The organism is Halalkalibacter suaedae (genome assembly GCF_017939705.1).
In the GTDB taxonomy this organism is placed as follows: domain Bacteria; phylum Bacillota; class Bacilli; order Bacillales; family Bacillaceae_D; genus Halalkalibacter; species Halalkalibacter suaedae.
Genome location: NZ_JAGKSQ010000011.1, coordinates 1 through 104234, shown reverse-complemented (window position 1 = coordinate 104234; position 104234 = coordinate 1). Strand labels below are relative to the sequence as shown.

At 37.3% G+C, this 104234-nt stretch carries 94 protein-coding genes, 1 rRNA gene, 1 pseudogene and 1 riboswitch; of the genes and pseudogenes, 74 read left to right on the top strand and 22 right to left on the bottom strand.

Going from position 1 to position 104234, the window contains the following annotated elements; all coding sequences use genetic code 11:
* Positions 1 to 65 precede the first annotated feature (65 nt).
* From rrf to J7W16_RS19285, 21 genes and pseudogenes are all read left to right on the top strand, one after another.
* Positions 66 to 181, top strand: a 5S ribosomal RNA gene (gene rrf, locus J7W16_RS19385).
* A gap of 216 nt (positions 182 to 397) precedes the next feature.
* Positions 398 to 1078 (top strand): response regulator transcription factor, encoded by a 681-nt coding sequence (locus J7W16_RS19380; protein ID WP_210599148.1) that lies wholly within the window; start codon positions 398 to 400, stop codon positions 1076 to 1078.
* Positions 1062 to 2483, top strand: coding sequence for a HAMP domain-containing sensor histidine kinase (locus J7W16_RS19375; protein WP_210599147.1), 1422 nt, complete (start codon positions 1062 to 1064; stop codon positions 2481 to 2483). Before J7W16_RS19380 ends, J7W16_RS19375 begins: the two co-directional genes overlap by 17 nt.
* Positions 2484 to 2979: 496 nt before the next feature.
* A pseudogene (locus tag J7W16_RS22025) lies at positions 2980 to 3081 on the top strand (YjcZ family sporulation protein); the annotation flags it as partial.
* Between the two features lie 101 nt (positions 3082 to 3182).
* Positions 3183 to 3290: a YjcZ family sporulation protein gene (locus J7W16_RS19365; protein WP_210599145.1), complete on the top strand. Its 108-nt coding sequence runs from the start codon at positions 3183 to 3185 to the stop codon at positions 3288 to 3290.
* A 58-nt stretch (positions 3291 to 3348) separates the two neighbouring features.
* Positions 3349 to 3459: a YjcZ family sporulation protein gene (locus J7W16_RS19360; RefSeq protein ID WP_210599144.1), complete on the top strand. Its 111-nt coding sequence runs from the start codon at positions 3349 to 3351 to the stop codon at positions 3457 to 3459.
* Between the two features lie 284 nt (positions 3460 to 3743).
* Positions 3744 to 4148, top strand: a complete 405-nt coding sequence (locus tag J7W16_RS19355; protein WP_210599143.1) for an RrF2 family transcriptional regulator — start codon at positions 3744 to 3746, stop codon at positions 4146 to 4148.
* Positions 4149 to 4169: 21 nt separating this feature from the next.
* On the top strand, positions 4170 to 5093 hold the full coding sequence (locus tag J7W16_RS19350; RefSeq protein ID WP_210599142.1) for an NAD(P)/FAD-dependent oxidoreductase: 924 nt from the start codon (positions 4170 to 4172) through the stop codon (positions 5091 to 5093).
* Between the two features lie 26 nt (positions 5094 to 5119).
* A complete protein-coding gene (locus J7W16_RS19345) occupies positions 5120 to 5692 on the top strand; it encodes a class I SAM-dependent methyltransferase (protein ID WP_210599141.1) in 573 nt (190 codons plus the stop codon).
* Between the two features lie 512 nt (positions 5693 to 6204).
* Positions 6205 to 7410 (top strand): S1C family serine protease, encoded by a 1206-nt coding sequence (locus tag J7W16_RS19340; RefSeq protein WP_210599140.1) that lies wholly within the window; start codon positions 6205 to 6207, stop codon positions 7408 to 7410.
* Positions 7411 to 7438: 28 nt separating this feature from the next.
* The gene (locus J7W16_RS19335) at positions 7439 to 8314 is read left to right on the top strand and encodes a foldase protein PrsA (protein WP_210599139.1); all 876 of its coding nucleotides are present in this window, start codon (positions 7439 to 7441) and stop codon (positions 8312 to 8314) included.
* A 131-nt stretch (positions 8315 to 8445) separates the two neighbouring features.
* Positions 8446 to 9444, top strand: coding sequence for a methyl-accepting chemotaxis protein (locus tag J7W16_RS19330; RefSeq protein WP_210599138.1), 999 nt, complete (start codon positions 8446 to 8448; stop codon positions 9442 to 9444).
* Positions 9445 to 9658: 214 nt separating this feature from the next.
* Positions 9659 to 10831 (top strand): TraB/GumN family protein, encoded by a 1173-nt coding sequence (locus J7W16_RS19325; RefSeq protein ID WP_210599137.1) that lies wholly within the window; start codon positions 9659 to 9661, stop codon positions 10829 to 10831.
* 188 nt (positions 10832 to 11019) lie between these two features.
* Positions 11020 to 11844, top strand: coding sequence for an SPL family radical SAM protein (locus J7W16_RS19320; protein ID WP_210599136.1), 825 nt, complete (start codon positions 11020 to 11022; stop codon positions 11842 to 11844).
* Between the two features lie 174 nt (positions 11845 to 12018).
* On the top strand, positions 12019 to 13896 hold the full coding sequence (gene htpG, locus J7W16_RS19315; RefSeq protein WP_210599135.1) for a molecular chaperone HtpG: 1878 nt from the start codon (positions 12019 to 12021) through the stop codon (positions 13894 to 13896).
* A gap of 203 nt (positions 13897 to 14099) precedes the next feature.
* Entirely contained in the window at positions 14100 to 15335 is a 1236-nt protein-coding gene (locus J7W16_RS19310) for a Zn-dependent hydrolase (protein WP_210599134.1), read from the top strand.
* A 175-nt stretch (positions 15336 to 15510) separates the two neighbouring features.
* Positions 15511 to 16260, top strand: a complete 750-nt coding sequence (locus J7W16_RS19305; protein ID WP_210599133.1) for a YqjF family protein — start codon at positions 15511 to 15513, stop codon at positions 16258 to 16260.
* Positions 16261 to 17245: 985 nt separating this feature from the next.
* Positions 17246 to 18550: an FAD-dependent oxidoreductase gene (locus J7W16_RS19300; protein WP_210599132.1), complete on the top strand. Its 1305-nt coding sequence runs from the start codon at positions 17246 to 17248 to the stop codon at positions 18548 to 18550.
* A gap of 11 nt (positions 18551 to 18561) precedes the next feature.
* Positions 18562 to 19545: a class I SAM-dependent methyltransferase gene (locus J7W16_RS19295; protein ID WP_210599131.1), complete on the top strand. Its 984-nt coding sequence runs from the start codon at positions 18562 to 18564 to the stop codon at positions 19543 to 19545.
* Between the two features lie 284 nt (positions 19546 to 19829).
* Positions 19830 to 22631 carry an EAL domain-containing protein gene (locus J7W16_RS19290; protein ID WP_210599130.1) on the top strand — a complete coding sequence of 934 codons (2802 nt, stop codon included), beginning with the start codon at positions 19830 to 19832 and terminating at the stop codon, positions 22629 to 22631.
* 11 nt (positions 22632 to 22642) lie between these two features.
* Entirely contained in the window at positions 22643 to 24277 is a 1635-nt protein-coding gene (locus tag J7W16_RS19285) for a thiamine pyrophosphate-binding protein (protein WP_210599129.1), read from the top strand.
* A gap of 68 nt (positions 24278 to 24345) precedes the next feature.
* Here J7W16_RS19285 and J7W16_RS19280 read toward each other — a convergent pair whose 3' ends face one another.
* A complete protein-coding gene (locus J7W16_RS19280) occupies positions 24346 to 24978 on the bottom strand; it encodes a hypothetical protein (RefSeq protein WP_210599128.1) in 633 nt (210 codons plus the stop codon).
* A 213-nt stretch (positions 24979 to 25191) separates the two neighbouring features.
* Here J7W16_RS19280 and J7W16_RS19275 point away from each other — a divergent pair, with 213 nt between their 5' ends.
* The 3 genes from J7W16_RS19275 to J7W16_RS19265 all read left to right on the top strand — a co-directional run bounded on the left by J7W16_RS19275 (position 25192) and on the right by J7W16_RS19265 (position 28296).
* Positions 25192 to 26628 (top strand): carbon starvation CstA family protein, encoded by a 1437-nt coding sequence (locus J7W16_RS19275; RefSeq protein WP_210599127.1) that lies wholly within the window; start codon positions 25192 to 25194, stop codon positions 26626 to 26628.
* A 347-nt stretch (positions 26629 to 26975) separates the two neighbouring features.
* Entirely contained in the window at positions 26976 to 27938 is a 963-nt protein-coding gene (gene corA / locus J7W16_RS19270; RefSeq protein WP_210599126.1) for a magnesium/cobalt transporter CorA, read from the top strand.
* Between the two features lie 211 nt (positions 27939 to 28149).
* On the top strand, positions 28150 to 28296 hold the full coding sequence (locus J7W16_RS19265) for a lmo0937 family membrane protein (protein ID WP_210599125.1): 147 nt from the start codon (positions 28150 to 28152) through the stop codon (positions 28294 to 28296).
* Between the two features lie 248 nt (positions 28297 to 28544).
* On the opposite strand, the gene J7W16_RS19260 is transcribed toward J7W16_RS19265, so the two are convergent.
* On the bottom strand, positions 28545 to 28634 hold the full coding sequence (locus J7W16_RS19260; RefSeq protein WP_210599124.1) for a YjcZ family sporulation protein: 90 nt from the start codon (positions 28632 to 28634) through the stop codon (positions 28545 to 28547).
* 224 nt (positions 28635 to 28858) lie between these two features.
* On the opposite strand from J7W16_RS19260, the gene J7W16_RS19255 reads away from it, so the two are divergent.
* Positions 28859 to 30010 carry an exonuclease SbcCD subunit D gene (locus J7W16_RS19255; protein ID WP_210599123.1) on the top strand — a complete coding sequence of 384 codons (1152 nt, stop codon included), beginning with the start codon at positions 28859 to 28861 and terminating at the stop codon, positions 30008 to 30010.
* A complete protein-coding gene (locus tag J7W16_RS19250; RefSeq protein WP_210599122.1) occupies positions 30007 to 33099 on the top strand; it encodes an AAA family ATPase in 3093 nt (1030 codons plus the stop codon). Before J7W16_RS19255 ends, J7W16_RS19250 begins: the two co-directional genes overlap by 4 nt.
* Positions 33100 to 33541: 442 nt before the next feature.
* On the opposite strand, the gene J7W16_RS19245 is transcribed toward J7W16_RS19250, so the two are convergent.
* The 5 genes from J7W16_RS19245 to J7W16_RS19225 form a co-directional block, all read right to left on the bottom strand.
* Positions 33542 to 33631, bottom strand: a complete 90-nt coding sequence (locus J7W16_RS19245) for a YjcZ family sporulation protein (RefSeq protein ID WP_210599121.1) — start codon at positions 33629 to 33631, stop codon at positions 33542 to 33544.
* Between the two features lie 108 nt (positions 33632 to 33739).
* Positions 33740 to 35200 (bottom strand): NADP-dependent isocitrate dehydrogenase, encoded by a 1461-nt coding sequence (locus tag J7W16_RS19240; protein ID WP_210599120.1) that lies wholly within the window; start codon positions 35198 to 35200, stop codon positions 33740 to 33742.
* A 164-nt stretch (positions 35201 to 35364) separates the two neighbouring features.
* Positions 35365 to 36276: a glycine betaine ABC transporter substrate-binding protein gene (locus J7W16_RS19235; RefSeq protein WP_210599119.1), complete on the bottom strand. Its 912-nt coding sequence runs from the start codon at positions 36274 to 36276 to the stop codon at positions 35365 to 35367.
* Between the two features lie 11 nt (positions 36277 to 36287).
* Positions 36288 to 36938 (bottom strand): ABC transporter permease, encoded by a 651-nt coding sequence (locus J7W16_RS19230; RefSeq protein ID WP_210599118.1) that lies wholly within the window; start codon positions 36936 to 36938, stop codon positions 36288 to 36290.
* Positions 36938 to 37912: an ABC transporter ATP-binding protein gene (locus J7W16_RS19225; RefSeq protein WP_210599117.1), complete on the bottom strand. Its 975-nt coding sequence runs from the start codon at positions 37910 to 37912 to the stop codon at positions 36938 to 36940. Before J7W16_RS19225 ends, J7W16_RS19230 begins: the two co-directional genes overlap by 1 nt.
* Positions 37913 to 38064: 152 nt before the next feature.
* Between J7W16_RS19225 and J7W16_RS19220 the strand changes: the two genes are divergently transcribed.
* Complete coding sequence (locus tag J7W16_RS19220) at positions 38065 to 38679, top strand: flavodoxin family protein (RefSeq protein WP_210599116.1); 615 nt, start codon at positions 38065 to 38067, stop codon at positions 38677 to 38679.
* A gap of 69 nt (positions 38680 to 38748) precedes the next feature.
* On the opposite strand, the gene J7W16_RS22660 is transcribed toward J7W16_RS19220, so the two are convergent.
* A complete protein-coding gene (locus J7W16_RS22660; protein WP_472924500.1) occupies positions 38749 to 38892 on the bottom strand; it encodes a YjcZ family sporulation protein in 144 nt (47 codons plus the stop codon).
* A gap of 295 nt (positions 38893 to 39187) precedes the next feature.
* Between J7W16_RS22660 and J7W16_RS19210 the strand changes: the two genes are divergently transcribed.
* From J7W16_RS19210 to J7W16_RS19195, 4 genes are all read left to right on the top strand, one after another.
* Positions 39188 to 39361 (top strand): hypothetical protein, encoded by a 174-nt coding sequence (locus J7W16_RS19210; protein ID WP_210599114.1) that lies wholly within the window; start codon positions 39188 to 39190, stop codon positions 39359 to 39361.
* A gap of 192 nt (positions 39362 to 39553) precedes the next feature.
* Positions 39554 to 39751 carry a cold-shock protein gene (locus J7W16_RS19205; protein WP_210599113.1) on the top strand — a complete coding sequence of 66 codons (198 nt, stop codon included), beginning with the start codon at positions 39554 to 39556 and terminating at the stop codon, positions 39749 to 39751.
* A 134-nt stretch (positions 39752 to 39885) separates the two neighbouring features.
* Positions 39886 to 40230, top strand: a complete 345-nt coding sequence (locus J7W16_RS19200) for a toprim domain-containing protein (protein ID WP_419095859.1) — start codon at positions 39886 to 39888, stop codon at positions 40228 to 40230.
* A 137-nt stretch (positions 40231 to 40367) separates the two neighbouring features.
* Complete coding sequence (locus J7W16_RS19195) at positions 40368 to 41789, top strand: aldehyde dehydrogenase family protein (RefSeq protein ID WP_210599111.1); 1422 nt, start codon at positions 40368 to 40370, stop codon at positions 41787 to 41789.
* Between the two features lie 135 nt (positions 41790 to 41924).
* Here the strand turns inward: J7W16_RS19195 and J7W16_RS19190 are convergent, their stop codons facing one another.
* The 4 genes from J7W16_RS19190 to J7W16_RS19175 all read right to left on the bottom strand — a co-directional run bounded on the left by J7W16_RS19190 (position 41925) and on the right by J7W16_RS19175 (position 45482).
* Positions 41925 to 42218, bottom strand: coding sequence for a hypothetical protein (locus J7W16_RS19190; protein ID WP_210599110.1), 294 nt, complete (start codon positions 42216 to 42218; stop codon positions 41925 to 41927).
* 297 nt (positions 42219 to 42515) lie between these two features.
* Positions 42516 to 42947 (bottom strand): hypothetical protein, encoded by a 432-nt coding sequence (locus J7W16_RS19185; RefSeq protein ID WP_210599109.1) that lies wholly within the window; start codon positions 42945 to 42947, stop codon positions 42516 to 42518.
* 25 nt (positions 42948 to 42972) lie between these two features.
* Positions 42973 to 43716, bottom strand: a complete 744-nt coding sequence (locus J7W16_RS22315; RefSeq protein WP_346726972.1) for a PRC-barrel domain-containing protein — start codon at positions 43714 to 43716, stop codon at positions 42973 to 42975.
* A gap of 353 nt (positions 43717 to 44069) precedes the next feature.
* The gene (locus J7W16_RS19175) at positions 44070 to 45482 is read right to left on the bottom strand and encodes a flavin-containing monooxygenase (protein WP_210599107.1); all 1413 of its coding nucleotides are present in this window, start codon (positions 45480 to 45482) and stop codon (positions 44070 to 44072) included.
* A gap of 355 nt (positions 45483 to 45837) precedes the next feature.
* Between J7W16_RS19175 and J7W16_RS19170 the strand changes: the two genes are divergently transcribed.
* From J7W16_RS19170 to J7W16_RS19115, 12 genes are all read left to right on the top strand, one after another.
* Positions 45838 to 47823 carry a S9 family peptidase gene (locus J7W16_RS19170; protein WP_210599106.1) on the top strand — a complete coding sequence of 662 codons (1986 nt, stop codon included), beginning with the start codon at positions 45838 to 45840 and terminating at the stop codon, positions 47821 to 47823.
* A 355-nt stretch (positions 47824 to 48178) separates the two neighbouring features.
* Positions 48179 to 48943 (top strand): DeoR/GlpR family DNA-binding transcription regulator, encoded by a 765-nt coding sequence (locus J7W16_RS19165; protein WP_210599105.1) that lies wholly within the window; start codon positions 48179 to 48181, stop codon positions 48941 to 48943.
* A gap of 302 nt (positions 48944 to 49245) precedes the next feature.
* The gene (locus tag J7W16_RS19160; RefSeq protein ID WP_246880110.1) at positions 49246 to 50082 is read left to right on the top strand and encodes a carbohydrate ABC transporter permease; all 837 of its coding nucleotides are present in this window, start codon (positions 49246 to 49248) and stop codon (positions 50080 to 50082) included.
* A 13-nt stretch (positions 50083 to 50095) separates the two neighbouring features.
* Positions 50096 to 50935, top strand: coding sequence for a carbohydrate ABC transporter permease (locus J7W16_RS19155; protein ID WP_346726969.1), 840 nt, complete (start codon positions 50096 to 50098; stop codon positions 50933 to 50935).
* 26 nt (positions 50936 to 50961) lie between these two features.
* The gene (locus J7W16_RS19150; RefSeq protein ID WP_419095858.1) at positions 50962 to 52293 is read left to right on the top strand and encodes an ABC transporter substrate-binding protein; all 1332 of its coding nucleotides are present in this window, start codon (positions 50962 to 50964) and stop codon (positions 52291 to 52293) included.
* Entirely contained in the window at positions 52259 to 53758 is a 1500-nt protein-coding gene (locus J7W16_RS19145; RefSeq protein ID WP_210599102.1) for a CehA/McbA family metallohydrolase, read from the top strand. The genes J7W16_RS19150 and J7W16_RS19145 overlap by 35 nt, the downstream gene beginning before the upstream one ends.
* Positions 53751 to 54479: an HAD family hydrolase gene (locus J7W16_RS19140; RefSeq protein ID WP_210599101.1), complete on the top strand. Its 729-nt coding sequence runs from the start codon at positions 53751 to 53753 to the stop codon at positions 54477 to 54479. The genes J7W16_RS19145 and J7W16_RS19140 overlap by 8 nt, the downstream gene beginning before the upstream one ends.
* A gap of 57 nt (positions 54480 to 54536) precedes the next feature.
* Positions 54537 to 54860, top strand: coding sequence for a DMT family transporter (locus tag J7W16_RS19135; protein ID WP_210599100.1), 324 nt, complete (start codon positions 54537 to 54539; stop codon positions 54858 to 54860).
* Between the two features lie 210 nt (positions 54861 to 55070).
* On the top strand, positions 55071 to 56087 hold the full coding sequence (gene adhP / locus J7W16_RS19130; protein WP_210599099.1) for an alcohol dehydrogenase AdhP: 1017 nt from the start codon (positions 55071 to 55073) through the stop codon (positions 56085 to 56087).
* 114 nt (positions 56088 to 56201) lie between these two features.
* Complete coding sequence (locus J7W16_RS19125) at positions 56202 to 56468, top strand: alpha/beta-type small acid-soluble spore protein (RefSeq protein ID WP_210599098.1); 267 nt, start codon at positions 56202 to 56204, stop codon at positions 56466 to 56468.
* 125 nt (positions 56469 to 56593) lie between these two features.
* Positions 56594 to 58012, top strand: coding sequence for a Na+/H+ antiporter NhaC family protein (locus J7W16_RS19120; RefSeq protein ID WP_210599097.1), 1419 nt, complete (start codon positions 56594 to 56596; stop codon positions 58010 to 58012).
* Between the two features lie 630 nt (positions 58013 to 58642).
* Complete coding sequence (locus tag J7W16_RS19115) at positions 58643 to 59305, top strand: FusB/FusC family EF-G-binding protein (protein WP_210599096.1); 663 nt, start codon at positions 58643 to 58645, stop codon at positions 59303 to 59305.
* Positions 59306 to 59368: 63 nt separating this feature from the next.
* Here the strand turns inward: J7W16_RS19115 and J7W16_RS19110 are convergent, their stop codons facing one another.
* Together J7W16_RS19110 and J7W16_RS19105 are read right to left on the bottom strand one after the other, a co-directional pair.
* Positions 59369 to 60349, bottom strand: a complete 981-nt coding sequence (locus tag J7W16_RS19110; protein WP_210599095.1) for a glycoside hydrolase family 43 protein — start codon at positions 60347 to 60349, stop codon at positions 59369 to 59371.
* A 184-nt stretch (positions 60350 to 60533) separates the two neighbouring features.
* Positions 60534 to 60734, bottom strand: a complete 201-nt coding sequence (locus J7W16_RS19105) for a DUF2188 domain-containing protein (RefSeq protein WP_210599094.1) — start codon at positions 60732 to 60734, stop codon at positions 60534 to 60536.
* Between the two features lie 256 nt (positions 60735 to 60990).
* Between J7W16_RS19105 and J7W16_RS19100 the strand changes: the two genes are divergently transcribed.
* The 17 genes from J7W16_RS19100 (at position 60991) to J7W16_RS19020 (ending at position 80829) form a co-directional block, all read left to right on the top strand.
* On the top strand, positions 60991 to 62769 hold the full coding sequence (locus J7W16_RS19100) for a methyl-accepting chemotaxis protein (RefSeq protein WP_210599093.1): 1779 nt from the start codon (positions 60991 to 60993) through the stop codon (positions 62767 to 62769).
* On the top strand, positions 62769 to 63830 hold the full coding sequence (locus tag J7W16_RS19095; RefSeq protein WP_210599092.1) for a sugar ABC transporter substrate-binding protein: 1062 nt from the start codon (positions 62769 to 62771) through the stop codon (positions 63828 to 63830). The genes J7W16_RS19100 and J7W16_RS19095 overlap by 1 nt, the downstream gene beginning before the upstream one ends.
* A gap of 339 nt (positions 63831 to 64169) precedes the next feature.
* Positions 64170 to 64706 carry a ribonuclease H-like YkuK family protein gene (locus J7W16_RS19090; protein ID WP_210599091.1) on the top strand — a complete coding sequence of 179 codons (537 nt, stop codon included), beginning with the start codon at positions 64170 to 64172 and terminating at the stop codon, positions 64704 to 64706.
* A gap of 200 nt (positions 64707 to 64906) precedes the next feature.
* Positions 64907 to 65007: riboswitch (TPP riboswitch) on the top strand.
* Between the two features lie 184 nt (positions 65008 to 65191).
* Positions 65192 to 65773, top strand: coding sequence for an ECF transporter S component (locus J7W16_RS19085; protein ID WP_210599090.1), 582 nt, complete (start codon positions 65192 to 65194; stop codon positions 65771 to 65773).
* A 16-nt stretch (positions 65774 to 65789) separates the two neighbouring features.
* The gene (locus tag J7W16_RS19080; RefSeq protein WP_210599089.1) at positions 65790 to 67277 is read left to right on the top strand and encodes an ABC transporter ATP-binding protein; all 1488 of its coding nucleotides are present in this window, start codon (positions 65790 to 65792) and stop codon (positions 67275 to 67277) included.
* Positions 67268 to 68071: an energy-coupling factor transporter transmembrane component T family protein gene (locus tag J7W16_RS19075; RefSeq protein WP_210599088.1), complete on the top strand. Its 804-nt coding sequence runs from the start codon at positions 67268 to 67270 to the stop codon at positions 68069 to 68071. The genes J7W16_RS19080 and J7W16_RS19075 overlap by 10 nt, the downstream gene beginning before the upstream one ends.
* A 54-nt stretch (positions 68072 to 68125) precedes the next feature.
* The gene (gene tenA / locus J7W16_RS19070; RefSeq protein ID WP_210599087.1) at positions 68126 to 68800 is read left to right on the top strand and encodes a thiaminase II; all 675 of its coding nucleotides are present in this window, start codon (positions 68126 to 68128) and stop codon (positions 68798 to 68800) included.
* Positions 68801 to 68963: 163 nt separating this feature from the next.
* On the top strand, positions 68964 to 70400 hold the full coding sequence (locus tag J7W16_RS19065) for a DUF7125 family protein (protein WP_210599086.1): 1437 nt from the start codon (positions 68964 to 68966) through the stop codon (positions 70398 to 70400).
* A gap of 14 nt (positions 70401 to 70414) precedes the next feature.
* On the top strand, positions 70415 to 70882 hold the full coding sequence (locus J7W16_RS19060; protein WP_210599085.1) for a response regulator transcription factor: 468 nt from the start codon (positions 70415 to 70417) through the stop codon (positions 70880 to 70882).
* A gap of 139 nt (positions 70883 to 71021) precedes the next feature.
* A complete protein-coding gene (locus J7W16_RS19055) occupies positions 71022 to 73202 on the top strand; it encodes a PAS domain-containing sensor histidine kinase (RefSeq protein WP_210599084.1) in 2181 nt (726 codons plus the stop codon).
* Between the two features lie 340 nt (positions 73203 to 73542).
* Complete coding sequence (locus J7W16_RS19050; RefSeq protein WP_210599083.1) at positions 73543 to 75240, top strand: methyl-accepting chemotaxis protein; 1698 nt, start codon at positions 73543 to 73545, stop codon at positions 75238 to 75240.
* Between the two features lie 72 nt (positions 75241 to 75312).
* Positions 75313 to 75516: a KOW motif-containing protein gene (locus J7W16_RS19045; RefSeq protein ID WP_210599082.1), complete on the top strand. Its 204-nt coding sequence runs from the start codon at positions 75313 to 75315 to the stop codon at positions 75514 to 75516.
* A gap of 290 nt (positions 75517 to 75806) precedes the next feature.
* Positions 75807 to 76613, top strand: a complete 807-nt coding sequence (locus tag J7W16_RS19040; protein WP_419095860.1) for a DUF368 domain-containing protein — start codon at positions 75807 to 75809, stop codon at positions 76611 to 76613.
* A gap of 110 nt (positions 76614 to 76723) precedes the next feature.
* Positions 76724 to 77782: an LLM class flavin-dependent oxidoreductase gene (locus J7W16_RS19035; RefSeq protein WP_210599080.1), complete on the top strand. Its 1059-nt coding sequence runs from the start codon at positions 76724 to 76726 to the stop codon at positions 77780 to 77782.
* Between the two features lie 147 nt (positions 77783 to 77929).
* On the top strand, positions 77930 to 78940 hold the full coding sequence (locus J7W16_RS19030) for a DUF3231 family protein (RefSeq protein WP_210599079.1): 1011 nt from the start codon (positions 77930 to 77932) through the stop codon (positions 78938 to 78940).
* Between the two features lie 475 nt (positions 78941 to 79415).
* Positions 79416 to 79781, top strand: coding sequence for a response regulator (locus J7W16_RS19025; RefSeq protein ID WP_210599078.1), 366 nt, complete (start codon positions 79416 to 79418; stop codon positions 79779 to 79781).
* A 49-nt stretch (positions 79782 to 79830) separates the two neighbouring features.
* Positions 79831 to 80829: an HD-GYP domain-containing protein gene (locus tag J7W16_RS19020; protein WP_210599077.1), complete on the top strand. Its 999-nt coding sequence runs from the start codon at positions 79831 to 79833 to the stop codon at positions 80827 to 80829.
* Between the two features lie 50 nt (positions 80830 to 80879).
* On the opposite strand, the gene ric is transcribed toward J7W16_RS19020, so the two are convergent.
* The gene (ric, locus tag J7W16_RS19015) at positions 80880 to 81587 is read right to left on the bottom strand and encodes an iron-sulfur cluster repair di-iron protein (protein WP_210599076.1); all 708 of its coding nucleotides are present in this window, start codon (positions 81585 to 81587) and stop codon (positions 80880 to 80882) included.
* A gap of 214 nt (positions 81588 to 81801) precedes the next feature.
* On the opposite strand from ric, the gene J7W16_RS19010 reads away from it, so the two are divergent.
* Both J7W16_RS19010 and J7W16_RS19005 read left to right on the top strand, forming a co-directional pair.
* A complete protein-coding gene (locus J7W16_RS19010) occupies positions 81802 to 82491 on the top strand; it encodes a Crp/Fnr family transcriptional regulator (RefSeq protein WP_210599075.1) in 690 nt (229 codons plus the stop codon).
* Between the two features lie 458 nt (positions 82492 to 82949).
* On the top strand, positions 82950 to 84176 hold the full coding sequence (locus J7W16_RS19005) for a dicarboxylate/amino acid:cation symporter (RefSeq protein ID WP_210599074.1): 1227 nt from the start codon (positions 82950 to 82952) through the stop codon (positions 84174 to 84176).
* A 171-nt stretch (positions 84177 to 84347) separates the two neighbouring features.
* On the opposite strand, the gene J7W16_RS19000 is transcribed toward J7W16_RS19005, so the two are convergent.
* Genes J7W16_RS19000 through J7W16_RS18990 form a run of 3 tightly spaced genes read right to left on the bottom strand, consistent with a single transcriptional unit; the run spans position 84348 to position 86920 of the window.
* Entirely contained in the window at positions 84348 to 85133 is a 786-nt protein-coding gene (locus J7W16_RS19000) for an ABC transporter permease (RefSeq protein WP_210599073.1), read from the bottom strand.
* Between the two features lie 3 nt (positions 85134 to 85136).
* Positions 85137 to 85928, bottom strand: a complete 792-nt coding sequence (locus J7W16_RS18995; protein WP_210599072.1) for an ABC transporter permease — start codon at positions 85926 to 85928, stop codon at positions 85137 to 85139.
* Positions 85925 to 86920 carry an ABC transporter ATP-binding protein gene (locus J7W16_RS18990; RefSeq protein ID WP_419095857.1) on the bottom strand — a complete coding sequence of 332 codons (996 nt, stop codon included), beginning with the start codon at positions 86918 to 86920 and terminating at the stop codon, positions 85925 to 85927. Before J7W16_RS18990 ends, J7W16_RS18995 begins: the two co-directional genes overlap by 4 nt.
* Before the next feature lie 360 nt (positions 86921 to 87280).
* Between J7W16_RS18990 and J7W16_RS18985 the strand changes: the two genes are divergently transcribed.
* The 5 genes from J7W16_RS18985 (at position 87281) to J7W16_RS18965 (ending at position 93646) form a co-directional block, all read left to right on the top strand.
* Positions 87281 to 88243: an aldolase catalytic domain-containing protein gene (locus J7W16_RS18985; RefSeq protein WP_210599070.1), complete on the top strand. Its 963-nt coding sequence runs from the start codon at positions 87281 to 87283 to the stop codon at positions 88241 to 88243.
* 815 nt (positions 88244 to 89058) lie between these two features.
* Positions 89059 to 91005, top strand: coding sequence for a muramidase family protein (locus tag J7W16_RS18980; RefSeq protein WP_210599069.1), 1947 nt, complete (start codon positions 89059 to 89061; stop codon positions 91003 to 91005).
* 368 nt (positions 91006 to 91373) lie between these two features.
* Positions 91374 to 91760 (top strand): sporulation protein, encoded by a 387-nt coding sequence (locus J7W16_RS18975; protein ID WP_210599068.1) that lies wholly within the window; start codon positions 91374 to 91376, stop codon positions 91758 to 91760.
* Between the two features lie 19 nt (positions 91761 to 91779).
* Positions 91780 to 92601 carry an EcsC family protein gene (locus J7W16_RS18970; protein WP_210599067.1) on the top strand — a complete coding sequence of 274 codons (822 nt, stop codon included), beginning with the start codon at positions 91780 to 91782 and terminating at the stop codon, positions 92599 to 92601.
* An 88-nt stretch (positions 92602 to 92689) separates the two neighbouring features.
* A complete protein-coding gene (locus J7W16_RS18965) occupies positions 92690 to 93646 on the top strand; it encodes a calcium/sodium antiporter (RefSeq protein WP_210599150.1) in 957 nt (318 codons plus the stop codon).
* Between the two features lie 236 nt (positions 93647 to 93882).
* On the opposite strand, the gene J7W16_RS18960 is transcribed toward J7W16_RS18965, so the two are convergent.
* Positions 93883 to 94662, bottom strand: a complete 780-nt coding sequence (locus tag J7W16_RS18960) for a serine/threonine protein kinase (protein WP_210599066.1) — start codon at positions 94660 to 94662, stop codon at positions 93883 to 93885.
* 778 nt (positions 94663 to 95440) lie between these two features.
* On the opposite strand from J7W16_RS18960, the gene J7W16_RS18955 reads away from it, so the two are divergent.
* The 5 genes from J7W16_RS18955 (at position 95441) to J7W16_RS18935 (ending at position 101052) form a co-directional block, all read left to right on the top strand.
* The gene (locus tag J7W16_RS18955; RefSeq protein WP_210599065.1) at positions 95441 to 96913 is read left to right on the top strand and encodes a DHA2 family efflux MFS transporter permease subunit; all 1473 of its coding nucleotides are present in this window, start codon (positions 95441 to 95443) and stop codon (positions 96911 to 96913) included.
* Between the two features lie 195 nt (positions 96914 to 97108).
* Positions 97109 to 98008: a hypothetical protein gene (locus tag J7W16_RS22020; RefSeq protein WP_246880109.1), complete on the top strand. Its 900-nt coding sequence runs from the start codon at positions 97109 to 97111 to the stop codon at positions 98006 to 98008.
* Positions 98009 to 98172: 164 nt separating this feature from the next.
* Complete coding sequence (locus J7W16_RS18945; RefSeq protein ID WP_210599064.1) at positions 98173 to 100005, top strand: cation:proton antiporter; 1833 nt, start codon at positions 98173 to 98175, stop codon at positions 100003 to 100005.
* Between the two features lie 108 nt (positions 100006 to 100113).
* Positions 100114 to 100659 carry an Hsp20/alpha crystallin family protein gene (locus J7W16_RS18940; RefSeq protein ID WP_210599063.1) on the top strand — a complete coding sequence of 182 codons (546 nt, stop codon included), beginning with the start codon at positions 100114 to 100116 and terminating at the stop codon, positions 100657 to 100659.
* Positions 100660 to 100683: 24 nt separating this feature from the next.
* Positions 100684 to 101052 carry a spore germination protein gene (locus J7W16_RS18935; protein ID WP_210599062.1) on the top strand — a complete coding sequence of 123 codons (369 nt, stop codon included), beginning with the start codon at positions 100684 to 100686 and terminating at the stop codon, positions 101050 to 101052.
* Between the two features lie 83 nt (positions 101053 to 101135).
* Here the strand turns inward: J7W16_RS18935 and J7W16_RS18930 are convergent, their stop codons facing one another.
* Both J7W16_RS18930 and J7W16_RS18925 read right to left on the bottom strand, forming a co-directional pair.
* Positions 101136 to 101405, bottom strand: a complete 270-nt coding sequence (locus tag J7W16_RS18930; protein WP_210599061.1) for a spore germination protein — start codon at positions 101403 to 101405, stop codon at positions 101136 to 101138.
* A gap of 14 nt (positions 101406 to 101419) precedes the next feature.
* The gene (locus J7W16_RS18925) at positions 101420 to 101797 is read right to left on the bottom strand and encodes an Hsp20/alpha crystallin family protein (protein WP_210599060.1); all 378 of its coding nucleotides are present in this window, start codon (positions 101795 to 101797) and stop codon (positions 101420 to 101422) included.
* Positions 101798 to 101886: 89 nt separating this feature from the next.
* On the opposite strand from J7W16_RS18925, the gene J7W16_RS18920 reads away from it, so the two are divergent.
* Positions 101887 to 102954: a hypothetical protein gene (locus tag J7W16_RS18920; protein WP_210599059.1), complete on the top strand. Its 1068-nt coding sequence runs from the start codon at positions 101887 to 101889 to the stop codon at positions 102952 to 102954.
* Positions 102955 to 103098: 144 nt separating this feature from the next.
* Positions 103099 to 103923 (top strand): alpha/beta fold hydrolase, encoded by an 825-nt coding sequence (locus tag J7W16_RS18915; protein ID WP_210599058.1) that lies wholly within the window; start codon positions 103099 to 103101, stop codon positions 103921 to 103923.
* A 65-nt stretch (positions 103924 to 103988) separates the two neighbouring features.
* Here the strand turns inward: J7W16_RS18915 and J7W16_RS18910 are convergent.
* Positions 103989 to 104234: hypothetical protein (locus J7W16_RS18910; protein ID WP_210599057.1), on the bottom strand; the 246-nt coding region annotated here is incomplete at its 5' end.

The following is a 104234-nucleotide window of genomic DNA, read 5'->3' as shown; positions in this document are numbered from 1 at the left end:
GTTTTGAGAGAACTATTTCTTTCAATGTGAACTAAGATCCATTTGGATTCTGAGGTTCAATATAGTCTGGTGGCGATAGCGAAGAGGTCACACCCGTTCCCATGCCGAACACGGTCGTTAAGCTCTTTTGCGCCGATGGTAGTTGGGGGCTTCCCCCTGTGAGAGTAGGACGTTGCCGGGCATCTAAAAGCATTCCGTTGAGGAGTGCTTTTTTCTATAGAGGGTAATTAAGACTAATTTAGACCCTGAAATATAAGTAGAACATTCCGAGAAGGAGTGTTTTTTTGTATGTGCCTCGTGTAAGATTAAATCATTCTGACATCCAGTAGACATATTAACATAGTAAAATTTAGATATCATGCAGCATCATGCAGCATTCGGTAAAGGGAGATGTACGGTGAAAACAATATTAATAGTTGAGGATGAACGCGCCATAAGCCAAGTATTAAAAGCTTATTTACAGAAAGCAAACTTTCAAACAGAACAGGTATTTAATGGTCATGAGGCAATGGGAGCATTTGAAGCCAGTAACCCAGCCCTAGTTTTACTTGATGTAATGTTACCTGGTAAAGATGGATGGACGATCTTAAGAGAGATACGTCAACAAAGCTCTTGCCCTGTGATTATGTTGACCGCATTAGGTGATGTCAATTATCGCTTGACTGGCTTAAATGACGGTGCTGATGATTATATTTCTAAGCCATTTGTAGCAGATGAGGTAATTGCTAGAGTTCAGGCTGTTCTTCGAAGAACAGAAGTAGATGAAGAAACGATAAAGAGATTTGGAAAACTACATATTGATCCAGTTTCACATCGAGTTACTGTTAATCAGAAGGATGTAGAATTAACTCCACGTGATTTATCCTTACTTCTGTTTTTAGCAAATCATCCAAACCAAACCTTTTCTAGAGATCAATTAATTGAACATGTGTGGGGCTGGGAGTATGAGGGTAGTGACCGTGCCGTAGATCTGGCTATTAAAAGATTAAGAAAATCACTTAGTGAATGGCCTGAATCGGAGGGAGAAATAAAGACACTTCGGGGATTGGGGTATCAGTTTAGTGTTTACAAAAAATAATAAAAGAGTTTCCTTATTACGTTATTGGACAAGTCGCTATTTAATTACACTTTGTGTTGGACTTGTGGTCATTGCAATAATATCTGCCTTGTGGATTCGCCATACAACACTTGAAAATCGCCTAAATATGATTCAATTTATGACAGAGGAGATGGCGGATCGTTTTGTTGATATGAGTGAAGGACGGCCAATCCAGAGAGAGGATAATCCAGGCTTTTTGACAGATCGAGACCAATTTATGAATTTTGAGGGAGATCCTTCAATTTATATCATTGACCCTAATGGTAGAATACTTTCAAGTAATCGTCCAAGAGAGAGAACGACTATTAGTCAGTTTCCTTTGTCTATTTTGGAAAAAGAAGAAACGGTTCAAAAATTGCGCTTTGATCAGGAAGCACAACCATTCTATGTCGTGAAAACAGCAATATCAACACAGGATATACTACTAGGTTGGGTTGTTATTGTCGAGTCTGAGCAAAACCTAACTCAAGTGAATCAAGAATACCGCCAGTTATCAATTATGATTTTCAGTTTAGCCTTGCTAGGATGGGCTGCTATCTATTTCCAATCAAGGCGCTTATCTAACCCGATTAAAGATGTAGCTAAGGCAGCAAAGCAAGTACAGGAAGGTGACTACGATATCGTCCTTCGTGAAGATTTCAAAGAACAGGAAGTGTATGAACTTGTTCATTCCTTTAAAGAAATGTCTAATCGCTTGCAGCAATTAGAAGCGTTACGCACTCAATTACTTGCTGGAGTGACTCATGAGTTAAAAACCCCAGTTACGTCAATTAGTGGTTTGTTACAGGCGTTAAATGATGATGTTGTAACAGGGGAGGATGCAAAAGAGTTCTTAGCGATTTCATTAAATGAAACAACGAAAATGAAAAAGATGGTTGAGGACTTGTTAGACTTTAATTCGTTTGCAGCAAATGCAGTGAACGTTTCTATGGAAATTCATAGTATTAATGAATTAATGCTTGATTTTACAAGGCATTGGCAAGTGACTCAAGAGGATCAAAACATAGAATTAACTCTGAAAAATTTAGATCATGACCGGGAGGTGAATGTCGATCCAATTCGTCTTCAACAGATCATGACAAATCTTCTTAATAACGCGAAGCAATCAATTGAAGGCAAGGGAAGTATTGATGTAATAGTTCACGAGAATGATCATCAAATCTCTATTTATATAAAGGATTCTGGAAGTGGGATTGCACTGGAAGAACAGGATCTAATATTTGAACGGTTTTTTAGGGGAGAAGACAAGAAATATAAAGTAAGAGGACTTGGTCTAGGATTACCTTTCAGTAAAATGATTGCACAATCATTAGGTGGTGATCTACATCTTAAAGAAAGTTCCTCTGCCGGGACCGTTTTTGTAATTACCTTACCTAAGCAATGAAAATTACTGATTCCAATTGCAAAAACAAGCTATTAAGAGACTAAATCGCATATGGATTTGGTCTCTTAATGTTAATCAGTATTGCAAAGTAGATTTCATGATCGGCGGTTATGGACAATCACCTTTTTTCATATTTAAAGAGAAACGTCCTATCATTTTGCTTAACGATACATATTGTAAAGTAAGCCTCTAGCAAATACTATTCATATCTCTAGTATCCATCATTCACTCCTCTGCAGATGAAAAAAAGCCTCTTCGGGCTTTTTTTTCGTTAGGTATTTTTCCTTGGAAGAAACGCCTTTTTAGAGATTACTAGACAAACACCCTTTCATATATAGCATTTCGTTCATAGGTTAATAGTATGAAAGGGAGGTGAAGATATATGGCATATGGACCTTGGGGCACTGCAGGTTATGGTGCTGGAGCTGGAGCTGGCTATGGCTACGGTTACGGAGCATGTTGTGGATATGGTGCTGGTTATACGCCAGTAGCAACAACAGGAGGCTACGGCAACGGTTTCGTGTTACTTGTCGTTTTATTCATCCTATTGATCATCGTTGGGAGCAACTATCCAATGGGTCAAGTTGGTGGAGCATAAATAGATAGGAACACAATTTTGATATGGTAGGGTTAGGAGCCTTTCCACTTTGCAAGAATCATCATAGGATGTATGAGAACAAGCACAGGAGGTGAATATGCATGAGTTACGCAGGATTCACAGGAAGCAACGGGTTCGTCTTACTAGTTGTTCTATTCATCCTATTAATCATTGTAGGGAGCAACTATCCAATGGGTCAAGGCTACTAATCGGGGTCAATGAACGTGAAAACTATGTACTAGAACAATCACAAGGAGGTGGATGTTCATGAGTTACGCAGGATTCACAGGAAGCAATGGGTTTGTCTTACTAGTTGTTCTATTCATCCTGTTAATCATCGTAGGGAACAACTATCCAATGGGTCAAGTTGGTTATTAATAGTAACCTAATCCCATTTTAGAAAAGTGGATTCAAACCCCTAATAAAATCAATGTAGGTTAATGATTGGTGCGTAAGAGGCTTGTACAAAACTAGTTTTTATAAGGAGGAAGTTGAATATACTCAACTTCCTCTTTTTCTACTTTATTTCAAAAAGCTTCTATTACCTTAATTTATTGTTAATAACTTCAATGTTGACTTTTTTATTCACTAATGATAAATTCATCTTACATTATAGATATTAGGAGTCCTTAATATCTTTTAAAAAATAAGGAGGATAATGTATGAAATATTCAAACGCAACAAATTATGCCCTTCATACAATGGTACATTTAATGCTCCAGCCTGGGGGAAGCTCGGTAGGGGTACAGGAACTAGCCGAAATGCAGAAACTTTCCCCGACGTACCTTTCTAAGATCTTAACTAAGCTTACAAAAGCCGGTTTGATCGAGTCGACGCCTGGTGCTAAGGGTGGCTATAAGATCTCAAGAACAAAAGATGAAATATCTTTCTTGGATGTGATTAATGCGATTGAAGGAGAGACTAGCTTATTCGACTGCTCTATTCACCATGAAGGCTGCTTAATTGAGAACGTCATGAGGCAAGCAGAGGAAAATATGAAAGATGAGCTTGGAGCAAAGCTTTTAATTGATATTGCGAAAGAGGCAGAAGCCAAACAGAAAAGCTAAATTATACAGGGAGTGAACCAAATGATATTCGACTGTGCTGTGATTGGTGGAGGACCGGCTGGACTGAATGCGACTTTGGTCCTTGGAAGATCAAGACGTAAAACGATCCTGTTCGATGACAACAAACCGAGAAACGCTGTGACTGCTGAGTCTCATGGTTTTATCACAAGGGACGGAATAGATCCCCAGGAATTCAAAAGGATTGCCCAGGAAGAATTGAGCAGGTATCTAGACGTCAGGATCGAAAAGCAACGGGTTCGACATATCAATCAAGAAAACAACTTATTCCAGGTGGAGACAGAAAGTGGGGACGTATATAGTGCGAAAAAGATCATACTCTCAACCGGTTTCAAGGAAGTCCTTCCAGATATCCCGCGGGTAAAAGAGTTCTATGGTAAGAGCCTATTCAGCTGCCCTTTCTGTGATGGCTGGGAATTAAGAGATCGACCATTAGCAGTGATTGCAGCAGATGATACAAAAGCGATTCATATGGCGAAAATGGTATCCAACTGGACGAACGATTTAATTCTTTGTACCAACGGCAGTAAAGACCTTTCGCCAGACGATCAAGAAATACTTAAAAACAATGGCATTCGTCTTAATGAAAAGAAGATCACCGGTTTTATCGGCAAAGAGGGAATGCTGGAAAGAATCCAGTTTGAAGATGGAACCTCAGTAGGCCGCGTTGGAGGCTTTATAGCTGCCGAGTGGAAACAGGCTGCTTCCTTTGAATCTTCACTTGAATATACGTTGAACGAGCTTGGCGGGATTGAAACGGACAGCTGGCAACGCACGAAAACGGCAGGGGTCTTCGCTTGTGGAGATACGAGAATTGCTGGTCCGTCCCAATTAATTATGGCAGCAGCGGAAGGCAGTATGGCAGCGATGGCTGTGAACGCAGAACTGATAGAAGAAAAATTTAATCAAGAAAAACAGCAAGCCTAAACAGTTGTAAAAAAAGGAGAGCCTATATGCAGCACTTACATGGAAGGCACAGCAACGGAAAAGTATCGTACTTAGAAAGTCCTGAACGAAGAAAAGAATTCACCCCTGAACAGCTACTGAACACGATTCCTCTAAAGGATATAGGCAATATAGTGGACTTTGGTGCTGGAACCGGCTATTTTACCATTCCAGTAGCGAAAAGGACCACGGGCAACGTATACGCACTGGATATTGACGTTGCCATGCTGGAGATAATAAAGGAAAAAGCATTGAGGGAACAGCTCACGAATATTGTCCCGGTACAGGGGAGTATGGAGGCACTTCCTTTACCTGATGACTCCATTGATATGATTATTGCTTCTCTGGTACTGCATGAAATTGAGCCACTAGCACCCTTGTTACAACAAATGAAAAATGTTCTGAAAAAAGAAGGTTACCTAATTTGTCTGGAACTCGAACCAAAAGGGAGTTCAGAGAAAGCACCAAGAATTACCTTAGAAAGAATGGAACAAGGAATGAAAGAGGCAGGCTTTCAGGTAACAGAGAAATTCTTTCCAGCCGAAACTCTTTACATGCTTGTTGCAAAGAAGACGGAATAACAGATTGTTTTCGGGTTAATTATAGATATTAAGTGTCTATAAAATACTTAATTATTTCTTTATAATATAGCAACTAGCTTTGAGAAAAGTATAGGGCTTTTGTTACTAAATTGAACTTATTCAAATCAATTAACGAGATCAGTATTCAAAGAGGTTGGGATATAACTTAAGTGTCTAACTGAAATACCGAACAAGGCAGGAGCGGTTTACTTCCGCCGACTATCATTGTTCGGATTTTATTTTAGTTAAATGATTTTTGTCCTAGCCTGTTTTTTTTTGTCATTATTAAAGTATTTTTGGCCCCCAAATTTTTTAAGCAGTCATTTAGATTTCTTGCATAGTAAGAGACAACTTAATAAGGATTAGTAGTTTTTTTTATTTCTATTACCTTGACATATTCCTGACACATTGAACCTTTAAAGTAAGTCTTGTAGCAAGGAAAGACAATTACATTTTCAAATAATTCAGGGATCCTATAGATCGCTAAAAAATATGGAAGAGGTGCTTTTATAATGAATGAACAAGAAAATCATTTTGAAACAAGACAGGAAGAGAAGAAGAAATCTCCGTTTAAAGGATTAGCAAAAATGGTGACGGCTGGTGTGATTGGATCTGTTATTACGTTAAGTGTCGCACCGTATATCGATTCTAATCAAGAAATGCTTGCATCGATTGAGGATGCTGCTTCGCTAGAAGGTAACGAAGAGGTTTCTTCATTGGATGCAGTTCCTGTTGCTCACACAGACCAATCAATCGCAGATACGATTGAATATGCCTCGGAAGCAATTGTAGGAATTGTGAACCTTCAGCAACAGCAAATGCAGTTTCGACAACAACAAGGAAATGAGGAATCTGTTGAAAGTGGCACAGGATCTGGTGTGATTTTCAAACAAAATGATGAAGGTACATTTATTGTTACAAATAACCATGTAATCGAGGGAGCAAACGAGATTGAAGTTTCACTTTACAATGGTGAAAAGGTTATGGCGGAATTGATTGGCACAGATCCTCTGACTGATATTGCTGTTCTAAAAGTTGCCGCAAATATTGAAGCACATGTTCTAGAATTTGGAGATTCTTCTTTACTTAGAGCCGGTGACCAAGTTCTTGCAATAGGTAATCCTCTTGGTCTTGACTTATCAAGAACAGTTACCCAGGGTATTGTCAGTGGAGTTGAACGAACACTTTCTGTTACAACTTCTGCTGGAGAATGGGATTTGAATGTTATTCAGACAGATGCAGCAATTAATCCAGGTAACAGTGGTGGTGCTCTTATTAATACTGCTGGAGAAGTTATTGGAATTAATAGTTTGAAGATTTCAGAAAGCGGTGTTGAAGGCTTAGGTTTTGCAATTCCGAGTAATGAAGTAATGCCAATTATCGACGAAATTATTGAAAATGGTCAAGTGAATAGACCTTACGTAGGAGTAGGGCTAGCTAGTTTAAATGAAATTCCTCCACATTACTTACAAAACCTTCCTAACACTGTCACAGAAGGTGCGGTTGTAACGACAATCGATCAGGAATCAGCAGCAGCAACTGCGGGATTAATGGTTGAGGATGTTTTAGTATCTATTAATGGAAAAGCAATTACTGATTCTAGTGATTTACGAAAGTACTTGTATACCGAGTTTGCGATAGGGGATCAAGTAACAATTGAGTTTTACCGTCAAGGTGAGCTACAAAATGTAACGCTAACTTTGACAAGTAATCAATAAGAATATAGTAATTATAAAGGAGTCTCGAATGAAAACTAAAAATAATATCATCTATATATTAATAGGAGCATTATTAATCGTGTCATTAATTTTTGTGATTGGATTTACTAAGGAGGAAGAAGCTGCAACAGTTAACGGTGAAGCCATTACAATGTCGGAACTTCAAGAACGCCTCCTAGCTAACTATGGAAGCGAAGTCCTTGATACGTTAATCACTGATAAACTAATTGAACAAGAGATTACGAATGAAGAAATTGAAGTCTCACAAGAGGAAATTGATGAAGAGATGGCTGCATATATGGACTCTTACGGGGGAGAAGAAGCGTTTAATGAGCTTCTCGCTTCTAATAGTATGGAAATTGCAGATGTGGAAAGTGATATTGAGGTCTACCTTGGTACAAAAAAATTACTTGAGCCAAGAATTACAATAACAGATGAAGAAATGACAACGTACTTTGAAGAGAATAAAGATTATTTTGCTCAGGAAGAACAAGTCCAAGCAAGTCATATTCTAGTAGAAGATGAAGCGACAGCTAATGAAGTCTACGAAAAGCTAGAAAATGGAGCAGATTTCAGTGAGCTAGCAGCTGAATACTCAACAGATGAGCAGAATAGCGAATCAGGTGGAGATCTAGGTTTATTTGGACGGGGAGCTATGGTAGAGGCATTTGAAGAAGTTGCCTTTTCGTTGGATATTAATGAAATAAGCGAGCCTGTTCAAACTGAGTTTGGATACCATATCATCAAACTAGTTGAAAAAACTGAAGCAAAGGAAGCAACGTACGAGGAAGCCAAAGAAGAAATTGAATCAATGCTCTTTGACGAGAAAATGGAGACCGAGTATTCAACATGGTTGGAAGAGAAGTACTCTGAATATGAGATTGAGTATTTACTAGAAGGATAGAGTGAAAAGAGACTAGTCATATGACTAGTCTCTTTTTTTTGTTATTTATGTGAAAAGTGAGACTATTAAGAAAAATATGCTATAATTTGAACATAATAGAAAGAATAAGACAAAAGAAGGGGATAGGACCTGTGGGAACTACGCTAGAGAAAAATTTAAACGTTTCGATATTAATGAACGATTTAAAAAATGAAAACCGTCAAATGCAGGAAGTAATGAAAAAAATTCAAGATATCTCAATGAAGTCGAATATTCTTGCTTTAAATTCAGGAATTGAAGCGGCAAGGGCCGGACAGGCTGGCCGTGGGTTTGCTGTTGTGGCAACTGAAATTAAGAAATTTGCTGAGATTAGCTTACATGCAAGTAAAGAAAGTGAAGCATTGATTAATAATATCCAACAAAAGGCAAATGAAATTATCGCTGTCAAGACCGTTGATGTAGCCTATGACACGATCGATAAGATTGATCGTAATTTATTTGAACGTAATTGTGATGTTCAAGCATGGGCCACGTTTGATGCAATTAAGGATTGTTTAACCGATCCGACTCTAGAAGCGAAGAAGACTGCTCAAAGCTTTATGAATAATATTTATGAAATTTATGAGGTCTATTTCGATTTGTTTGTTGTGGATTTATCAGGAGAAATTATTGTAGCATCACAAAACCAAAGCCAAGTTGGTAAGAATATGGCTGATCGTGAATGGTTTAAAGAAACAGTTCGAACAAATCGAGTCCATGTTACTGATATGTATCATTCTTCTGTTGTTGATGGATATACAATGGGTTATTCGAGTCCTGTTCGTAATGAAGCCGGTGATGTAATTGGGGTGTTCACAACGAGATTTAACTGGCAATTTATCTATGATATTATTGATCGAGTTAAAATAGATGAGAAATCAAAGCTATATGTTATTAATTCAGAGGGATATGTGATTGCTTCTAAGGATCGTTTAGGTATTTTGGAAACCAAATTATCAAATCTGAAAGCTGTTGAAACTGTTCTAGCAGGTAGGAGTCAACGAGGGTACACAATTGAAAATAATCGTATTTATGCATATAGCTTAACAGAGGGATATAATGCTTATAAAGGAAAAGGCTGGTCAGTGATTGTAGAAGAATCAATAGTATAAGTGAAAAAGGATAGTTCTTTTTGTAGTGTTGACTACTTGGGAGCTATCTTTTTTTGTAGGTTAATAAAAATCATTTGAAATATGATATAATTTGATTCTGTAATAGAAACTACTATCTTACATACAATGATCTAAAAGTCTATTAATTGAGAGCACGTGACATTTGGAACTATCCTTTAATAAGGGTATTTGTTAGGTCAAGAGGAGGCAGTACATGTCGGAGGAAAATATCACCAGACTAAGTTTGGATGGAAAAGAAATTATTCTTATTGGTACGGCCCATGTATCTAAGTTAAGTGCAGAACAAGTGAAGGAAGTAATTGAGGCCGAGAAACCTGATTCTGTTTGTGTTGAACTTGATGAACAACGATATAGTTCGATAATTGACGGTAACAAATGGAAGGAAATGGATATTTTTAAGGTTATTAAAGAAAAGAAAGCGACATTGCTTTTAATGAACTTAATCATTTCATCGTTCCAAAGGAAAATGGCTAAGCAGTTTGGAATTAAACCAGGACAAGAGATGATTCAAGGAATTGAATCGGCTAAAGAAATAGGTGCAGACCTAGTCCTTGCCGACCGAAATATTCAAATCACATTTGCTCGGATATGGAATGGGGTAGGGCTTACTGGAAGAGCTAAACTGATGATGCAGCTTTTCTATGGGATTTTCAGTAAAGATGATATTTCGGAGGAAGAGCTCGAGAAGATGAAGTCTCAAGACATGCTTAATTCTATGCTGAGAGAATTAACCGAATCTTTTCCAAGGTTAAAGAAACCACTTATTGATGAGCGAGATCAGTTTTTAGCTCAAAAAATTAAAACAGCACCTGGTAATAAAATTGTAGCAGTGCTTGGAGCGGCTCATATTCCAGGTATAAAAGAGGAAATTCATAGAGATCATGACTTAGAAAGGCTATCGAAAAAACCACCGAAGTCAATAACACCTGCCCTGATTGGATGGATGATTCCACTTCTTATTCTAGGGATGATTGGATATATGTTCTATGCCAATCCGGATGTTGGAGTGAACTTAACAATGAGCTGGATCTTGTGGAATGGAATATTTGCAGCAATTGGAGCAGCAATTGCCCTTGGCCATCCACTAGCAATTATTACTTCCTTTGTTATTGCACCATTCACCTCACTATATCCGCTACTTGCTGCTGGTTGGTTTTCAGGGTTAGTTGAAGCTTATTTTCGCAGACCTAAGGTAAGTGATTTTGAAACGTTGTCAGACGATGTTTTTACGTTTAAAGGGTTTTGGAGCAATAAAGTAACCCGTATCCTTCTTGTTGTTGTTTTAACAAATTTGGGAAGTACATTAGGAACGATTATTGGCGGTGCTGACGTATTTAGGTTATTTTTCCAAAATATATTTGGTTGATATAATTAGAAAGAAAAAGAGACATGCGGATTATCGGAATCCTATGTCTCTTTTTCATTTAATGAATTGGAGTAAATTATATAAATAAGCACTCTATTTTAATGAAACGATAAAAAGGGTATATGTTTTGAAAGAGGAAGGCACTGTATGCTAATACTAGCAAGTAATGAATGAAATGTGGTGATGTTATGTCCTCAGTTAATGTAAATTACAAGGAACCTAAAAAAATTCTCACACCTACGAGTGGCTTCTTATATGGCTATAGTCACTCCTTGAATCCATATAGCGGTTGTTCGTTTGCTTGTTCGTACTGTTACGTCAGACAAAGTCCGGTTGGTCTCTTTCGAAACGAAGAATGGGGAACCTGGATTGATATTAAGCAGGGTGTTCAAGAGAAAATCACAAAGGAGATCAACCATTTAAAGAAACGAGGAAAGCCCGTAACGATTTTTATGTCATCAAGTACAGATCCTTATCAACCAGTTGAATATAAGGAAAAAGTGACAAGAACTCTGCTAGAAGCCATGGTTGAAACACCACCTGACTTCTTATTCGTCCAAACAAGAAGTCCTTTAGTTACTAGAGATATTGATTTGTTCGAAAAACTTTCTGATCGATTAAGAATCAGCATGACAATTGAAACCGACCGGGATGAGATCAGAAAAGTATTTTCACCTAGTGCTCCACCAATTCAAGCAAGATTAAAAGCAATTAGACAGCTTCAGGAGCATAATCTGCCGACACAAGTTGCAATTGCTCCAATTCTGCCTTTTTCAGAGGACTATCCTCGTATCCTTTCAACAGTTGTGGATAGGGTGGTTGTCGATGATTTTACGGGTGATGGGAGTCAAGGTAAAAGGACGGAGCGATTGAAGATAAAAGAACTGTACCCGGAAGAAAATATTGATATGTGGTATGGTCCGACTACATTAGCAACTGTTATTGGGAAAATGAAAGCTGTCTTTGAGGATGACCAGGTTTTTATTAGTCAGGACGGTTTTATGCCTTTTTAGTTAATGATTAGCAAACTAGGAGTGGGTGTTTTGCTAGTAAGTGTGTAATAAAAGTAGTAGTATTTGGTCCCGATAATATTGACATATAAAGTCAGATATGATAAATAAGAAGAGGATTAGCACTCGGGTAAGCAGAGTGCTAATCCTCTACCAATGTTTGAAAGGGGAATACTAATGGCAAAGAAACAATTTCAGGCAGAGTCCAAAAGACTACTAGAAATGATGATTAATTCCATTTATACTCAAAAAGAAATCTTTTTAAGGGAGTTAATTTCAAATGCGAGTGATGCAATTGATAAGATGTATTACAAAGCATTAACTGATGAATCGATCCGTTTTGAGAAAGATGATTATTACATAAAAGTAGAAACAAATAAAGATGCGAGAACGTTAACACTGATCGACACAGGAATCGGAATGACAAAGGACGAGCTTGAGTCTCATTTAGGAACAATCGCAAAAAGTGGCTCACTAGCATTTAAAAAAGAAACAGAATTAAAGGACGGTCATGATATTATTGGTCAATTCGGTGTCGGATTTTATTCGGCATTTATGGTTGCTGACCGTGTAACTGTAATCAGTAAAGCTTTAGGCAGTGACGAAGCTTATAAATGGGAATCTGATGGAGAAGACGGGTACACGATTGAACCTGCTGAAAAGGAAACATTCGGGACGAAGATCATTTTAACAATCAAAGAAAATACTGAGGATGAGAGCTTTGATGAGTATTTAGAAGAATATCGAATTAAAGCTATCATTAAAAAATACTCTGATTTTATTCGTTATCCAATTAAAATGGATATCACTGAAAGAACGCCAAAAGAAGACAGCGAAAACGAGTGGGACGAGTTTACAGAAGAAAAAACAGTAAATAGCATGGTCCCAATTTGGAGAAAGAACAAAAGCGAATTGACGAATGAGGATTATGAGAACTTCTACAAGGAAAAACACTATGGCTTTGATACACCTTTGAAGCATATCCATCTAAGTGTTGATGGTGCAGTTAGATATAATTCAATTTTGTATATCCCTGAAAGTATGCCTTATGACTATTACACGAAGGAGTATGAAAAAGGATTAGAGCTATATTCAAATGGTGTGTTAATAATGAATAAATGTTCTGACTTGTTACCAGATTACTTCAGTTTTGTAAAAGGTATGGTTGACTCAGAAGACTTGTCACTTAATATTTCAAGAGAGATCTTGCAGCATGATCGTCAATTAAAAATGATTGCTAAAAATATTAAGAGTAAGATTAAGAGTCAGTTACAAAGCTTATTAAAAGAAGAACGTGAAAAGTATGAGCAATTTTACAATTCATTTGGGAGACAGCTTAAATATGGTGTTTACAGTGATTTTGGTAGTAATAAAGAGCTCTTACAAGATCTATTAATGTTCTATTCGTCAAAGGAAAAGAAATTAGTCACATTAGATGAGTATGTTTCAAGAATGCCTGAGGATCAACCTTATATCTATTATGCATCTGGAGAGTCTCATGACCGCATTGAAAAGCTTCCGCAAATTGAAGTCGTAACAGATAAGGGCTATGAAATCCTCTATTTCACAGATGATGTTGATGAATTTGCGATCAAGATGCTGACAAATTATCAAGAAAAAGAATTTAAATCTGTATCTAGTGGCGATTTAGGAATTTCAGAAGATGAGCAGGAACAAGCTGAAGCAAAGGCAGAAGATAACAAAGAATTATTTGATAAGATGCAAACGATTCTTGCTGGGAAAGTAAAGAATGTCAAAGTTTCGAAGCGTTTAAAGACACATCCAGTCTGTCTTTCAACAGAAGGCGAAGTTTCAATAGAGATGGAAAAAATCCTTAAAGCAATGCCTGACAATCAAAATATTAAGGCAGATAAGGTACTTGAAATCAATGCTAATCATGAGGTGTTCACATCATTAAAGAAGGCATTTGAACAAGACGAAGAAAAGCTAAGTTTGTATACAAACCTACTATATAACCAAGCATTATTAATTGAAGGATTACCAATTAGTGATCCAGTTGAATTTACGAATGATATGTGCAAGATAATGGTTTAGTACACTTATTAGAAGATAAGGGCATTTGCTCTTATCTTTTTTTATTTTTCATAAAGTATTTAGCTTTATTACAATACATAAAAAGAAAATCATTGTAATAAATCGTTACGAACTTACTGAAGTGGCTGTATTTGTAGAGTAGACTAATTACAATGTTAAGAAAAGTCTAACACTAGCTTGCAAAACAATAGAGGAGTGATCGGATGCAAACTCAAAAGCTATTAGTAAACGGAGAACGTCTTAAAAGTGAGCTTGAAGCCTTTGCGGAATTTGGTCTAACGTCAAATAATGGGGTTACACGTTTGGCACTAAGTGAAGAGGATCGTTTAGCACGTAATTACTTCTGCGAATGCTGCGAGAAGGCAGGGATGACAGTTAAGATCGATGACATGGGTTCGATCTATGCAACTCTTCCCGGGATCGAAGAAAAGCCACCTATTGTCATCGGTTCTCACTTGGATACAGTAAAAAAGGGGGGGCGATTTGACGGAGTCTTAGGTGTGTTAGCAGGCTTAGAGGTTGTTCGAACATTAGTTGATAACAAGATTACACCGAGGATTCCAATTATGATTGTTAATATAACAAATGAAGAAGGTGCACGTTTTGAACCATCAATGATGGCATCTGGTGTTCTATCAGGTAAATTTGATAAAGAGACAATGCATAATAAAAAAGATGAAAAAGGTATTACGTTTGAACAAGCACTTCAAGAGATCGGTTATGCAGGAGACATTCGAAACCGACTTAAGAAAGCTACTGCATTTTTAGAGTTGCACATTGAACAAGGTCCAGTCTTAGAAAGTGAAGGGCTTTCTATTGGGGTCGTTGAAGCTGTAATGGGGATGGTATGCTATGAACTAGAAATAACAGGGGAATCAGATCATGCAGGGACGACACCAATGGGGATGAGGAAGGATGCCTTATTTGCGATGAATGATTTTGTCCATGAAATCCGGCAGAAGCTAAACATTCTTGATAGTGAGTTAGTTTATACGGTTGGAAGAGTGAATGTATGGCCGAGTATTCATACCGTTATCCCTAATAAAGTGATTTTTTCTCTAGAAGCTCGTCATAAAAATACAGAGGTGGTCAGAGAAGTAGAAAGGCTTATTGCAGAACAAGCAAAAAACATTGAGATCCAAAGTGGTGTAACGATTGAATTGAAGAAATTGTGGGAGAGAGATACGGTTTGGTTTGATGAAACGTTAGTTAAGATGGTGGAGGACTCAACAAAGTCGTTAGGATACTCCTATAAAAGAATGATTAGTGGTGCTGGTCATGATGCTCAATTTATGAATACGATTGCTCCATCAGTCATGGTTTTTACACCTAGTAAGAATGGAAAAAGCCACTGCGAGGAAGAAGAAACGTCATGGGGAGAATGTGAGCAAGGTACCAATATTCTTCTAGAGACTGTGCTACATTTACTAAAGAATTAATAGTGTTATTTTCAAAATAGCTGCATACAAATATAGGGAATACAAGCCAAGCACAGCTAGAAAACAAATGGTTCTTCTAGCTGTGCTTCTCCATGTCCATTATAAATGTCTTCATGTCTGATATGAGGTAGAATGGGAAGGATAATACGATATTTTTATGAGGGGCGTTGAGTGAATGAGTATACTTGAGAGAATAGAACATCGTCTGTTTCCTTATCCAAAAGAACCTTGGATCATGGCACAAACCTGGAAGCATTTATTGTTTGCACATTATCGAGTTGAGAAAGCTGTTCTTCGCGAGCTTGTTCCTAAATGTTTTGAAATAGATACATATGATGGACAAGCTTGGATTAGCATTGTCCCTTTTGAAATGAGCGGGATCCATCTACATGGGTTACGTGAACTACCTGCTGCTCCCGTATTTGAGGAATTAAATGTCCGCACCTATATTACCTTTGGTGGAAAGCCCGGAGTATATTTCTTTAGTCTTGACGCAAATAGTGCTCTTGCTGTTAAATTTGCCAATATCACTTATGGTCTACCTTATCTCCACGCGAAAATGCGAAAGATAGTGAAAGCAGAAACAGTCGAATTCTTTAGTGAACGCACAGATGCTCGAGCAGAAAAAGGAATCTTTTCAAGTGAATATCGTCCAATAAGTGAGGAGTTTACTTCTACGTCAGGATCAATTGATTATTGGTTAACTGAACGATATTTATTATATGTCGTAAAAGGAAAAGGAATATATGAAGGGAATATCCATCATTGCCCATGGGCTCTCCAGGAAGCAGAAGCCAAATTCGAAATAAATACAGTTGCCGAGAGCGTTGGAATCCCAATTGAGGAGAAACCAGATATTCTAACTTATAGTAAAAAGCTAGATGTACTTGTTTGGAGACCGAAGAAGGTTGGGATAATCGGATAAAAGAAGAGGTCCCTTATCAGTATATTTGTCTGTTTTCTTAACTGAATAATATATATAAGCAAAAAAACATTCAGAGCATCTCTGAATGTTTTTTGTCTGCAATTCTCTACCCTAAGATAGTTTGGTAGCAGAGAGGACGGAGTGGTGATTTGCTTCGAATTCGCTACCGGGAAGAGGGCACCCTTTTCACCTGCCTTTCCTCCCACCCCGTACTCTTAATCAGTGGAGAATTATCATTTTCCAAAACCTTTTGTTTATATAATAGATCAATCCTACTTAAAATATTAGATCTTTCTTCTTATAAAGGATTCCTAAGTAATAGTCCTATTCATTTCAATACAGGTGAATGCTCGATGTCGGCACTCTCAATTTGGAGTTGGAGGCACAGTTGTTCCGCGCTGTAGTCAAAAGAGTAGATCGTACAAATTTCTTTGAGTGTCACTACTCAAAACAGTTTTGTTTGCGGTTTGAGAGGCATAACTACAATGTCTCACTGAAATACTGAAAAAAGCAATCACGTAGCGGATGAAATATACGTAGACTCCTGCGGGACACAAAAGCCAAAGGTGAGACCCCACAGGCGTAGCCGAGGAGGCTCACCGGCTTCCCGCGGAAAGCGAAGTATATTTCAGGAGCGGTTCATGTCCTTCAACTATTATTGTTTGGATTTCTATTAGTTAAATCACTTTTGTCCCAGGCTCTATTTTTTTACTTCAAACAACGACTCAAAAGTGACATATATATAAGAGGCCTCATGAAAAGTCAAAGGTGAGACCCCCTAGCGTAGCGTGATGTGGCTCACCGGTTTCTCGAGGAAAGCAAAGTATAGTTCAAGAGCGATTTACGTCCTCTAACTATCATGGTTCGGATTTGCTACTAGTTAAAAATCACTTTTGTCTCAGGCACTTTTTGTTATATAGGATAGTAAATGGTTTTAAAAGGTGACTACAGGGTATTAGTTGGTCAAGGAGTTGAATGAGCATTTATGTTTATGAGTACTCAGGTTTTGATTAGTGGAGGAGGAATCGGTGGTCTTTTGTTAGGCTACAAGCTTGCAAAAAAAGGAGTTCATGTTAGTGTCGTGGAACAAATGGCGAAAGCTTCACCTGTTTATAAAGGTGAATTATTGCAGCCAAAGAGTTTAGCAATCTTTAAGGAACTTGGTTTGATTTCTAAGATTAATAAAGAGGGCCATAAGATAAACGAAATTGAAATGATTGAAATGGATGATACAGATCATCATATTTATACACAGGGAGCTCTGAGCTATGAGGAACTCGATTCGATTGACTATGCCTTAATGGTTCCACATGAAAGACTTAAACAGTTAATTTTATCTGAAGCAATGGACTTTCAGCATTTTCATTATCTAGCTCCTGCTAAGCTACAATCTTATGAAAACGGTAGAGCAGTTGTTAAAAAGGGAGAAGAGCTTATTGATGTTGATGCTGATTTTTATATTGGGGCAGAGGGAAGAAGGTCACCAACCCGAGATGAGCTTGGAGTCTCAATTAAACCTAAGAAGTATAATCATCAATACCTTACTGTTACAATTCCAAGAAAAGATTCATTAACAGAAGGGAAAATTATCGCGACCCATTCTCGCTTCTTAGGGCTGTTTCCATTGCCTAATGGCCTAGTGAGAACAGTATATCTCATCAAAGACGGGGAATATCCTCAGGTGAAGAAAAAAGGACTAGACTTTATCCAATCTGAGTTTAAAGAGCTTGCACCAGAACTTGGGGAGTATGTGTCAGAGCTTAACGATTGGAAGAAAATACAGTTGATGACGCCAATTTCTTATCAAGCCTCAATCTATGGAAAGGGCCGGTTTGCAATTATTGGTGACGCAGCTCATGCCATTCATCCTATTGCAGGACAAGGTATGAATTTAGCTATTCAAGATGCAGACGTTCTAGGAGAACTTTTGAGTTCAATGATCTCAACTAATGATGAGTCGCTGTCATTAAGTAAATATGAACAGGTTAGAAGAAGAAGAAATGAGTTTATGATTAGACTTAGTAATCAATCAGCATTATTATATTCAATCAACAATAGATCCTTCCAACAACTTAGAATTAAAGCGATAAATAATTTAATGAATGATCCACTCTTACGATATAAACAAATGTTGAATATATCGGGTCTAGGTTTATGGAAGCTATCAGCAGCCGATTATCTGATTCAGTCAGGGCTTGTCCCAAGTAGAAGAAGGAATCGAGTACAGAACAAGCAACTTTCAAAATATGTCTTTAATCCAGCAAATGACTATCCATGGAAGTATAAATAGGGGGAATAAGTATGATTTCCGAATGGTATGAGATGATTAAGGCGAGAAAATGGATGAAAAAAAATATTCCATTTTTATACGCATGGCATGCGTATGTTGGCCATGAATTAGATTTATTTGAAGCATTTAAGAAGTCACATACAATAGACTATGTTGCAAACAAACAGGATATTTCGAAAGATCTTCTACAAAGTTGGATTGAGGTTGGTGTAGCAATCAATCACCTCAAAGAGAAAAAGTCTGGTAGATATAAAGTTAACAGACGTTTGCTGTTACCGAAAAGAAACTCTCTTTCTGGTACATTATTAAAGGAAATGATGGAGTTACATATTCCATCATTGCTGTCTTATCCAGAACTGTTAAAGACACAATCAAAAATTAGATTTGACGATAAAAAGCATGGAGAAATTGTCGCTAGAACATCAAGATTAATAGAAACAATTGCTTATCCAAACTATAAAAAATTGATTAAGGATGGCAATGTTAAATCAATTATAGACGTTGGATGTGGACATGGTGGTTATTTACAAAGGATTGCTCAGGAATATCCGCATATACAAATGGTTGGAATTGATAAACATCCTCACGTTGTCGAGAGTGCGGAAAAAGTATGTGAGTCACTAGCAAATGTAGACATTATTCATGCAGATGTGAATGAATGGAGCCCGTCAAGTAAAGAGAATGATCTTGTAATGATGAATAATATTATGCATTATGTCGCACCTGATAAACGTTTTGATTTAGTATCAAAGATGTCAAAATGGCTACATAAAAAAGGGAAAATAATCATTATTACACCTGTAAGAAATTCTGAGCATGGGAAGGAATTTTCAGCCGTTTTTAACAGTTTTTTCAGTGCACATTCTAATTTGCACACTTTACCAACCAAGACTGACTTAGAGACAATAGCTAATAAGCTAGGTATGCGAATGCGCCAGTTTGATCCAATTATCAAAGAGGGAAGCTGGTATGTTGCTGTTATAGAGAATAAATAATAATAATAAGGTACAGGTGAGAAAATCTTAGATGCTTTTCTTATCTGTACCTTATTTTTGGTTAATTATACACCTGACTAGTTCCGCTTTCTAATTAGAGGAGAGCATTTGATTCGTACTAGGGGTAGCAATTTACACCAAATTATTTCTTTTTTTTACAAAAACTTTGTAATTATTAACATTATTAATGAAGGAATTTGAAGATTTTTGTAGAATATGTAACTTGATTAAGAAATGAAAATAATTCTCATTTATTTAATAAATTGAATTAAACAGAGGAGGAAGTGGGAGCCGTGGATCAAAGGTATTCTCAACTTGCTAATATCACAAGATTAATTAACACAAAGCTAGACTTACGTGAAGTACTTCAACATGTCGTAACTGCCATCTCAGAAGAAATTGTCCAGTGTGACTCTGTGGGTATTTACTTACCACAGGAGGACGGAGTATTTCGAGGGTATGTTGGGAAGCCGGAAATAATCAATGGGATGACTCTAGATATGCATGTAATCGATACTGAATTCGATTTACTTGCTAAAGAAGTGATTGAAACCCAAAAGACTATTTATATTCCGGACACATCAAAAGATAAGCGACCAGATCCAAGAGCTGTGGAAGGTTTTCAAATTAAGTCTTTACTTGTATTACCGATTTCTCATGAGGAAGAGTTATTTGGTCTCGTTTTCTTGTTTGATTACGGCATTCCGATGAATTTAACGGAATCGGAAATTCAAACAGTAGAGTCATATGTTAATATGGCAGCCGTTGCGATTCAAAATGCTTCGAACCTTAGCCGTAAAGAAAAACTCATTAATGAAAAGCAATTGCTGCTAGATGTGACTCGTGATTTGTCTATGTGCTCTACAATGCAGGAAAGTCTTGATAAATGCTTTTTTTATATAGAAAAAGTTTTAAATAACCCGAACGTTGGTGTCCATCTTCTTGATCCTATTGCTAAAAGAGAAATAAAACCAACAATGCTCAGCAAAAAAAGTGATTGGTCAGAGAAGGACTGGATGGAAGGTCATAAGGCAATTGCGATAAATGAGGAAAATGATGCGTTGTTTAAAGAAGTTATTCAAACAAAAAAGGCAATATTAATTCCTGATGTATCACTAGATCCGAGACCGAATCCTATCGCTTGTAACAATTTTGGAATCAAAGGATTATTTTTAATGCCACTCGTTTCCATGGGAGAAGTGCTAGGTTTGATCCCAGTAGCAAATCTTGAGGAAAAAGGACAAGTTTATTCTGAAGCACAGATGCAACTTGCTCAGTCAATTGTTGACGCAACAGCCTCAACATTATCCAATTTATTATATATGGAAAAGCAAGAAATCATCATTGAAGAACGGACATCTGAAATCTATGTTAAGAATCTTGAGTTAGAAAAAGCCGTAGCAGATCTGCAAAGACTTAGTCGTGAAAAAGAATTAATTCTTAACTCAGTCGGAGATGGAATATTTGGCCTAGATTTAAATGGGAAAATTACTTTTTGTAATCCGACAAGTGAATCTCTTTTAGGCTATCGAACTTCTGAGCTAATCGGAGAATCATATGGATTTATTTTCAAAAATCAACTGAGTCCGATTAGTGCAACTACATATACTGATCTAAAAAGGAATAAGGGCAATTCGGAAGAAATATTCTATCGAAAGGATGGCACGAGCTTTCCAGTTGAATATGTTATCTCACTAATTAAAGAAGAGAAGACAGTTGTTGGTTATGTTGTCACATTTAAAGATATAACCGAAAGAAAACGAATGGAAGAGAAAATTAAATACCAAGCTTATTATGATAGTCTCACTGATTTGCCTAATAGAGTCCTTTTAAAGGACAGGCTTCTTAAAGCAATTGATCATGCAACAATGAATAATGAGAAGCTAGCAGTCTTCTTCCTAGATTTAGATCGTTTCAAATTAATTAATGACACATTGGGCCATAGCTATGGTGATTATTTACTAAGGGATGTTGGAAATCGCCTACGTGCCGCCGTACCTAATTGTGCGACCGTCTCTCGACAGGGCGGGGATGAATTTACGATTTTTGTTCCTTCCATTAAAGACAAGGATGAAGTCTTATCCATTGTAAATAATATCAATCAGGCATTTTCGAATCAGTTTGATATAAAGGGTCACGAGGTCTATGTAAAAAGCAGTATAGGAATAAGTATTTTCCCACAAGATGGTTGTACAACAGATGAACTTATTAAGAATGCCGACACGGCTATGTATAAATCGAAAGAATTTACCGGTAAAAACTTTCATTATTATGAATCTGAAATGGATAGCAGATCATTTGAAAGTATTAAAATAGAAAATGATTTATACAAAGCATTAGAAAAAAATGAATTCATCATTTATTACCAACCACAGATTGACTATCGAACAAAGGAAATAGTAGGAGTAGAAGCTCTTCTTAGATGGAATCATCCTACTGAAGGAATGATCTCACCTGAGGTATTTATTCCATTGGCAGAAGAAACCGGCTTAATTGTTCCTATCGGGGAGTGGGTCTTACGTAATGCTTGCAAACAAATGAAGGAATGGCATCAATTAGGGTTTCCGAAAATCGGTGTCTCAGTTAATTTGTCGGTTAGACAGTTTGAACAGAATGATTTATTTTCCGTCATTAAAAAAATACTAGGCGATGTCGAACTAGAACCAAAGTATTTATATTTAGAGTTAACAGAAAATCAACTTATCAAAAATAAAGAAGTTACGTTACAGACGTTAGAACAATTGAAAAATCTAGGAATAAGTATAGCGATTGATGATTTTGGTACTGGGTATTCCTCACTTGGTTATTTAAAGAACTTTCCTATTAGCACATTAAAAATAGATAAATCTTTTGTAATGGATCTAATTGAAGATTCAGATGATGCAGCCATTACTGACACAATTATTATTCTAGCTCAAAACCTTAAACTTAATGTTATTGCCGAAGGGGTTGAGACAAAAGAACAGGCTGAGTTTCTATTTTCTAGGGATTGTTTTTATATGCAGGGTTACTTTTTTAATAGACCAATATCAGCTAGTGAAATAACTGCTAAGTATGTTTTAACAAATAAAATAATAAGCACATAGGGAGGAAGAAAATGAAAGCAGTACGATCAGTTTTAGAATATTTAAAGGCAAATGGGGTAGAGCATATTTTTGGTATACCTGCGGGATCTGTTAATGCATTTTTTGACGAATTATATGATATGCCTGAGATCACACCAATTATTACGAAGCATGAAGGAGCTGCTTCATACATGGCTGCTGCTTATGCAAAGTATTCTAATAAGATGAGCGTGTGTATCGCTTGTAGTGGACCTGGTGGAACAAATCTTGCAACAGGTGCAGCTAACGCTATGCGAGAGCATTTACCTGTACTATTCTTAACTGGTGCAGTACCGGTGAATACAGTTGGATTAAATGCGTCGCAAGAGTTAAATGCAGAACCTATTTACAAGACAATCACTAAGTATAGTGTGACTGTCAATCGTGCACAAGACTTACTTGCTGAAATTGTTAAAGCGACAGAGATTGCCGTTTCTGGTGTGCCCGGTCCAGTTCATGTCGCCATGCCTATTGATATCCAGCTCGAAAACGTAGTAGACATCACAGTCCCTTCACCTCCGAATAGAAAACCAATGATTCCTAATGCAGAGACAATTGCAAAGGTTGCAGAAGAGTTAATTCGTAGAGAGAGTGGATATATCTTTGTTGGTCAAGGAATTAGACATTCAGTTGAATCCGTATTAGAGCTTTCAGAGCTGTTAGATTGGCCAATCATTACTTCCCCACAAGCCAAGGGATATATTCAGGATAGTCATCCTTTATTAGCTGGAGTATTTGGTTTTGCTGGTCACGAGAAGGCTTCTGAACTTGTAAATGAAGGGGATGGAAAGGCTCTACTTATTCTAGGGTCTAGCTTAGGTGAGACAGCAACGAACAATTGGAATCCAAATTTGACCAAGGATCGATTTACTGTTCAGATGGATTTTGACCAAGCTGTTTTTAATCGTAAATATGAGATTGATATTCCTGTTTTAGGTGATATTCATTTAAGTCTTTTATTCTTAATAGAAGAATTAAAAGGTCTAGGCTTAACAAGAACGAAATATGAGGAAGTCAGTATAAAAGAAGAAGTCGATCTAACGGAATATAGTACGAAGAATGTCTTATTACAATTACAAAAGCATCTACCCTCTGCTACTAGATATACGATTGATATAGGAGAGTTCATGGCATATGTCATACACCATATGAATGTATTAGAGATGGATACATTTGATATCAATGTCCATTTCGGTGCGATGGGTACTGGGATTGGTTCTGCCATTGGTTCACAGTTAGCAGAACCGAACCGTCCTGTCGTTTGTGTGACCGGAGATGGTTGCTTCTTCATGCATGGGATGGAGATTTTGACTGCAAAGGAATACAATTTGCCGATTTTGTTTGTTGTGATGAATAATGCAAGATTAGGTATGGTGTATCATGGTCATTCGTTACAATATAAGCGCTCACACTCTTGTTTTGAGCAAGAGCCCACAAATATTTCAGCAATGGCAACAGCAATGGGGATTCCTAGCATGAGAGTTGAAGGTATGGGAGACTTGACACAGGACCAAATTATAGAGTTAACTAATTTAAATGGTCCTATGATTCTTGAGGTTGCTCTAGTAGATAATAATATCCCACCAATGGGGGACCGTGTGAAATTTTTATCTTCGTTTGGTAAATAATAAGAATCAACTTATCAGAAAGCCACTGAACATGTTTTCAGTGGCTTTCTTTTAGTTCAGTTAAGATTCTATAAATGGGAATAATCGTTACTTAGTATTTCTATTATTGCCCCGAATGTCTTTCCTTTAAACTCATCAGGAACTGAATGACCATTAGGGTCAGAATAGTAACAAGTACCAGAATCTTCAATGAATTGATATCCGAGGTTGCTTAATGATTGTCGTAAGGGAACGGGTATCTGATTAATACCCGTGTGTTTCGCAAAATACTCAGTTACTGAAATAGTAACGTCAATATCCATCGGTCCAGTATGTAAGTGGATTAGGTCGTTTTCACGTTGCATCATCCATTGTCCTTTAGTAAACAATGAAATTCGCGATCGTTCTATTGAGGCAAGTCCTGCTAAGTTAATACCGAAAAATTCATTTATCGCATTTCGAATGGTTTTCCCAGTTAGCGGTTGAGCACTTTGGGAAATATGGGAATCAAGTAGTACATGAGGATCGTTCGAATCAAGCTGACTTTCTGTTTTGATATGTCTTGTCAAAAGTGGAACGATAGATAAATTAATACCATAGATTTGAGAGATTAGTTCATGAATTTCTAAACTTGTAATGGATTCCAATGTGGATAGATGTGCATCCATCAATTCGTTTTTAGCCAATAGAGATATGCCTTCTGAAGAATGAACTTCTGACATTTGAATAACCTCCTAATAATGAATATTTTTATTTCATCATAACCTATTTTCTAGAATAAAGGTAAGAAGAGTTCTAGTTTTTTGCATATTGTGGTAATTTTTGTCTAATTTAATGATAGAATTTTGTTTAATTTATTTTTTCTGAAAATTATATTTACTTTTTGTAAGAAAATGTTACTATACTTTAATACTAGCTTTTTGGGGGGATTTTACTTGATTACATTTTTCGGGGCACTTATTTTACTTGTACTTGGGTATGTTTGCTATTCTAAATTCGTTGAAAAGGTATTTGTCATTAATGACAATACACCGACACCTGCTTATACAAAGAGAGATAATATGGACTATGTTCCAATGAGCTGGTGGAAGGGGAATTTAATACAGCTTTTGAACATTGCAGGTCTTGGCCCGATCTACGGAGCGGTTGCGGGTGCTCTTTACGGTCCAGTTGCCTTTATTTGGATTGTGATTGGTTGTATTTTTGCAGGGGGAGTCCATGATTATTTCTCGGGGATGATGTCACTTAGGCATAATGGAGCACAGTTTCCCGCACTTGTTGGTAAATACTTAGGGAAGTATGTCAGAACATTTATCAATGCTTTATCGTTAGTCTTGATGATTTTGGTAGCGGCAGCTTTTACAGCAGGACCTGCACAATTAATCTCTCAAATTACACCTTTAAGTTTTATCGTTGCACTTATAGTTATTTTTGCTTATTTTGTTCTTGCAACAATTTTACCTGTAAATCGAATCATTGGTAAGATATACCCTTTGTTCGGGGCGATCTTGCTTATAATGGCTATCTCTGTAGGTGTTGCTCTAGTTGTTACAGGGAAACCAATACCAAATCTAACAGTTGAAAATTTACATCCAGGTGATCTACCTATTTGGCCATTATTAATGGTTACGATCTCATGCGGGGCTATTTCAGGTTTTCATTGTACACAAAGTCCAATTATTGCTAGGACGATGAAAAAAGAATCAGATGGTCGCAAAATCTTTTATGGTGCAATGATTACTGAAGGAATCATTGCCTTAATCTGGGCAGCAGCGGGAATGGCATTCTTTAATGGAACAGTTGGATTGCAGGAAGCACTTGCTGCTGGTGGCCCATCAGGTGTCGTTAATGAAATTTCTACTTCCTTACTTGGAACAGTCGGTGGAATTCTGGCAATCTTAGGTGTAATCATTTTACCAATTACGACAGGTGATACAGCTCTTCGTTCATCTAGAATGATTTTGACAGATGTTTTGGCAAAGTTCTTCAATATGGAAGGGAAAATCAAAGTAATATTGGTGACCATTCCTGTTGCGATCCCTGCGTTTTTTCTTGCAACAATTGATTACACGTTTTTATGGAGATATGTTGGTTGGACCAATCAAGTGGTCGCAACGGTCATGCTCTGGACTGCAGCTATGTATTTACTCAAAAATAAGAGGCTTCACTGGATTTGTGGCTTACCAGCTATGTTCATGACGGCTGTTGTTTGTACGTATATTTTCTATGCACCAGAAGGATTGAATCTTGATTATCAGTTATCACTGGTTATTGGTTTGGTGTTAACTACTCTGGTTGGTTTTTGGTATATTGCTCAAATTCGAAAGCATCCTACAAGTAAAATACACGTTAGAAAAAATCCTGCAGCATAGCAAAGTAAAATCTTTATCCAAGTGAAAAAATAAGTAAGAGGCTGGGACAAAAGTGATTTAACTAATGGAAAATCCGAACAATAGTGGTTGGCGGACGTAAACCGCTCCTGAAATATACTTCGCTTTCCGCGGGAAGCCGGTGAGCCTCCTCGTGCTTCGCACTACGGGGTCTCACCTTTGGCTTTTAGGTCCCGCAGGAGTCTACGTATATTTCATCCGCTACATAATTGCTTTGTTCGGCATTTCAGTTAAACATTTTAGTTATGTCCCAACCTCTTTACTTTTTTGGGGTAAATGAAGCAAAATTATGTATAATGTTTATTGAAGTCATTAAAGAAGGTGTTAATATGATTAGATTTTTTGGAATTTCTAAAGAGAATCAGTTAGTGAACAATATCTCTTTAGTTGATGTAGACTTATCTCAATATATCTGGTATTGGGTTGATTTTGATCAGCCAACAGATGACGAGATACAACATTTAGGCGAGACGTTTCATTTTCATCCCTTGGCGATTGAAGATTGTATTCATAGGCTTCAGCGTCCGAAATTAGACTACTATGGTGATCATACTTTTTATGTTACACATAGTCTAAGAGAAAATGAAGAAGAAAAGGAATTTATCAATGACGAGTTAAATTTCTTTGTAGGAGAAAATTATATTGTCAGTTTTCATCGTATGCCTGCACCTGAGATAGATCAAGTTAGAGAGAGGCTACTTGCTCAAAAAGACTATAACAATATGGATCCTTTTTATGTTTTTTATCAGGTATTGGACAAGATTGTAGATAATTATTTCCCGTTAATTTATAAAATTGAAGATGAGCTAGATCGAATTGAAAAAAATACACAGAATAAGTCAATGAATCATCTTTTAAATGAATTATTTGATACGAGATATTTGTTGCTGAACTTAAGACATACAGTTCATCCTATGCGTGACTTGCTTTACAGAATGTTGAATTCAACTCATTTAAATGGTGTTAAAGAGAGACGTGAGTATTTCTCAGATATTTATGATCACCTATTGAAATTGGCTGAGATGGTTATGTCAAATAGAGAAATCACTGCTGATATAAGAGATAGCTATCTTTCTTTAAATGCCCATCAAACAAATAATGTGATGAAGGTTCTTACAATTATTACATCTATCTTTGCACCATTGACGTTTATTGCTGGGATATATGGAATGAATTTTGAAAATATGCCGGAGTTAACTTGGAAATATGGTTATTTTCTTGCACTTGGATTGATGGGGGTAAGTGGTGTAGTGTTGCTTCTTTGGTTTAGAAGCAAGGGTTGGTTTAAATAATTTATAAACTAAAGCAGACCTATTATCTTTTTAAGATGATGGGTTTTTGTCTTGCATCACAATAGTGAAATTCCCGACGTTTCAAAACGAATTTAATAGGGAAAAAGTATATACAAGACATTTGAAACAGCGTGTTAATATCTTTTGTTTATAAACTACTATCCTACTGGGAGAGTAGAAGGAGAACAGAATTAGAAAAGGAGGATGTACCATGTGGTTTCTATTCTTTTTATTGCTAGTGATGTGGCTGTTAGGATTTATTTCAGGAAATGTGTTTGGTGGGTTTCTTCACATTTTACTAGTAGTTGCCGTGATTGTGGTGCTGATTAGAGTCATACAAGGTCGCAGGCCCCTTTAAAAATAAGAAGATTAAGGTGATAATATGACTAGGGAAATAAGAAAAGACAGCAAAAAAATGCACGCTACTGAAGAAAATTTCAATTCGAAAAGAACAAGTTTTATTAAATATCTCTACTATAGTGTCATAACACTAGCGATAATTTTTGTTCTGGTTTATTATGTTATCCCAGCCATTGGGTAAGTAATATGGATATGGACCAAATGAGTAAAGGCAAGGGTCAAAGACCCTTGCCTTTTTTTGAGATCCTAAAAAGTATAAGCAGAACCGACAATAACCAGTAGGATGAATAACACAATAATTAATGTAAAGCTGTTTGTTCCAGTAACGTGACTCATGAAGAATTCCTCCTTTTTGAGTGACTACACCATATACCTATGTCAACAAGGAGAAAATGGGTGGGCGTTTGTCAAGATTTTACCTAAAATAGGCAGGTGCCTTGTAGAATAAATATATTAACTTGTAGCAAAAGAATCATGATACGATATTGATAGACTTGCTTGAAATAAATGATTATTAGTTAAATAGATGAACGAATTCATTAAAGGAAGGTGTAATTCGAATGAAGTTTTTCCACACGGCGGATTGGCATTTAGGAAAGTTGGTTCAAGGCGTCTATATGACAGAGGATCAACGCCATGTGCTGAATCAATTCGTGCAAGCTGTAAAAGAAGAAAAGCCCGATGCTGTTATTATTGCGGGGGATTTGTATGATCGTGCGATTCCTCCTACAGAAGCAGTTGATGTATTAGACGATATTTTAGAGACAATTGTAATTAAGCTTAACACGCCAGTTCTCGCTATTGGTGGAAATCATGATGGACCCCAACGACTTGATTTTGGACGCCGTATGATGAAGTCTAATGGCTTTCATATTGTCGGTCAATTTACAAATATCTTTGAACCAGTTGTTTTAAATGATGAGCATGGAGAGGTTCATTTTCATTTGATTCCATACGTAGACCCAAGTAAAGTGCGATATGAAATGCAGCTAGATGAGGTTCGCACCCATGATGATGCAATGAAATCAATCGTCGAGCAATTAACCAGGTCAATGGATCCTAATTCTCGTCATGTTTTTGTTGGACATGCGTTTGTTACGCCTGGAGGAGAACCAAAAGAAAATACAAGTGATTCAGAACGCCCATTAGCTATTGGTGGGGTAGAGCATGTGAATGCAAGCGTCTTTGAACCGTTTCACTATACCGCACTTGGTCATTTGCACCAGGCACACCACGTTGGGAATGAAAAGATTCGCTATGCAGGTTCTCCATTGAAATATTCAATTTCAGAAGAACATCATAAAAAAGGATACTTCATTGTTAATCTAGACAAAGAGGGACATACGACGGTTGAGAAACGTCTGCTTGACCCCATTCGTCATATTCGAACAGTAGAGGGTACGATTGATGAGATTGAACAACATAAGCGAAATGACGACTATGTTTTTATTAAACTTCTTGATGAAAATCCTGTTCTTTCACCAATGGAAAGAGTCCGTTCTGTTTATCCAAATGCGATGCATATTGAAAGAAGGATAACAGCTGTGACTAGTGAGATAGAAGCCACATTCTCTAGATCCAAGATGGATGAATTGTCCTTATTTAAAGCATTTTATAAGGAAGTAAAGGCTGAAGATATGACACAAGAGACAGAACAGCTTTTTAAAGAAGTATTGCAGGAGACGATTCAAGAGGATGGTGGACGTTCATGAAACCATTAAAACTAACGATTACGGCATTTGGTCCTTATAAACACAAAGAAGTGATCGATTTTAGTGAATTAAATGATCACCGACTTTTTGTTGTTTCTGGAAACACAGGATCCGGGAAGACATCGATATTCGATGCGATATGCTATGCGTTGTATGGAGAGGCTAGTGGAGAGGATCGAAGTGAGCCACGTATGCTACGAAGTCAATTTGCAGCTGAAGAAGACCACACATCCGTTGATTTTTGTTTTGAAATTCGTAATCGAACATACCGAGTGTTGCGGCAGATGGCTCATATTAAAGGCACGAACAAGACTGCTTCTGGAGATAAGTATGAAATCTATGAATTGGTAGAGGGAAAAGAAACTCTGCTAGTTGATCGACTAAATGTGACGACGGTTAATCAGAAGATTCAAGACATCATTGGACTAACAAAGGCCCAATTTAGTCAAATTGTCATGCTACCACAAGGAGAGTTCCGAAAGCTGTTAACATCGGAAACTGAAAATAAAGAAGACATTCTACGAAAAATATTTAAAACGGGTTTATTTAAGTCAATGGCAGAGCGATTAAATGAAAAGAGAGTTGAAGCACAGAAACAGTTTGACTTTGAAAAACGAGAAAGAGATTTGACCATTAAAAACCTTGAAAAAACAGTACCTAGACGAGAAGATTCACTTCTGGCCAATGTTTTTGATCAAGAAAGTTACAATACCCACCAAATACTTGAAGCACTTGATAAAGAGATTTCTTACTACAAAGAGGAACAGGGGAAACAGCAGCAAAAGGTTGCAGAGACTTCACTAAGCTTTCAAGAGAAAACAGTGTACTATCACGAAGCGAAATCGACAAATGAACGACTTAAGTTACTTGAGGTAAAAAGGCAGCAAAAAGCTGACTTAGATAACAGCAAACCTCTCATGCTAGAAAAGGAACAGAAACTAAAAAGTGCAGATCGAGCAAAAGAAATAGCTGTTCATGAGGAACATTATCTTGATGTGAATATAGAACTAGAAGAATTAAATGACTCTTTTCAGACGGCTAAAACTGAATTAAATGAAGTTCAAGATCAGCTCGCAACTATCCAACTCACCTATGAAAGAGAAGAGGCGAAACAAAAAGAGCGTGATCAGATGAGTGCTCAGTTGACGAAGCTACAAGATTATGTTGAAGATGTCGGCGGTCTTCAGGTAATGAAGCAAGACATCAAACAGTTGGCGATTGAGGAAGCGAATTCTAAGGAACTAAGTGAAGAACTTCTTCTTCAATTAATGGAAGCAAAAGAAGAAAGAACGGAATTATTAACGCAAATCAAGGAGCTAGAAATAAAGGTGAAGCTCCTTCCAAAGAGATCAGAAGAGCTGGTTGTAGAAAGAGAAAAATCAAAACTTATTGGCAGCTTCATTGAGCTACAACGAAAGCAAGCAGTGCTCTCAACAGACTGTTTTGAGCAAGAACAACGTTTAGTGGCAGCAAGAACAGCCTATAGAACAATTGAAACCGGGTGGATCGAGGGACAAGCTAGCTTATTGGCTGTTCACTTACATGATGGTGAAGCGTGTCCAGTTTGTGGAAGCGATCAGCATCCGAATAAGGCCAAGCTGGATGTAGAGCTCCCAACAAAGGAAAACCTTGAAGAAAAGCGGAACGAGTTAAATCAAATCGAAAAATCATTCCACGAGCTTCGAGCTAAGCTAAGTAATGTTCAATCACAATTGTCTGATTACGAACAAGAGCTAACAGTCTATGAACTGGATTTTGAGCATATAAATACCTACTTTGAACAGACGAAACAGTTGGAGAAAACGCTCCAATCTGAAATTACTCAGCTGAAAATCGATCAGGAGACATTAGAAGAAATAAAGGCAAAACTAGAAGCATACGACCTGAAAATCGAACAATTAGAAGTCAAGAAGACCACAAATGATCAACAATGGAATGAACTACTATCTAGGTATCGAACCGAACAAGCATTATTTGAAGCGAAAATTAAAACAATCCCTGAGCATCTTCAAGAGATGGATGCTCTCCAAGCTGAAATTAAACGAGTACAAACCGAAAAACAAACGCTTGAGGACCAATGGAAAGTCGTTCAAAAACAATTGACAGAAGTAAAAGAACGCCATCTCCAAATAACAGCAATGCTAGAAAACCTGACCCAGCAAATAAACAAGACAGCTAGTCGAAAAGATAAATCACTTCTTACTTTTCAAAATGCAATAATAAATGCAGGTTTTAACACGGAAGAAGAATATAAGCTTGCAAAGATGATTGAATCGGACAAAGAAGCATTGCAACTTGAGATTGAAACGTTTAATACCGATCTTTCCTCATTGATTAAACAGATAACTGAACTTGAGAAAGATCTGAAAATGAAGCAAGAAGTAGATCTGATTGCATTACAAAATGAATTAGCTGAACTAGAGAATCAACTTGAGCAAATGAAAAAAGTACAGCTACAAATCGAAGGATACCTGCAGACATCGGAGCGGGCTTACCAAAGTATTTGTGAAATTAATGAGAAGGTTGCTGAGACTGAAAAAAATTATTTCCTTCATAAGGATCTCTATGACGTTGTTAGGGGAGATAATCAGAAAAAGATTTCATTCGAACGTTATTTGCAAATTGAGTATTTAGAACAAATCGTCCAAGAAGCAAATCAACGCCTATATCGTCTTTCTAGTGGACAATTCCAATTAATTCGAAGTGATCGACTAGAAAAAAGAGGGAAACAAAGTGGGCTTAGTCTTGATGTTTACGATAATTACACCGGTCAAAATCGTGATGTTAAATCATTATCTGGTGGGGAGAAATTTAATGCTTCATTATGTCTCGCTCTTGGAATGGTTGACGTAATTCAATCACATCAAGGAGGCATTTCGATTGAGACGATGTTTATCGATGAGGGCTTTGGATCACTAGATGAGGAGTCATTAAATAAAGCAATTGATACGTTGGTTACCTTGCAAAAGTCAGGTAGGTTAGTCGGAGTGATCTCACATGTTCAGGAGTTAAAGCAAGCATTTCCTGCCATTCTCGATGTTAAGAAGACAAAGGAAGGACATAGCCAAACATCATTTATCATTAAATAAAGAAATTAGGTTGGGACAAAATTGATTTAATTAATATAAAATCGGAACAATGTTAATTGGTTACGTTAACGGCTACTGAAAAATACTACGCTTTATCATCCCACAGGAGTCTACGTATATTTCATCCGCTACGTGATTGCTTGCTTTGTTCGGTGTTTCAGCTAGACACTTTAGTTATGTTCCATCCTCTAGATCTTAGACAAAACGCCTTTGAGAATATTGACTCTCAAAGGCGTTTCGTATAAGGGATCGTTCAAGAGGAAGTCGATTCCCATGTCTCCTCTAAAAAAGCGTGCCCCCATCCCGGTAGAGGATTCGAAGCGACTGATCATGGACATTCTCTTTTCAACTACAAAAAAAACCTGTCAACTGTCTCGCTTTTCCGAGCCTGTGTCGACAGGTTAAAGAGCAAGGGATATCCCCTTGCTCTTCTTTGTCTTTATTAAAATGTGTAAGCAGAACCTACAATAATTAGTAGGATAAATAATACTACAAGTAAAGTGAAGCTGCTTCCTGTTCCAACGTGACTCATGAAGAATTCCTCCTTTTTGAGTGACTACACCATATACATATGTATGGGAGGCTCAATCGGGTGGGCTAATGTCACGATTTTGAATAAATTGGGCAAGTGCCTATATGTTTATTGACCTTGTCCTAAGGAATAGCCTCGTTCCCCATCAAACGTATAAAGATGTTCAGTTTTAATAATATCGAGGCCTGCCTCATTCACCCGCCCTAATAATGAAATGATTTCACTATTTGAAATCGAAGTCTCTTCAGTACTAAGTTGGAATCGACAACGCCAATGGTCTGTTGTAAATGTTTCAGGAAATCCATTTGGATACACCTTGACACCACGATTTGTGATGACTGCTAGCTTAAATTCAGGACCAGCGATCGCTTCTAATTTATGACCAATTTCTTCTGGAGTCAGCTCGTTATTGAATAAAAAGATATCAACGCCATCCAATTTACGAGTTACTTCTGACTTAGGTCGATCTTTTACAGAAGGAGAAAGTCTTGGTGCCTGTTGATCAGAAGGCTCATTCTCTTTGTATTCAATTGGAGAATACGTTGAAGGGAGTTGTCCTAGTCTTGAAATAACGGCTTTAGCAAATTCGCTTGTTCCAACAGAAGAGTTGCCTTTTGCAATGTCCCCAGTGAAGATGCCATCCTCTAACGTTTTAAGCCATGCATTATGTAGGCGCGATGCTACATCTGGTTGACCAATATGAACCAACATCATAATTGCCCCATTTAGTAAACCAGAAGGATTGGCAATTCCTTTCCCAGCGATATCTGGAGCACTACCGTGAATGGCTTCGAACATTGCAAAATTATCACCGATGTTTGCTGAACCAGCAAGTCCAACACTCCCTGTAATTTGGGCAGCAACATCTGATGCAATATCACCATAGAGATTTGGCATAACGATAACATCGAAATCTTGTGGAGAATCGGCAATTTTTGCCATACCAATATCTATGATCCAATGCTCTGTTTCGATATCGGGATATTCCTCTGCTATTTCTCTAAATACCTTGTGAAAAAGCCCATCAGTCAATTTCATAATGTTGTCTTTCGTAAAGCATGTTACCTTTTTACGATTGTTCTTTCGTGCATATTCAAACGCATAACGGACAATCTTCTCTGAACCAGGACGGGTAATTAATTTAAGACATTGAACTACTTCGTTTGTCTGTTGATGTTCAATTCCAGCATACAGATCTTCTTCATTTTCACGGATGATGACTAGATCCATATCTGGATGTTTGGTTTTTACAAATGGTGCGTAGGAGACGTTAGGTCTAACATTTGCGTAAAGACCTAATGTTTTACGGATCGTTACATTTAAGCTTTTATATCCTCCGCCTTGTGGAGTGGTAATTGGACCTTTGAAGAAAATTCTTGTCCGTCTAAGAGATTCCCAAGCTTCATCTGGAATTCCCGAAGACTGACCAGCTAAATAGACTTTTTCACCAATATCAATAAATTCAGGTTCAATTCTTGCACCAGCGTGCTCTAAAATTTCAAGAGTGGCATCCATAATTTCCGGACCTATGCCATCACCTTTTGCAATCGTAACCTTACGTTTTTCCATGAGATCATCTCCTTCAAAGTGACTTATAAATGAGTGTTTTTTTCATTTATTCTTAGGTTAACCAAATTGATTCACATCATGATACAAACCGGAGTAATTGAGAAATAAAACCTAGCTATGGGATGAAGCATTCACAGCTAAGTTTGTTGAAGGGCATCAGTTTGTTAGTCAATTAAGCCTTTTGATTCAAGAAACTCTCTTGCGACCGTTTCATACTCTTCATTGTCAATATCGACTCGTGCATTCATCTGCTGCATGTCGGATTCTGATATTTGTCCAGCTAAACCATTAAGTGTCTCTTCAAGACCTTGGTAACGGTCTAGGATTTCTTGGCGAATGACAATGGCTGCATCATAATTTGGAAAAAATCCTAAGTCATCTGTTGTTGTTTGAATATTTTCTCGGTCAATCCGTCCATCTGTTGTAAAGGCTGGGATGACATCCACATCTCCTTGGAGTAAAGCTTGATACATCACATTTGGATCAAAGCTTTCTGTTTCGGCGAAATCAAATTTATATGTTTCAGCGAATGCCTCGTAGCCATCACCTTGTCGTTCATAAAAGGCATGCGGTGCTCCAAAAGTAAGGTCTTTTGAAAGTGCAGCAATATCAGTATATGTATCAGCTGAGAACGCAGCATCTTCTCTATAGGCAAGTGTGTAATTATTTTCAAACCCAAGCGGCTCTAACCAAGTCGCATTATAGCGTTCCTCGTAGCCCTCTCGCACTCTTGTCAAAATACTTTCACTAGATTCTCCACTTTCCGCTTGTTCCTTCAGGACGGCTTCCAAACCAGTCCCTGTATATTCAACATACATATCAATTTCTCCGTTTTCAATAGCAGGTGTTAAAATAGCCACCTCACCCAATCCATCTTGAAGTTCAACATCATACTCTGTCGTTTCTTCAATATAGATGGCAAGAAGCTGTGCTAAGATATATTGCTCCGTCCAGTTTTTTCCTGAAACAACAAGTGGTTCATCAGTAACCGTTGCATGTTCATTATCTGTATTGCACGCTGAAAGGATAAGGCTTAATACGAGAAAGCTAGCTAATATTAGTTTGTTTTTTTTCATTTTTCCACTCCTTAGGTATGATTTACTCCTTTTGGTGTTACTTTCTTCTCTACTCTTTTTAAAATATAATCAAATGCTAATGCGAGTAATGCAACGGGGATAGCCCCAGCTAATACGAGGCTGTTGTTCCATGACTGTAAGCCACGCCAAATGACATCACCAAGCCCTCCTGCACCAACAAATGTAGCAAGTGTTGCTACACCAACTGTTAGAACGGTTGCGGTTCTAATCCCGGCCATCATAAAAGGCAACGATAATGGTAGTTGGATTTTAAAAAGTATTTGTTTAGGGGTCATTCCCATTCCTTCTCCTGCTTCAATAATTCCTTCATCAACACCGGTAATACCTGTATAAGTGTTGCGTAAAATTGGCAAAAGCGCATAAATAATGAGAGCAACGAGTGCAGTGCCTGTCCCAATACCAATAAGTGGTACTAGAAATCCAAATAGAGCAAGGCTTGGTATTGTTTGAAATACAGATGTGATTCCTATGTAGAACTCGGCCACTTTTCGCTTTCTTGAAATATAAATGCCAAGTGGTAAGGAAATTGCTACAGCAATCAGAATCGCTACAAAAGATAAATATAAATGCTCAATGGTTCTTGAAATAATTAAATCCTGTCTTGTAATAATTGTATCAAGAAATACTTGGATGGCATCCATTACTGTACCTCCTTTTGAATACCCGCAAGCTCCTGAAGCAATTGGTTCCTATTAATCATACCGGATGGGTTTCCATTCTCCCCACTAAGTAAAATGACCTCAAGATTTGATTTAATCATTGTATAAGCAACATGCTGTAACGATGATTGCTCAGAAATCATCGGGATATCAGCTACTCTTTCACTTTGCTGGAAAGGTAGCATAATAGATGAGGCTTTTGATTCGTTCTTGCTGATTGTTTGTTGTTTTAATCGTTTCTCACCAATAAAAGATCGAACAAAATCATTTACTGGTTGTTTAACCAGTTGTTCTGGACTAGCGATTTGCTGAACTTGTCCTGATTTCATTACGATAATTTCATCTGCGATTTTTAAGGCCTCATCCATATCATGGGTGACGAAAACAATTGTCTTATCAATACTTTTCTGAAGAAGCTTTAACTCTTCTTGAAGTTGTTCTCGAGTGATTGGATCAAGGGCACTAAAAGGCTCATCCATTAAGATAATGGGTGGTTCTCCAGCTAAGGCCCGAACTACACCAATACGTTGTTGCTGTCCACCGCTTAATTCTAACGGATATCTTTTTTTGTATACGTTTGGGTCAAGTCCAACCATATCAAGTAGATCATCAACCTTTTTTTCATAGCGATCTTTTTGCCAGCCTTTTAATTTTGGAACTAAGGATACGTTTTCTTCAATTGTCATATGAGGAAGCAGACCGATCCTCTGAATGACATAGCCAATATTTCTCCTCAGTTCAACTGAATCCTCATCGCTAATATCCTTTCCGTCAATAGTAATGTCGCCTGATGTTAGAGGGACAAGCTTATTAATCATTTTCATCGTTGTCGTTTTTCCGCAACCGCTTGGACCAATCAATGTAACAAGATTACCCTTTTTAACATCGAATGAAACATGATCAACGGCTACTGTTCCATCTTCAAATTTTTTTGTGACATTTTTAAACGAGATCAAGCTAGTTACCTCCTTTTCCTATTAAGGTATACCCCATTTTATTCATCGCTATCATCACAGTCAAAGAAAAACGATTTTAAATTTTTATAGGTTTTATCTTTGAATGCTGGTGGAATGAAAGAAGAACAGAAGAGAGGAAGGGAGAATGTATTATGCTAAAAGCCTTATACTTAAACACATCATTAAAGGAATCAGACCAAGAATCAAATACGAGTGCACTAATTAACAAATCAAAAGAAATAGTAGAAGTTGAAGGAATTCAAACAGAGGAAGTAAGGGTAGCGGATTACAATATTAGCTTTGGGATGGAACCAGATATGGGTCAAGGAGATGAGTGGCCAGTTATTCTTGAAAAAGTGCGGGAAGCTTCCATTGTTGTAATTGGGACTCCGATTTGGATAGGAGAGAAGAGTAGTCTTTCAACATTAGTAATGGAACGTCTATACGCTTCAAGTTCAGAAACAAATAATAAGGGACAATCCTTCTATTACAACAAAGTTGGAGGTGCTATTGTGACCGGTAATGAAGATGGAGCAAAGGATTCAGCGAAATCCATTCTTTATGGATTGCAGCATATTGGCTTTACGATTCCGCCAAATGTTGATGCTTATTGGGTAGGAGAGGCAGGACCAGGACCATCTTATATAGAAAAAGGTCAAGATAGTGAATTTACAAATAAAAATACGAGAACAATGTCATATAATCTCGTCCATTTTGCGAAAATGTTATCGGAAACACCTATCCCTGCCAAAGGTAATTTACTGTAGATGAAATGCTAGCACGATAAATAAGAAATGGGTGTTCAAAAAGGTTAATCTTTTTGAACACCCATTTTATTAAAATGTGTAAGCAGATCCTACAATGATTAGTAGGATGAATAATACGACTAATAAAGTAAAGCTACTTCCAGTTCCAGCAACGTGACTCATAAGAACGCCTCCCTTTAATTGACTATAATTTATCCTTATGAAAATAGGGATAAAATGGGTGGGCTATTACCTATTTACTTGATAAAATGGGCGTTTTATTTAGATGAACGGAAATTAATAATAAGAAAAGAGCTCTAAAATTTATAATATTCGAGTAAAAACGACATTTAATGTTAGATTAAATGCTATAATAAAAAGGTAGCAGTTAAAATGGACAAAGTATAAGGTCATTTGTCAACGATTATACTAATAAGGTACATAGCAAGAGGGTTGTCTTAAAACAGTGTAATTTATGTGTTGGAAAGAATATTGATTCGACTAAAAAAAACTGGAAAGTTGGGGTTAAATGAAGGGAAAGAATAAGTTTCAACCAAACGAGAAGGTACTTTTGAAATCAACAGGTGAAACGGTCACAATTAATAAATTTAATTATGTGCCTAACATGAAACGTTACTCGTATACCTGTTTAGAACATCCAAGTACGTTTTACTTTGAAGAGGAAATCAAGCCACTTGGTTAGGAAGTAACCAGAAAATGAAAATGTTTACAAATAGTTGCTTGCAATTCTAATTTTTTCTTGATATGATAAGAACAATTATTTTTGTTCCGAATTTAACTATTAAATTAAACACTTCTATAAGAAAGTTTGTCTTGATATGTTATGTTGGGCAAGGGTAGTAATTTAGTGGATAACCACGTTGGAGGCAATATCATGGCTCAAGGTACAGTAAAATGGTTTAATGCAGAAAAAGGTTTCGGTTTTATTGAAGTAGAAGGAAGCGACGATGTATTCGTACATTTCTCTGCAATTCAAGGAGAAGGCTTCAAGTCTTTAGAAGAAGGTCAAGCGGTAACGTTTGATATCGAACAAGGCGCTCGTGGACCACAAGCTGCTAACGTTACTAAGTAATAGCAAATGATAGGAGAGAACACCAATTGGTGTTCTCTTTTTTTGTAGTTATTTTAAAAGGGATACTCTGTTTACAGACAATGGTCTTGGTTTACAATAGAAACAAGAATGATTAAAAGGAGTGTGAGAACTTGATGGAAGAAGAAAAGGTGTTAATTGTTGAGGGGAAAAGTGATCGGAAACGTGTTGAAAGCCTACTCGATGAACCAGTTAAGATCATTTGTACATATGGAACCTTAAGTGAGGAAAAACTAGAGAACTTGATTCTTCCTATAGAGGACTTCGATGTGTATATTCTTGTCGATCAGGATGAATCTGGAGAGAAGTTGAGAAAGCAATTAAAGAGAGAATTACCCAATGCCACTCATTTGTACACTGAAAAAGAATATGGACAAGTAGAAACAACACCTTTAGATTTCTTGGCAAGCGTACTGAGAAAGAGCTTCATCATTAAAGATGTTCCTTTTTTACCTAACTAAAAATAAGCAGGATTATAAAAGACAGCTGATGGGTATAGAAGAACTAATATAGAAAGTGAATAAGTTAATTTGATTTTCGAAATAGTGGAAGTGACTATACTAAACTATCTAATAAATTCCCTTAAGAGGTGAAATGGATGAAGAAGCAACTATTTATTAATGGAGAATGGAAAACCACGGAAGAGTATTCTTCGTTATACTCCCCTTTTAGTGGCGAGCTTCTTGCAGATGTGGGGTATGGATCAAGAGAGGACATTAACAATGCAATTGAAGCAGCTTACGAAGCAAGAAAGGTTATGGCAGAGATGCCAAGTCACGAAAGAGCATCGATCTTAGAAAATGTCGCTAACTTATTAAAAGAACAACGGGAACAGGCCGCGATTTTAATTGCAAAAGAGGCTGGCAAACCACTTAAAACGGCAAGAGCTGAGGTTGACAGAACGGTTACAACATATAAGTTTGCTGCGGAGGAAGCCAAGCGAATATACGGGGAAACGGTACCTATGGATGCTGCTCCTGGTGGAGAAGGGCGAATTGCATACACCGTTAACGAGCCGATTGGTGTCGTCGGTGCAATTACTCCTTTTAATTTTCCAATGAATTTAGTTGCACATAAAATTGGCCCTGCCATTGCAGCAGGGAACACAGTTGTGCTAAAGCCAGCAGGGCAAACCCCATTATCTTCCTTACTGCTTGCAGAATTATTTGAAAAGGCTGGCTTGCCGGCTGGGGCTTTGAATGTCGTAACAGGTAGTGGGGCTGTGCTTGGAGATCTCTTAGTTGAGGATGATCGTGTAAAGAAAATTTCCTTCACTGGTAGTCCGGAGGTAGGGAAACGCATTCGAAAGAAAGCTGGTTTGAAGAAGGTTACTTTAGAGCTTGGCTCCAATTCAGCAGTCATTATTGATAAAGACGTCGACCTTGAAAAAGTGGTTTCACGATGTGTGAGCGGAGCATTTTCATTTCAAGGTCAAGTATGTATTTCATTACAACGTATATATGTTCATGAACAACAGTATGAATCATTTGTTTCTGAATTAGTGAAAGCAACCTTGAAGCTGAAGCTAGGAGACCCTTTGGATGAAGCTACAGATGTTTCGGCACTTATTCATCCAAAAGATGTTGAACGAGCACTCAATTGGATTGATGAAGCAAAACAACAGGGGGCTACGGTTGAGTTAGGAGGAAAAGCTGAAGGGAATATCCTTCATCCTACCATTCTAACTGAGGTGGATTCTAGACTTAAAGTGTCTTGCGAGGAGGCTTTTGCACCAATTGTCATCGTTAATAAGATATCCTCGATCAGCGAAGGGATAAATTGTGTTAATGATTCGAGCTATGGTTTACAAGCAGGGATCTACACAAATGATATCCACACAGCTCTAGATGCGACTCAAAAGCTACATGTTGGCGGAGTCATGGTCAATGATATTCCGACATTTCGTGTTGATCATATGCCTTACGGTGGCGTTAAGGAAAGTGGTGTAGGTCGTGAAGGGGTAAAGTATGCAATGAAAGAAATGATGGAACAAAAGCTAGTTGTTTTTAACAGAAATTGATTCCTTCATGTGTAAGATACAGGAATAGACTAGAATCTATCGATATGATCGTAGGTTCTAGTCTTCTTATTTGATATGAGGCTTCACGATTCGAGTAAGTGAGTGAAAATCAACTTGACTTGCACTGCCTTCATGTTAGATAGATATACTGATATCGCCTTCGTCAGTAATTTCGATTGTTGAATAGCTCTCAAATGGTACTACACTCGTAATTTGATGACCTTCAGTACTCTCAAGTGTCTCCATATATTGCGAATAGGCTTGGGAATCTTTGATCAGATGGTAATAATGAACGGTTATTCCATCAATTTCGTCACTATCTTTGTATCGAAAACTACCTGGGAACTTATTAGTAAACCATGCTTTTGCTTCATTGTGGCTGTTAAAATCAGGAAGTTCCTGATGGATAGTTGTTATATCAATATTCATGGTTTTTACCTCCTTTTCTATATCTAGTGTGGCCAAAAAGCCATCAATAATTACGATCAACATAGTCATAAAAAAAGAGTGACATAACGGAGAATGCTGAAAAAGTCCTTTTTAGCAGTTCGAGGAAGTAGCAATGGCTTCACTCGTTGCACGCTTGCAATGAGAAACCCACTCATAGCAAGGCTTAAGACAATGCAACGGTTTCGCTCATTGCTTAAAGGCCACTGAAAAAGGTGTGTTTTTCACCTTTTTCAGTGGCCTAGACATAACGTCACTCTTTTTTAGGATCATTTTATATTAAGAGGCATCTGATAACATCGATGCGTGAATATAACCAATTTCGTCTGTTTCAGGAATCATAATTTCAATTTGACTTAGGTTAATATCAGACACTTCAACCTCTGTTCCTTCAGATAGTACTTCAATTTTGTCTTCATCCATCATTTCAATGAACTGATCATTTGTATAATCTGCACCAAATAAATCATACATTTCGCTATATGCCTCCGTATTATAAGCAACAAACGCATCTGATTCTAACTCAGCTGTATCACCTTCAAGTAATAGGTTTTGTTCTACTTCATTACTAGCAGAATTCATAGCCTCCTCGGTGTTAACAACAATTTCATCAAAGTTCTCTACAACCTCTTCAGTTGTTACTCCATTCTCGTTGCTGCAAGCTCCAAGTATAAAAAATATGGCTGTTAAGCCGATTAATTGTTTTGTCATACTAACCTCCTAATGCTTGTACTAATTACTTATTTGTAATCGATCTTCTTCTTAAATTATCGATTGAAATCTCATCTAAATGTAAGATAGAATTTCGTTCTGTTGCCTCTACTTTGGCGTCTTCTGATGTTAGATTTGTAGAAATCTCTTTAGTTGCCCAATTGATTGAAACAATTGCTTCAGGTGGTAACATCACTTTTCTGCCGGGTAACCAATCGCCCGTGTCAACAATTAGATAATGAACTGCCCACGAATCATCATCAAAGACGAAATCAACGACATTTCCAATTTTTTGATCCAGTCCATTAACAGTGTAACCAGTCCATTGACCTTTGAGCTCATTCACATTTCTTAAGAATGGACGTTCTTGTTCATTTAATTCATTTTCAGTCGGTTTTGTTTGAGAGGTAGTTGGTCTATCTCCATTTCCCCATAGTCCCTCTCCGATCCAATAAGGAGTCCAGCCATAATAAGTGTGGAGGTCTGTTTCCATTTGGCGTGAGAGTGGTCGATGCTCTTCGATAGATGGACTTTTTTCAATTTGTAGTCTTGTCGCAAGTATCGAAATTCTCTTATCGGCTAATTCGACATTATCAAAGGAGACTGGTGAAACTAATACTTGTAGTCCTGGGAGCCATTTCAACGTATCGATTACTAAATACCTTACAACCCATTTCTCGCTATCAAAGTATAGATCTTTCACTTTTCCTAATTCACCGTCTGTTGCTTTGACAATACAAGACTCTAAAGAACTAGCTTTGTAAAGAATAATAAATTCCTCCTTTTTGAATTGTTATTGGTACATATCCTCTTTGAAGGAGAGTTAAACATAGTCCCAAAAAACTTAAAAAGAGTCTGGGACAAAAGTGATTTGGCTAATATAAAATCCGAATAACAACAGCTGGCGGATAAAAACCGCTCCTGAAATATACTTCGCTTTCCGCGGGAAGCCGGTGAGCCGCATCACGCTACGCCTGTGGGGTCTCACCCTTGGCTTTTGATCCCGCAGGAGTCTACGTATATTTCATCCGCTAGATAATTGTATTGTTCGGTATTTCAATTAGACACTTTAGTAATGTCCCAGCCTCCAAATTGCTTGAGGTGATCTATTTAATTCGAATATTATTTTGGCCATTGACCAATAAATTCATTTTCATTATAGCTGAAAAAGCTATCCAAAATTTGTTCTCGGTCATCAAGAAATAATTCATCAGCGACTGCGGATACCAGTTTAGGTACACCGATTCTCATACCAGAAAGGGCTGAGGCTGAGATACCGCAGCTTATTAGTGCTGAGTAGTTAAAAGCAAAGATTCCGTGTAAATGAGCCTTTCCTTCCTCGTTACGGCTTATGAAAGAATAGCCAGGGGTAAGATATGGATGAGCATCAAGGACCGGGTTAGCTACTTCTTCAGGGGCATTATAACGATCACCCCAACGGCAAATATAATTTTCAATTAACTTGAGCTCTGGTCGTAAGGCTGGATCGGTAAGCAAACCCGTACTTATTACTAAGAAGTCAAAGACAAATTCTCCTTTGGGTGTTGTCACAGTAGTTCCGTTAGTAGAAGACTCGACACTGAGCCACGGAGATCCTAAGTGAAGTTGAAAACCAGGCCAAGACGTGGCACGGTCAAATGTATCATTCGTTGGTGGCTGATTATGTTTAAAGAAATGAGCGATGGTAGCGTATTTGTCTCGATCATTCAAACTATGAAATCGTTCTATCATCCCTGATCCTTCCATTTGACGGATTGGATTAATTCGGGGCAGTTCTTTCCGGCGGATGAAAACATGGGCTTCGCTTACACCTTCAGATAAAGCAAAATTAGCATTGTCAAAGGCCGAAGCCCCTCCTCCGAGTATAGCGATCTTTTTCCCTTTCAGTTTATTAAAGTCAATTGCTTCAGACGTGTGTGCGTACAGGTGACGTGGAACGTTGTCAGCAATTAAGGGAGGGACATGCCATTCGCCTCCACCCTGGATTCCTGTAGCTAGAATCACTTTACGTGCAAGAAGTGTGTTTTGTGTTGCTCCTGTTCCTGTGATATGGAGGCGGTGAATACCTGCTTCTGCTGGCTCTAGCAGACTTAATTTAACTTCATTAAGTACTGGAAGATTAAGGATACTACGATACCAGCGTAAATAATTCATCCAATCGCCTCGAGGGACTTTATCAATGGCTTCCCATCCTTCATTTCCAAATTGAGCCTCCCACCAGGATCGAAACGTAAGAGAAGGTACACCAAGGTCAATTGAAGTTAAATGTTTAGGTGTACGCAATGTTATCATTCTTGCGTAAGTTTCCCATGGTCCTTCTAATCCTTCGTTATTTTCATCAATAATGAGGATGTTAGAAATTCGTTCCTTTAAAAGTCCAAACGCTGTCCCAAGACCACTTTGGCCACCACCTACAATAACGACATCATATACATGACCTTCTGGGTGAGACAGTGGTCGAACCCAATCTGCACCACCGTAAGCTAAATAAGCAAGATCGGATTTCACTCTGTCATTTAACGTTTCTAAGCTCATTATTTTCAATCCCTTCAATGACATTCTTCTATTTTCATTTCATTAAACGTAATTGTTTGTATATTTTTTATCGTATCATGTCTTGTTCATTTGTTGGATGGTTAATCTGTCTAATGAATGGTTTGTTAATTAGGTTATATGACTAAAAATTTTTAGTTGAACTGGAAATTTGTTGTTTCAAATCTCACTAAACAACGCCGATCCTGAGAATTAATAAAAGATTTAAAAAAATGAGAAAGTAGTTTATAATAAAAAAGACAAAATTATTTCTGTTACCGAAATAGTTTTGTCGGAAGGTCAACGATTAAAGAGGTCTTTACATAATGATTTTACTAATTTATAAAGGTGGATGAGGATGACTAAACGTGGAATTGTTGCAGAAGACTTATATGAATTAAAATCGGTTAAAAACCCGGTGCTTTCTCCTGATGGGAGTCGCTTTATTTTTATTGAAACAGAAATAGATAAAGAAAAGCATGAATACAATTCACATTTGTTTGTGGCGGATGTAGAAGGGAAACACGTCAGCCAATGGACATTTGGAGATGTGAAGGATGGTTCTGCATCTTGGTCCCCAGATGGTAAATCAATTCTATTTACATCAAATCGTTCTGGAAAATCACAACTACATATGTTGAATACCGATGGCGGAGAAGCCAAACAGTTGACTTACTGTAAGCATGGTGCAAGAAATCCAATCTGGTCGCCTGATGGTACAAAAATATTATTTGAAACATCTCTTTCTCCTGAAGAAAATGTAACAGACAAAGAGGAGCAGAAAGAGAAAGATAAGCTACTTGAACCAATGGTTGTTGAACGAGTTCGATACAAATCAGATGCAGTAGGTTTCTTAGATGATAAAAACCAACACCTAGCTATCCTAACACTTGCAACAGGTGAAATTGAGCAATTAACCGAAGGAGATCGAGATTATACAGCTGGTTTCTGGTCTCCTGATGGCGAAAAAATTAGCCTTTCGGTAGATTTATCGGATGAGCCTGATTATAACTTAACCAACGATGTATACATCATGTCAGTAAAGACCAAAGAGTTAACAAAGCTTACTAAGAGCAATGGCTCGTTTGGTAATCCTACCTGGTCACCTGATGGTGGCTATATTGCTCTGATTGGACATGAGAAAGAATATGAAGGGGCTACGTTATCGAAACTTTGGTTATACAATGTTCAATTAGCAGAGTTAACATGTTTAACAGCTGAGTGGGATGTACAGATTGGGGATGTTGCGATCGGTGATTTCCATTCCGGTAATACTAATCCAGGTGCAATTTGGACAAGTGATAGTAAGGGCTTCTACTTCCTAATGAGTGATTTAGGGAATACGGGTGTTTATTATGGATCTGTTGAGGGTGAAATGTACCCGGCACTGCTTGAAAACCAGCATGTATATGGGCTAGCTGTGGATCCAAACACACATAAAGCCATCGTAGGGATTAGCACACCTACACATCCAGGTGATCTATTTTCGGTTGACTTAACGAATGGTGATATCAAACAAATTACGTTTGTTAACGATGAATTTTTGACCGGAATCGAGCTAGCTAAGGCTGAGGCGATCACCTTTAAAGCACCAGATGGCTGGGATATCCATGGCTGGATCATGAAGCCATTTGGATTTGTAGAGGGAAAGAAATATCCGACGATTATTGAGGTCCATGGTGGTCCGCATGCAATGTACGCCAATACGTATTTTCATGAATTTCAGACGCTAACGGCTCAGGGCTATGTTGTTGTATTCACAAATCCTCGGGGAAGTCATGGATATGGGCAGACGTTTGTCGATGCTGTAAGAGGAGATTACGGTGGGAAAGATTATATCGATGTGATGACAGCTACAGAATATGCAGTGAAGACATTTGATTTTGTTGATGAAACAAAATTAGGAATTACAGGTGGAAGCTACGGTGGGTTTATGACGAACTGGGCTGTTAGCCATACGAATATCTTCAAAGCAGCTGTAACACAGCGTTCAATTTCTAACTGGTTGAGCTTTTACGGCGTCAGTGATATTGGCTACTTCTTTACAGATTGGGAAATGAAGGGAGATCTTATTAATAATACAGAGAAGCTCTGGAAGCATTCACCAATTGCTTATGTTGATAAGATTGAAACACCGTTATTAATCTTGCATGGTGAAAAAGACTATCGCTGCCCGATTGAGCAAGCAGAACAGTTATTTGTTGCTTTGAAGATGCAGAAGAAGCCGACAAAATTTGTTCGTTTCCCTGAGTCAAATCATGAACTTTCAAGAAGTGGGAATCCAAAGCTTCGTATTGATCGAATCAACCATATTAAGGGATGGTTTGTTGAGTATCTAGGATAGAAAACAGTAAACAGAGGTTTGGACAAAATGTGATTAAACTAAATGAAGAACCGAACAAAGGGGTGGATGATAGATGCCGCTCCTGAAATATACTTCGCTTTCCGCGGGAAGCCGCTGAGCCTCCTCGGCTTTGCCTGTGGGTCTCACCCTGGGCTTTTGCATCCCGCAGGAGTCTACGTATATTTCATCCGCTAAAGGATTGCTTTGTTCAGAATTTAGTCAAACACTTTAGTTATGTCCCGACCTCTTTTTTTTGTTTGTTAAAACAAGAGGTATTGTTGTTTTTGATGAGTATATGCTACTATTTGTGTATATTTGTGCGTATTTGTGTATACAGTTAGGGAGTGGTGAAGGAATGCTCGTTCAAGAACGTTATGATCGAATTATAGAAATGTTAGAAGATGCTCATTCGGTAAAGGTTCAAGAATTTGTTGATGAGTTTCGTGTCTCTGCTGAAACAGTTAGAAGGGATTTAGAGTATCTAGAATCAATTGGCAAGCTTAAGCGGGTACACGGTGGTGCGATCCTTGAAAGAGATAACTCCCAAGAACAATCCTTTACAACTAGAGAGACACTTCATAGCGATGAAAAAATAGAAATTGCTAACTTGGCAATGCAGTTTGTTCAAGAAGAGCAAGTGATTGCGTTAGATGTCAGTACGACAAACACTGAGATTGCAAAAGCATTAAAACAACGATTTAGGAAGTTGACGATCATCACTAACTCATTACCAATTGTATTGGAGCTTTCTACAATGCCACAATATACAATTATTTTATCTGGTGGGACTCTCCGTAATGAAGAGCTATGTGTTGTCGGAGAGCTAGCCGAATCATTTCTTTCCCAGTTTCATATAAGTCTGTTCTTTATGAGCATGAGTGGGATCTCTTTGCACGCTGGACTAACTGATTATGGAATAGGTGAATGGAATATAAAAAAGAAAATGATGCAGCAAGCAAAATCTGTTTATGTTGTTGCTGATTCTAGTAAATTTGATGCTGTCTCAATGTTAAAGGTATGTAGCTTTGATAAAATTGAAGCAATTATTACTGATTCTAAACTACCTTCTAAGGTGAAGGATAATTATATTCAAAACAATATTAAAATTATTAACGAGTAATTAGAGTCGAGATTAACGTGAATAGTAGGGGACCACTGTATCTTTTCAGTGGTCCCCTTTGTATTGGTAAATGGTTACTATTTATTGTGGAATTGTCTGTGGGTTTTTGTGTATTTACAATTGTTTTTTGTGTATTATTCATATCTTCTTAATATTTCCTCCATATTTCTCTATTAAAATAAGGTTAGCTAAAAGAAAGGAGATGTTGTATGCAATCAGTTCCTGCTACGAAACAGAAGAATGTTCAGTTGGGTAAAAAGACAACAGGAAACCTGTCTAAATGCGTAACTCCATGGTTATTCATGATTCCAGCCCTTTTACCGTTATGTGTTTTTTATCTCTATCCTATATTTTATTCTTTCTATATTAGTTTTACAGATTGGGATTATATTAGTCCTGAAGTTAATTTTGTTTTATTTGAAAACTATTACTATTTATTAACCGATCCTATTTTCTATCAAGTGTTAGTTAATACACTCTACTTCATGCTAGGAACCGTTTTGCCAACCGTCGTTGGTGGACTCCTTCTTGCGATGCTTATTTCAAATAAACAAAAGGGGATGTCCATTTACCGAACGATTATCTTCTCTCCATGGGTGACTCCGACTGTAGCAATATCAATCGTGTGGTCATGGATCTATGAACCAGATGTAGGACTAGCGAATTGGCTGCTGTCGCTAATTAATCTACCGGCTTTAGGTTGGACAAGTAGTACAACATGGGCGATGCCTGCGGTCATTATTGTTACGGTTTGGAAAGGAGTCGGCTGGGCTATGATTTTTTACATGCATGCTCTAAAGACAGTACCTTCTTCACTATATGAAGCAGCTGACTTAGACGGGGCCGGTCGTTTCAAGAAGTTCATTCATATTACGATCCCGTTGATTTCACCAACAACACTGTTCCTCGTCATTATCACGATGATTGATGCAATTCAGGCTTATGATCAAATCCAAGTGATGACCCAAGGTGGGCCTGCTGGAAGTACAAGAACGATTTTGTATATGTTCTATCAAGCTGCCTTCGAACAATTTGACATGGGCAGGGCAACCGCTTTATCGACGATTTTGGTTATCATCACTGGAATGTTAGCGGCAGTTCAATTCTATGTTTCTCGTAAATGGGTTCATTATCAATAAGAGGGTGTATAAGGTGAATTTAATCCAAAAGCAAGTCTCACTACTATCAAAGCATATTGTTCTACTAGTTATTAGCTTTATTATGTTCTTCCCATTCTTATGGATGGTAACTAATTCAATTAAAACAAGAGAGGAAATCTGGTCCTTTCCTCCAGTTTGGTGGCCGCAAGATCCCGAGTGGGGTCACTTTATAGAGGCCTGGAATTCTGCTCCGTTCGCGCTATATATCTTTAATAGTACATTCACGGCCATTTGTATCGTAGCCATTCAATTACTTAATTCATCGATGATGGCCTATGCCTTTACGCAGTTCAGATTTAAAGGAAGGGATTTGCTTTTCTCTATTATTCTTGTTTCATATATGGTGCCAGTGGCAGCTACCTATGTACCGAGCTACGTGATCATTTCGAAAATGGGTTTAATGGATACACATACAGCAGTTATTATTTCAAATGCTATATCGATTTTTGGAATCTTTCTATTCAGACAAGCATTTATGCAGATTCCTAAAGAACTGATTGAAGCTGGTAAAGTCGATGGTGCGAGTCATTGGCGCATATTATGGCAAATCATTTTTCCATTGACGAAACCTACGTTCATCACACTAGCATTAATTAGCTTCATTGGGATGTATAACAATTATTTGTGGCCCGCCCTTATTCTAAATAGCGAAGAGAAATTTTTGATTACAAAGGGTCTGAGACAATTCTTCATTCAAGAGGGTGCTTATGGAATTGAATGGCCGTTAATTATGGCTGCAAGCACATTTACAGTAATTCCTCTACTACTTATTTTCGTCTTCGCTCAAAAATGGTTTGTTTCAGCTATTGGTGATCGCGGGCTAAAAGAATAAATAAAAAATTATCGGAGGTTATCAAGGTGGAGAAGAGATTTAATCATGTTATTTATTTGGCAATTGTCATGTTTATGTTTGCATTAGTAGGATGTTCCGAAAATACAGGAACTGAAGCATCTGAGACGAAAATTGAAGGAGAGGTAGCTGCTGAAAAAACAACGAATGAGCCAGTAGAAATTGAATTTTGGTACGGACTTGGTGGAAATCTTGGTGAAAATGTAGAACGTATTATTTCAGAATTTAACGAAAGTCAAGATGATGTAGTAGTAACAGGTGTTGCACAAGGGAATTATGATGAAACAGAACAAAAAATACAAGCTGCAATAGCTGCAAAGAAAGTACCGGCAGCTGTTTTACTAGGTGATGATACCGTTTATACATTTGGTAATAAAGGCATTCTTGCCCCAATGGATGAACTTATAAAGGCAGATAAAGATCTTAAACCTGAAGATTTTGTTGAAGCCTTTTATCAGCAAGGAACCGTGAATGAAATCCAATATGGCTTACCGTTATATGGAACAACCCAAGTAATGTATTATCGTAAAGATCTCTTTGAAGAGGTTGGAATTTCAGCAGATTCATTAGATACATTTGAGTCCTTAGGAGAGGCAGCAGCAAAGATTAAGGAGGAAAAAGGAATCTATGGATGGATGCCAATGTGGGGTGCAGCCAATTTGATGGACTTTGCGATGAGCAATGGAGCTAAATATTTAAGTGAAGATGGGAAAACAGTTACAATTGATTCACCTGAATGGATCGAAGCATGGGAGTTCATTCGTAAGGCAATACATGAAGACGAAACGATGGCAATCAATCATGGTGGAGAAGGATGGGCATATTGGTATAAAACAATTGATGATGTATTGCAGGACCGTGCTGCTGGATATACAGGTTCTTCAGGTGATCAAGGGGATTTAGATTTCACGAAAGTTGCAGCATATCCTCAACCTGGTTGGGAAGATCATGCAGCTGCCCCGCATGCTTATGCATTACTAGCATCAATCCCAGCTCTTGCTTCACCAGAACAGCAAGAAGCAGCTTACCAATTTATTACTTTCTTTAATAGTCCTGAAAAGACAGCAGATTGGTCGATGAACACAGGCTATATTGCTGTGCGTACATCAGCTAATGAAGTCCCTGAATTCAAGAAATTTGCTAAAGAAAATCCACAAATTCTTGTACCATTAAAGCAAGCTGAAACGGCTACACCACCATTTCATGATCCTACAGGTGGAAAGATCATTGACGCGTTGACAAAGGCAGCAGACAAGGTAGAGATTGAGGGAATCCCTGCAGCTGAGGCATTAAAGGAAGCACAAATTGAAGCACAGCGTGAGCTTGATCGGGTTCTATAAAGTTATGAATGTACTTGAAAGGCAAGAGATTAGAGGTGTCCTAGAGACATCTCTAATTAATCAAACGCTACATATCCCTCAAATGTATGCATCAATGAAAATGAAAATATCTATTCAGGAAAAAGCTTGGCTGCTCATTATTGTTACAAGCCCTGAAGGAACAATCCGGGCTCAAGGGCTCCTCATGGATGGATCAATAGAATTTTGTTTTAGTGAAGATCTATATTCCACAAGCTTTTCTACCGTTCCTGGAAAGATTTCAGCTGGTGATTGGAGTATAGAGCTACTTAATGCTCTTCCTAAAAAGGGTCCGTATTTGATTGAAGTTGTGTATGGTCAGGATTCCTTGCCGAAGTTAGATAGCGAACCGCTTCAAGTATTTGCAACCTCACAGTATGAAGCAGGATTTATGTTGAACAATTGGAACCCCAATGAAGCTGTCAATACAGAACAACGCTGGTATAAAGGTGATTTTCATACGCATACTTTTTATTCAGATGGTAAGCTTTCACCGCAAGAAGGAATGACCTCAGCTAAAGAGATAGGCTTAGATTTCTTCGTTGCGACAGATCATAATATCATCCCGACAAAATGGTTGAAGGATTCAACTCTTGTTATTCCTGGAGTTGAAATTACTTCATCTAGAGGACATTTTAACGCACTAGGTGTGAGAAGCTGGGTTGATTGGAGACCGACGGCTAGTGACAAGGGAATGGAAAGCGAACGAGGTATGAATCGGATTCTAAAAGAAGTAGGGTCTCAAGGTGCTTTGCGTTCAATCAATCATCCTTTATTACGACCGTGGCAATGGGCATTTAAGGAGACACTTCTTTCTGAAATAGATGTAATCGAAATATGGAATGACCCAACATTTCCTGATAATGTGAATGCAACTAAGCAAGCACTTGTTCTTTGGGACACTTTATTAAATGATGGTTACTCAATTCCTGGGATTGGCGGCTCTGATTCGCATATGAGACCGACTGAAAGCTATGTCGAAGGAGGCCCAGCTTCATTGATCGGTGATCCTTCTACTTATGTATGGGCAAATGAGCTGTCTGCACAAGCAATTTTAGATTCGGTGAAATTAGGAAATGTATATGTGTCTAGAGGACAGGTGCTTAATCCTTCATTCTTTGTGAATGGAGAAAGCGTTCATATGGGAGAGAGTATAGCTCAGAATAGTGATATAACCTTTAAGCTTAACTATAAATGCACGACTAATGGGAACAGATTAGTTAAGGTCATCAATGGTGTACGGACAGAGGTTGAGAATCTAGAACTCGAGGGCATCTATAAAGAAGAAATAAAAGGGGAAGAGGGATATCGTTGGATTCGTTACGAAGTTCGTTCTTCTAACGGAGAACTACTTGCTTTTTTGAATCCAATATTCAACGGAACAAAAAAACATTCATTACATATATGGGCTGATTTATTAGAGAAGGCTGGATTTAATAATGACTGAGATTAAGGGGGTTCTTTTTGACAAGGATGGCACTCTTATTGAATTTCTAGAACTGTGGAGACGAATTGCTTTTGGTTTAGTTACCGAGCTCGTTCCTAGTGGAAATGCTAGTAGAATAAGAGAGGCACTATTGGAAAGTATTGGACTGTTAAATGGCGAAGTGCAACCCACCAGTATTTTGGCTTCAGGAACGACAAAAGACATTGCAACGGCTTTTTATCCAATTCTTATTAAGGAAAGACAATCTATTCCTGAACCATTCCATCTATGGGTTGAGGAACGTATTCTATTATTAACAAAGCAAAATTTAGATGCGGTTAAACCAGTAACTGATCTGAGGACATTGCTGCAGAAACTAAAACGTAAGGGCTTAAAAATCGGTGTTGCGACAGCTGATGATATTGAGACAACGAACCTAACGTTTAAACTTTTGGGTATTGATCAATTATTTGATTTTGTAGGTACGTCAGACCAGTATAAAAAGAAACCTGACCCTAGTATGATGAAGGCCTTTTGTCAAAGCGTGAATTTAGAGCCGGATCAGATTGTCATGGTGGGAGATACTGCTATCGACATAGCGTTTGCTAAAAATTCAAAATGTGGTCTATCGATTGGTGTAAAATCGGGTGCGAGTCAGATTGATGATTTAATTGATGCTGATTATATCATCCCATCGGTTAAATTCTTAATTAATGACGAAGATCATTTTGTATGGAGTTAAATAGAAACGAAAAGCTGACTCAGTTAACAGGAGTCAGTTTTTTAATGAGGTGAACACATGGCTTGGGTATTATTACTTCTAACCATTATTCTTGAAGTCGCAGGTACGATTAGCATGAAATTATCAGAGGGTCTTACGAAATGGCTTCCAAGTGTCTTGTTATTTGTTTTTTACGGTGCTTGTTTTACTATTTTTAGTTTTGTTGTGACGAAGATTGAATTAAGTATAGCGTATGCAATTTGGTCTGGGCTTGGAACAGTAGTTATTGTTATTATTGGTATCTTGTATTTTCATGAATCCTTTTCGTTGCTGAAGGCAGTTTTTGTGTTATGTATTATTGTTGGAGTTATTGGGTTGAAGCTCGTTGCACCAACGGAGTAAAGGACTTTGGACAGTCGAATTTCAACATTTTAAGTTATGAACTAATGACACAGAAGATAACATGTTGGACTCAACTTATTTGAAACTTCCTGTTTATGTGTAAAAAGGAAGTTTTCTAGCGGTTGTGATTAAAGTCACTGATCCAAAAAGGAAAGCTTTGTATTATTTATTCAGATGTACAGAGCATTTAAATGAAAAGGAGTGATAATTATGAAAGCAGCTGTTGTGAACGAATTTAAAAAGCAACTTGAAGTGAAGGATGTTGAAAGACCAGTTTTACAGCTGGGAGAGGTATTAGTACATATTAAAGCTTGTGGGGTTTGTCATACTGATTTACATGCTGCACACGGTGACTGGCCAGTGAAACCTAAGCTTCCTCTAATTCCAGGGCATGAGGGAGTAGGAGTTATTGTAGAGGTAGGTCAAGGGGTGTCACATTTACAAATTGGTGATAGAGTCGGTGTTCCTTGGTTATATTCTGCTTGTGGTCATTGTGAATATTGCTTAACGGGTCAAGAAACTCTTTGTGAAAGTCAACAGAATTCAGGATATTCCGTTGACGGAGGATATGCTGAATATTGTAAGGCAGATGCGGCTTATGTAGTGAAAGTACCAGATAATTTAAGCTTTGAGGAAGCTGCTCCGATTTTTTGTGCAGGGGTTACAACGTATAAGGCGTTGAAGGTGACAAATGCAAAACCTGGAGAATGGGTAGCGATTTATGGTGTCGGAGGGCTAGGTCATGTTGCTGTTCAATATGCAAAAGCGATGGGATTACATGTAATCGCAGTAGACTTAGGAGAAGAAAAACTCAAATTAGCTAAAGAACTGGGTGCAGACTTATTCGTAAATCCAGCGTTAGAAGATCCAGCTGCATTTATTAAAGAAAAAGTAGGAGGCGTTCACGGGACGGTAGTTACAGCTGTTTCAAAACCAGCATTTCAGTCTGCATTCCATTCTGTAAGAAGAGGGGGAACTTGTGTGCTAGTAGGTTTACCTCCAGAGGAGATGCCTATTCCGATTTTTGATACTGTCCTTGGTGGAATTAAGGTTGTTGGTTCGATCGTAGGAACGAGGAAAGATTTGCAAGAAGCTCTTCAATTTGCAGCAGAAGGAAAAGTTAAAACAATTATTGAAACACAGCCACTTGATAAGATAAATGAAGTGTTTGACAGAATGGTCAAGGGTGAAATAAAAGGACGTGTTGTGTTGACTTTAGATAATTAACTGAACGATCAAAGAGGTATGAAGCGTGGAGCTTCCTGCCTCTTTTTGTTGTAATCGTCGACATATCAATCAGGTTAAGAGGAGACACTAAAAAGGTAAAGGAGTGATGTTGATATGACAAAAAATAAGCTATTAATCCCAGAAGCAAGAAAAGGCTTAACTCAATTCAAAGAGCAAGTTATGAGCAAAAGAGGCTATCATACGAAGAGTGAGTCTGAATTAAAATACGAGGTAGCAAAGGATCTAGCTGTTCCGCTTACTAAAGGAGATAATGGCGAATTGACATCAAAGCAAGCTGGTCAGGTTGGAGGTCAGATTGGTGGATCAATGGTGCAAGAGATGATCAAAATGGCTAAAAATAATTTAGCGAGTAAAGATTAACGAGAAACAAGATGGCGGAGAGATATGATCCCCATCTTATTTTTTTATGTCTAGGCTATTACAAGTATAATCTTCTTGCTTATTCACAACATAAAAAGACGATGTGAAAAGAGGTAGGTGATACTATGGAATCAAGCTGGCTATCGATTATCCCATTTTTAGTTGTCATACCAGTTGCTATTTATACAAAACAGGTGCTTCCTGCTCTATTTCTTGGATTATTAGTGGGTTCATATCTTATTGACCCTACTGTCCTTGGTGGAATACAAACAATGTTTGTCTATGTAGTTCAAGCCCTGATTGATGAAAATAATATTAAGATTATTGTGTTCTTATATGCCTTTTCAGGACTGGTTGGCATGATTAAGATGACAGGAGGAATTAGAGGTTTTGTAGAAAAGGCAGCTGAGCGAATTCAGACCAGAAAGCAAGCTCTGCTCCTTACATATGTTTCAACTATTGGGACATTCAGTGCACCTACGTTTCGTTTCGTAACTATTGCTCCAATTATGAGAGCGCTACTAAAAAAAGTCAAAATGACGACAGAGGAGCTCGGTTTCATTATTGAGACAACTGCGACTCCTGTCATTGTCTTAATTCCAGTTGCAACCGCTTTTGTTGGTTATATGGTCTCGATTATCCAAATCGCAACTGAAAACGAAGGAATCGAAATAGATCCTTATTCACTCTTTATTCAAAGCATACCATTTAATTTCTTTGCAATTGTCACGATTGTTTTAGGGATTTACTTAAGCTTTTTTCATCATGCAAAAACAAAGTCCGATGCACCGATGCAAATTGATGAGCAGGAAGTTGAAGATGAAGAGGAGGATTGGCATGATTGCCATCCTGTTGTTGCAAAGGATTTACCTATTAAACCTCTGAATCTTCTTGTCCCCCTTATTCTGGTAATTGGTTTGACATTGTTTTTGACATGGTGGGATGGCTATGAAAAGGGGGTTGGGCCGTTTGAGGCATTTATTCGAGCAAATGTACTTGATGCAATGGTCATTGCCCTTCTGATTACAACACTAGTATCAATATTCTTCTACTTGATACAACGGTTTAAGCTTGTAAACTTAATTGATAGCTTCATACAAGGTGGAAATGACCTAATGTCAGTTATTTTATTATTATCAATCGTTTGGGGATTATCATCAATCACAGATGATTTAGGTTTTTCGGGATTTGTGACAGCACATACCGGCTGGATCCCGCAAATGTTTATAGCACCACTTATCTTTTTATTCGGAGCTGCTGTATCTTATTTTATTGGATCTGCATGGGGAACATGGGGGATTTTAATGCCACTCGGGGTAGCACTTGCTACTACGGGTGATGTGTCCTTACCTCTAGTTATTGGGGCGGTGTTTGCAAGTGGGTCATTTGGTGCTTTTGCATCTCCATTAAGTGATGATACAAATACAATTGCAAAAATACTAGGCCTTTCGGTCATAGAATACGCTAAATATAAATTAAAACCAGCACTGATCGCTGCCGGTATCACAACTGTCTTATATACAATTGTGACATTTATTCTTTAAAGAGGATAGGGATAGAGGCTAGGACAAAATTGACTTAACTAATAGAAAATCCGAGCAATGGTGGTTGGCGGACGTAAACCGCTCCTTAAATATACTTCGCTTTCCGCGTGAAGCCGGTAAGGCCACTAAAAAAGGTGGAAATTATACCTTTTTCAGTGGCCTCTTTTAGGTCCCGCAGGAGTCTCCGTATATTTCATCCGCTACGTGATTGCATTATTCGGTATTTTAGTTAGCGCTTTAGTTATGTCCCAGCCTCTATCTTTTTTTTCGCTAGAATTCAGCATTTTATTTGAAAATAATGTAAAATATTTTATTGTAAGTCTCTGTGTTATGAAGAAGGATAGTAATGAAATTCCACCTACAATGAGAAAGGGTTGAAAGGTGATTAACTCAAAGGTATTGGCTATTATATAATATAATTATCTATCTTTAAGGGGGTGATATGAAATGGCATATAAGCATCCTTATTTGTCAGCATCTGTAACGTCTCATGCAGAGCCTAGATGTAGGAAGGCGATACTTTGGATGAGGTAGACTTTTTTAATATCGCCAAATATGTTCCTCTTGTCCTGTCTCGGCTCTGCCCTTATTGAATTTGAATTATTTACTGAAAATAAGGAGCTGAAATAAATGAAAAATAATGAAATTACAGGATTGAAGATGGAGCCTTTTATCAGGAGTGACCAATACAACTTTATTAGATATGAGATTAAAAAACTTGTTCAAGCTCATGTTACAAGTAGGGACCCCGATGTTCTAAATGCCCTTAAAGCGAGTTCATTTGAAAACATCAATAATCTATTTCTCACTTTGAATGAGAAGCAACTACTATTAATGAATGAGGTTATTGAATTAAAAGACGAGATACAAGCTGAACAGTTGGTGAAACATCTTAAATCACTCGTTAGACCCTTTACAAAAACAACTGAGAAAACCGTTACAAAGTTATTTCCAAAAGCAAAAAAATTAAAAATTCCATCCTTTGATGAAATGGATTTCAGAGATTTTTCCTATATAAGCTGGTACGATATTCGTTCGGAGAGGAAATATTTGATTATTGAATTAAATGGAAAATTAATCGGTTTTCAGGGGACGTTTAGAGGTAATGTAAAAGGAATTTGTGCAATTTGTAATAGACATGAAGATGTTGGATTATTTATGACGAGTGTCAAGAGTGGTGTAGACACTTACACAAATAGAGGGAATTATATCTGTAAGGATTCTGTGAAGTGTAATCAAAATATCACCACTTTAGATAAGTTATATGATTTCATTGAAATACTGAAAAAATAAGTTGTATCTCGTACAAAAAGACTCAGGAGTACGATCCTGAGTCTTTTTTGTACAATAATAATTCTACTTATAAGGGTCGATCGTTTGAATCGTTCCATCCGCATTATACGTAATTTCTGTGTATTTAACTGAACGTTTGTGATCGACACCGTCTGATAACGAACAATCATGATAGAATAAATACCACTTATCCTCAAATTGTACGATAGAATGGTGTGTCGTCCAACCAATCACAGGATTTAAAATGGTTCCTTTATAAGTAAAAGGTCCCTGTGGAGCTTTGCTTATCGCGTAGGCGATTTTATGAGTGGTACCAGTTGAGTATGAAAGGTAATAATAATCATTATATTTGTGAACCCAAGCACCTTCAAAGAAACGACGTTCTTCATCACCTGCTAGTATAGGGTTACCATCCTCATCAATAATAGAGATTTCGGTAGGGGATTCTTTGAATGTTAGCATATCTTCGCTTAACTCAGCAATTCTCGGCCCTAAGGCAGGTTCAGTCAATTCTGGTCCTTCTGCATCTGATAGGAATTCCCCTGTTTGCCATTTCTCTAATTGTCCACCCCATAGACCACCGAAGTAGATATAAGCTCTATCATCTTCATCTACAAATACTGCAGGATCAATACTATAGCTTCCAGGTATATAATTCTCTTGTGGTGTGAAAGGACCCTCTGGAGCTGAACTAGTAGCAACACCTAGGCGGAAAATATCGTCCTTATCTCTAGCAGGGAAGAATAGGTAATACTTATTATTTTTAAAAGCAGCATCTGGGGCCCAAAGCTGCTGTTTTGCCCATGGAATATCCCTTACATGCAAGGCTTCACCATGGTCTACACAAGGGGAATCGAAGTTATCCATCGAAAGGACATGATAATCCTCCATCGCATATTGGTCACCATTGTCATTAGTTGGACCATCATGATCAAGGTCATGTGAAGGGTAAATATAAATTTTTCCTTCAAACACATGGGCAGACGGGTCAGCTGTAAATAAATGCGTCACGATCGGTTCATTCGGTTTTGTTTTCTTATCCATATCAAATCTCCTCACTATGTAAATAAAATAATGCTCTTTCTTCAGTGTATCAATAACTACATAAATGTAAACGCTTAAAGCTTAGGAATTAATTTAAATAGTATAGCTGAAGTAGTGGAATCTATTAATTGAGTTAACCAAAAAATCCTATGCTTACTAATAAGCATAGGATTTTAATAAATTTTTAGTTGAAATTGATCTCTTCGACGACTTCGTTATGTTGGTTATAAATGGTCAGTTGGCTAGGACTATTTTCTGAAGCTAGCTTTTTTCCTGCTTCAGTTGCATCATCCATTTGATCAAAGTTCTCTTGTGGAGCGACATCTTCTAGCTTTAAGAACCATGAATCTGCATTCTTGTCGGGACGGACAGTGAATTTTTTCATAACTGATCATTCTCCTTTTAATAGTTATTGTGCTTCCTACTCGCTACATTTTCCTCTTCCCATAAGTGTTTCCTAGTAAACATAGTAGGAACAGTCTACTTAAAAGTAAATAATGGATGTTTGCAGATCGTATTGACACTAAAACAGCTTTAAAATTATTATTAGGAAGTGTCGACAAATGTCGCAATATGTCTATTTTGATTTTTTTGATAATTAAGATAGATAAAGATTTAGATATTATAAAGGGGTTGAACGTATGGGGAAGAGATTTTGGAGAGATCGATCGATTGGAGGTAAATATGCGATCGTCTTTGCGGTAGTAATGTTAACGTTTATTGGTTCACTGATACTAACCTTTTGGTTGCTATCAAATACGAGCTCGTCCATTCAAGAAACTCGTACAAAGAATGAAATCGTCATCCAAGTTTCTGAGTTGATGTCTCTGTATCAAGAAAAATATCTAAATATTCCTGAGTATATTATCGCTGAGCAAGATGAACGTCTAGTTCAATATTTAACTCTTAGTGAACAGTTTGTAGCAACCGCTAAGGAGTTAAGAGGTAATATCTCTGAGGATGAGCATCTTAGTATGTTTAATCAGATTATTGATAACAATCATGCACTTGATGAATATTACTTTAGTGAAATCGTTCCAAATGTTCAACAGATTAATACTGATACTTTTGCAGAATTACAAGAGCAGGCTAATCAACTAAAGGTAGAAACGATTGCTTTGGGTGATAGTCTGATGGAAGCTGCGGTTTCATCTAATACGTCTTCTATTGAAAATGCTCAAGGTAATATTGGGGTCACTATCGCGGTTCTTATTGGGTCAGTGCTTGTATCCATAATTGTATCTATCGCACTTATATATATTATTAGTCGTCGAATACGTCAAAGCTTAAATAAAGTCGTGGAAACTAGTGACCAAATTGCTAAAGGAAACTTAAACGTTCCAAAGCTTAATGACGATAGCCGAGATGAAATTGGTCTTTTGTCTAAATCAATTAATGAGATGGGAACTAGCCTGAAAAATATGATTAATGAAGTCTCAACATTGGCTAATTCGGTTGATCATCAAGTTCAAAACTTTACGTTGAAAGCCGATGAAGTCAAGCAGAGCAGTGAACAAGTCGCAACAACAATTGAGGAACTTGCTTCAGGAGCGTCTAGTCAAGCGAATGAAGCGACTGTCATTTCAGAGCGGACTCAAAATCTTACTCAACAAATTGTTGGTGCTAGTGAAAATGGTGATCGTTTAGCTACTTTCTCAGAAGAAGTTCTTACTGTCTCTGTAGATGGTGATCTCCAAATGAAAGAATCGTTAAAACAAATGGAGAGTATTTATCAGATCGTGGAGGAATCTGTTGTTAAGATAAATGATCTAGAACAGCAAACAAACTCAATCTCTACATTTGTTGGAGTCATTCAATCTATAGCAGAACAAACTAATTTGCTTGCACTTAATGCATCAATTGAGGCTGCACGTGCAGGAGAATCAGGTAAAGGTTTCGCAGTTGTTGCTGATGAAGTAAGAAAGCTAGCCGAAGAAGTTTCTGTTTCTGTCAAAAGCATTACTGAAATTGTCAATTCAATCAAAGGTGAGACAGGCCAAATGGTTAAGGATTTAACGGCCGGATATGAAGAGGTTAACAAAGGTAAGAATCAAATTGAGATGTCAGGAAAGTATTTTTCAGAGATTAAAGATAAAGTTTCTAATATGGTGGAAAGAGTCTCAGAAATCTCTACAACTCTGACTGAATTTCATGTTGCGAGTGAGGAAATTAGCAATTCTGTTGAGCATATTGCAGCCATTTCAGAGCAATCAGCTGCTGGTGCAGAGGAAATATCAGCTTCAGTCATTGAACAACAATCTGCCATTAATCAAGTTTCGACTGGAGCAAATGAATTGACTGAATTAGTTAAGGGGATGAATACCCTTATTCAACATTTCGACGTAGGTGCTGACAACGTAATCGAAAGTGAAGAAAAGCAGCATCTATCAAGGGAAAATCGAAAGGAGGATGTGTCATAATGTCATCTAAAAATAAAGCGAACCGCTTGTTATTATTACTATCAACCCTACTTCTGTTGGTTCTAGGAGCTTGTAACACTGAATCAGCATCAGATTCAAATGAGGATACCGATCAGAAGCTTCGTTCGAATCCAGATCAAATTTATGTTGGTTTCGTGCTTGATACGTTACGTGAAGAGCGCTGGTATCGTGATAAAGAAGCTTTTGAAGGAGCGGTTCGTGAACTAGGTGCAGAGGTGAAGACACTCGCGGCTAATGGAAATCAACAAGTGCAAATTCAGCAGGCACAGCTCCTTATTAATGAAGGAGTAGATGTACTAGTCGTTGTACCAACAGATGCTGATGGAGCAAGTGAGATCGTAACTTTAGCACACGCAGCTGGTGTTAAGGTCATTTCATATGATCGTTTGATTCGTGGTGCAGACCTTGATTATTATTTGTCTTTTGATAATGTAAAGGTTGGCGAGCTTCAAGCACAGGAGATTGTCAATCGGGTTGATCAAGGGACATTTGCCTATGTTGGTGGATCTGAAACAGATAATAATGCAATTCTATTTCGTGAGGGAGCAATGAATGTTCTTAAGCCGTTTATTGATTCAGGTGCTATAAACCTTGTATATGATAATTATACGGAAAATTGGGAGCCTGAACGTGCTCGTGACCAATTAGCATCATTTCTCGCGAGTAATTCGGTTCAATTAGACGCAGTTGTTGCAGCAAATGATGGAACCGCAGGTGGAGTAGTTGAAGCACTTGGGGCTCGTGCTGGTGAAGTTGAAGTTTCAGGGCAAGATGCTGAATTAGCAGGTGTAAGACGTGTTGCTGAAGGGACCCAAACAATGACGGTGTACAAATCAATTGTCTTAATCGCAGAAAGAGCTGCAGAACTTGCTATCCAAGTTGCTTCAGGAGAAGAAATCACTACCGAATCAACTGTAAATAACGGACAAGCTGATATTCCTTCAATACTATTAGAACCAATTGCTGTAACAGCCGAAAATATTAGAGAGACGATTATTAAAGAAGGACACCTTTCTGAATCTGACATTTATGGCGAATAACAAGGAGTACTCTATGCCCTTTAGTGGCATAGGTTTTTTTTTTGTTTAACTAGCTCTTGTATTAGGCATCAACTCATCACTTGAATGGTTTAATTTTTAAACATTGGAATAGAATTTGCATATAATGGATTTAATAATAAATATTACCCAGTCTTTTTAATATGAGTTGCTCTACCTTAGTGCTTAATTTGATTTCAGTTTATGTCATATTCCTAATTGGCAACGCGTAATTAATAGAGTGTCTGTCTTAGTTAACCTATAAGCAAGGTGAGGGAGTTGTCCTTTGAATGATTCTTCAATAATGAAGGCAAACGTGAGGAAAGAGGCAGGTGTGAAATCATGAAAAACTTCACGGTTTTAAACTATTCCTTTGAAAATTTACAAGAAAAAAGCATGACCTTTGATGATGTGTTTAAGAAAATAGTACTATTTATGAAGCGTAATCCGAATGGGAACTTTCGCTTAATGGTTGGTACGGATTCCCAAGTACACCCTAACTGTACAAAGTTTATTACAGGAATTGTCATTCAACAAATAGGGAGAGGGGCCTGGGCGTGTATACGCAAAAATACTGTTCCTCGAAAGATGACAAATCTCCATGAACGGATTTCCTTTGAAACGACGTTAACTGAAGAGGTTGCCTCAATGTTTACTGAAGAACGAAAAGAAGCATTAATTGACATTGTCCTACCCAATATTTATAAAGGAGCCTCATTTACGATTGAGGGACATATCGATATTGGATCTGGAGAAAGAAATAAAACAAGGGTTTTTGTAAGAGAAATGGTATCAAGAATCGAATCAATTGGCTTCGAACCGAAAATTAAACCAGATTCATTTGTAGCTAGTGGTTATGCTAATCGATACACGAAGTAATTGAGTAGGAGTCATTTAATTGATTGACAAGTTATCTTCAATAACAGTTTCAAGTGCCTAGTCCTTAGGAGAGATTAAGGATTAGGCACTTGAAACTGTTGCGTATTTAACACTATTTATGAAAAAATGTTACTAATTTTCAAAAAAAAGTTGCTACATTCATGTTCCTATGTTTCAATGAACATGACAAACATTATACTTATTTCCACTAGGGGTGCTATTAAGCTGAGAGAGGTGTTTTCACCTTAACCCTTAACCTGATCTAGATAATACTAGCGTAGGGAAGTGGAGCGGAACGTATGATATGAATTCGTCTGACCGTACTGTTATGTCATGACGACGAATTGTAACTACTACCACTCCATTTATATGGGGTGGTTTTTATTTTGGAAAAAAGATCCTCGTTCTGATCAGGATTGATTTCATTTCTTCCCCTTTGGAAGTGTGTAATGATTTGTACAATTACATAGTCGGGAGACGATAACATGAAGAAGAAATTGACGTTAACAGACATTTTGGTAACAGTAGTGATTGCAGTGGTTTTTGCGATTATCTATCGGATTTGGGGTCCGGTTTCTGATTTGTTTTCTACATTCGGTTTTCAAGCAGAAGAGTTAATGTATGGGATGTGGTTTATTGCAGCGATTGTTGCTTTTCTTATTATCCGGAAACCCGGTGTTGCTTTAATTGCTGAAACAGCAGCTGCATCAGGGGAATTTCTAGTTGGCTCACAATATGGTTTAGAGGTACTAGTTTACGGAGTTCTTCAAGGACTCGGGGCAGAGATCATCTTTGCATTATTTTTATATAAGAGCTATTCATTGTTTACTGCAAGCTTAGCTGGAATTGGTGCAACCGTGGGTTCTTTTGTTATGGATTGGAATCGTGGATATCTTGCAGACTTAGAAACATGGAATCTTGTATTAATGATTTCGTTTCGAACGATTGGTGCAATTATCATTTGTGGATTCTTTGCTTATTATCTAGTAAAGGCACTTGAAAAAACAGGTGTAACGAATCTCGTGCGACCCGCTTCTGAGAATGATTACAAAACACTAAACACTTAAAAAGGCGTTGGATAAGATGAGGAAAATTGCGGAAGTTGAGAAGCTTCGACTGAAATTTGCGGGAGAAGAGTCTTTACTTTTTAAAGACATATCAATATCAATACAATCAGGGGAGAAAGTTTTATTCCTTGGTCCAAGCGGCTGCGGGAAGTCAACTTTATTACAAGTGCTAACAGGGCTTATCCCTACATCTATCCAAGTCCCTGTCAAATTTGAAAGTATAGTAATTCCTGAATCATGGGGTTATGTGTTCCAGGATCCTGACACTCAGTTTTGTATGCCTTTTGTTGATGAAGAATTGGCTTTTGTGTTAGAGAATCTCGGTGTAGATAGAGAACAGATGCCTGGATTAATCTCTGACTATTTACAGCAAGTTGGATTATATCTAGATGATGCACATACACCAATTCGTGCGTTATCACAAGGAATGAAACAGCGTTTGGCGATCGCTTCGATCTTAGCCTTAACGCCAGAGGTTCTTTTTTTAGACGAACCAACGGCATTGCTTGACCCAAAAGGAACAGAAGAAGTGTGGGAGACGATTCGAACTGTAAGTAGAGATAAAACAGTGATCATTGTTGAGCATAAAATTGATCAAATTATTGATTTCATTGATCGGATCATCCTATTTGATAATAACGGTCGAATCATTGCAGAAGGTAGTAAGGACGAAATTTTTCAGACGTACCAAGCTGAGTTAATCGAATACGGAATTTGGTACCCAAATGTATGGGACGTTTATCTTCGCAGAAAAACGACACAGCAACTTCTAGTAAACCGAGAAGTTAAAAAGGAAGTAATGATCGAATTAAAGTCATTCCATGGACTTAGAGGAAAAATACCCAAGATCACCATTGAAGATTCGCTTGTTAGACGTGGGGAATGGATTGGTGTAGTTGGTGAAAACGGGGCAGGAAAGAGTACTCTGCTCCTTTCACTGATGCAATTAGTAAAAACAGATGGCGTATATAAATTAGATGGCTCTCTTGTCACAAAAAAAACCAACCTTGGAAACGAAATTGGCTTTGTTTTTCAGAATCCTGAATTTCAATTCATAACAAACACCGTTTATGAAGAACTTGCTTATAGCTTAAGATTGATGGGGGAAAATGAGGCAACGATAAGCTTGAAGGTTCAGCATTGCCTGGCCATGTTCGGTCTATTAGAAAAACAAAATCAGCATCCATATCAATTATCAATGGGACAGAAAAGACGATTAAGTGTTGCTACAGCCATTATGAAGGATCAAAAAGTATTACTTCTTGACGAACCAACTTTTGGTCAGGATGCTAAAAATACTTTTGCCCTGCTTGAACTAATAGAAGAAATCCGTCAAAAAGGAACAACTATCATTATGGTCACCCATGACTTGCACATATTAGCCCATTTTACGACAAAGGTTTGGCTTATTTCTAAAGGCAAGCTTGTACAAGATCTCCATCCAGATTTATACATGAGCCAACTAAAGATTGGGACTGAAATGGAGGAAACGGTATGGAGCTAGGATATGATGTCAAGAACACGTGGGTAACAAAAGTCAATCCAAGTTTGAAGCTGCTTCTATTTATGCTTCTTTTCAGCGTTGTCATTTTTACACATAATCCTAATGTGCTCGTACTTTTTACTAGTTTCTGTGCAATTGTATTATTCACATATTCCGGGCATCCATTAAAGTATCTGTTGCTTTACTCAAGCCCATTTGTGCTAGTGTTTGTATCTTCTTCGACAGCAATGATCTTTTTTGGTAAAGGTGATATCACTTGGTTTCAGTGGGGGCTCATTCATATTACTGAAGAAAGTTTCTACCGTGGTCTGCACCTAGGCTTTCGTGCTTTGAGCTTTGCTGTCCTTGGTCTACTGTTTGCTTTGACAACAAAGCCGGTATTACTATTTTACTCGTTAATGCAGCAATTAAAGCTCTCTCCTCGCTATGCGTATAGCTTTATGGCTTCAATTAGACTGATGCCTATTATGGTTGAGGAATTTCAGACATTGCGTCATGCTTTAAAGGTTCGTGGGATAAAGGAGAAAAAAGGAGTAATGGGAGTCTATCAGAAGCTGATGTTCTATTCGATTCCTTTACTCGCACAATCAATTCGGAAAGCTCAACGAATTGCTGTTGCAATGGAGGCAAAAAGGTTTTCCAATTTAAAGAAACGAACCTACTATTATGAATTGACGTATTCCAGATATGATGTAGGGATTATTATTTTCTTTCTATTAATAGTGGTAATGGCTTATGTGTTAGGTATTCTGTTTCCGATGATCTCAATTACAGATGTTCGTTACTATGAATAGAAATTAAGCCTAGTGACTAATCAAACGTGTAGCACTAGATAAGGAGAGGATTAGATGAAATTTTCAGAAGCACTAAGAAGCAAGGTAGATGAGATATGGCAAGCAAGTTTTGACCATCCATTTGTAACAGGAATTGCAGACGGAACATTACCACTAGAAAATTTTAAATATTATGTCATGCAGGATTCCTATTACTTAAGTCATTTTGCCAAAGTTCAAGCATTAGGTGCAGCAAAAGCATCTGATTTGCACACAACAAATCGAATGGCTATCCATTCACAGGGAACGTATGGTGCTGAAATGGAATTGCACGAAAAATTCTCTAAGTTATTAGGTGTTGAAGAGGAAGAGCTCAAGGTCTTTAAACCAGCACCTACCGCATATGCCTACACTTCACATCTATATCGTGCAGCCTATAATGGTCATTTAGGAGATGTGATTGCTGCCATTCTTCCTTGTTATTGGCTTTATTACGAGATTGGAGAGAGACTAGTTGGTTCAAAACCGAGTGAACCGATTTATCAAGAGTGGATAGATGCTTATGGTGGTGATTGGTTCCGTCAGCTCGTTGAGGAACAAATCGATCGATTAGATGAAATCGCTGGTCAAGTGACGGATGAAGATCGTAATCGAATGGAGGAACACTTTATCATTAGTAGTCAATATGAATACTCATTCTGGGATATGGCCTATCGCCTTGAGACATGGCAGCCTGGTCTGAAAAGATAGTCTTAAATGAGTGAGAAATTGAAAAAAGAGATGACCTAAGATGCAATCAGGTCATCTCTTTTTTTGAATTTACATAGACGCTTTCATTTGATCTATTATGATTAAAACAAATAAGTTTAGTGAATCCTCGATAGTAGGGCATACGAATTTGGGGTGAGCACGCATGAGAGAGAAGATTAAAACGGGAATAAAAGGGCTTGATACAATATTACACGGTGGATTTCCTAAAGGAAATGTTGTGATGGTTGAAGGAGCACCAGGGACTGGTAAAACGACATTAGGAATTCAGTATTTAATTTATGGAGCTAGCCAAAACCAACCCGGTCTTTATATATCATTTGAGGAAACACCACAACAAATTTTTTCTAATATGACTAATTTTCAAAGTGAATTAAATGAATATGAACAGAGAAGTTTACTGAAAATTATCTCTTTTTCACCAAAGGCGTTAATGGAGGATATGTTGAATCCAGGAGGTGTATTTGAGGAGTTAATTCTTTCATTTAGCTGTCAACGAATCGTTATTGATAGTTTAAGTTTAATTAAATATCTTAGTGATGGAGAAAACAATGTTAGGGAATTAATCTATACATTCAGAAATACGCTTCGGAAATACGGCTTAACGGCTGTAATTATTAACGAAGAAATTTATACAAATATTAATAGTCATTCGATGGAGAATTTCGTTGTTGATGGAATTATTCAGCTTTACTTTGATTTTGCGAATAATCATGCTAGAACATTGCTATTAGAAGTTGTGAAGATGAGAGGCACGAATATTTTAGAAGATCAACATATCTACCGTATTACAGATGAGGGTATACATATTATACCAGCCTATATTTCAAGTGATTTCAAAAGAAAATCAGGAGGAAATCCAAAAGATCTCATCCCTACTGGTATAAAAAAATTAGATGAGATCCTTTCTGGGGGAGTTTCTAGGGGGGAAATCTTTCTGATTGAAACCGACAGCTTAACAACCGTATACAAATATATCCTTGCTCTCATATCTAGTGAGAGATTGAAACAAGGAGAAAAGTTTTTCTATTCGCTATCCTCTTCAACAACGATCGAAGATTTTATTTCTATTCTAAAGCGTTTTAAGATTGATTTAGTAGCAGCGTTGCAAAGAGGCGAAGGCTATTTTCTAGAGCATTACCGGAGACCAATATTAGAAGGTATTGAAGAAAGGGTATTGGATGCAACTAATTTTTTGAGTGAGGACGAGTACTGGACGTTTATTAATGAAAAAATCATCAAAAAAATTAAAGAAGACTTTGACAAGAGAACATATTGGTTCACAAGCTATAACATTAATACTGCATTAGATAAACATGGGAAAGAATTTATTAACACGATCCACGGGGAGTTATTAGCAATAGAAAAATCTATGGCAGTGACAGTGTTTATGCATTGTAATATAGAAATGATCGATACAGAAACTCGTGCAATGCTAGAAAATAAATGTGATGGTGTCATCAAGCTTTGGTCAGATACAAAGTATCAATACTTACAAGTAATCAAATCACCAATCAGTGTCACTTCAAGGCCATTTGTCATCGAAACGACTGATCATTACCCGTTCATTAAACTGTTATAGGAAAAGGGAGTATTATGAATAGCATAGCAAAACAAATGATCGAAGAAGAATGTAGATGTCTTTTTAAGGAAAACAAATATTGTTTTGAAACTACTTCGAGTATATCCCTTAAAATTGGAAGAAACGAAGATCTTGTTAAAGAGGTGTTAAGCGACTTGGAAGATGTATATTTTCTAAGCAGCAAAGAAATAGATAATAACAAAATTTACTATTTAAACGATCAAAATGATGAAAATGCTCCACAAGTGGTCATAAATGAAGATCCAACGTTAAATTCAATACATGAGAAAGTTAATCGGACAAACCAATTAACGAAAAGGGAAAAGGAAATATCCATCCTGATTATTAAAGGACTAAGAAATAGTGAGATTGCAGAGATACTCTACATCAGTGAACATACAGTCAAAAACCATGTAAGAAATATATTAAACAAACTAGGGCTTAACGGTCGGCAGCAGCTTTTCAGAAAAATTATCGAGTGAATAAAAAAGGGAATTCCTCAACCTATATCCTAATCAATATAACGCTGATAAATACAGTGTTATACGCTAAAAATAACTAGCTTGTATTGGTCGTATGAATTAATATGATAGTATACTTTGTTTATTGGATGTGCTTTTTTTGAAAACACTAAAATCATTTTTATTTTGGAAAATATTTATTATAAACTTATTAATTATGCTCACATTATTAGGGTTTAATTTCTATATGGCTCAAAATGTTTTACCAGATATAGCTGAAGATCGGTATAAGGAAATCACTGATGAAACGGTTCTTCGCATACAGGATCAATTTAATAACATTACCTTAGAAATTCAAAAGCTTGGTAGGAAATTTCACTCTGATGAGTATATAGATGCTAGTGTTGAGGAATTAGGGCAAGAAATCAAGAACATTGTTGACTACTCGCCTTTTGTTGATAGTGGAACAATTGTTGAAACAGATGGATGGATAAGTGGTTACTACCCTAATGACTTAGAGGCAGAAGTGAAGAATGCAAATTTTTCTAATCGTGACTATATGAAGAATGCCATTAAGACAAAAGAAATTTATATTAGTCATGTAGTATCAGCCGTCACAGATAGATTTGTAGTCGTGGTTGCTATACCGATTTTGGATGGGGAAGGTAATGTAAGCCGAGTTGTAAATCTAATTGTTAGAATTGGTGAAAATCCTGTCTTCAATTCAATTCTTGAAAATATCCAAATTGGCGAAGGATATGCCTATTTGGTAGATAGAAATGGACATTTAATTTCTCATCCTGAAGCGAATAGAATCGGAGAAGATGTAACCGCAAATGCTGTTATTCAAAAAGTTCTAAATAAGCAATCTGGTTATCAGGAAGTGGTTAATACTCAAAATATCCCAATGCTCGCTTCCTATCAATATATTCCTGTCCTTGATTGGGGCGTTGTTGCCCAGGTACCAGTCTCGTACACTCACGTCTATTTTGAGACATTCCAACATTCGTTGTATCTAATTTCATTTATCCTTTTTCTATTCCTGTCTATATTTACAGCTTTATATACAAAGCAGATTCTCAAACCAATTAAAGACTTGGAATTAGCAGTAGGACAAGTTGCTAAAGGGAATTTCAGTAAAAGGTTAGAATTAAAAAGAGAAGATAATACAGAAATAGGTCGACTATCAAGACGATTTAATGAAATGGCAGAATACATTGAGGATGCTCGGGAGGATATTGTGGCAAAAGAATCGCTTGTAATGCACCAGAAAGAGTTTTTGCGGACAGTATTAGATTCCAATCCTAACTTTATTTACGCAAAAAATAGTAAAGGTCAATTTACGTTAGCGAACCAATCGATTGCCACATTCTTTGATACAACTGTTGAGGAAATGATGTACAAAAATGATAAAGATGTTAATCCAAGTAATGAACAGGTAGAAAGACACTCTCAGGAAGAGCAGATCGTCATTGAGACTCTTAAAGAGAGAGTCATAGAAGAAGAGCTCTTGATTAACAATAAAGGTGAGAAAAAATGGGTGAAAACAACGATCATTCCCCTTGTCTCTATCGCATCAGAAGAGATCCAAGTTTTGTATGTTTCCAATGATTTAACTGAACGTAAATTAACAGAGGAAATCATAAGGAAATCAGATAAAATGTCTGTTGTTGGTGAGTTGGCAGCTGGTGTTGCACATGAAATTCGTAATCCGCTAACTAGCATTCAAGGGTTCTTACAGTTCATGAAACCAAAATATAATGATGATCATTATTTTGACATTATGCTATCTGAGGTAGAGCGAATCAACTTAATTGTTAGTGAAATGCTTGTTTTATCAAGACCACAAGTCGAAAAAAGAGAACTAAAAGATGTTAGAGAAATTGGCAGTAGTATCATTTATTTGTTTGAGTCGCAGGCTAATCTAAATAATGTACAGATTTATAGTGATTTCGATGCTGATATTCCACTCATATGGTGTGAGGAAAATCAATTAAAGCAGGTTTTCGTTAATATCTTAAAAAATGCGATTGAGTCGATGCAAGACGGGGGAGAAATTCTAGTTCAAATAAGAAAGAAGAGCGACTCACACGTAATGCTTCGATTCATAGATCAAGGAATCGGCATTGATCAAGATAGAGTTAAACGATTAGGAGAGCCTTTTTATTCAACAAAAGAAAAAGGCACTGGACTCGGATTAATGATCAGTTACCGTATCATTGCTAGTCATAAAGGAAGCATCGAGATTACTAGCGAGAAAGGAAAGGGTACGACTGTCGATATTGAGTTGCCTATTAGTTTTAAGGCTGATGAGTTAAGTGATAGTAGTGAGGAATATTAGGAAAAAAGACTAATTCATTAAAAGATGAGTTAGTCTTTTTGATTGGCTAAAGTCTGTTTTAGCTATAAATATAAATGGTAAAAAATACTGAGTCCAAAAGCTTGCATTTATAAGGAAAAATGTTGACGCTTGTCGAATATTGAATTATTATGACATAGAACTAATAGGGTAATAGGTGGTTTTAGAAATAAAGGGTTTATTGTTTAACACTTAAAGGTTTTTGTCAAGCTACTTTTGTATAAGGACAAGATGGCTATTCTTATACAAAGGTAGTTTTTTGTTTTAAGGTTTTTTCAAGGGAGAAGTTATTGTAAAAAATATGGGATGTGGGGTGCTAGTTATGAAAAAAAGGTTGAACATGAAAAGTATTAGAATGAAGATCTTATTAGGATTCTCCTTAGTTATTATGCTTGTCATTATTCAAAGTGTCTTTAATTTTGTCTCACTGACAGATGCAAATAAAAATACAGAAGATATTTTAAACAAAGAATTACCATTATTAATTGCCGATGAGCAATTGGCCTTTAACATGGCTCAGCGTATAGCACTAGCTCGAGGCTATATCTTAAATGGGGATAGCAGCTATAAAGAATTATTTGATCAATATACACAAGATAGTGTACAACACCAAGACTACATTATTTCACAGACTAATTCAGAAAAAATAGAGCAATTAATTAACAAAAGCATCGAGTGGAGAAAAATTATTGTTGAAGAAGTATTCGTAGCCTACGATCGTGGAGATGAAGAAGGAGCAAAACGAATATTAAATGAGGTTGCCCAACCTATTGCAAGAGAACTGATGGCTGACTTTGAAGAAATGGCCAAAAATCGGGAGCAACTTATTGAAGAGGAAGGACAATTAGTTATTGACTTAAACCAAGCAACTTTAATCTCAGGCTTAGTTATTGCTTTGTTAGTAATTGTCCTAGGTCTAACTGCAGCTCTGGTTACTTCTAGAATTATCACAAAGCCCCTTATTTCAGTCATGAAACGTATGAACATGATTGCTGATGGAGATTTAAGTAATGAACCATTAGTAACAAAATCACAAGATGAAATCGGCCAGCTAGTTCGTGCGACGAATCAAATGAATGACAATACACGTGAACTTTTACAACAAATCCAAGTCGTATCTGGTTCGGTTACTAGCCAAAGTGAAGAGCTTACTCAGTCTGCAAATGAAGTAAGAACAGGCTCACAGCAAATAGCTTCAACGATGGAAGAGTTAGCGTCTGGCTCAGAGGTTCAAGCTGATCATGCAACGAATCTTGCTTCCACAATGGCTTCATTTACTACGATGGTACAAGAAGCGAATAATGATGGAAATAAGATCTATCTTTCTTCTGATAATGTTTTAGGTTTGACAAATGAAGGAAGAGAGCTTATTGAAAGCTCTGTTAAACAAATGATGACAATTGATAAGATTGTTTTAGAGTCGGTTAAAAAAGTTCAAGGACTTGATGTTCAATCACAGGAAATTACAAAGCTTGTTTCAGTGATTAAAGAAATTGCTGAGCAAACGAACTTACTTGCACTTAATGCAGCGATTGAGGCAGCACGAGCAGGGGAACAAGGTAGAGGCTTTGCAGTTGTTGCTGATGAAGTTAGGAAGCTAGCTGAGCAAGTAGGGGTTTCAGTGATGGATATAACGGGAATAGTAAATACGATTCAGAGTGAATCAGCTAATGTTGTACTCTCCTTACAAGAGGGATATAGTGAAGTAGAAAAAGGAACAAATCAAATGAAGACAACAGAGGAAACGTTTGTTACTATTAATCATGCAGTACAAGAAATGGCAGATAGTATTAAAATGGTCACAACGAACTTGTCGACTATATCTGAGGATAGTAAGAAAATGAATTCGTCTGTTGAAGAAATTGCTTCGATTTCTGAGGAATCTGCTGCAGGTGTAGAAGAAACGTCGGCTTCAGCTCAGCAATCTAGCAGTACGATGGAGGAAGTCACAAATAGTTCGACTCAGCTGTCTAAGTTAGCGGAAGAGTTGAATGGATTGGTTCGTAAATTTAAGCTTTAATGATCATGGAAATAAAAAATGAAAGTATAAAAAGCCTCAGAAATCAAAAAATAATGAAACAGGAGGTGCAGAATGTCAGAGCTGGAAGAAGATAAGTTGGATATTGAAATTGAAGATCGAATTAAGGTAGTAGATGGTGAGCATAAGGGTGAAGAAGGTAGAATTGTAAATGTATATAAAAATACATCTGCAATTGAATTCGATAATATTTTAACAAAGGATAAAAGCAAATATCGTACTGTAATTAAGCATAATAATTACAAGAAGATCGACTAAGATCCTTACTATTTCGCGCTCTTTTCTTTCTTTTACTTTTACAAAAAAGCCGTAATTTATACGGCTTTTTTTATTTGGAAGAACAAGTATAGAAAAGGACGTTGTCATGTATGATGAAAAGTTATATGATTATCTTAATAATAAATGTTGTTAGATGGACCTTTGTCAGAGTAAAGGCCTTTGATTTCTAGGGCTGCATTCGTGATGATGGTTTTTTTGGCTAGCATAATAATCTATAATAGAAGGTAGGAGACGTAACTTTGTTTCAATGGCGTAATATCATAAAAGGGATGATGATGGGAATAAGCGACCTAATCCCAGGTGTCAGTGGTGGAACGATTGCTTTAGTTCTGGGGATATATCAGTCATTAATCGCAGCAATAAATGGATTGCTATCAAAGAAGTGGAAAGAGCATGTATTATTTCTGATTCCGTTAATGCTCGGAATTGTCTTGGCACTACTAACGGTCAGTCATTTAGTTGAATGGCTTTTAGTTGAGTACCCACAGCCTACATTTTTCTTTTTCCTCGGATTAATTATAGGTATTATCCCTACTTTATTAAAAGACATTAATTACAAACAAACATTTACATCTAAGCATTATCTGATTCTAGGCCTTGGTGCTATTCTAGTTGCAGCAACCTTCTTTGTGAAAGAAGACCAATTGGCCGAAATTATGACACAGCTTGTTTGGAGTGATTATCTCTTATTATTCTTTGGGGGTTGGCTTGCTAGCTCTGCAATGATCTTACCTGGGATTAGTGGATCTTTCGTTTTTTTACTTTTAGGTGTGTATCCAACAGTAATAAATGCCCTATCTACGTTAAATCTAGCTGTCATCATCACAGTTGGTATGGGTGTAGTAATTGGCTTAATAATAACTAGTAAAGTGGTTACCGTTCTTTTTAAGAAATATCGAACAGCTACATATGCCTTAATGATTGGCTTTATTATTGGTTCAATTGTGGTCATTTATCCAGGTATATCTGAGGATTTCACTTTATTAATTCTTAGCCTTTTTGCCTTTGTTGTCGGTGGCCTCATTGCTTATTTACTGAGTTACATTGAGTCAAAGAACACAGTGTCACCTCAATAATTTAGAATAAGACCCCATGCGACCTGCATGGGGTTTTCATATCATTTAATTGATTGTTCTAAAGCAAATCGTTTAATATTACTACAAATAGTATTGATGGAGGTTTACTAATGGAAATAGGACTTAGCACATTTGTTGAAACAACACCCAATGTCGAAACAGGGGAAGTCATTAGCCATGCAACCAGAATTCGAGAAGTCGTTGAAGAAATCGTCCTGGCTGATCAGGTTGGGTTAGATGTGTTCGGTGTTGGAGAACATCACCGCGAGGATTTTGCAGCTTCATCTCCAGCCATGCTGTTAGCTGCAGCTGCAGCAAAGACAAAGAGGATACGACTAACAAGTTCAGTTACTGTACTTTCTTCAGCTGATCCGGTGCGAGTCTTTCAAGATTTTGCTACACTTGATGCTATTTCAAACGGTCGTGCTGAGATTATGGCAGGGAGAGGCTCTTTCATCGAGTCATTCCCTTTGTTTGGTTTTGATTTAAGGGATTATGATGAACTATTCAATGAAAATTTAGAACTGTTGTTAAAAATAAGAAAAGACGAAAAGGTATCTTGGAGAGGAGGACATCGTCCAGCCATTGATAATCTTGGTGTCTATCCACGCCCTGTTCAAGACCCGTTACCTGTATGGATTGGTAGTGGAGGAAACTCAGAATCGGTCATTCGTGCTGGCCTCCTTGGTCTACCCCTTGTGCTCGCAATTATTGGAGGTAGTCCGATGCAATTTGAACCACTTGTTCAACTTTATAAAAAAGCAGCGATCAAGGGTGGCCATGATGTCTCACAGCTCCCCGTTGCTTCACACTCACATGGGTTTATTGCAGAAAGTACAGAGCTTGCAGCAGATAAGTTTTTCCCTTCAACTCAGCAAGTCATGAACAAGCTGGGACGAGAACGTGGCTGGGGACCTTATACAAGAGCGAGTTTCGACTCAGCTCGTAGCTTTGAAGGTGCCTTATATGTTGGAGATGCCGATACAGTTGCAGAAAAGATTATTCATCTCAGAAAAAATGTTGGTATCACTCGTTTTATGTTACACGTCCCAGTAGGAACAATGCCACATGATGATGTGATGAATGCGATTAAACTACTTGGTGAAGAAGTGGCACCAAAGGTTCGTGAAGAAATCTCGAGCTGGGAAAAGGCAAATAGAATTAAATAAGTTTTACTTTGAGAGGATGTTCATGGAACATCCTTTTTCTTTGTACTTTGGAGAAGGTTCAATATGTTCGCATTGAGTTCAGTATAAATCCTATAGAACTGAGTTAAGATAAGTGCGTTATTGCTACATATTTAGGGAGGTGTGTTCATGGAGGATGTTAGTCACAATGTGCGTTTAACATCAACTGAAATAGCTAATTTGTGGTCTCAATATCTAAATGATTCGATGGCGATTTGTGTAATTAGCTACTATTTGAAAAGTGTTCAGGATAAGGACATTCGTTCCATCCTTGAGTTTTCACTTGAATTATCTGAAAGACATCTTCAAAAAATTAGACAGTATTTAGAGAAGGAAAGCTACCCTATTCCACAGGGTTTCATAGAAAGTGATGTGAATCTTAATGCACCACCATTGTTTTCAGACACGTTTTTGCTTGTGTATATGCATATCATGACCATTCATGGTCTGACAGGGTATTCAGCTGCAGTTAGTACCTCTATTCGAGAGGATCAAATAAATTATTTTATTCGATGCAATTCTGAAGCAATGGAACTATATAAAAGAATTGTCACGACTATGGTTCATAAAGGAATAATCAGTCGACCTCCTAATCTTAATGCACCTGATACAATTGATTTTGTTCACAAACAAAGTTTTTTAACAGGTTGGTTCGGGGATAGAAGACCTTTAAATGCCATTGAAGTAAGTGGTCTCTTTTTTAATTCAAAAAAGAATGCTGTTAAAATAGTGCTGGAGATTGGTTTTAGACAAGTTGCTAAATCACCAGAATTACGTGAGTATTTTAAGAAAGGTGAGAAGATCTGTGATAAACATTTTGAAATCTTCAGTTCATTGTTATCTGAAAGTAAGATCTCTCCACCAAAAAAGTATGGGGATGAAATAACTAATTCTACAATATCGCCATTTTCTGATAGACTCCTTTTATTTCACATTACCTCTTTAGTCGCAACAGCCTCTGGATATTATGGAGCTGCTTTTTCATTATCACAAAGACGAGATCTAGCCACAAAATATGCAGTTTTAATAGCAGAGATCACTAAATATGCTGAAGATGGTGTACAAATTATGATTAGAAATGGGTGGTTAGAGCAACCACCGACGTTTGAAGATCGCGACAAATTAGCAGAGCATAAATAAATAGAGGTGACTCAAATGAGTCACCTCTATTATGTGTTTCAATGAGTTCGGAACGTTGAATATCCGGCTTAAGCCATTACCGGTTTCCTAACTAAACTTCTTAATGCAATTACAATTCTAATCATGAGCATAAAGAATGTCGGAAATAAGCGATAGAGACTATTCACAAGAATTCCTCCCCATTGAGAAATATGTGCTACTTATAACACATATTTATTATTTACAATAAAACCTTTTTTATGTTTGGAAAAAAGATGTAATATTTCAATAAAAGAAGTAGGTTTCTATTTGAGTAGTTATATATTTTTCGTCAATTTTCCTTATATTTCGTATTTTTTTTACACGATTCGACACAATTTCATTCGATTTTCGTTTATAATAGGTCATAAGACTGGTATTGAAAGTATTGAGCCTAAGCTCTTTTGGATATTGGAAAACTTCTATTATTGAATGAGAAATGCAGGGGGAACATGGGATGGCTAAAATATTAATTACAGACGATGCTGCTTTTATGCGGATGCAACTTAAGGATATGGTAACTAAACTTGGACACGAGGTTATCGGTGAAGCTGAAAATGGACAAGTTGCGGTTGAACAATATAAGCAACTGCAACCAGATCTAGTGACAATGGATATAACAATGCCAGAGATGGATGGTGTTACAGCACTGACCGAGATTAGGAAAATAGATCCGAATGCCACTGTTATTATGTGTTCAGCTATGGGCCAACAGGGAATGGTTGTTGATGCAATTAGAGCTGGTGCAAAGGATTTCATTGTGAAGCCTTTTACGGTCGAACGAATTGCAGAAGCTCTGAACAAACATTTACAAACAACATAGTAAGATAGTATGGATAGAACTTATAGAAATTGGTGGGGAGAACATCAAGATGAGAATGATCAATATTGAAGACTATAATCAAAATTATATGCAATTAGCAAAACCAATATGTGACGCAAAAAAAAGGGTATTGTTAGGAACAGGAAGCACGATTCATCCAAAATATAAGGAAAAGCTGATCCAGCTTGGAATTAGATACTTATTCATTGAGGATTCGAAGTCAAAAGGAATTTCAATGGAGGAGATGATGGACATGCCAACATGGTTAGATATCATCTCCATTGTCGAGAATGCTTATAAATCAGCTGAAGCAAAAAGTCCCTTACCGTTAACGGACATTCAAAAATCAGTAAAGCAGTTAATTGAGGAAGTAAGTAAACGTCCAGCAATAATGCTTATTCCTACTTCTGCGGTTGATCAAGGTCTTTCATTATTTGCTCATTCAGTTAATGTCACGTTACTTGCCCTCCAAATCGGCAAGAAAATTGGCTATACCTTTGCTCAATTAAATGATTTGGGGATTGGGTGTTTACTGCATGACATTGGCAAAGCAGGTGCAACGGAACAGGAGAAGCACCCTGAGACAGGATTTAATATGCTAAGGGCTCACCGAGAAATAAGTTTAATTTCTGCTCATATTGCTTATCAACATCATGAAACCATTGATGGAAAAGGATTTCCACGAAATCTAAGTGGTGAAGATATTCTAGAATTTGCTCAAATTTGTAGCATTGCAAATGACTATGAAAATTTGGTTTCCAAAGAGGGGTATGTCCCTCACGAAGCAATTGAAAAAATCATGGCATTGAATGAAATCAAATATCGTCATCACATTGTGTTAGCTTTTAGTCAGGGAATTATTAGTTATCCCCCAGGTACCAATGTTCAATTGAACATCGGTAGTAAAGGCAAGGGGATTGTCACAAGGGTTGTATCGAATCCCCACCGTCCGATTGTAAGACTTATTGACATTAATAAGGAAATCGATTTGAGTAACCAACCAACAATTATTGTTGAATCAATATTAGAAGAAAGCTATATGGACTAAATACTGAAAAAAACGCTCATCTTGAGCGTTTTTTTTATTTTGTCACGTTGTTATGTTTGAGCAATCGCTCTTGGGAATAAGACGTTATTTTCTAAATGGATATGTTCGAATAAATCGGATTCCAGATCTTCTAAACGCTGATAAACAAGTCGGTACGTTCCGCAAGCTCCCTCTGGTGGGGTGAAATCGTTTGTGATTTCTCTTAAGTCCTTAAGTATTTGACCAGCCTGGCTGTGCTCACTTTCTAATTCCTTAACTACTTCTTGTAATTTAACATAGTTCTTCTTAGTATAATTTTGTTCGAGTTCTAGGATAAGAGGGAAGTCCTCGGTCTCTTCACTAATTAAATGCTGTTCAAGCTCTATACGTAATTCATGAAATAATCGGTGGACCTGTGTTAAATGAGGTTGATCTGATCCATGAACACGAAGTACCTTCGTGACGTAAGGACTTAAAAGTGGCATTTCTTCATTAATATAACGATGATGTTTGTTAACAATATAATCAATTAAATCACGATAAGATGCATGTTCCCAGTCAATTCTAGATTCATTTACAGCTTTCATATCATGGTAAAGTGTATTTAGTTTTGTTAAGACTTCATCTGCAGATAACTGTCTTTCGTCAATGGCATCAATAATAGGACGATTCCCACCACAACAAAAATCAATTCTGTATGTCTTAAAAAGATCGCTTGCCTTTGGAAATTTAGCCACAATGTCTCCAATGATTGATGTTTTAGTAAAAATATGTTCCATGATTAGGACCTCCAAGGGTATGATTTGTAAATCTATTTGTAGAATAACAATCAATTACAGGCTAGGTAGTGATCTATATCACTCGTTGTTAAAATGAAATTTTCTATATAGAGAAGTACAATCATTAATAGAGATTGTGACATTAATCATAGAAGTTGACCTTTGAAGGATATAATCTAGGAGAAATGATGCAAGGAGACATGGGGTGTAGATAATGGAAGTGTCAATAATCAAGAAACACTTACAAGAGGTGTCGCTTTTTAAGGAACTTAGTGAGGAAGAAATTCAGCCAATTGTTGATATTTCAAAACTACGTTCATATCAGGCAAAATCATATGTTTTTATGCAGGGGGAACGACTTGATCGTGTCTTTTTTATATATGCTGGAAAGGTTAAGATACACAAAACGGACCTTGCTGGTAAAGAACAAATTGTATCAATACTAGAAGCGGGTGATATGTTTCCCCATGCTGGTTTTTTCAGGGAAGGTCAATTTCCAGCACATGCTGAAGTTCTTGAATCTACTGAGTTAATAGTTATTCCTGTAGAACAATTTGAAACAATTCTGCTTACATATCCAAAACTGTGTATTAAAATGTTCAAGGTTTTAGGTGAGAAAATGGTTGATTTGCAAAATAGACTTGAAGAGAAAATTCTTCGTGACACGTATCAACAGATCGTGATGCTGCTTATTCGATTATGTCGATCAAATGGAATAGAGGTCAATGGAAAGTATAAATTGACGATGCATTTTACAAACCAAGAACTAGCGAACATGATTGGCACCTCAAGAGAAACAATGAACCGAACGATTAATCGCTTACGTAAAAAGGCTGTCCTAGAACTAGATAGGAATGGCTATTTCCTTATTTCCTTAGATAAATTAGATGAGGAAGCTTTTTAATTGAATCAAGTCTTCTTTTCGACTTAAGATTATGCTGTGGACTTATCGTCGTAGGAATTCAGTTTATACAATATTTTATTTGAAAGCAGGCATTATCCACAATGTTGGTTATGACTTAACAAAAAGGAAGTGTTAGAAATGAATTCATTTCTAACACTTCCTTTTTGTTAAATATTAAGCGATTTTACCAATCATAAAGTGGCAAGTAGTTTTTTTTTCTGTAATTTGGAAGAATATATAATCCCGCTTTCGCTGCTACTTTTAATATTAAACAGTGGGATCTAGTCTTAATGCTTATAAGTTTAGAGTTCCAATATTGAAATTGACAGATTATTTTACGGAGAAAAGTTCTTTATTCTGTATCAATTGACATAGAATGTAAAAATGTTGACGAGTAACAGAACATAATGAGATTATAAAGCTTGTCAATGAATTTACAAAGAAGGAGGATACACGTCATGAGTTTAACAAAGAAAATCATTCTAGCACTCATTTTAGGGGTTATTGTTGGTATTGGCTTTAATTTATTTGCATCAGATGCGTTTGGCTATGTGGATACGTATGTATTTACACCGATTGGTCAAATATTCTTGAAGCTGATCACGATGCTTGTTGTGCCATTAGTGTTCTTTTCTATCGTTCTGGGAACGGCAGGGATAGGGGAGCCGAAAAAGCTAGGTAGAATTGGTACAAAAACAATCGGTTTCTATTTGATCTCAACGGTACTCGCTTTATCTATTGCTTTTGCAGTAGCGTTAGTTATTCAACCAGGAGAAGAGGGGTTAATGGCTGATGGCGGAGAAGAATTTGCGGCCAAAGAAGCTCCGCCAGTTATGGAAACGCTTTTAAATATCATTCCGAGTAATCCAATAGATTCGCTAGCAACAGGAAGCATGCTTCAGATTATTTTCTTCGCCATTTTCGTTGGTTTTGCCTTAGCGTTTTTAGGTGAGAAAACAAAGGGTGTCCATAGTTTAATGGAGCAAGGAAATGAGATTATGATGTTTCTCGTAACTATTGCCATGAAGCTTGCCCCATATGGTGCGTTCGGACTTATTGCATCTGCTTTAGGTAAACAAGGGTTGGAAGCTCTCTCATCAATGGGAATGTATATGTTCTGTGTCATACTTGCGTTAGTTCTACATGTTCTAATTGTATATTCAGCAACAGCTTATTTCTTAGGGAAAATGAATCCAATTCATTTCTTTAAGAACTTTTTCCCCGCTATGACGATTGCATTCAGTACTTCTAGTAGTAATGCAACACTCCCTGCATCTATGAAAACAGCACAAGAGAAATTAGGCGTATCCAAAACAATCTCAGGCTTTGTTCAACCTTTAGGTGCGACGATTAATATGGACGGAACAGCGATTATGCAGGCTGTTGCGACAGTCTTTATTGCTCAAGTCTTCGCAGTTTCGTTATCAATGGGAGATTTACTGACAGTTGTCTTAACAGCTACGCTCGCAAGTATTGGAACAGCTGGAGTACCTGGAGTAGGAATGATTATGTTAGCAATGGTGCTTCAGTCTGTCGGTTTACCTGTTGAAGGAATTGCCTTGGTTCTGGCAGTTGATCGAATCCTAGATATGCTGCGAACAGCTGTGAATATTACGGGTGATGCTGCTTGTGCAGTCTTTGTTGATCGAAGTGAAGGCGGCAAAGAAACAGAGGAACTGGCTTAAATACAGTAGTAGGAAGTGGCTGGGACAAAAGGGATATACTAATACAGAATCCGGCCATTAGTTGTCGGTTGTAAACCGCTACTGAACAGTGAGGAAATAATCAGTTACATCAAAAAGGTCACTTATCTTAGCCCAGAGCCGAGATGAGTGACCTTTTTAGAAGTGGTTGTATTAGTTTCCAGCTCCCCGATAGCGTTTTACCCCAGCATTCCACAAGACAATGGAAATTAACAAGAAAATAATACCCATGAATGGAGTTAGAAAGGCGTACACATACCATTCCTCTCTTTGTAGGAAGTATGCAGCCGGATACACACCGACAAAGGCAAAAGGCAGGATCCATGTTAGTACGAATCGAATAACACTGTTATAAATATCAACTGGATAGCGTCCATAGTTTCCGATGTTATACATCATCGGCATAATATCTGTCTTACTATCCGACCAAAAGCCAATTGTTGCAATTGAAATGAAGATACCTGCATAGATGAAAGCTCCGCCAATCACCATCGCAATAAAAATGAAGTAATCGTACCAAGCAAAGGATAAACCTAAGTTCGTTCCCGCATAAATCATAATGATCATGCCTGTAATGACCCCAAACAGAGATTCTAGTTCCATTCTTTCAATAATAATTTGGAAAAGACTATGGATCGGCCGTGTTAAAATACGATCCATTTCACCTTTTACGATATACCGATCATTAAAATCCCAAATATTAAAGAAAGCAGTGAAGATAGCATAAGGTACTAAGAAAAAGCCATATATGAAGATAATCTCTTCTCGGTTCCAGCCACTTAGAAGAGTGGTGTGACCAAATACAACTAGAATAAAAAGTAAATTGACAGCCTGAAACATAAAATCTGACAGAATTTCAACAACGGTGTCAACACGATAAGTTAATCTTGTCTTAAGATATTGCGAGGCATATTGAAAGAAAATAGAAATATGAAACATCGTTTAGCCTCCCTGAACGATTAATTGTTTTTTTGCTAGGTTCCATAAAAATTGAATTGGAATGAGTAATATAATAGCCCAGAAAGCTTGTAATAAAACCGCGGTATATATCTCTTCACCAACAAAGCCCTCGGTGAAAATCATACTAGGAATATAACTGATTGCTTGAAAAGGTAAATAGTTCATGACTGATTGAGCCCAGAGCGGATAAAAGGAAATCGGCAAAAGAAGGCCTGAGAACAAATCAATAATGACGCGCTTAGCACGGATTAAACCAGAATTGTTAAATAAGAAGAAAGTCATAATTCCAGTTAAGAGATTGATTTGTGTATTTACAATGAAACTGAAGACTAGAGATACAAAAAAGAAGACCCATGTTTTCGGATTAGCAGAGAAACTGATTTGAAACAATAAGGCGACAATGATCATACCTGGCACAGAAAAGAATAGTAAACGGAACAGGCCTTCCCCAAGACCCTGCATTGTTTTCATTCCTAGGTAGTTATATGGCCGGATCATTTCAATTGCTACTTTACCTTCTTTAATCTCTGTTGCTATTTCCCGGTCAATATTATTGAAGTAGAATGCTCTAGCCATCCAAGCAACTGCAACATATGTTGTCATTTGCAGGACTGATAATCCTTCTATTTCCTCTTGTCCGCCATAAATCGCAGTCCATAAAAAATAATAAGCACCAATGTTTATACTGTATATTAATATTCCGCTATAGTAGTTTGTTCGATAAGCAAGCATCATTAAAAAACGAACCCGAATCATTTCTATATATTTGCTCATGAGATGGCCATTCCTTCTTCATAAATCTTGCGAATGATTTCTTCCGTTGATATTTCGTTGATACGAACATTTTTTATAGGATGCTTTTGAACAACCTCGCTAATAACCTTTGAAACCATTTGTTCGTCTCCGTTAACTGTTGCTAGCCAAGTTGTTGCATTTTTCTGCTGCCATTGAACGTTAGGCGAGGTAGAAGGGGGAGCAACTAACTCTGATAGAAACTGAAATTCTACTTGTTTTCCTTCTACTGCATTTGTTTGAAGTTGATTAAGTTTACCGTCATAGACGATTTTGCCTTCATCTAATAGGATTACTCGTTCACAGAGAGCCTCAATATCTGTCAAATCATGTGTTGTTAAGAGGATAGTTGTTTTATATTGCTCATTTATTTCCTTAAGAAATTTGCGGATCTTCAATTTCACCAAGACATCTAGACCAATTGTCGGTTCATCTAAGAAGAGAAGGGGTGGGTTATGGATAAGTGCTGCTGCTAATTCACAACGCATACGTTGTCCAAGTGAAAGCTTTCTAACAGGCTTATCTAATAAAGGGCCAATTTCGAGTGTCTCAATAACATGTCCCATATGATTCTTGTAATCCTCGTCTGATACACGATATACCTTTTTTAGCAAACGAAATGACTCCTGAACCGCGATATCCCACCAAAGTTGCGAGCGTTGCCCAAACACTACACCAATTGAGCGCACAAATTGTTCTCGCTCTTTATGTGGATTCATTCCATTAACCAAGATTGAACCTGAGGTAGGGGTTAAAATGCCTGTTAACATTTTAATTGTTGTTGATTTTCCAGCCCCATTCTCTCCGATATAGCCAACCATTTCTCCTTGCTTAATTGTTAGTGAGATATTATCGACTGCAGCTAGTACTTTATAATTTCTTGTAAATAAGTCCCGAAACGCCCCTTGCAAACCTGAGCGACTTGAGTGTGATTTAAATTCTTTACGTAAATCTTCAACCTCAATAATGTTCATTTTCATTTCCTCCTGATACTTGAGTAAATCTCCTCATTCTGATTACATATTTAAGGCAAAGTATAGTTTACCCCGATGCGAACAATACAGCAAGCTAGAGATATTAAGCTCGGACATACTTTCGTGAAAGGATCTATACTTTCTCATTGACGATTACAATAAAAAGCATTACAGTTGTGAAAACATAGGCTTGAGTTAATCTGGATAAAACAGTTTAACTAGAAAAAGGTTGACAGTAATCAGTTAAACATGGTAAAAACGAGTTAGGATATTTTAGTGCATAAAAGCGTAAAAGTGTTAAAGTGACTTTAGGATTATAATAAGCTTACTAAATGACATATCGGTCTACAGGAGGATTTTATGGAACAAGGTAGTAGCAAAATTATTGACTGTACAATTCGCGACGGTGGTTTAATTAATAATTGGGATTTCAGTGTTGAATTTGTTCAAGATTTATATAATGGACTAAGTGATGCTGGGGTAGAATATATGGAAATTGGCTATAAAAACTCTGCGAAGCTTCTTCAAGCAACTGAACCGAATCCATGGAGATTTCTAGATGATGCCTTTTTAAATGAAATTATTCCTGAAAAGAAATTTACGAAGCTATCTGCACTTGTGGATATTGGCCGCGTTGATGCTAATGACGTTTTGCCTCGTGAGCAAAGTGCGTTAGATATGATTCGAGTGGCTTGCTATATTCGAGAAGTGGATAAAGGACTAGAGCTTGTCCAACTGTTCCATGATATGGGTTATGAGACATCCCTTAATATTATGGCTCTATCTAGTGTACCTGAAAATCAATTAATCGAAGCATTCAAATTAGTTGAAGCAAGTCCTGTAGATGTCGTTTATATTGTTGATTCTTTTGGTAGCTTAGATCCGGCGGATATTGAACACCAGGTGAAGAAATTTAAAGCAATGATTCCAAATAAGCAACTTGGTATTCATACACATAACAATATGCAATTAGCTTTTGCTAACACATTAACTGCGATGAGAAATGGTGTGACTTTTCTTGATGCTTCTGTATATGGAATGGGACGTGCTGCTGGAAATTGCAACACAGAATTACTTGTAAGTCATATTCAAAAAGCCAGCTATGAGCTTAAACCTTTATTAGGTGTTATTGAAAAACATATGCTTGCCATGCGTCAGAAGTGGGAATGGGGCTATATCATCCCATACATGATCTCAGGGACTCTTAATGAGCATCCTCGTGTTGCTATGGCTTATCGTGCAAGTGAAGAGCGTGATCAGTTTGTTGATTTTTATGACAAGGTCACCTCACCTGAAGCATCTTTGGCTCCTGAATCTAAATAGGCTAGATATAAAAGGTACCTCATTATTGAGGTACCTTCTGCCTGTCGACAAAGTCTCGCAAAGCGAGACAGCCGACAGGCTTTTTTGTAGTTGAAAGGAATGGCCAAGATAAGTCGCTTCGAATCCGCTACCGGGATGGCGGGCACGCACCCTCCGGCGGGCGTGGAACTAACCGGCTCCGCCGGTGGATTTCCACCTGCCCTCCCCTCCTGCAGGAGTCGGCCCCCATCCCGTCCTCTTTTTTAGAGGAGACATGGGAATCTACTTCCTCTTGAACGATCCCTTATACGAAGTAAATTGGAGACGATTTATAGATTTTTTCCTATATATGAATTGAAAAACTAGTCCCCGACAACGCCTTTGAGAGTCATTTTCTTAAAGGCATTTTGTCTACGCTCTAAAGAGGCTGGGACATAACTAAAGTTTTTAACTGAAACACCGAACAAAAATATCACGTAGCGGATGAAATATACGTAGACTCCTGCAGGATGATAAAGAGGCCACTGAAGAAAGGTGAAAATCACACCTTTTTCAGTGGCCTCATGATAAAGCCAAAGGTGAGACCACGAAGTGCGAAGCACGAGGAGGCTCACCGGCTTCCCTCGGAAAGCGAGGTATATTTCAGGAGCGGTTTATGTCCGCTAACTATTATTGTTCGGATTCAATTAGTTAAATCACTTTTGTCCCAGCCTCTTTTCGTATATTTTAGAAGGATTGTTGTCATAAATTAACAAGTAAAATCAATTGTAACTCGAGTTGAATTGAAGAAGTAGGTGAAAATAAAGAGAGAACTATACAGCTTAGGAGTGAACACAATGAACATACAACGACATGAAATTCAACAATTAACTAACAATGAGAACGAATTTGCCTTAATCCTCCATTTAGATGAAGGCTTAGCTGAATTTGCTAATGAGTTAGGAGAGGAGCGAGAGCAACAAAATCTTAAAGCAACTGCTTTAAAAATTATGAGGAGGACTTATCCTAACTTAAGGGTATCCGTCATTAAGGTAGTGGTTGGTGGGATGCTTGTTGCATCACTACCCTTGGTTATGAATAACGATTCAGCTTCGGCTCAAACCACTTCAGGGGTCACTCAAGTGTCGCAGTCATCTACTATTTTTTATTATGTGAAAGCTGGTGACTCGCTTTGGACAATTTCACGTGCATTCAATACTAGTATTGATCAATTAAAACGGGCCAATCGATTAACATCAGATACGCTGAAACTTAATCAACGATTAATAATCCCAAAAGCTTTTCACACTGTTGGTGTTGGTGATTACTTAACAGTACTAGCGAGAGACTATCAATCATCGGTTGAAGCGATCAAAGAAGCTAATCAATTAACAAGTGATCAAGTACAATTAGGTCAGGTAGTAGTCATTCCTATGGTGCCTGGCACACCAAACGTTAGGAAGGAAACAACGTCACCATCAACCACAAAAGAGATTACCACGTATACAGTCGTTTCAGGTGATAGCGTTTCAGTTATCGCTAAACAGTTTAACACGACTGCCGATGCTATTCGAAACGTAAATAACTTAACTTCAGATGTTATTTTTGTCGGTCAAACGTTACTTATTCCGACTGTAGCGTCCACCTCTCCTCAGATTCAAATAATTGACTCTGTTTATACAGTTGTTTCGGGAGATAGCTTGTCGCATATTGCAAAACGCTTTGGTACAACTACAGAAGCTCTTCGTTTAGCTAACGGTTTAAAAACAGATATGTTGCAAATCGGACAACGCCTAGTTATTCCAAACGGCAATACGAATCTAACACCACCTACTACACCAACGCTTGATACAACAACAAATACGTATACAGTCGTTTCAGGAGATAGTTTATTTTCAATTGCTAACCGTTTTGGAACAACGGTTGCCACATTACGTACTGTAAATCAGTTAAGTTCAGATACACTACAAATTGGACAAGCCCTAGTAGTCCCATCCAATAATTCTGATGCAAATGAAAGTGAACAAACCATTGATCGAGTGACCTTCACATATAAGGTTCAACCAGGAGATAGTCTATCTGTTATCGCAAATCGTTTTAATGTTACGGTAGAAGCAATTAGATTAGCGAATCATTTACGTACTGATATGATCCAAGTTGGACAATCCTTAACAATTCCAGATGGGTTAAATGCTCCAACCCAAACTAGTGGAAATACAGTTTCAAACATCACCTATACGGTGGTATCTGGTGATAATATTTGGGATTTGAGTGTCCGTTTTGGTATTCCTCAAGCAGAGCTTTTACGAGCGAATCAATTAACAACAAGTAGCAGATTAACAATTGGACAGAAGCTGATCATTCCAGTTCATACGATTGCTGTCAAACCAGTTGTAAGCGAACGACATGGTGAATTATTAGATTGGTGGGCAGAAGCACAATATGTTTTTCCTATTGGTAAGACTGCGACAGTAACTGATTTTATAACTGGTCAAAGTTTTAAAATCAAACGAACGATTGGTGCCAATCATGCTGATTCAGAAACACTAACGGTTACAGATACGAATATTGCCAGGTCGATTTGGGGTGGGTTTTCTTGGACTCCAAGGGCCGTTATTGTTGAGGTTGATGGCCGGAAATTGGCAGCTTCCATGAGCTTTATGCCACATGATATCGAGTATATTACGAACAATGGAATAACTGGACATTTCGATGTTTATTTTTCTAACAGTACAAGACATGTCGATGGCAAGAGAGATGCCTCTCACCAAGCACAGTTAGAGAGAGCAGCTGGATTAAGTTAAGAATTAGCTTACAGAAATAGTTAATAGAAAGAAACTAAGGATTGACAAATACAGTAAAAAGCACGTATGATTGAATTAATTAAATAGTCTTCCTAAAGGGGAGTAGCTTTTACAGCATTGTCGTCATTACAGAGGATTTAACTCTCGGCTCTGCTGGCAATTTACAATTGTTAGCAAGACCTTTACTGTTACGGTAAAGGTCTTATATATATTTTTTTGAAACCTTTACCATTTATGGTGAAGGTTTTTTTGTGAATTGTAGTCGTTCTGGCAGGATAGTAACCAAAATGAGCTAAGTAGAAAAAAAGCTCAATGTTGAATGATAGATGTAAATACGTAAAAACTAAAAAAACAGGGAGGAACAAAGTTTGATATTAAGAAAATACACGTCACTAATTGGAATTGGTTCTGCACAAATTGACCTAGTTTTACCTAAAGATACATTTAAGCAAGGTGAGGAAATTAAGGGTCATTTCTTGATTAAAGGTGGGATCACTGAGCAACAAATCCTTCAAATCGACTGTGATTTAATTCGTATTGATCATACTACTAATGAGGAAACGATTTTTCACACCATTACACTTCCAATCGAAAAATCAATTGACAAAGATAAAGAGGAAAAGAGAGCATTCTCGTACATCCTACATCCTAATATTCCGGTTTCAACTAGCAAGACCTCTTACGGATTTAGAACGAAAATGACATTTAATCAAGGTGTAGTTAGTACAGATATTGACTATATAAGAATTGTTTAGGAGTGAAAGGGGAGAGAAGATGGAAACAAAGGAATACCTATTAAAAGAGTTTGCCTCTATTCAAGAATGGGAATCGAAACAGAAAGGTTTGTGGTTTTGGGAAAGACTAGGACGCCTGCCATTCAAATTATTGGATCTCATGACACCACAATTTGTCCATAAAAAGATAGCTCTAGCTCTTAATGAAATCGGGAGCTACCTTCAAACAGGTGGTCGCTACTTGTACAGGGAACAGACTATTTTTAAACGTTATGCCGAAAAAACAGGACAAAGCAATGTAACAACTGAAGTAATTGCTGAACTACCTATAACTTATATGGATGAAATTAGTGATAAAATGATCAATTCAAGTAAAAAAATTGCGATGACTCAGGGGGCAACAACCGGGATTGGTGGAATCTTTACTCTAGCCATAGATATCCCACTTATTTTGGGGATCTCTCTGAAAACGTTACAAGAAATTGCTGTTAGCTACGGATATGATCCTAATGATAAGAAAGAACGAATCTTTATCGTAAAATGTCTCCAATTTGCTTCATCAGATATTGTCGGTAAAGAAGCCATTTTGAACGAACTTTCAGACTATGATCATGTGGATAGAAGTGCAGAGACATTGTCCCAAGTTCAAGGATGGAGAGAGGTTATGATGACATATAGAGATAACTTTGGGTGGAAGAAGTTATTTCAGATGATACCAATTGCAGGAATGATCTTTGGTTCAATTATTAATAAATCAATGGTAAGTGATATTGGTGAGGCAGGTCAGATGTTCTATAAAAAGCGAAGATTGATGCAAAAACTTTCCCAATTAGAAAATGAGAAAATCGAGGAAGTGTACTAGAGTTAATTAATGTAACAAAGTGGATTGAGTAGGTAGTTAACGTTTTTGGCTATGCTAGTCTTATTATGGTTTGAGAGGTAGATGAATGATGACATATGTTTTATTAATAATTGGTTTTGTCTTACTTATAAAGGGAGCAGATTATTTTGTTAAAGGTGCCTCGAGTATTGCGACAGCTTTACAAATTTCTCCATTATTGATTGGATTGACGATCGTTGCATTCGGGACAAGTTCTCCAGAAGCAACTGTAAGTATGGTGGCGGCCTTTGAAGGGAATGCAGGAGTAGCGATTGGGAACGTTGTTGGGAGTAATATATTTAACATCACATTTGTTGTTGGAATGACAGCCCTTCTTTACCCTTTACGAGTTGAGAGTGAAACAATCCGTAAAGAAATTCCTTTTACTTTATTAGCTGGTGCAGCTCTGCTTATCTTAATAAGCGACTTATTTCTTCAGTCAGCTGATGGTAACTTCATTACAAGAAGTGATGGACTTATTCTGTTACTGTTCTTTGGTATCTTTTTATACTATATTTTTGAAGTGGCTCGACGTGATCGAAGTAAAGAGGCAAATAAGACCACAGCTCCTGTGGCTACACCTTGGGGAAAGAACATCTTATTTACTCTTGGAGGATTAGCTGCAATTATATTTGGCGGTGACCTTGTTGTCAATGGTGCGATTGAAATTGCACTGGCACTAGGAATGAGTGAGACCTTAGTTGGTCTAACAATTATTGCGGTAGGTACCTCGTTACCTGAACTAATCACTTCGGTAACAGCTGCAATTAAAAAGGAGAGCGACATTGCATTAGGGAATATTGTCGGGAGTAATATCTTTAATATATTCTTTGTGCTTGGTGCGGCTTCTGTAGTTTCCCCGTTAGCTGTTGACAGCAAAATATTTGTAGATGTCATCTTAATGCTTATCTTAACAGTAGTTTTACTTGTATTTTCTAGATCGAATTTCAAGATTGGCAAGCTAGAAGGTATCATTCTGGCGATCGCTTATATTGCTTATATGATTTATATTATCGTAAGAAATTAATAGCAAAAGATGTTCCTAATGCTTAATTGGGACATATAAGCTTGTCGAAAAAGTCTCATATCACGAGACAGTCGAGAAGCTTATTTTTATAGTAGGAGTTTAATCATGATGGAAAGAAGTTTCGGATTCCTATATGTATGAATAAGGTGCTAAAATAAGTTATTCAAAACAAAGAGGCCACTGAAAAAGGTATGATTTTCACCTTTTTTAGTGGCCTTTAAGCAATGAGCGAAAGACTAGAGCTTATCAATTAAAGCTGATACATCTTGGGTAATATCAGCAATATGGTCATAGCTGTCCTCAATTCTTAACAACTTTCGAATGATTCTCTTCGTTTCATTACTTATGATTAACTCCTCTTCCCAGCTTTGTTCCTGCTTGGAACGTGGCTCATAAGTAGAATAGAGTAAAAAAAGGAGAAAATGTCCGAGTGCATAGAAATCACTTTTAAATGATTGCTCTTTGAATAATTCTTTTTCAGACTTCCCATCGGTTAACGAAACGGCTTCTTCACGTTCAAGCTTTATTGCCAGTCCAAAATCAATAATGAACAGTTCAGAATCCTTTTTGATGATGTTAGGCAAGCGTAAGTCCCGGTGTAGAAATCTATTCTCATGTAAGTAACTAACAATCATCAATGCACTGAAGAGAATTTGTAAGCTATCTTTTTCATTATAGGACTTTCCTTGCAGCAAAATAAGATCCTCGAAATTACTTCCATCAATATAGTCCATAACAAGAAACCACTTATTCTTTTCTTCGAATAACTCAATATAGCTAGGAATCGATTGATGTCTAAGGGATGAGAGTGTCTCAGCTTCTTTTTTTAACATCTGAATACTATTGTGATCTCGTCTTTGTCTATGCTGTTTAACAACAACTTTCGTGTTTGTCTTTCGATCAACAGCTAGATAAACGAAACCATAACTGCCTCTCCCAATAAATTGAATGACTTCATATCGTTGTTTAAGGACAGTCCCAACCTTGAGTGTTTTATTGAATAGAAACCAGTTCAATATCTTGCTTAACTGCTACTGTAGGATCTATATCTACCACTTGATCGGTGCTTCTTCTGATAATACTTATGTCCATAAGAAGAAGGACGATGATTGGAGTATCTTTTCTTATAATCACTACTAGAGTATTTTTTGTAATGTGATTTACTATTGAGTAAGCCTTTTAACAGTTTTTTTAACATTTATATAACCCCTTTTCGATTTATATCAATTTTATAAAAAAACACTCTACCGTTAAATGGTAAAGTGTTTTCAATCAAAGAGTACTTTACCTCAACGGTAAAGGTCTCGCTAACAACAATAGTTGCCATGTAAGCCGAGGATTAGATCCTGTAATGACGACTTATATGTAAAAGCTACTCCCCTTTAGAGTATTAAATTATATCCTTATTTTAGCACTATATATGCAAATAAGCAATTGAAATCAGTGTGCACGTCCACAATTGGATATACTTCTAATAGAAGAAGGATTAATTTTTCTGTTTGGACATTTAATGGCTGGTTCTCTTTGTATGAGATCGTCACATTTTGCTGTAGATTATTGTTTTTATAATGAACAAAGCGGCAATCACAATATATGTGTGGATGTCGTTTTTACTTGTTGACTAATGTCATGGAAGGGATTAGTATAGTTAAATAGTTTGTATATGAACTATTAATTAATAAACTATTTATATATAAACTTAAGGATCGGTTGATAGAATTTTGGTTGAAATTAACCAATTGATGATTGTAACAACAAATTTTTATTTCATATTGATAAACGGAGGAGTAAGAAATGACAGAAGAGAAAAAACCCCCTTATGGTGTGATCGCGATTTTATTTGCTGGAGCATTCGTTGCGATCTTTAACCAAACACTACTTAATATTGCACTACCATCAATTATGCTGGATTTTGGCATTAGTAACCCTTCTACTGCCCAGTGGCTAATAACTGGATATATGCTTGTAAACGGAATATTAATTCCTGCAAGTGCCTATTTTATTCAACGTTATTCGAACAGGTCTATTTTCATCCTGGCGATGTCTCTATTTGTACTTGGGACATTGATAGCTGGGATTGCGCCGACTTTTGGGGTGTTACTCGCTGCTAGGATGATTCAAGCTTCAGGGTCTGCTCTAATGATGCCATTATTAATGAATGTTATGCTTGCGGCATTTCCCGTTGAAAAGAGAGGGGCTGCGATGGGTCTATTTGGACTTGTTATGATTGTTGCACCAGCAATCGGTCCAACCTTATCAGGGTTTATTGTAGAGCATTACTCTTGGCGTGTATTGTTTTTCATTGTCTTACCAATTGCCTTAATTCCACTTGGTTTAGGGATATTTAAATTAAATAATTTAACATTCCAAAATAGAGAATTATCGCTTGATAAAATGTCTCTTATACTTTCAACATTAGGGTTTGGTGGTATTCTTTATGGATTCAGTGCTGCTGGTCAAGATGGCTGGGATGACTCGTTAGTTGTAGGTACTATCATCATTGGTGCTGTATCTCTTGTTATGTTTATTTTGCGTCAGTTAAAGTTAAGTGAGCCATTGCTTGAATTTCGCATTTACAAGTATCCAATGTTTGCTTTGTCATCTGCGATTTCGATCGTTCTATCAATATCGATGTTTTCTGCAATGATCCTTATGCCGATCTATATTCAGACGATCAAAGGGATATCTCCTTTTGAATCAGGCTTATTAATGCTTCCAGGTGCACTGGTAATGGGAATAATGTCACCGATTACGGGTAGATTATTCGATAAATATGGAGCAAAAATACTTGCGGCAATAGGGATGACAATCGTCGTTATTTCTACTTATTACTTTAGTCAATTAAGTATTGCTTCAAGCTATGTCTTTATTATGGTTTTGTATACGATTAGGATGTTAGGGATCTCGATGGTCATGATGCCTGTTATGACTAACGGCCTAAATACATTACCGATGAGAGCATACCCACATGGAACGGCGATGAACAATACACTTCAACAGGTATCAGGTGCAATTGGTTCTGCATTACTCATTACGATTATGAATAAACGAACAACAGCAACGGCGAACGAACTAGCAGCAAGTGGAGCGGACCCAGCAGGGATAATGAACAATGCAATGATGGATGGAATTAACTTTACATTTTTTGTCTCTACATTTATCGCAGGAGTTGCTTTGTTACTTGCCTTTTTCATTCGCAAGCCCGAAAGTCAACCGACAGAAGAAGAGAAGAAATCTGTTTATAAACAAGAACCAGTTACTGAATAATTTTTCAGCTTGTCGACAATCTTTCTATAATGAGACGTCGACAAGCTTTTTGTATTTAATAATAATACGAATAAGGCGTTTTGATTTCGCTACTTGAATGGGTGTACACGCTTATAAAAAAAATCTAGTTTACAGCTTCATTTGCATAATAATATTGCATTATTAGAGAACTCTAGTTAACGGAGGTGTTTTAAAATGAATTTCAATAATCAATCTGGTTTCTCAAGTACTGACGTCCAGCACGTAAGACAGCAAAACGCTCAATCAGCACAAGGTCAATTCCAACCAATGGGTCAAAGTCACCAATATGGACAGTACAGCGCTCCACAAGCAGGTTATTCAAATGGATACGCTAGAACTGATGCTGAACAAGTAAGACAGCAAAACGCTCAATCTGCCCAACACAACCAAACATACGGGAATGGACCACAAAATCAGACTGGATATCAGCAATCAGGGAACCAGTTTGGCCAATTCAGTGGTGCACAAGCAGGATTTCAAAATGGATTTGCAGGAACAGATGCCCAGCATGTTAGACAACAAAATGCTCAATCAGCCCAACATATCCAAGGATATGGAAATGGTTCACAGCAACCAATGATGGGATATCAGCATCAGCAAACAGGAAATCAATTTGGCCAATTTAGCGGCCCGCAAGCATTATTTCAAGGTGGGTTTGCGGGAACGGACGCAGAGGAAGTCAGACAGCAAAATGCCCAGTCAGCCCAACATAATCAAACATACGGAAATGGTTCACAGCAGCCAATGACAGGATATCGTCAAATGCAAACAGGGAACCAAATGGGTCAATTCAGTGGTGCACAAACAGGATTTCAAAATGGATTTGCAGGGACGGACGCACAACACGTAAGGCAACAAAATGCCCAATCAGCTCAACATAATCAAACATACGGAAATGGTATGCAGCAGCCAATAACTGGATACCAGCAAGTAGGAACCCAATTTGGTCAGTTTAATGGTTCACAAACAGGATTCCAAACTGGTCTTTCCGGCACTGATGCAGCTCACGTAAGACAGCAGAATGCTCAGTCTGCCCAAGGTAATCCATTTGGTACAACCAGTTATAATCAATAATTAGCTAAACGCACAAAAATATGTCTCAATTCTTTGAGGCATATTTTTTGTGCATTAAAGTGAATTCGTTGAGTAGCGAGAAGGCAAAGTGTATACTAGCAAATAAGGTTTTCAAGAATTAGGGTATTATCAGGAAATAAGATAGGACGAAAAGTGGTGAATGTATGGGAGAAACAGTTTTATTAAGTATTGTGATTGTGATTGCTTTAGGGATTTTTTCACAATGGGTGGCATGGCGTATCCAATGGCCTTCAATTGTAATTATGTCAATTGCAGGTCTACTAATGGGTCCGATTTTTGGGATTATTAATCCAGAACAGGCACTAGGAGAACTTTATACTCCGATTATTTCATTGGCTGTTGCAATTATTTTATTTGAAGGCAGTGCGAGCTTAGACATTAGAGAGGTTAAAGGGATATCAAAATCAGTTTTTCGAATTGTGACATTTGGTGCCTTTTTAGCATGGATTGCGGGTTCCTTTGCTGCTCATTTTATTGCTGGCTTAAGTTTGGAGATTTCCTTTATCATTGGTGGTTTGTTTGTCGTGACAGGTCCAACGGTCATTATTCCACTACTGAGACAAGCTAAGCTAAAACCAAGAACAGCCGCTGTATTAAAATGGGAAGGAATTATTGTTGACCCAGCTGGTCCATTATTAGCACTGTTTGCATATGAAGTGATAAAAGTCTTTTCAAAAGATTCGATCCATTTTGGTTATTTATCGAATTTTCTTTTTGGTGCGTTGATTACAGGTGTTGTAGGATATACTATCGGAATCTTATTAAGTGTGATGGTTAGTAGAGGAAGAATTCCAGATTACCTCCACTCACCAATGATTTTATCATTTGTATTATTATGCTTTAGCATTAGTGAAGTCATCATGCATGAAACAGGTATGCTAGCAGTAACAGTAATGGGGCTTACGATGGGTCATACGAAAAAATACGTCTCTTCAATAAAAAAAGTAGGACACTTCGTCGAAGATATTTCAGTATTATTGACTTCGACAGTTTTTATTCTGTTAACTGCTTCTCTACCTAGGGAGATTATTGGAGAAATTTTCACACTCCCAATCATTGCATTTGTTCTGGTCATGCTTTTTATTGTTCGTCCTTTATCGATATGGATTTCAACGATCGGTACGGAATTAACTGTGAAAGAGAAGACGTTGATTTCTTGGATTGCACCTAGGGGGATTGTTGCACTTACGGTATCGGGTTATTTTGCTTCATTATTACTTGATGACGGATACCAGGATGCGTCCATCTTAACGGCATTAACATTTGCTCTTGTTTTCATTACCGTTTGTGCTCACGGGTTTTCGTTAGGCCCACTTTCAAAGAAACTTGGTTTAGCCAATACAGAACCACCAGGAATCTTAATCGTTGGATCAAACCCTTTCTCAATTGGATTAGCAGAGCACTGTCAGAAACTTGGTATCCCAGTTTTAATAGTAGATCATTCCTTTGAAAATCTACGTCTTGCACGAGAAAGAAATATTGATACATATTATGGTGAGATCCTCTCAGACGATACACGATTTGAGATTGATTTAACACCATATGAATCAATCCTAGTTATGACCGATGAGGGAGCGTATAATGCACTAGTTTATCAATCATATGTCGATGAGTTTGGATTTAATCATACGTTTGCTCTGCTCGTGAATGAAAATCAAACAAGTCATCAGCAAAAAGTACCTTCATCAATGAAAGCAAGTCTTCTTTTCGGAGAAGGATTCGAGACGTTAAACAAAAAAATGCATGAAGGCCATACATTTAGTACAATCGACAGTGACGTTGAACAGAAGAAAATAGTTAAAAAGGAAGAACTAAACGTTGTGGGAATACCGTTATTTATACGAAAAAAGGATAGATCGATTACATTTATTACTTTAAGAAAAAAAGTAGAGCTCGATAAAGGTGATCAAATTGTCGTTTTAAGTATTTATAATGAAGAGAATAGCCACGCCATTCCAACTTTAGAAGAATCGTAAGAAAAGGTTGCAATCCTTAGGTCAAGGATTGCAACCTTTTTAAAAGACATGAACCTCTGGGCTAACATCTGAATACATTAGAATATTAGATGAGAAGGAGGTTAGACAATGAATCCAATGGACTTTTTTAATCAAAAAAAAGATGGTGGTTTTCCCTTCAATCAAGCTGGAACGCATTTTTCTCCAGAATATCTGAACCAAATAAAAACGATGGTAAAGCAGTATAACTCAGTCATGACTGATGATTTTTGGGGTGATCTTAATGGTTTAACTGGAAGTTACAAAAAAGAGAAGGTCATCCAAATGCTACCGATTGAGATATGGGAGAACAAGGACTATCTATATCTTTCTATCATTGTTCCAGGTTTGGAAGGGTTAAAGGATGCAAAGCTGTTCTTTCAAAATGATCAAGTTCTAATACTCAAGATCAACTCTCCTTCTTATAAACCTGCTGGAGCTGAAATTTTGTTGAGAAGTGAAACCCCACAGCAAATGTACGAGCGACAAATACAGCTTGAAAAACCAGTGAAAACAACTGATTATTCATCAAGCTATCAGGGCGGGATACTTACTTACACATTTGCGAAAATACAAAAGTCTTGGAATGATCAGGCAAATAGTCAGAACGAATTAGAAATCCCATTTGATTTTTAAAAAGGAGGGTTTGAGATTCCTCATATGGAAATTAATATAGGAAATTTCAAAGTGTCAAGTATGGATGGGACGTCTTCTGTCGTTATTGGTAAAGCAAGTTTTCAAGACGTTCAAAGTAACTCAAAAACAACGAATGGGGTAGGAAGTGCATACGGGGACGGATCATATATTAATATGAGTCCATATCAATCAGCGGTGAATGATCCTGATATGCTGGATATGCAATTTAAAAATGATAATCAAAAATTATATTACAATGAAAATCAATTTCCAGAACCAGAATTCGTCCAACAACCTCCGCTAGGGCCGTATGGAGAACCTTATTATTCACATTACCCCCGGGGAGAGCAAGCTGGTCGATACTATAATTCTTATGGGGAAGGCACTCTATAGCTAATCACCTGTTACATTGATTCAGTAGCAGGTGATTTTTCTAATATAAAAAACCCCCAATACTGGAGGTGAATGAGTGATGATTAGTCTTCTAATCCTAGTGGGGATGGAAATGCAACTGGAATAGCGGTATCAGAACCATCAGGGTCATATAGAGGCGAAGCAATTGGTTGTAAATTATTGAATCCAAAATCGCCGAATGTCTGTCCTGAAACCACATTATTCTTTGCCTGACTGTAAAGCGACTGGAAATTTGTTTCTCCAATACTAAATGTCCCACCACTCTCAAGATTATTTACCTTTACTCCTCCCAAAAAAATAATACCAACAGGTTCATTATCCCAAAAAGCCAAAACATTCACATCCTTTAAACTAGCTTTTGTAAGAATATTTCTAGAATGCCACGATCGTAAAGAAATTTAATACTCTGCTTATCAACAGCACTTGGTAATTGAACCGTTCTTTTAAATGGACCTTGGAAAATCTCCTGTGCAACGATATCAACGATGTTTTCCGGAACATTTGTTGAAACAATTCCTTGAATGACTAAATGATCCTCATCGTTAAAGAAAATTTTTAATTTTTCTTTGTTAACCCCAGGAAGACTTAGGCGTAAGTAAAAATGCTCATCCGTTTCAAAGAGATCGATTTTAGGAGTTCGAATTTCAACTTGATTTTGATGATTAGATTTGTTAGTTGAGTAAGACGTTGAGTGATACTGCTGCCTGTTTTGTTGATGATTCATAAAGAACCCTCCATCCGAATAGGTATTAATTAGTCTATTCCCCAGATGAAAAAGTGGTGTCTGTCTAATATTAAGGGGTGACATACGGAATGGAGCATTACTATGATTACGAGCAGGAAATTAACCGGCTAAAGCAACAAATACATTACTTGAATCAACATATTAATAAATTAAATGAGTATATAAATCACCTAAATATTTATGAATACTACATCCAGGAAATGAAGATTGAAACAGTTAAAGGAATGTTACAGCTTGGTCATCTTATTGAAAAAGAAATTAAAGATAGTCAAGGGATCCATCGGTTCTATATCGGAAATATTAAAATTAATGAAATAGAAGATTCTGGTACTGTCTCAGTAGGTATCACGGAAAAGGAAACGGATACTGAAAGCCCTAAAGTGATACCCGAAGAAGCTTCTGAGGAGATCAAGGAGCTCTTTGAGGAAATCAAATCTCATTTAGCTATTGAAGAAGTTCCGGTTTTCTTTCAAAAATTAGCTGTAGAACCAAAGGTATTAAAAGAAGTCTGGGACAAAAGTAAAAACAAGCTTCAAACAACACAAATTCAGTCTTTTTATGAAGAAATATTACAGATACTTAGTCAATTGCCAGACGGAGAACAAGATTTAGATTTATCTAATCTGACAATAGAAGAAGCTGTTTGTGAAGCAGCGGTTACACGTATAGAGACATATTCAAAGACTTTAATCATGATGATTCTTCTCCTACAATCCTTGCTACCAGGCTATCTAAAAAAAGACCTACAAAAGAATATGATGAAACAAAAAAAAATTTATGCTCATGTTCAACAACCTAACGGGCAAGTTGATTCTATTCAATTAATGAGAAATATTAAAAAGACATTTGAACTAAGGGAACTACCAACTAGCTATAAAGACCTGGCAGAGAATTCAGAAGCGGTTACTTATCTTTACAATAGATTAGTTGTGATTGTTAGTAGTGAAGGCGAAGATATGTTTAAGAAAATGAAATCACATTTTCTTGAAACGGTGGAGAGCATGGAGCAAGACATTGAATTAGTGGAATTAGACTCAGAACAAATGGGATTTCTTTATGGTCACTTGCTCACCATGGTAGAGGAGTACAGTAAATATGTAGTTCTAGATTATTTGGTTGTACCAATGTGTAAATGAGTTAGAGAATTAAAGTCCCTTTCTGAAAGGGGCTTTTTTAGTTTGATGTAGTTTGTGAAGATGAAGTTGTAGCTTTGGATAGAACTCTTTAAATGGGAGAATATAGTGGGGACTAACATACACTTAAAAAGGAGATGTGTCCTTATGGAAATGATTGAGAAAGAAATACAAGTCGGGAAACATAAAATGTTTTATCGGACGGCTGGTTCTGGTACTGAAACCATTCTATTGATGCACGGGATCCCTACTAATTCGTTTCTTTGGATTCATGTTATTCCGAAGCTAGCTGAGCAATACACAGTCATTGCCCCAGATATGATTGGTTATGGTAAGTCAGCTCGCTCTACAAGAGAAGATTTATCCTTGCCGATGCAAGCGCAACACGCAGTCGCTCTATTAGATGGATTGGGCATTCAAAATAAGGTTCATGTAGTTGGACACGACCTTGGGGGAGGAGTGGCACAAATACTAGCAGTTAATTATCCTGCTCGTATCGGAAGCTTCATGGTTATCGATGGGGTTACCTTTAGTAATTGGCCATTACCGAAAGTTGTTGCACTAAGGTATCCTCCAGCACCAGAATTTGAACCTTCCCTTTATTTTATCGAGAAGATGCTTAGAGAAGGTCTTTTCAATCAACAACTGCTAACACCACAATTATTAGAAGCGTTTCTTGCACCATTTAATCATCCAACTGGACCAAAGGAATTACAGGAAGCATCCTTTGCCTTGGACCATCACCAAACGGAGGATTTAGTTCCAAAACTGAAACAGCTCCAAATACCAGCAACTTTCTTATATGGTCAATATGATCGGTATTTGCCAGCTTACTGGGGTCTTCGTCTACAGGAAACGGTGCCAAATTCAAGCTTTAGAATATTGCCTGAATGTAGCCATTATTCTATGATAGACAACCCTTTATTAGTAACACAGGAAATTATGAATCATATGGGGACATTAACTTCTTAGGGGAAGCTTATTTATAAATATCTAATGTATTTAGGTTAAAAGGGGTTGGAACAAAAGTAATTTAACTAAAAGAAAATCCGAACTAGATAGCTGGTGTAAACCGCTCCTGAAATATACTTCGCTTTCCGCGGGAAGCCGGTGAGCCTCCTCGTCTTCGCCTGTGGGGTCTCACCCTTGGCTTTTACATCCCGCAGGAGCATTCCTGTCGTATTAGTTTTGCCCCTCTTGAAAAGAAAAGGATCCTCCGATATGATGCGGATGTCGTCAAAACAAACACACATAAAGGAGGATCCCACATGAAGAATAATCGA

Coding starts and splice junctions, on each gene's coding strand:
- J7W16_RS19365 (WP_210599145.1), top strand. CDS start 3,183: ATGAGTTACGCAGGATTCACAGGAAGCAACGGGTTCGTCTTACTAGTT.
- J7W16_RS19360 (WP_210599144.1), top strand. CDS start 3,349: ATGAGTTACGCAGGATTCACAGGAAGCAATGGGTTTGTCTTACTAGTT.
- J7W16_RS19355 (WP_210599143.1), top strand. CDS start 3,744: ATGAAATATTCAAACGCAACAAATTATGCCCTTCATACAATGGTACAT.
- J7W16_RS19350 (WP_210599142.1), top strand. CDS start 4,170: ATGATATTCGACTGTGCTGTGATTGGTGGAGGACCGGCTGGACTGAAT.
- J7W16_RS19345 (WP_210599141.1), top strand. CDS start 5,120: ATGCAGCACTTACATGGAAGGCACAGCAACGGAAAAGTATCGTACTTA.
- J7W16_RS19340 (WP_210599140.1), top strand. CDS start 6,205: ATGAATGAACAAGAAAATCATTTTGAAACAAGACAGGAAGAGAAGAAG.
- J7W16_RS19335 (WP_210599139.1), top strand. CDS start 7,439: ATGAAAACTAAAAATAATATCATCTATATATTAATAGGAGCATTATTA.
- J7W16_RS19325 (WP_210599137.1), top strand. CDS start 9,659: ATGTCGGAGGAAAATATCACCAGACTAAGTTTGGATGGAAAAGAAATT.
- J7W16_RS19320 (WP_210599136.1), top strand. CDS start 11,020: ATGTCCTCAGTTAATGTAAATTACAAGGAACCTAAAAAAATTCTCACA.
- htpG (WP_210599135.1), top strand. CDS start 12,019: ATGGCAAAGAAACAATTTCAGGCAGAGTCCAAAAGACTACTAGAAATG.
- J7W16_RS19310 (WP_210599134.1), top strand. CDS start 14,100: ATGCAAACTCAAAAGCTATTAGTAAACGGAGAACGTCTTAAAAGTGAG.
- J7W16_RS19305 (WP_210599133.1), top strand. CDS start 15,511: ATGAGTATACTTGAGAGAATAGAACATCGTCTGTTTCCTTATCCAAAA.
- J7W16_RS19300 (WP_210599132.1), top strand. CDS start 17,246: ATGTTTATGAGTACTCAGGTTTTGATTAGTGGAGGAGGAATCGGTGGT.
- J7W16_RS19295 (WP_210599131.1), top strand. CDS start 18,562: ATGATTTCCGAATGGTATGAGATGATTAAGGCGAGAAAATGGATGAAA.
- J7W16_RS19285 (WP_210599129.1), top strand. CDS start 22,643: ATGAAAGCAGTACGATCAGTTTTAGAATATTTAAAGGCAAATGGGGTA.
- J7W16_RS19280 (WP_210599128.1), bottom strand. CDS start 24,978: ATGTCAGAAGTTCATTCTTCAGAAGGCATATCTCTATTGGCTAAAAAC.
- corA (WP_210599126.1), top strand. CDS start 26,976: ATGATTAGATTTTTTGGAATTTCTAAAGAGAATCAGTTAGTGAACAAT.
- J7W16_RS19265 (WP_210599125.1), top strand. CDS start 28,150: ATGTGGTTTCTATTCTTTTTATTGCTAGTGATGTGGCTGTTAGGATTT.
- J7W16_RS19260 (WP_210599124.1), bottom strand. CDS start 28,634: ATGAGTCACGTTACTGGAACAAACAGCTTTACATTAATTATTGTGTTA.
- J7W16_RS19255 (WP_210599123.1), top strand. CDS start 28,859: ATGAAGTTTTTCCACACGGCGGATTGGCATTTAGGAAAGTTGGTTCAA.
- J7W16_RS19250 (WP_210599122.1), top strand. CDS start 30,007: ATGAAACCATTAAAACTAACGATTACGGCATTTGGTCCTTATAAACAC.
- J7W16_RS19245 (WP_210599121.1), bottom strand. CDS start 33,631: ATGAGTCACGTTGGAACAGGAAGCAGCTTCACTTTACTTGTAGTATTA.
- J7W16_RS19240 (WP_210599120.1), bottom strand. CDS start 35,200: ATGGAAAAACGTAAGGTTACGATTGCAAAAGGTGATGGCATAGGTCCG.
- J7W16_RS19235 (WP_210599119.1), bottom strand. CDS start 36,276: ATGAAAAAAAACAAACTAATATTAGCTAGCTTTCTCGTATTAAGCCTT.
- J7W16_RS19230 (WP_210599118.1), bottom strand. CDS start 36,938: ATGGATGCCATCCAAGTATTTCTTGATACAATTATTACAAGACAGGAT.
- J7W16_RS19220 (WP_210599116.1), top strand. CDS start 38,065: ATGCTAAAAGCCTTATACTTAAACACATCATTAAAGGAATCAGACCAA.
- J7W16_RS19210 (WP_210599114.1), top strand. CDS start 39,188: ATGAAGGGAAAGAATAAGTTTCAACCAAACGAGAAGGTACTTTTGAAA.
- J7W16_RS19205 (WP_210599113.1), top strand. CDS start 39,554: ATGGCTCAAGGTACAGTAAAATGGTTTAATGCAGAAAAAGGTTTCGGT.
- J7W16_RS19200 (WP_419095859.1), top strand. CDS start 39,886: ATGGAAGAAGAAAAGGTGTTAATTGTTGAGGGGAAAAGTGATCGGAAA.
- J7W16_RS19195 (WP_210599111.1), top strand. CDS start 40,368: ATGAAGAAGCAACTATTTATTAATGGAGAATGGAAAACCACGGAAGAG.
- J7W16_RS19190 (WP_210599110.1), bottom strand. CDS start 42,218: ATGAATATTGATATAACAACTATCCATCAGGAACTTCCTGATTTTAAC.
- J7W16_RS19185 (WP_210599109.1), bottom strand. CDS start 42,947: ATGACAAAACAATTAATCGGCTTAACAGCCATATTTTTTATACTTGGA.
- J7W16_RS19175 (WP_210599107.1), bottom strand. CDS start 45,482: ATGAGCTTAGAAACGTTAAATGACAGAGTGAAATCCGATCTTGCTTAT.
- J7W16_RS19170 (WP_210599106.1), top strand. CDS start 45,838: ATGACTAAACGTGGAATTGTTGCAGAAGACTTATATGAATTAAAATCG.
- J7W16_RS19165 (WP_210599105.1), top strand. CDS start 48,179: ATGCTCGTTCAAGAACGTTATGATCGAATTATAGAAATGTTAGAAGAT.
- J7W16_RS19160 (WP_246880110.1), top strand. CDS start 49,246: ATGATTCCAGCCCTTTTACCGTTATGTGTTTTTTATCTCTATCCTATA.
- J7W16_RS19140 (WP_210599101.1), top strand. CDS start 53,751: ATGACTGAGATTAAGGGGGTTCTTTTTGACAAGGATGGCACTCTTATT.
- J7W16_RS19135 (WP_210599100.1), top strand. CDS start 54,537: ATGGCTTGGGTATTATTACTTCTAACCATTATTCTTGAAGTCGCAGGT.
- adhP (WP_210599099.1), top strand. CDS start 55,071: ATGAAAGCAGCTGTTGTGAACGAATTTAAAAAGCAACTTGAAGTGAAG.
- J7W16_RS19125 (WP_210599098.1), top strand. CDS start 56,202: ATGACAAAAAATAAGCTATTAATCCCAGAAGCAAGAAAAGGCTTAACT.
- J7W16_RS19120 (WP_210599097.1), top strand. CDS start 56,594: ATGGAATCAAGCTGGCTATCGATTATCCCATTTTTAGTTGTCATACCA.
- J7W16_RS19115 (WP_210599096.1), top strand. CDS start 58,643: ATGAAAAATAATGAAATTACAGGATTGAAGATGGAGCCTTTTATCAGG.
- J7W16_RS19110 (WP_210599095.1), bottom strand. CDS start 60,349: ATGGATAAGAAAACAAAACCGAATGAACCGATCGTGACGCATTTATTT.
- J7W16_RS19105 (WP_210599094.1), bottom strand. CDS start 60,734: ATGAAAAAATTCACTGTCCGTCCCGACAAGAATGCAGATTCATGGTTC.
- J7W16_RS19100 (WP_210599093.1), top strand. CDS start 60,991: ATGGGGAAGAGATTTTGGAGAGATCGATCGATTGGAGGTAAATATGCG.
- J7W16_RS19095 (WP_210599092.1), top strand. CDS start 62,769: ATGTCATCTAAAAATAAAGCGAACCGCTTGTTATTATTACTATCAACC.
- J7W16_RS19090 (WP_210599091.1), top strand. CDS start 64,170: ATGAAAAACTTCACGGTTTTAAACTATTCCTTTGAAAATTTACAAGAA.
- J7W16_RS19085 (WP_210599090.1), top strand. CDS start 65,192: ATGAAGAAGAAATTGACGTTAACAGACATTTTGGTAACAGTAGTGATT.
- J7W16_RS19080 (WP_210599089.1), top strand. CDS start 65,790: ATGAGGAAAATTGCGGAAGTTGAGAAGCTTCGACTGAAATTTGCGGGA.
- J7W16_RS19075 (WP_210599088.1), top strand. CDS start 67,268: ATGGAGCTAGGATATGATGTCAAGAACACGTGGGTAACAAAAGTCAAT.
- tenA (WP_210599087.1), top strand. CDS start 68,126: ATGAAATTTTCAGAAGCACTAAGAAGCAAGGTAGATGAGATATGGCAA.
- J7W16_RS19065 (WP_210599086.1), top strand. CDS start 68,964: ATGAGAGAGAAGATTAAAACGGGAATAAAAGGGCTTGATACAATATTA.
- J7W16_RS19060 (WP_210599085.1), top strand. CDS start 70,415: ATGAATAGCATAGCAAAACAAATGATCGAAGAAGAATGTAGATGTCTT.
- J7W16_RS19050 (WP_210599083.1), top strand. CDS start 73,543: ATGAAAAAAAGGTTGAACATGAAAAGTATTAGAATGAAGATCTTATTA.
- J7W16_RS19045 (WP_210599082.1), top strand. CDS start 75,313: ATGTCAGAGCTGGAAGAAGATAAGTTGGATATTGAAATTGAAGATCGA.
- J7W16_RS19040 (WP_419095860.1), top strand. CDS start 75,807: ATGATGATGGGAATAAGCGACCTAATCCCAGGTGTCAGTGGTGGAACG.
- J7W16_RS19035 (WP_210599080.1), top strand. CDS start 76,724: ATGGAAATAGGACTTAGCACATTTGTTGAAACAACACCCAATGTCGAA.
- J7W16_RS19030 (WP_210599079.1), top strand. CDS start 77,930: ATGGAGGATGTTAGTCACAATGTGCGTTTAACATCAACTGAAATAGCT.
- J7W16_RS19025 (WP_210599078.1), top strand. CDS start 79,416: ATGGCTAAAATATTAATTACAGACGATGCTGCTTTTATGCGGATGCAA.
- J7W16_RS19020 (WP_210599077.1), top strand. CDS start 79,831: ATGAGAATGATCAATATTGAAGACTATAATCAAAATTATATGCAATTA.
- ric (WP_210599076.1), bottom strand. CDS start 81,587: ATGGAACATATTTTTACTAAAACATCAATCATTGGAGACATTGTGGCT.
- J7W16_RS19010 (WP_210599075.1), top strand. CDS start 81,802: ATGGAAGTGTCAATAATCAAGAAACACTTACAAGAGGTGTCGCTTTTT.
- J7W16_RS19005 (WP_210599074.1), top strand. CDS start 82,950: ATGAGTTTAACAAAGAAAATCATTCTAGCACTCATTTTAGGGGTTATT.
- J7W16_RS19000 (WP_210599073.1), bottom strand. CDS start 85,133: ATGTTTCATATTTCTATTTTCTTTCAATATGCCTCGCAATATCTTAAG.
- J7W16_RS18995 (WP_210599072.1), bottom strand. CDS start 85,928: ATGAGCAAATATATAGAAATGATTCGGGTTCGTTTTTTAATGATGCTT.
- J7W16_RS18990 (WP_419095857.1), bottom strand. CDS start 86,920: ATGAACATTATTGAGGTTGAAGATTTACGTAAAGAATTTAAATCACAC.
- J7W16_RS18985 (WP_210599070.1), top strand. CDS start 87,281: ATGGAACAAGGTAGTAGCAAAATTATTGACTGTACAATTCGCGACGGT.
- J7W16_RS18980 (WP_210599069.1), top strand. CDS start 89,059: ATGAACATACAACGACATGAAATTCAACAATTAACTAACAATGAGAAC.
- J7W16_RS18970 (WP_210599067.1), top strand. CDS start 91,780: ATGGAAACAAAGGAATACCTATTAAAAGAGTTTGCCTCTATTCAAGAA.
- J7W16_RS18965 (WP_210599150.1), top strand. CDS start 92,690: ATGACATATGTTTTATTAATAATTGGTTTTGTCTTACTTATAAAGGGA.
- J7W16_RS18955 (WP_210599065.1), top strand. CDS start 95,441: ATGACAGAAGAGAAAAAACCCCCTTATGGTGTGATCGCGATTTTATTT.
- J7W16_RS22020 (WP_246880109.1), top strand. CDS start 97,109: ATGAATTTCAATAATCAATCTGGTTTCTCAAGTACTGACGTCCAGCAC.
- J7W16_RS18945 (WP_210599064.1), top strand. CDS start 98,173: ATGGGAGAAACAGTTTTATTAAGTATTGTGATTGTGATTGCTTTAGGG.
- J7W16_RS18940 (WP_210599063.1), top strand. CDS start 100,114: ATGAATCCAATGGACTTTTTTAATCAAAAAAAAGATGGTGGTTTTCCC.
- J7W16_RS18935 (WP_210599062.1), top strand. CDS start 100,684: ATGGAAATTAATATAGGAAATTTCAAAGTGTCAAGTATGGATGGGACG.
- J7W16_RS18925 (WP_210599060.1), bottom strand. CDS start 101,797: ATGAATCATCAACAAAACAGGCAGCAGTATCACTCAACGTCTTACTCA.
- J7W16_RS18920 (WP_210599059.1), top strand. CDS start 101,887: ATGGAGCATTACTATGATTACGAGCAGGAAATTAACCGGCTAAAGCAA.
- J7W16_RS18915 (WP_210599058.1), top strand. CDS start 103,099: ATGGAAATGATTGAGAAAGAAATACAAGTCGGGAAACATAAAATGTTT.